Source organism: Streptomyces ochraceiscleroticus (assembly GCF_000720485.1).
Classification (GTDB): domain Bacteria; phylum Actinomycetota; class Actinomycetes; order Streptomycetales; family Streptomycetaceae; genus Streptomyces; species Streptomyces ochraceiscleroticus.
Genome location: NZ_JOAX01000007.1, coordinates 1 through 115,343, shown reverse-complemented (window position 1 = coordinate 115,343; position 115,343 = coordinate 1). Strand labels below are relative to the sequence as shown.

The 115,343-nt window shown below is 69.8% G+C and carries 84 protein-coding genes and 1 pseudogene (1 of these 85 running past the window's edge); 55 read left to right on the top strand and 30 right to left on the bottom strand.

Features of this window, described 5'->3' with window-relative positions; all coding sequences use genetic code 11:
• The 3 genes in view from IG84_RS0111465 to IG84_RS0111455 are tightly spaced (at most 4 nt apart) and all read left to right on the top strand, a layout consistent with a single transcriptional unit that may run on beyond the window.
• Positions 1–526, top strand: partial view of a carbohydrate ABC transporter permease gene (locus tag IG84_RS0111465; RefSeq protein WP_051861619.1) — the 3' portion only. 368 nt of this gene lie to the left of the window's left edge; 526 of the gene's 894 nt are visible here — the last part of the coding sequence; its start codon lies beyond the left edge, outside the window; it ends in the stop codon at positions 524–526.
• Positions 523–1,371, top strand: coding sequence for a carbohydrate ABC transporter permease (locus tag IG84_RS0111460; protein WP_031054622.1), 849 nt, complete (start codon positions 523–525; stop codon positions 1,369–1,371). Before IG84_RS0111465 ends, IG84_RS0111460 begins: the two co-directional genes overlap by 4 nt.
• Before the next feature lie 4 nt (positions 1,372–1,375).
• A complete protein-coding gene (locus IG84_RS0111455; RefSeq protein ID WP_031054619.1) occupies positions 1,376–3,007 on the top strand; it encodes a beta-N-acetylhexosaminidase in 1,632 nt (543 codons plus the stop codon).
• 39 nt (positions 3,008–3,046) lie between these two features.
• On the opposite strand, the gene IG84_RS42145 is transcribed toward IG84_RS0111455, so the two are convergent.
• Complete coding sequence (locus tag IG84_RS42145; protein WP_078648763.1) at positions 3,047–3,289, bottom strand: DUF6411 family protein; 243 nt, start codon at positions 3,287–3,289, stop codon at positions 3,047–3,049.
• A gap of 260 nt (positions 3,290–3,549) precedes the next feature.
• Between IG84_RS42145 and IG84_RS0111450 the strand changes: the two genes are divergently transcribed.
• Positions 3,550–4,170 carry an L-threonylcarbamoyladenylate synthase gene (locus tag IG84_RS0111450; protein ID WP_031054617.1) on the top strand — a complete coding sequence of 207 codons (621 nt, stop codon included), beginning with the start codon at positions 3,550–3,552 and terminating at the stop codon, positions 4,168–4,170.
• A 23-nt stretch (positions 4,171–4,193) separates the two neighbouring features.
• Here the strand turns inward: IG84_RS0111450 and IG84_RS0111445 are convergent, their stop codons facing one another.
• The 5 genes from IG84_RS0111445 to IG84_RS42780 form a co-directional block, all read right to left on the bottom strand.
• Entirely contained in the window at positions 4,194–5,288 is a 1,095-nt protein-coding gene (locus tag IG84_RS0111445) for an NAD(P)-binding domain-containing protein (RefSeq protein WP_031054616.1), read from the bottom strand.
• A 98-nt stretch (positions 5,289–5,386) separates the two neighbouring features.
• On the bottom strand, positions 5,387–6,448 hold the full coding sequence (locus tag IG84_RS0111440) for an ABC transporter substrate-binding protein (protein ID WP_031054614.1): 1,062 nt from the start codon (positions 6,446–6,448) through the stop codon (positions 5,387–5,389).
• Between the two features lie 120 nt (positions 6,449–6,568).
• Positions 6,569–7,393 (bottom strand): ABC transporter ATP-binding protein, encoded by an 825-nt coding sequence (locus IG84_RS0111435; RefSeq protein ID WP_051861618.1) that lies wholly within the window; start codon positions 7,391–7,393, stop codon positions 6,569–6,571.
• Entirely contained in the window at positions 7,366–8,256 is an 891-nt protein-coding gene (locus tag IG84_RS0111430; RefSeq protein ID WP_245659310.1) for an ABC transporter permease, read from the bottom strand. The genes IG84_RS0111435 and IG84_RS0111430 overlap by 28 nt, the downstream gene beginning before the upstream one ends.
• A 112-nt stretch (positions 8,257–8,368) precedes the next feature.
• Complete coding sequence (locus IG84_RS42780) at positions 8,369–8,467, bottom strand: putative leader peptide (protein WP_342668419.1); 99 nt, start codon at positions 8,465–8,467, stop codon at positions 8,369–8,371.
• Positions 8,468–8,584: 117 nt separating this feature from the next.
• On the opposite strand from IG84_RS42780, the gene IG84_RS0111425 reads away from it, so the two are divergent.
• Positions 8,585–9,007: a secondary thiamine-phosphate synthase enzyme YjbQ gene (locus IG84_RS0111425; RefSeq protein ID WP_031054610.1), complete on the top strand. Its 423-nt coding sequence runs from the start codon at positions 8,585–8,587 to the stop codon at positions 9,005–9,007.
• Positions 9,008–9,558: 551 nt separating this feature from the next.
• Positions 9,559–14,658, top strand: coding sequence for an ATP-binding protein (locus tag IG84_RS0111420; RefSeq protein WP_211266448.1), 5,100 nt, complete (start codon positions 9,559–9,561; stop codon positions 14,656–14,658).
• A 609-nt stretch (positions 14,659–15,267) separates the two neighbouring features.
• On the opposite strand, the gene IG84_RS39750 is transcribed toward IG84_RS0111420, so the two are convergent.
• The gene (locus tag IG84_RS39750) at positions 15,268–15,507 is read right to left on the bottom strand and encodes a hypothetical protein (protein WP_078648761.1); all 240 of its coding nucleotides are present in this window, start codon (positions 15,505–15,507) and stop codon (positions 15,268–15,270) included.
• Between the two features lie 470 nt (positions 15,508–15,977).
• Here IG84_RS39750 and IG84_RS0111410 point away from each other — a divergent pair, with 470 nt between their 5' ends.
• Positions 15,978–16,973, top strand: a complete 996-nt coding sequence (locus tag IG84_RS0111410) for a hypothetical protein (protein WP_031054606.1) — start codon at positions 15,978–15,980, stop codon at positions 16,971–16,973.
• Between the two features lie 828 nt (positions 16,974–17,801).
• Here the strand turns inward: IG84_RS0111410 and IG84_RS0111405 are convergent.
• Positions 17,802–18,083, bottom strand: coding sequence for an EF-hand domain-containing protein (locus IG84_RS0111405; RefSeq protein ID WP_031054605.1), 282 nt, complete (start codon positions 18,081–18,083; stop codon positions 17,802–17,804).
• Between the two features lie 499 nt (positions 18,084–18,582).
• Between IG84_RS0111405 and IG84_RS41095 the strand changes: the two genes are divergently transcribed.
• The 8 genes and pseudogenes from IG84_RS41095 to IG84_RS42140 form a co-directional block, all read left to right on the top strand.
• Positions 18,583–18,993 carry a hypothetical protein gene (locus IG84_RS41095; protein ID WP_157848856.1) on the top strand — a complete coding sequence of 137 codons (411 nt, stop codon included), beginning with the start codon at positions 18,583–18,585 and terminating at the stop codon, positions 18,991–18,993.
• Between the two features lie 652 nt (positions 18,994–19,645).
• Positions 19,646–20,296 (top strand): Crp/Fnr family transcriptional regulator, encoded by a 651-nt coding sequence (locus IG84_RS0111390; protein WP_051861634.1) that lies wholly within the window; start codon positions 19,646–19,648, stop codon positions 20,294–20,296.
• 129 nt (positions 20,297–20,425) lie between these two features.
• Entirely contained in the window at positions 20,426–21,274 is an 849-nt protein-coding gene (locus tag IG84_RS0111385) for an aromatic ring-opening dioxygenase LigA (RefSeq protein ID WP_031054601.1), read from the top strand.
• Positions 21,271–23,427, top strand: a complete 2,157-nt coding sequence (locus tag IG84_RS0111380; RefSeq protein WP_051861616.1) for a hypothetical protein — start codon at positions 21,271–21,273, stop codon at positions 23,425–23,427. Before IG84_RS0111385 ends, IG84_RS0111380 begins: the two co-directional genes overlap by 4 nt.
• Before the next feature lie 17 nt (positions 23,428–23,444).
• The gene (locus tag IG84_RS0111375; protein WP_031054597.1) at positions 23,445–24,560 is read left to right on the top strand and encodes a hypothetical protein; all 1,116 of its coding nucleotides are present in this window, start codon (positions 23,445–23,447) and stop codon (positions 24,558–24,560) included.
• Positions 24,557–25,063, top strand: coding sequence for a Pycsar system effector family protein (locus IG84_RS0111370; protein ID WP_031054595.1), 507 nt, complete (start codon positions 24,557–24,559; stop codon positions 25,061–25,063). The genes IG84_RS0111375 and IG84_RS0111370 overlap by 4 nt, the downstream gene beginning before the upstream one ends.
• A 207-nt stretch (positions 25,064–25,270) precedes the next feature.
• Positions 25,271–26,332, top strand: coding sequence for a M48 family metalloprotease (locus tag IG84_RS0111365; protein WP_342668418.1), 1,062 nt, complete (start codon positions 25,271–25,273; stop codon positions 26,330–26,332).
• A gap of 578 nt (positions 26,333–26,910) precedes the next feature.
• Positions 26,911–27,164, top strand: a pseudogene (locus tag IG84_RS42140) (ABATE domain-containing protein); the annotation flags it as partial.
• A gap of 119 nt (positions 27,165–27,283) precedes the next feature.
• Here IG84_RS42140 and IG84_RS0111355 read toward each other — a convergent pair.
• The 7 genes from IG84_RS0111355 to IG84_RS42595 form a co-directional block, all read right to left on the bottom strand.
• Complete coding sequence (locus IG84_RS0111355) at positions 27,284–28,198, bottom strand: bile acid:sodium symporter (RefSeq protein WP_051861615.1); 915 nt, start codon at positions 28,196–28,198, stop codon at positions 27,284–27,286.
• Between the two features lie 62 nt (positions 28,199–28,260).
• Positions 28,261–29,595: a Dyp-type peroxidase gene (locus tag IG84_RS0111350; RefSeq protein ID WP_031054589.1), complete on the bottom strand. Its 1,335-nt coding sequence runs from the start codon at positions 29,593–29,595 to the stop codon at positions 28,261–28,263.
• 20 nt (positions 29,596–29,615) lie between these two features.
• A complete protein-coding gene (locus IG84_RS0111345; RefSeq protein WP_031054587.1) occupies positions 29,616–30,629 on the bottom strand; it encodes a hypothetical protein in 1,014 nt (337 codons plus the stop codon).
• A 71-nt stretch (positions 30,630–30,700) separates the two neighbouring features.
• Positions 30,701–31,234 carry a hypothetical protein gene (locus tag IG84_RS0111340; protein WP_031054586.1) on the bottom strand — a complete coding sequence of 178 codons (534 nt, stop codon included), beginning with the start codon at positions 31,232–31,234 and terminating at the stop codon, positions 30,701–30,703.
• A 518-nt stretch (positions 31,235–31,752) separates the two neighbouring features.
• Positions 31,753–33,240: an alpha-amylase family protein gene (locus IG84_RS0111335; RefSeq protein ID WP_031054585.1), complete on the bottom strand. Its 1,488-nt coding sequence runs from the start codon at positions 33,238–33,240 to the stop codon at positions 31,753–31,755.
• Complete coding sequence (locus IG84_RS0111330; protein ID WP_031054583.1) at positions 33,240–35,930, bottom strand: MGH1-like glycoside hydrolase domain-containing protein; 2,691 nt, start codon at positions 35,928–35,930, stop codon at positions 33,240–33,242. The genes IG84_RS0111335 and IG84_RS0111330 overlap by 1 nt, the downstream gene beginning before the upstream one ends.
• Positions 35,931–36,017: 87 nt before the next feature.
• On the bottom strand, positions 36,018–36,116 hold the full coding sequence (locus tag IG84_RS42595; RefSeq protein WP_211266447.1) for a DUF1269 domain-containing protein: 99 nt from the start codon (positions 36,114–36,116) through the stop codon (positions 36,018–36,020).
• Between the two features lie 492 nt (positions 36,117–36,608).
• Between IG84_RS42595 and IG84_RS0111320 the strand changes: the two genes are divergently transcribed.
• The 22 genes from IG84_RS0111320 (at position 36,609) to IG84_RS0111215 (ending at position 66,082) form a co-directional block, all read left to right on the top strand.
• The gene (locus tag IG84_RS0111320; protein ID WP_031054582.1) at positions 36,609–37,733 is read left to right on the top strand and encodes an amidinotransferase; all 1,125 of its coding nucleotides are present in this window, start codon (positions 36,609–36,611) and stop codon (positions 37,731–37,733) included.
• Positions 37,734–38,492: 759 nt separating this feature from the next.
• Entirely contained in the window at positions 38,493–39,971 is a 1,479-nt protein-coding gene (locus IG84_RS0111315) for a sugar transferase (protein WP_031054581.1), read from the top strand.
• A gap of 73 nt (positions 39,972–40,044) precedes the next feature.
• Positions 40,045–41,373 carry a nucleotide sugar dehydrogenase gene (locus IG84_RS0111310; RefSeq protein WP_031054580.1) on the top strand — a complete coding sequence of 443 codons (1,329 nt, stop codon included), beginning with the start codon at positions 40,045–40,047 and terminating at the stop codon, positions 41,371–41,373.
• Positions 41,363–42,658, top strand: coding sequence for a glycosyltransferase family 4 protein (locus tag IG84_RS0111305; RefSeq protein WP_031054578.1), 1,296 nt, complete (start codon positions 41,363–41,365; stop codon positions 42,656–42,658). The genes IG84_RS0111310 and IG84_RS0111305 overlap by 11 nt, the downstream gene beginning before the upstream one ends.
• Entirely contained in the window at positions 42,655–44,076 is a 1,422-nt protein-coding gene (locus tag IG84_RS0111300) for a Wzz/FepE/Etk N-terminal domain-containing protein (RefSeq protein ID WP_031054575.1), read from the top strand. The genes IG84_RS0111305 and IG84_RS0111300 overlap by 4 nt, the downstream gene beginning before the upstream one ends.
• Positions 44,073–45,512, top strand: coding sequence for a Wzz/FepE/Etk N-terminal domain-containing protein (locus IG84_RS0111295; RefSeq protein ID WP_031054573.1), 1,440 nt, complete (start codon positions 44,073–44,075; stop codon positions 45,510–45,512). Before IG84_RS0111300 ends, IG84_RS0111295 begins: the two co-directional genes overlap by 4 nt.
• 3 nt (positions 45,513–45,515) lie before the next feature.
• Positions 45,516–47,450, top strand: coding sequence for an asparagine synthase (glutamine-hydrolyzing) (asnB, locus tag IG84_RS0111290; protein WP_031054571.1), 1,935 nt, complete (start codon positions 45,516–45,518; stop codon positions 47,448–47,450).
• Positions 47,451–47,468: 18 nt separating this feature from the next.
• A complete protein-coding gene (locus IG84_RS0111285) occupies positions 47,469–49,646 on the top strand; it encodes a bi-domain-containing oxidoreductase (RefSeq protein WP_031054569.1) in 2,178 nt (725 codons plus the stop codon).
• Positions 49,643–51,622 (top strand): alginate lyase family protein, encoded by a 1,980-nt coding sequence (locus IG84_RS0111280; protein ID WP_031054568.1) that lies wholly within the window; start codon positions 49,643–49,645, stop codon positions 51,620–51,622. The genes IG84_RS0111285 and IG84_RS0111280 overlap by 4 nt, the downstream gene beginning before the upstream one ends.
• A gap of 8 nt (positions 51,623–51,630) precedes the next feature.
• Positions 51,631–53,169 carry a right-handed parallel beta-helix repeat-containing protein gene (locus tag IG84_RS0111275; protein WP_031054565.1) on the top strand — a complete coding sequence of 513 codons (1,539 nt, stop codon included), beginning with the start codon at positions 51,631–51,633 and terminating at the stop codon, positions 53,167–53,169.
• A 1-nt stretch (position 53,170) separates the two neighbouring features.
• Complete coding sequence (locus tag IG84_RS0111270) at positions 53,171–54,403, top strand: membrane protein (RefSeq protein WP_031054563.1); 1,233 nt, start codon at positions 53,171–53,173, stop codon at positions 54,401–54,403.
• A gap of 2 nt (positions 54,404–54,405) precedes the next feature.
• Positions 54,406–55,623, top strand: coding sequence for a glycosyltransferase (locus IG84_RS0111265; RefSeq protein ID WP_031054562.1), 1,218 nt, complete (start codon positions 54,406–54,408; stop codon positions 55,621–55,623).
• Positions 55,620–56,918 (top strand): class I SAM-dependent methyltransferase, encoded by a 1,299-nt coding sequence (locus tag IG84_RS0111260; protein ID WP_031054560.1) that lies wholly within the window; start codon positions 55,620–55,622, stop codon positions 56,916–56,918. Before IG84_RS0111265 ends, IG84_RS0111260 begins: the two co-directional genes overlap by 4 nt.
• Positions 56,919–56,931: 13 nt before the next feature.
• The gene (locus IG84_RS0111255; RefSeq protein ID WP_031054557.1) at positions 56,932–57,726 is read left to right on the top strand and encodes a sugar phosphate nucleotidyltransferase; all 795 of its coding nucleotides are present in this window, start codon (positions 56,932–56,934) and stop codon (positions 57,724–57,726) included.
• A complete protein-coding gene (locus IG84_RS0111250; protein ID WP_031054555.1) occupies positions 57,723–58,385 on the top strand; it encodes a PIG-L deacetylase family protein in 663 nt (220 codons plus the stop codon). Before IG84_RS0111255 ends, IG84_RS0111250 begins: the two co-directional genes overlap by 4 nt.
• A gap of 3 nt (positions 58,386–58,388) precedes the next feature.
• The gene (locus IG84_RS0111245; RefSeq protein WP_031054553.1) at positions 58,389–59,414 is read left to right on the top strand and encodes an NAD-dependent epimerase/dehydratase family protein; all 1,026 of its coding nucleotides are present in this window, start codon (positions 58,389–58,391) and stop codon (positions 59,412–59,414) included.
• 20 nt (positions 59,415–59,434) lie between these two features.
• Entirely contained in the window at positions 59,435–60,709 is a 1,275-nt protein-coding gene (locus IG84_RS0111240; protein ID WP_031054551.1) for a DUF4910 domain-containing protein, read from the top strand.
• 5 nt (positions 60,710–60,714) lie between these two features.
• A complete protein-coding gene (locus IG84_RS0111235) occupies positions 60,715–62,019 on the top strand; it encodes an MATE family efflux transporter (protein ID WP_031054550.1) in 1,305 nt (434 codons plus the stop codon).
• A complete protein-coding gene (locus IG84_RS0111230) occupies positions 62,016–62,963 on the top strand; it encodes a glycosyltransferase family 2 protein (protein ID WP_031054548.1) in 948 nt (315 codons plus the stop codon). Before IG84_RS0111235 ends, IG84_RS0111230 begins: the two co-directional genes overlap by 4 nt.
• Entirely contained in the window at positions 62,960–64,180 is a 1,221-nt protein-coding gene (locus tag IG84_RS0111225) for a polysaccharide pyruvyl transferase family protein (RefSeq protein ID WP_031054547.1), read from the top strand. Before IG84_RS0111230 ends, IG84_RS0111225 begins: the two co-directional genes overlap by 4 nt.
• A complete protein-coding gene (gene rfbC / locus IG84_RS0111220) occupies positions 64,177–64,728 on the top strand; it encodes a dTDP-4-dehydrorhamnose 3,5-epimerase (RefSeq protein ID WP_031054545.1) in 552 nt (183 codons plus the stop codon). The genes IG84_RS0111225 and rfbC overlap by 4 nt, the downstream gene beginning before the upstream one ends.
• A gap of 7 nt (positions 64,729–64,735) precedes the next feature.
• Positions 64,736–66,082, top strand: a complete 1,347-nt coding sequence (locus tag IG84_RS0111215) for a glutamate-1-semialdehyde 2,1-aminomutase (protein ID WP_031054543.1) — start codon at positions 64,736–64,738, stop codon at positions 66,080–66,082.
• 17 nt (positions 66,083–66,099) lie between these two features.
• Here IG84_RS0111215 and IG84_RS0111210 read toward each other — a convergent pair whose 3' ends face one another.
• A complete protein-coding gene (locus IG84_RS0111210; RefSeq protein ID WP_031054540.1) occupies positions 66,100–66,810 on the bottom strand; it encodes a phosphatase PAP2 family protein in 711 nt (236 codons plus the stop codon).
• A gap of 532 nt (positions 66,811–67,342) precedes the next feature.
• Between IG84_RS0111210 and IG84_RS0111205 the strand changes: the two genes are divergently transcribed.
• Positions 67,343–68,410 carry a tryptophan dimethylallyltransferase family protein gene (locus IG84_RS0111205; RefSeq protein ID WP_245659308.1) on the top strand — a complete coding sequence of 356 codons (1,068 nt, stop codon included), beginning with the start codon at positions 67,343–67,345 and terminating at the stop codon, positions 68,408–68,410.
• Positions 68,411–68,415: 5 nt separating this feature from the next.
• A complete protein-coding gene (locus tag IG84_RS0111200; RefSeq protein ID WP_031054537.1) occupies positions 68,416–69,639 on the top strand; it encodes a pyridoxal phosphate-dependent aminotransferase in 1,224 nt (407 codons plus the stop codon).
• Here the strand turns inward: IG84_RS0111200 and IG84_RS0111195 are convergent.
• Genes IG84_RS0111195 through IG84_RS0111175 form a run of 5 tightly spaced genes read right to left on the bottom strand, consistent with a single transcriptional unit; the run spans position 69,625 to position 73,948 of the window.
• On the bottom strand, positions 69,625–71,097 hold the full coding sequence (locus IG84_RS0111195; RefSeq protein WP_051861614.1) for a cytochrome P450: 1,473 nt from the start codon (positions 71,095–71,097) through the stop codon (positions 69,625–69,627). The two genes, IG84_RS0111200 and IG84_RS0111195, sit on opposite strands and share 15 nt — an antisense overlap.
• Positions 71,091–71,714: a GTP-binding protein gene (locus IG84_RS0111190; RefSeq protein WP_031054535.1), complete on the bottom strand. Its 624-nt coding sequence runs from the start codon at positions 71,712–71,714 to the stop codon at positions 71,091–71,093. Before IG84_RS0111190 ends, IG84_RS0111195 begins: the two co-directional genes overlap by 7 nt.
• Complete coding sequence (locus IG84_RS0111185; RefSeq protein ID WP_031054533.1) at positions 71,695–72,063, bottom strand: DUF742 domain-containing protein; 369 nt, start codon at positions 72,061–72,063, stop codon at positions 71,695–71,697. The genes IG84_RS0111190 and IG84_RS0111185 overlap by 20 nt, the downstream gene beginning before the upstream one ends.
• On the bottom strand, positions 72,060–72,482 hold the full coding sequence (locus tag IG84_RS0111180) for a roadblock/LC7 domain-containing protein (RefSeq protein ID WP_037799958.1): 423 nt from the start codon (positions 72,480–72,482) through the stop codon (positions 72,060–72,062). The genes IG84_RS0111185 and IG84_RS0111180 overlap by 4 nt, the downstream gene beginning before the upstream one ends.
• 14 nt (positions 72,483–72,496) lie before the next feature.
• Positions 72,497–73,948: an ATP-binding protein gene (locus tag IG84_RS0111175; protein WP_245659307.1), complete on the bottom strand. Its 1,452-nt coding sequence runs from the start codon at positions 73,946–73,948 to the stop codon at positions 72,497–72,499.
• Between the two features lie 851 nt (positions 73,949–74,799).
• On the opposite strand from IG84_RS0111175, the gene IG84_RS0111170 reads away from it, so the two are divergent.
• The 3 genes from IG84_RS0111170 to IG84_RS0111160 are packed head-to-tail and all read left to right on the top strand — an operon-like array spanning position 74,800 to position 81,886.
• Positions 74,800–75,417 carry a sigma-70 family RNA polymerase sigma factor gene (locus tag IG84_RS0111170; RefSeq protein ID WP_078648757.1) on the top strand — a complete coding sequence of 206 codons (618 nt, stop codon included), beginning with the start codon at positions 74,800–74,802 and terminating at the stop codon, positions 75,415–75,417.
• Complete coding sequence (locus IG84_RS41805; RefSeq protein ID WP_078648756.1) at positions 75,414–77,111, top strand: hypothetical protein; 1,698 nt, start codon at positions 75,414–75,416, stop codon at positions 77,109–77,111. Before IG84_RS0111170 ends, IG84_RS41805 begins: the two co-directional genes overlap by 4 nt.
• A complete protein-coding gene (locus tag IG84_RS0111160; RefSeq protein WP_078648755.1) occupies positions 77,108–81,886 on the top strand; it encodes an FtsK/SpoIIIE domain-containing protein in 4,779 nt (1,592 codons plus the stop codon). Before IG84_RS41805 ends, IG84_RS0111160 begins: the two co-directional genes overlap by 4 nt.
• A gap of 82 nt (positions 81,887–81,968) precedes the next feature.
• Here IG84_RS0111160 and IG84_RS0111155 read toward each other — a convergent pair whose 3' ends face one another.
• The gene (locus IG84_RS0111155; protein WP_030253916.1) at positions 81,969–82,277 is read right to left on the bottom strand and encodes a hypothetical protein; all 309 of its coding nucleotides are present in this window, start codon (positions 82,275–82,277) and stop codon (positions 81,969–81,971) included.
• Between the two features lie 84 nt (positions 82,278–82,361).
• Positions 82,362–83,417, bottom strand: coding sequence for a hypothetical protein (locus tag IG84_RS0111150; RefSeq protein ID WP_245659306.1), 1,056 nt, complete (start codon positions 83,415–83,417; stop codon positions 82,362–82,364).
• A gap of 189 nt (positions 83,418–83,606) precedes the next feature.
• Between IG84_RS0111150 and IG84_RS0111145 the strand changes: the two genes are divergently transcribed.
• The 3 genes from IG84_RS0111145 (at position 83,607) to IG84_RS41800 (ending at position 96,072) form a co-directional block, all read left to right on the top strand.
• Entirely contained in the window at positions 83,607–92,348 is an 8,742-nt protein-coding gene (locus IG84_RS0111145; protein WP_031054524.1) for a putative T7SS-secreted protein, read from the top strand.
• Complete coding sequence (locus IG84_RS0111140; protein ID WP_031054522.1) at positions 92,345–95,056, top strand: right-handed parallel beta-helix repeat-containing protein; 2,712 nt, start codon at positions 92,345–92,347, stop codon at positions 95,054–95,056. Before IG84_RS0111145 ends, IG84_RS0111140 begins: the two co-directional genes overlap by 4 nt.
• An 86-nt stretch (positions 95,057–95,142) precedes the next feature.
• Positions 95,143–96,072 (top strand): hypothetical protein, encoded by a 930-nt coding sequence (locus IG84_RS41800; RefSeq protein ID WP_051861611.1) that lies wholly within the window; start codon positions 95,143–95,145, stop codon positions 96,070–96,072.
• A gap of 222 nt (positions 96,073–96,294) precedes the next feature.
• Here IG84_RS41800 and IG84_RS0111130 read toward each other — a convergent pair whose 3' ends face one another.
• Positions 96,295–97,230, bottom strand: a complete 936-nt coding sequence (locus IG84_RS0111130; protein ID WP_031054517.1) for a squalene/phytoene synthase family protein — start codon at positions 97,228–97,230, stop codon at positions 96,295–96,297.
• Positions 97,231–97,410: 180 nt separating this feature from the next.
• Between IG84_RS0111130 and IG84_RS0111125 the strand changes: the two genes are divergently transcribed.
• A complete protein-coding gene (locus IG84_RS0111125; RefSeq protein ID WP_031054516.1) occupies positions 97,411–97,971 on the top strand; it encodes a cysteine hydrolase family protein in 561 nt (186 codons plus the stop codon).
• A 124-nt stretch (positions 97,972–98,095) separates the two neighbouring features.
• Here the strand turns inward: IG84_RS0111125 and IG84_RS0111120 are convergent, their stop codons facing one another.
• A complete protein-coding gene (locus IG84_RS0111120; RefSeq protein ID WP_051861610.1) occupies positions 98,096–98,434 on the bottom strand; it encodes a PLDc N-terminal domain-containing protein in 339 nt (112 codons plus the stop codon).
• 315 nt (positions 98,435–98,749) lie between these two features.
• Here IG84_RS0111120 and IG84_RS0111115 point away from each other — a divergent pair, with 315 nt between their 5' ends.
• The 3 genes from IG84_RS0111115 (at position 98,750) to rutA (ending at position 102,848) form a co-directional block, all read left to right on the top strand.
• Positions 98,750–99,613 carry a YhjD/YihY/BrkB family envelope integrity protein gene (locus IG84_RS0111115; RefSeq protein WP_245659305.1) on the top strand — a complete coding sequence of 288 codons (864 nt, stop codon included), beginning with the start codon at positions 98,750–98,752 and terminating at the stop codon, positions 99,611–99,613.
• Positions 99,614–99,818: 205 nt separating this feature from the next.
• The gene (locus IG84_RS0111110) at positions 99,819–101,510 is read left to right on the top strand and encodes an MFS transporter (protein ID WP_031054510.1); all 1,692 of its coding nucleotides are present in this window, start codon (positions 99,819–99,821) and stop codon (positions 101,508–101,510) included.
• Between the two features lie 240 nt (positions 101,511–101,750).
• Complete coding sequence (gene rutA / locus IG84_RS0111105) at positions 101,751–102,848, top strand: pyrimidine utilization protein A (protein ID WP_031054508.1); 1,098 nt, start codon at positions 101,751–101,753, stop codon at positions 102,846–102,848.
• An 11-nt stretch (positions 102,849–102,859) separates the two neighbouring features.
• Here rutA and IG84_RS0111100 read toward each other — a convergent pair whose 3' ends face one another.
• The 4 genes from IG84_RS0111100 to IG84_RS0111085 all read right to left on the bottom strand — a co-directional run bounded on the left by IG84_RS0111100 (position 102,860) and on the right by IG84_RS0111085 (position 108,186).
• Positions 102,860–103,903 carry an FAD-binding oxidoreductase gene (locus IG84_RS0111100; protein WP_245659304.1) on the bottom strand — a complete coding sequence of 348 codons (1,044 nt, stop codon included), beginning with the start codon at positions 103,901–103,903 and terminating at the stop codon, positions 102,860–102,862.
• A complete protein-coding gene (locus IG84_RS0111095) occupies positions 103,900–105,153 on the bottom strand; it encodes an aromatic ring-hydroxylating oxygenase subunit alpha (RefSeq protein ID WP_031054501.1) in 1,254 nt (417 codons plus the stop codon). Before IG84_RS0111095 ends, IG84_RS0111100 begins: the two co-directional genes overlap by 4 nt.
• Before the next feature lie 24 nt (positions 105,154–105,177).
• Entirely contained in the window at positions 105,178–107,223 is a 2,046-nt protein-coding gene (locus tag IG84_RS0111090) for an NADH:flavin oxidoreductase (RefSeq protein ID WP_031054498.1), read from the bottom strand.
• 180 nt (positions 107,224–107,403) lie between these two features.
• Complete coding sequence (locus tag IG84_RS0111085) at positions 107,404–108,186, bottom strand: IclR family transcriptional regulator (protein WP_031054496.1); 783 nt, start codon at positions 108,184–108,186, stop codon at positions 107,404–107,406.
• A 278-nt stretch (positions 108,187–108,464) separates the two neighbouring features.
• Here IG84_RS0111085 and IG84_RS0111080 point away from each other — a divergent pair, with 278 nt between their 5' ends.
• The 4 genes from IG84_RS0111080 to IG84_RS0111065 all read left to right on the top strand — a co-directional run bounded on the left by IG84_RS0111080 (position 108,465) and on the right by IG84_RS0111065 (position 111,877).
• A complete protein-coding gene (locus IG84_RS0111080) occupies positions 108,465–108,947 on the top strand; it encodes a DedA family protein (RefSeq protein WP_031054493.1) in 483 nt (160 codons plus the stop codon).
• A 151-nt stretch (positions 108,948–109,098) separates the two neighbouring features.
• Complete coding sequence (locus IG84_RS0111075) at positions 109,099–109,518, top strand: cupin domain-containing protein (protein WP_031054491.1); 420 nt, start codon at positions 109,099–109,101, stop codon at positions 109,516–109,518.
• A 32-nt stretch (positions 109,519–109,550) separates the two neighbouring features.
• A complete protein-coding gene (locus tag IG84_RS0111070) occupies positions 109,551–110,300 on the top strand; it encodes an SDR family oxidoreductase (protein WP_031054489.1) in 750 nt (249 codons plus the stop codon).
• Between the two features lie 239 nt (positions 110,301–110,539).
• Entirely contained in the window at positions 110,540–111,877 is a 1,338-nt protein-coding gene (locus IG84_RS0111065; RefSeq protein ID WP_078648773.1) for an APC family permease, read from the top strand.
• Here IG84_RS0111065 and cimA read toward each other — a convergent pair.
• Positions 111,796–113,445 carry a citramalate synthase gene (gene cimA / locus IG84_RS0111060; protein WP_051861609.1) on the bottom strand — a complete coding sequence of 550 codons (1,650 nt, stop codon included), beginning with the start codon at positions 113,443–113,445 and terminating at the stop codon, positions 111,796–111,798. The two genes, IG84_RS0111065 and cimA, sit on opposite strands and share 82 nt — an antisense overlap.
• A gap of 291 nt (positions 113,446–113,736) precedes the next feature.
• Between cimA and leuD the strand changes: the two genes are divergently transcribed.
• Positions 113,737–114,336, top strand: a complete 600-nt coding sequence (gene leuD, locus IG84_RS0111055) for a 3-isopropylmalate dehydratase small subunit (protein WP_031054482.1) — start codon at positions 113,737–113,739, stop codon at positions 114,334–114,336.
• 105 nt (positions 114,337–114,441) lie between these two features.
• A complete protein-coding gene (locus IG84_RS0111050; RefSeq protein WP_063761781.1) occupies positions 114,442–115,074 on the top strand; it encodes an Lrp/AsnC ligand binding domain-containing protein in 633 nt (210 codons plus the stop codon).
• The last annotated feature ends 269 nt before the right edge of the window (positions 115,075–115,343 follow it).

Sequence of the window (115,343 nt, the reverse complement as noted above, 5' to 3'; positions counted from 1 at the left end):
CATCACCGGCTCCACGGTCTGGGTCTTCCTCTTCGACCCCGACTACGGGCCCGTCAACAGGGTGCTCGGACTCGGCGACTTCTCCTGGACGTACGGCCAGTACAGTGCGTTCGCCCTGGTCCTCCTCGAAGTCGTCTGGTGCTCGTTCCCGTTCGTGATGGTGACCGTGTACGCGGGTATCCGCGCCGTCCCCGCCGAAGTACTGGAGGCGGCCGCGCTCGACGGCGCCTCGCAGTGGCGCACCTGGCGCTCGGTCCTGGCACCGATCCTCCGGCCGATCCTCGTCGTCGTCACCATCCAGTCGGTCATCTGGGACTTCAAGGTCTTCACCCAGATCTATGTGATGACGGGCGGTGGCGGCATCGCCGGACAGAACCTCGTGCTCAATGTGTACGCGTACCAGAAGGCGTTCGCCTCCTCGCAGTACAGCCTCGGCTCGGCCATCGGCGTCGTCATGCTGCTGATCCTGCTGGCCGTGACGCTGGTGTACCTGCGCATCGTGCGGCGCCAGGGGGAGGAACTGTGAGCCTGCTCAATGCCATTGGCATCCGGCGGCCCGGGCGGCTGGCGGCCGAGGCCGCAGCCGTGGCCATCGCCGTCCTCGTCGCCTTCCCGCTGTACTGGATGGTCCTCTCCGCCCTCAAACCCGCGGCCGAGATCCAGTCCACCGACCCACGCCCCTGGACCCTCGCTCCCTCCCTCGACGCCTTCCGCCGCGTCTTCGAGCAGCAGGACTTCGGCCGGTACTTCCTCAACAGCCTGATCGTGGCGGGTACGGTCGTCATCGCCTCGGCGCTGATCGCCTTCCTGGCCGCCACCGCGGTCACCCGCTTCCGCTTCCGGTTCCGCACCACCCTGCTGGTCATGTTCCTGGTCGCGCAGATGGTGCCGGTCGAGGCGCTCACCATCCCGCTGTTCTTCCTCATGCGGGACGCCGGGCAGCTCAACACCCTCGGCTCGCTGATCCTGCCGCACCTCGCCTTCTCACTGCCGTTCGCCATCTGGATGCTGCGCGGCTTCGTCAAGGCGGTACCGGAGGCGCTGGAGGAGCAGGCCGCGATCGACGGCGCGAGCCGCACCCGCTTCCTGTGGCAGATCCTCTTCCCGCTGGTCTTCCCCGGCCTCGCCGCGACCAGCGTCTTCTCCTTCATCTCCACCTGGAACGACTTCCTGTTCGCCAAGTCCTTCCTCATCAGCGACACCTCGCAGTCCACCCTGCCCATGGCACTGCTCGTCTTCTTCAAGCCCGACGAGAACGACTGGGGAGGGATCATGGCCGCCTCCACGGTGATGACCGTCCCCGTCCTGGTCTTCTTCGTACTCGTACAGCGACGCCTGGTCTCCGGACTCGGCGGCGCGGTGAAGGACTGATGTCATGAACGCCCAACTGATCCCCGTCCCCATGCACGTGGACGTCGGCGACGGTGCCGGCTGTGTCCTGGACGCGTCCACCACGCTTGCGGCCGGCCCCGGCACCGAGACCACCGAGCGGTGGCTGCGCGGCACGCTGGGCGCCGCGCTGGGACTGGCGCTCCCGCCGGGCCCCGCCGACGCGCCCGGCACCATCACACTCACCACCGCCCCCGAACTGCCGCCCGAGGGCTACCGGCTCGACAGCACCGGAGGCGCCGTACGGATCACCGGCGGTGGCCCGGCCGGCGTCTTCTGGGGCGCCCAGACCCTGCGTCAGCTCCTCGGCGCCGACGCCTTCCGCCGCGCACCCCTCCATCCCGAGGGCACCTGGGACCTGCCCGCCGTACGCATCGAGGACGGCCCCCGCTTCTCCTGGCGCGGCATGATGCTCGACGTCGCCCGGCACTTCCTCCCCAAGGACGACGTGCTGCGCTACCTCGACCTGCTCGCCGCGCACAAGCTGAACGTCTTCCACTTTCACCTCACCGACGACCAGGGCTGGCGCATCGAGATCAAGCGCCACCCGCGCCTCACCGAGGTCGGCTCCTGGCGGCCACGTACCAAGTACGGCCACCGCGCGTCGGAGCTGTGGGACGAGACGCCGTACGGCGGGTACTACACCCACGACGACATCCGGGAGATCGTCGCGTATGCCGCCGAGCGGCACATCCGCGTCGTCCCCGAGATCGACATCCCCGGGCACTCCCAGGCCGCCATCGCCGCCTATCCCTGGCTCGGCAACACCGACGTGGTCGACACCGCCGCGCTGGAGGTGTGGGACAACTGGGGCGTCAGCCCCCACATCCTCGCCCCCACGGACGCCACCCTCCGCTTCTACGAGGACGTCCTGACCGAGGTACTGGAGCTCTTCCCGCCCCACGTCTCACCGTTCGTGCACATCGGCGGCGACGAGTGCCCCAAGGACCAGTGGCACCGGTCGCCGGCCGCACAGGCCCGGATCGCGGAGCTGGGCCTGGCCGACGAGGACGGACTCCAGTCCTGGTTCATCCGCCACTTCGACCGCTGGCTGACCGTGCGCGGCCGGCGCCTCATCGGCTGGGACGAGATCCTGGAGGGCGGCCTCGCCGAAGGCGCCGCGGTCTCCTCCTGGCGCGGCTACGGGGGCGGCATCGCCGCCGCCGAGGCCGGGCACGACGTCGTGATGTGCCCGGAGCAGCAGGTGTACCTGGACCACCGCCAGCACGGCGGCCCCGACGAGCCGATGCCCATCGGCTACGTACGCACACTGGAGGACGTCTACCGCTTCGACCCCGTACCGCCCGGCCTTTCCCCCGAGGCCGCCGGGCACATCCTCGGCACCCAGGCCAACGTCTGGACCGAGGTCATGCAGAACCGCTCCCGCGTCGACTACCAGGTCTTCCCCCGGCTCGCCGCGTTCGCCGAGGTCGCCTGGTCCTCGCTGCCGGCGCCCGCGGAACGGGACTACCCGGCCTTCGAGGCGCGGATGGCCGACCACTACGCCCGCCTCGACGCCCTGGGCGTCGACTACCGCCCACCCGGCGGCCCGCTGCCCCGCCAGCGCCGCCCCGGCGTTCTCGGCCGCCCGACCGAGGGCGCCCCGCCGGAGGTGTGACACCCGGCACCGCTGTACGACCTGACGCACCGGCGCACCTCAGAAGGGCATACGGGAACGGCCCTTACGGCCGGTGCGACCGCTTTTCCCCACCGCCCGGTTGCTGCTGCGGAACGGCGCGCTCAGCAGTCGCCCCACAATGCCGGGAGCCTTGCCTGCCCCATGCGCGCCCGCACCGAGCGACTTCTGCGTGCCCCGCTGCGGGCCCCGGGACAACCTCGGTACGGCGAACCCAAGAACCAGCATGAGTACACACACGACAGCGATGACCGCTACCACCATGACGCTCTCCTCTCCGCTGTGGGCTGCCCCACCCCTCCCGACTACCCCCGAGAACGGACCTCACGGCCACTACCGCGCCGACGGCCGGTTTCTCCCGTGGAACGGTCGTGACTGCGCCGTGCCGGCAGCGTCACCGATGGGCCGGCAGCGTCACCGACGTCATTGCCTTCAACGGCGGCGCACACATCCACTGACCGCCTCCGCCGGATCCACCGGCCCCGTTTTCGATGATCCGGTCGAACATCGCCTACGCTCGACGGATGGCGAAGTACTTCGATGTGCACCCCGAAAACCCGCAGCCGCGCACCATCGGCAGTGTGGCCGACAGCATCCGCTCGGGCGCGCTCGTCGCCTATCCGACGGACTCCTGTTTCGCCCTCGGCTGCCAGCTCGGCAGCCGAGACGGCATCGACCGGATCAAGTCCATCCGGAACCTCGACGACCGCCACCACTTCACGCTGGTGTGCCAGAACTTCGCGCAGCTCGGCCAGTTCGTACAGATCGACAACGATGTGTTCCGGGCCATCAAGGCCGCGACGCCCGGCAGTTACACCTTCATCCTCCCGGCGACGAAGGAAGTGCCGCGCAAGCTGCTGCATGCGAAGAAGAAGACGGTCGGCGTCCGCATCCCCGACCACGTCGTCGCGCAGGCGCTGCTCGCCGAACTGGGCGAGCCGCTGCTCTCCAGCACCCTGCTCCTGCCCGACGAGGAAGAACCGCTGACGCAGGGCTGGGAGATCAAGGAACGGCTCGACCACGTGGTGGACGCGGTGATCGACTCGGGCGACTGCGGCACCGAGCCGACCACGGTCATCGACTTCTCCGGGAGCGAGCCCGAGATCGTCCGCCGGGGAGCGGGCGACCCTACGCGGTTCGAGTGAGCGCGGCTGTCGGCTGAATCGCCTCAGACGGCCACCGGCTCGCGTTCCAGCAGCTCCCGGATGTCGCGCGCGGCGGCGCGCCCCGCCCGGTTCGCGCCGATGGTGCTGGCGGAGGGGCCGTAGCCGACGAGATGGACGCGGGGATCGCGGACCGTACGCGTACCGTCCATGCGGATGCCGCCGCCGGGGTCGCGGAGGCGCAGCGGGGCGAGGTGGTCGATGACCGGGCGGAAACCGGTGGCGAGGAGGATGGCGTCGGCCGGGTAGGCGCTGCCGTCGGCCCAGCGGACGCCGTCCTCCGTGATGCGGTCGAACATCGGCCGGCGGACGAGCACGCCCCGCTCCCGGGCCCGCCGCATCGCGTCGGTCATCGGCAGGCCGGTGACCGAGACCACACTGCGGGGCGGCAGGCCCTGGCGGACGCGGTCCTCGACCAGGGCCACAGCGGCGCGGCCGCGCTCCTCGTCGAAGGGGCCCTCGCGGAAGGCCGGCGGCCGCCGGGTCACCCAGGCCGTGTCCGCCGCCACCTCGGCGATCTCCATCAGATGCTGTACGGCGGAGGTGCCGCCACCGACCACGACGACCCGCTGCCCGGCGAACTCCTGCGGGCCGCGGTAACCGGCGGTGTGCAGCAGACGCCCGCGAAACCGCTCCTGACCAGGGAAGTGCGGCCAGAACGGACGGTCCCAGGTCCCGGTCGCGTTCACCAGTGCCCGGGCCGCGTACATCCCTTCGGAGGACTTGACGAGCAGTCGGTCGCCGGGCTCGGCACCCTCCTTACGTACTGCCGTGACATGTACCGGCCGGTGCACCCGCAGGCCGAAGGTCTCCTCGTACGTCGTGAAGTAGTTCCCGATCACCTCTGCGGAGGGGCGGCCGGGGTCGGCGCCCGTCAGCTCCATGCCGGGGAGCGCGTGCATGCCGTGGACCCTGCCGTACGTGAGCGTCGGCCAGCGGAACTGCCACGCGCCGCCCGGGCGCGGCGCGTGGTCGAGTACGACGAAGTCCTGGTCCGGTGCGTAGCCCAGCCGTCGCAGGTGGAAGGCGGCGGCGAGACCGGCCTGACCTGCGCCGATCACGACGACCTCGGCCTCTCGCGTCCCGCTGGTGTAGTTCATGGTTCTACTAACCATGCGGGGCGCCGCGGTCTTCCCGACACGGCGGTCTTCCCGGCACCGCCGTCTTCCCGGCGCAGTGGCCGCCGCCTCGGCGGGCCTCAGCCGTCCTTTCCGTACGTACGCGGTCGCGTGCTCGAAGGCGGCAGATCACCGTTGAACCGCGTGTCGACGAAGTCGGCGAAGGAGTACTTCCGGGGGATCAGCCCGATCCCCGCGAAGGTGTTCACGATCTGCTGCTCGGAGGCGACGGCGACCTTGTCGACCGCGACCGGTACGGCCGTGCCGCGCGTCCGCTTGACCGCGTCCAGCGCCACCTTCTCCGGCAGCCCGGTCTCCTTCGCCCACACCTTGGCCCACTTCTGCGGATGCTTGAACACCCAGTCCTGGGCGCGCCGCAGCCGGTCGTTGTAGTCCTTGAGCACCTCGGCCTTCTTCTTGTCCTTGAGCGCGGCGGGCGCGGCCACCTGGAAGCTGAGGCCGTTGACGACGCCCTGCCCTGTGGTCAGCACGCGCGCATCGGCCTGGTCCAGGGCCTGCGAGGTGTACGGATCCCACACCGCCCAGGCGTCCACTCGGCCGCGGGTGAACGCGGCCAGTGCGTCCGCCGGCTGCAGATAGCTGAGCTTGACGTCCTTCGTCGTCAGACCGGCCTTCTTCAGGGAAGCGACGAGCTGGTAATTGGCCGAGCTGCCCTGCGCCACCGCGATGGTCTTGCCCTTGAGCTGGGCGGGCCGCTTGAGCGGCGAGTCCTTCTTCACCAGGATCGACTCGCCCTCCGAGGAGCTGTGCGAGGCGGCGACCACCTTGAGCTTCTGCTGGGCGGCCGCGGCGAAGACGGGCGGCGTGTTGCCGACCGCGCCGATGTCGACCGCACCGGCGTTGAGCGCCTCCAGCAGCGGCGGCCCGGAGGTGAAGGTGGACCACTTGATGCGGTACGGCAGGTCGTCCAGCTCGCCGGCGGCCCGCAGCAGCGCCTCGGAGCCGCCCTTCTGGTCACCGACGTTCAGCGTCACGGAGCCCTTGCCATCGGTGCCACTGCCCGTACCGCCGGCGGAACCGTCCGCCCGGGACGCACCGCCGCACGCCGTCAGCAGCAGCGCGAGCGGGAGCAGCAGGGCGGCACCCGGTACGAGGGCGCGGGCCGGTCGGCGAGGTCTCATCACAGTTCCGTTCGTTGGGTTTCGCCGGGTGTTTCGTTGGGAGTTCATTGGTTTGTGGGCGGGGGAGGGGTTGGTTACTCGGTTCGTGAGCGGGGGAAGGGGTGGTTACTCGCCAGGGGGTCAGGCCGCGTCGGCCAGACCATCCCCCGCCGGACCGTCCGCCAGGCCGCTGCTCGACGGGCTGTCCGCCGGGCTGTCCGTAGGGCCGTCCACGCCCAGCCGGTCCAGCAGCCGGGCGCGCAGCTCCGCGAAGCGCGGGGACGCGATGTCCCGCGGCCGCGGCAGGTCGATGGCGGTCTCGTACGCGATGACACCTTCGTCCATCACCACCGCCCGGTCCGCGAGCAGCAGCGCCTCCTCGACGTCATGGGTGACCAGCAGCACCGCGCAGCCGCGCCGCCGCCAGAGCTCGGCGACCAGTCGCTGCGCCTTGATGCGGGTCAGCGCGTCGAGCGCGCCGAACGGCTCGTCGAGCAGCAGCAGGTCGGGCTCGCGCACCAGCGCCCGGGCCAGCGAAGCGCGCTGGGCCTCGCCACCGGAGAGCGTCTTCGGCCAGGCGTCGGTACGGTGCGACAGTCCGACCTCGCCCAACGCCTGCTCGGCCACTGCCCGTTCGGGCCGTCCCGGCAGCCCGAGGAGGACGTTCCGCCACACCTTCTTCCAGGGCATCAGCCGCGGCGCCTGAAACGCGACGGCCGAGCGGCGCGGTACCGACACCTCGCCCTCGATCTCCCGGTCGAGCCCGGCCAGCACCCGCAGCAACGTCGACTTCCCGCACCCACTGCGCCCGAGCAACGCGACGAACTCACCGGGCTGCACGGTCAGTTCAAGACCATCAATCACCGCTCGCCCATCGAAGGAACGTGTCAGTCCTGCCACACGCACGGCGGCGGAAGCACCGTCTGCAGTCTTCGGGGTCACTGCCCCGTGAACGTCGGTCGCCATTGCAGCAACAGCCTTTCGAGAGTACGGACGAGGAAATCGGCGAGCAGTCCGAGCAGCGCGTACACGATCAGGCAGACCACGATCACATCGGTACGGAAGAACTCCCGCGCCTGATTCATGAGGAAGCCGATGCCGTCATCGGCGTTGACCGACTCGCCGAAGACCAGCGCGAGCCACGCCGTGGCCAGCGAGTACCGCAGCCCGGTCATCGCACCCGGCAGCGCGCCGGGCAGGACGACGTGCCGGATCAACCCCCACCGGCCGAGCCCGAGCGAGGATCCCGCCTCGACCAACTGGGCGTCCACGCCCCGGATTCCGGCATACACATTCAGATACAGGTGGAATGCCACGCCGAGCGCAATCAACGCGATCTTCGGCGCCTCGCCGATGCCCAGCCAGATGATGAACAGCGGGATGACGCCCACCCAAGGGATGGACCGCAGCATCTGCACGGTCGCGTCCACCAGGTCCTCACCCAGCCGCGACAGCCCGGAGGCGAGCGCCAGCGCGATGCCGGCGATGCCGCCCAGTACCAGCCCGACCAGGACGCGCTGGACGGACACCAGCATCGCCGACGGCAACGTCCCGTCCGAGACGAGCCCCGCGGCGGTACCCGCGATGGTGCCGGGCGAGGCAAGCACATCGGGATGCAGCACACCCGTCGCACTCAGCACCTGCCACAACACGACCAGACCCACCGGCCCCGTCGTACGCCGCAGCCACCGCGGCACCGACCGCCGCCGAGCGGAGACCGGCACAAGAGCGACGAGCTCGGGCCCGCTTGAGGTATCGGATGTATCGGGTTTATCGGGCGGCAAAGAGGTTGATCGATCTCGATCAAGTACAGCCTGATCAGGCGTCATGAAAACTCCGCAAACGGGATGAAGTCCAGGCCGCACGCAAGCACGGCAAAACACGCGCAACGCGAGAAGGCGCGCACGAAAGAAAGGGGGTGAAACGAAGAGGTGAAACTCGTCAGCAGCAGGAGCAGCCGCCGCCGCGGCGACAGGCGGCAGAGGCCACCCGCAGCAGGTCGATGTGACCGCGCGTGGTGAGCAAGGCTGACGAAGACATGCCGCTGAACGTAGCCGCGTGGCCGGAACCAGGTCAATCGCCGTCTCGGCCAGTGGTCCTTTATTGCGGCCGTGTGTCAGGTCCCGCGCCCCTCCACCGATCGCCGATCATGGTGGTATGGCAAACCCCTTCACCACTCGCGTACTGAACATCACGACCGGCTCGTCCGAGACCGTCCACGACCTCACGAGCGACTGCTCGGCGTTCCTCGCCGATGCGGCAGCCGGCCGCGACGGCCTCCTGAACATCTTCGTCCCGCACGCCACCGCCGGCATCGCGATCATCGAGACCGGCGCCGGCAGCGACGACGACCTCCTCGCCGCCCTCCACGACCTGCTCCCCGCCGACAACCGCTGGCGCCACCGCCACGGCACCCCCGGCCACGGCCGAGACCACGTCCTCCCCGCCTTCATCCCCCCACACGCCACCCTCCCCGTGATCGACGGCGCCCTCGCCCTGGGCACGTGGCAGTCTGTGTGCCTGGTCGATCTCAACAAGGACAACCCTCGTCGGCAGGTTCGGCTGTCGTTCCTTGCCTGACGACGGCGCCCGACTGTAAGTCGAAAGTGCGGCCGGACCAAACGAGCCTGGCTAACGCTGCGCAGTCTGCCCGTGGCCGGCACCAGGGCATGAATGACGGGGGCCGGAGGCCAGGGGGCTGCGGGGGGCGTCGCCATCGGCTAGGAAATCGGACGCCTGGCTTCACTTGCCACATCGGCTATCTGCAAGAAGAGGTGAATCGAACCTGCGGGTTCACTGCTGCACTCGCTCATGTGGCCCTAAGTTGCGGGCGCGAGGCGTGGGCAGCCGCCCGTGGTGACGCTTCACTCGGACTCACGCTGCACAAGCGTGCGATGCCGGTGGGGCCGGAGAGACCGTCTGCCGTGGAGAGGTTTCTTGCCGGATAGCCAGCCGTAACATGACGGATCAGGTGTGCCGTTCCACCCAGATTGACGTGAACAAGTCAGAAGGTGTTGTCCAGGATGCAGGTACCACTACATGCACATATGTAGCGACAGGACTGTATGGTTTTCGACATGCCGCCACGGTGAGCCGTGCGGCCATTGATCCACGATGCCGCCGAGGGACACATGAACGAGCCCGTTGCGCCGGATGCTGCTCGGTCCGAAGACGAGACGACATCCGCACTCGCCGCTGTTCCTCAGGATGCCGCCGCCGGGGGCGCCACCGCCGCGGCCAGTGAGACTGAGCGAGGATCGAGCACCTATGCGACCGGCGGTGGTGGTGTTTCGTTCGCGCACCGCGTCGCGGCTGTCTATCTTGCTGGCATGTTGACTGGCGCACGACGGGCGGAGGCATCTGAGCTGCCGGTCCGGAGGGTGTCGTTCCAAACCGGTCCGGCGCACCCGGTGGACGATCTTCTGATCGAATGCGACGCTGGGGCAGCCAAGGTCATCCTTGCCGTGGCATGTCGAGCAACGCCGAACTTCGTCCAGAGTCATGGCGACACGGTGAAGCTCGTCGGGTCGCTGCTCGCCGAGGTCGAGAGGTTCGACGCCGACACTCACCAGGTCGCCGTCGCGACCGCCGGTCGGTCCGATCAGTGGGACCAGCTCGCAAAGCTCTGCGGCATCGCGCGTGCTCATGCCGACCCGCAGTCGTTCCAAGCGTCCATGGACATCGATCGCCGCTGGTCCAAGCCGGTGCGTAAGCGGCATGAGCATTTTCTGGAGATGGTCGAGAAGGCCGTCGAAGACGACACAACGCAGGAAGAGATCCTGCGGCTGGAGTGGCGGCTACTTGGCCGGCTGCACATCCTCGGTTTTGCGGTTCAGAGCCCGGACGAAGGCGACCGCACAGCGGTCGCGACGTCGCTGGACAGCGTGGCCTCGGCTGCCGCCGACGGGGTGGTGGTCCGGGACCGTCTCGAGGTCGAGGCAACCCGCTACGACGCGACTGGCGCTGTGGTGGACCTCAAGGTGCTCCGCCGTGACATTCACGTGGTCTTGGACTCGGGTGCGACTCGAAGTCGGCACCCGTGGTCGGTGCTTGCTGAGCAACGCAAGTTGGCCGTTGCCGGTGTGCGGGCCACTATCGGTGATGAGTCGTCTGGAGGGCCGGTCGAGATCTCGTTCGCCGACCGCCGCGAACGACTCGTTGACGCCCTGCGCGAGGCCGGTACCCGTGCTTCGGCTTTGTTGGTATCTGGCGAGTCGGGCATCGGTAAGAGTGCGCTGACTCTGTCGGCCGTTGCAGAGTTGGAAGCCGCAGACCCTGCCGGGTTCCAGGGGGTGGTGGTGAACTTCCGTGGCATGCCGCAGTCGAGTTTGGAGCTGCGAGCTGCGCTCGGGGTTTCGCTGGAGGACGTGCTCGCGGAGACATCGGCACCTTCTCGAGTCCTGGTCATCGACGCGGCTGATGCCGCTCTGGAGCGGTCTGCTGGCCTGTTGAGTGACTTGGTGCTGACAGCGGCTGCGGCGGGTGTTGGGCTCGTTGCGGTGACATCTGACGTGGCACTGGGTTTCATGCGGGAGCAGGTGGAGCTGGGGTTCCCGACGTCCATTTCGTCTTTTGAGATGCGGCCGTTGGGCGATGAGGACATCTCCGTCGTGTCAGACCACTTTCCGCTTTTGCGTACGGTCCTGCGAGACCTGCCCGTGAACTCGTTGCTGAGAAGGCCCGTTGTACTGGACCTTCTGGCTCGGACCGGGGCGGAGCCTGATAGCTCACTGGGTGAGTGGGAGTGCCTTGATCTGGTGTGGAGCAGGATTGTACGGGGCGATGGGCGGCCCGGTGTCGGCTCGGCGGAGGCACGTGAGCAGACACTGCTCGCGGTAGCCGCAGAGACTATGAAGCTGCCCGAGGACCGTCGACCTGGCGCAGGCGTCGATGCCGCAGCGGTCGACGCGCTGCGTCGGGATCATCTGCTCGCGCCACCGAGCCGGTATCGGAACCAGCCGGACTTTGCACATGACGAGGTCCGGCGGTACGCGACCGCCATCCTTCTCGTCCGTGGTCAGAGCCCCGTCGACTTGCTGCAGGCAGCGGGAGCACCGCGGTGGGCACTGTCGGCCGCCACTCTTGCGTGCGAGGGACTACTGAAAGCACCGGACGCTCGCCCCGTACGGAAGTTCATCGAACTTCGCTCGCAATTTGAGGTGTTCGCGGCAGCACGCGGACCCCGGTGGACTGACGTTCCAGTGGAGGCGGTTCTGGAGACGCCATTCGCGTACCAATGCCTGAAGTCAGCGTGCACGGATCAGTCGGTCGGCCTGGTGCTCGGAGACGTGGTTCGAGTTGTTCAGCAGCGGTATAAGGTCAACGGGCTGGTCGACCGTCTAGTCACGAACCCCGTTGTGCAGTTCCTCCTTGATGACGAAAATCCGTGGGACGTGTCGAAGGAGTCGTTCGAACTGCTCACGGACTGGCTGCAAGCCCTGTCCCTAGCGGACGTTCCGGTTGGAAACGAACTACGAATCCGACTTCGGGACCGTCTTCTTGCCTACTGGAACTCGTTCCCTCGACGCAAGACCAGCGGGGACACGCCGTCTGGTTGGGTGGCGCAGCGTCGGCGACGCCGACGCGAGCTGGATTACCACCTGACGAAGGAGGCGTTCGTCGAAACGTTGGCTCTGCTCGGTCCGGACATCGATGATGCCGTCGAAAGGTGCCTTCGAGCCATTGCGGAAAATGCACCAGCGTTCCTGGCTCCGGCTGCGGACTCGCCGTTGAGCGCCCGAGCCGTGGCGCAGAAGGACCCGGAGCTATTGGCGACGTTGATGGCGGCCTACTACATCGACGACGAGCCAAGCTCGCACCGAGATGAGGGTGTCCGGAGGCATCAGGGCCGATGGACCGGTATCGGACCACCGTTCTTCCAGTACTACTTCGGTGGGTTCTGGCAGCTGTTCCAGACAGCGTCGCTGGCGACTTCGGTGCGGGTGTTGAACAACATCCTGAATAGCGGTGCGCGGGCGCGCGTAGCAAGGCTGTCGCGGCCTAGTCCGCCTTACGCGTTGACTGATCCCTTTGAGGAGGGGGACGAGGGCGCTGATGGCGATATGGAGACGGGAGAGGGCGAAGACCGCGGTGCGATTCTGAACATTGACGGCACTGCTCGCCTGTACGTCGGTGACGGTCATGTATGGAGCTGGTACCGGGGCACGTCGGTCGGCCCATACTCGGCGATGAGCGCGCTCCAGGCGATGGAACGCCTCGCCGACACGTGGTTGAGTCAGGGTGTATCACCGAGAAGGGTCGTCGAGGTACTCCTAGATGGCTGCGAGAACCTGGCAATTCCGGGAATGCTGTTCGGTCTGCTCGTACGCCACATGGAGAGCGTCGACACTGAACTTGACCCGTTCCTCGCCGAACCAATCGTATGGGAGTTAGAATTCGACCGCACGACGAGTGAGTATTCAGGGCTGCGCGCAAAGACAGAAGGTCTCGCGAACCTCGAACGTCGCCACTGGACACCGCGTGAGGTAGCCATGCGACTGATGATGCACGGCGGGCAGGAGCGTGCCCAGGCTTTGAAGAAGGCCGCCGGCAAGCTTGTCGAGAATGGCTCCAGGCTTGGTATCAGCCAGGACCTTACGAAGAACTGGGCCGCCAGTTTGGACGCGGACCAGTATCGAATCAAGCAGCATGGCAATGAGATGTACATCGAGGTTGAACTCCCGCCTGAGCTGCGAGCCGCACTAGAGACGCACGCGGCTCACCAGGAGGCTGTGCAGACCAGGCTGCGGTTGCAGAATCGGTATTGGGGCTCGGCCAAGCATGACGCCGAGTACGAGCCGCCCCCGTCGGAGGAGATCGCCGCGGATCTGGCGGCAGGCCGTGCCCTGCTGGAGGTCGATGGAGATCTGGTGCCGACCCGGCATGTGGATGCCGTTGCCCACGTCGTCCGAGCAGCGGTCGAACGAGCCGCCGCTGGTGATATAGAGGCGCTGGGCAACGAAGCGCAGTTCGCAACAGAGCTCGTCATCGGCATCGCATTGTCGTTCCAGGAGGCCGAGGACCAATGTCACGAGGGCCAGTTCTTCGATCTTGGTGCCGACCGAGCCGTGGCTCACGCCGTGCCGGCGTTCCTTACATCCGCACTGGCAGCGCCGCTGGGAGCGGCCGACGGCTCAATCGAGGTTGTTGCTGAGGCTGGTCTTGCGATGGCTGGCAAGGCGTCCTTGGAGACTCGGCTACATTTGGCGCGTGGATGCGATGTCGTCTGGACAGCCCCATGCCGCTTCGACCCTTGCATCCACCGGACTGCGTTGAACTGGTTGCTTGAGACCGCCCGTGGCGCAGAAATCGGTCCGTGGGACCAAGACGGCCAGCGACGGCCGAACGTCCAGATTGCCGGCGACGTTGCCGAACGCCTCCAGGCACTGTCGGGCGATTCCGTCGACATCGCGGTTCTCGATGCAGCCATTCGCGGACTCGGCGCAGCCGCGTCGACGGACCACTGTTGCGCCGACGACGCAGCCACGCTTCTCGCCGCGTTCCTCGACGTCGAGCGACGCGCCATGGTCGCGCAGGAGGGCGAGGGCTGGACCGCGGATGACCGCGGGACGCACACCCTCGTCGCCGCGCGGGCCCTGCTCGAAGGCTTGGCGAAGAACGGTGCCGTCGGACCGGTGCTCGAACAGCTCGACGCCCTTCGCGCAGATGCAGGACTGATGTCGAATTTTCTCCACGGTCTTGCCGCAGCAGGTGCAGAGAATGAACGTCTGGCCGAAGCTGCCCGAAGCGTCTGGCCACCTTTGCTGCGCCACGCTGTTGGCTACTTGAGTGACGACCCGAGCCCCTACCGCGACCGTGACTGGGGCGACTGGGCCGCCGCAGCGCTGCTACCGGACCCCCTTCCGTGGGTGCAAGGTCCGTACAACGAGGTCGTCGGCCTTCCCATCGACTGGGTTCGCGCTGAAGACCTCGTTGAGTCGATCGAGGATTGGCTGCCGGCCGCTCGCGGGGAGGTCAAGGCCGTCGACGCACTCATCGGCATTCTGCGGAAGCTCCCGGAGGAAGTGCAAGCTACCCGCGGCGTGCAATGGGTATCCGACCTGTGCATTCAAGATGGACGTGTCACGGTCAAACAGTCGTGGCTTTCGGACAGCTGGCTCAAGGAAATTCGCAAAACTGCCGAAGAGCTGGGCAAGTTGGAAGATTGGCAGATACTCGTCGACTCCATGGTCGTCGCCGGAAACGAGAGGCTAGCGCCGTACAGCAGGTGACGTCTCAGGGCCCCTGCCCGACTACTGATGAGACTTCCGAATCTGGTTGAGCTTGGTCAGGTGTAGCTCTGGACGGCGTGGCTGAGTGTCGCGTTGCTCGTTGGCTGACGTTTTCTCAGCGGGAAGATTTACGCGAATCGGTGTAGCCATCCCGTGCATGAGCAGGCCGGACGAGCCTGACCGGTTGCGTCGTCGGAGCTGCTCACGTTGCGGCGCTGCGCCGGCCTCGCGGGTATCGGTGGCGGCAGCGACGGGCATCCCGCCCGGGAGTGAGGCTCAGCACGCCGGCTGCCTCAGCCGAAGGGGAGCGACTCGGCTAGGGTCCGCCTTCAAGCGGATCTATCCCAGAGTGGGAACGAGGCACGTGTAGGAGGTTCGGTCTTCTTGTATTGCGTGACGACTCCGCGGAAGAGCTTGAGTTGGTTGATGCAGCGCTCGACGATGTTGCGCCGGCGGTGGGTATCCCGTTCGAACCGAGGGGGCCTGTCACCGCGACTGCCGAGACGTCGCTGGTGATCATTTTCTTCCGCAATGATGTGCGCGACTCCGCGTCGTCGCAGGTGGTTAGAGAAGCCACGAGAGCTGTAAGACATGTCCGTGATTGCATTGTCAGGTCGGCGGCGTGGCTGGCCCGGACCGATGCGGGGACGCGGAGCACCCCCAGCCCTCCTCGGGATCGGCCCAGGGCGTGATCGCCCGGTTCGTCCTGCCAATGGCTCCCCTTTTTGGCCCCGTGGCGGCGGCCTGCTGGTGGGCGCGGAGGATGGTGCAGTCGATCTGGACGAGCGAGTCGATGCCGCCGGCCGCGTCCGCCCGGGCCTGGACCTGCTGCAGGGTGCGGGTGAACACGTCGTCGAGCGCGTAACAGCGGAAGCGGGTTCAGACCGTCTTCCACGGCCCCATAGCGCTGTGGCAGGTCACGCCCGGAGATGCCGATACGGGGCTTGTAGATTTTCCGTTGATTACCTCCGGCCCTCCACACAGCGTCGGCCCGTGACGGCCCGCGGGATCAGAAAGGCCAGTAACTCCGCTCCCTGTCGCTGCCACCTCCATGATCCATCACTCAGCGACCTTTGGAGACGGGCCCTAGGGTTCTCGACGGCCACCCGGCTTGTGCAAAGACGAGGATCCGCTTGCGGCGCGCTGTCCATCTGCCTAGTCTGCGGACAGGCAAGGAGCCTGGGACAGTGCCCGGGCCACCGCCGATTATCTCTCGAGGTACGGAGCGTCGGAAAGCGCCCTCGCCACCGCCTCCTTCCACGCCCCTACGCACCCATCCTGTTCGGCTGTCATCTGCCGGACAGGCGAAAGGTGTTGCCTTGACCATCTACTCTCAGCATGCCAACCGTGGGAAAACTCAGATTCTGGCGACCTACCAGGGCCCCGACGGCGTCGTATCCAAAACTGTCACGAGCCTTGGGGAATCCCACCTTGCGGTTCCGATCGTCGACGCTCTCAATCGGATTTCCGCCTTCGCTACAGTCCCTGTCAGCATTCACGACCGACGCGAGCAGCGTGTGGACTACTACCCGCGCAAGCACCTTGCGGCGCTGAGCGACGCCTCTGCTCGAGCCGAACTCCTTAGCGGCGCACACAGTCTGTGGTACGAGTACGTCTGCCTGCGGCTTCACCAGGCGCTTGCCGACCTGGACAGTGCCCTGGTCGCTCTGCCCGACACGGTCAGCAGGGCGATCCGTTCGGAACTCGAAGTAGAAGAGAGCGAGTTGCGCGCGGCACTCGACGATTTCTCGGGGACGTTCTCGGAGAGTGATCCGGAGCTCGAGCGCCACTGGGAGTTCGACCATCCCTTCGTGCGGGATGATGACGGAATGGACACGCTGAGCGACGATACGCGCGAGCAGCTCGATCGCCGCGAGGTTGGCTTCACCGCGGAGGAGCGGAAGAAAGCTGTCGCTGACCTCCGGGTGCTAGTCACGGCACACGCCCAGGGTGGCGGCACGTGGGCTGCGCTGGACGACCCCAGCTATCAGCTCTTTGCGGAGCCGTACGACTCTGACGGCTTCTACCTGACGGTCCAAGCGCCGGAACCCGGCGATGACGACGCTTCGTGGGAGATCGAGATCGGACGTTGGGAACCGGACGATCCTGACGAAGAGTACGGGGACCACACCAGTGCAACAGGCAGCCCGGTGATCGGCTGCGCTCTCCCGGCTGCGCCGAGTGCCGGCGAGATCGCCTACTTGTTGAAGTCCGTGGACGAGAAGCCGCTGCTGCTTGTTGAGTGGGCCGAGACACCAGCGGGATCGGTGCTCGCAGGGACGACGATGGTGGTGACCAAGCGCTACGACTCCTGATTTGGCGGCTGGCAAGGATGCCGTGATGCCAGCGCGGCGGACCAGCTACGCCGGCCTTTGCGTGCCTCACTGACCTCCGTCCGCTGTGGCCGTCCGGGAGGGGATGGCCACAGCACCGACCTGGTGTGGGCAGCAACCGGTTAGCCTTGGGTTGACCTAACGGAGGTTGGCGGACACGAACGGGGATAATCCGCGGCGTCAGGTGCGGCTGAGCTTCCTCGGCCAGGACGTTGGTTGAGAACGAATGGACTAGAGACGTCTGGCCGCGCCAACTGGGCCACGGGATCGGTTCAGGCGCTTCCTCGGACGGGGCGTTTGCGGTGGTCTCAGGGCCGGCCGTGTCTCTGCCCGGCGGCACAGCTCCACCCGCGTCATAGATACCGCCGGCGCCGACGGCCGAGGCGCGGGGGAATGTCTGGGCCGTTCCACGTGCACCCTTCCTGGTGGCGGATGGGTAACTCCGTGTCCGTAAACCAGCAGCAACAGATCGTGCACCCGGGTGTGGCGAACACCGCCGGCTCCACTGCGTAGGCGCGGCCGCCGAGCATCATGATGAACGGCAAGGGCGACTCGTCGGAGCCGTCACCGTTCTCCCCTGAGGGCTGAGGCGGCTTTCCGACCGGGCAGCTGAGGGCAATGGAGACTGCTCGACTGTCGGGGCGAACGCTTGAGAACTGTGCCGACCGTCGCGGTCGCCGGCACTATGGCCTACGCCGTCATGGGGCCGTAGCGGGATCGGCTCCGGGGGCACTACGAGGGTCGGGAGTGTGGACCGCGCACGGTGCCCTCCGTTCGCTACGGAAGGCACCGTACCGCCATTCCCCGCTTTTACTGCGTCCGCGACGCCTGGCTGAACTCTTCCTTGGAGATCTGACCGTTCGAATCGCGGTCCACCAAGTGGAAGGCCTTGCGGATATTGGACTCGGAGACCCCCTGCTGCTTCCCCGCCACGTGCAGTTCCGGCTCGCTGACGGTGCCGCTCCTGTCCGTGTCGATCTGCTGGAAGGTTGGAGGGGTGCTCGCGGGGGCGTTGGCGAAGGCGGAGCCGCTGGCGCCGAGAACGGCTGCCCCCGTCAGAGCCATCGCGATGGCGCCGATGCGAGTCTGCATGGTGTCTCCTCTCGGCCTCCGCGGGATGGCGTCAAGGCCGAACTTGTAGCTGTCACTGGCAACTGCAGGCACCCACCGTAGTGAATCGATAGCTCAACGTCACGGAAGGCGCGGTACTCCTACGCGAAGCGCGAGGTGTCGCCTGGTCCGCGGCACGCGACCAGCGGCGCGTGGATGTCAGGCCGCGGCGTGGGTGAAGGCGGTTTCCGGCTCTCCGTCACAAACGGTATCCCCGCCGCGGGTGGCAACTCCCACTACGGCGCCGGAGGTTCCCCGCGGGCCGTGGACACGGGCCAAAAAGGGGCCGGGAGGAGAGCTGGTCATGGCTACGGCAGAGGAGCGGACGAAGCGCTGCTGTGCGGGGCGCGGAAAATGGTATCGACGGCGACCCCGGCATGGTGCTCGTCGAGTTGTACGCCTGAGCGGCAGACATCTTCGGAACAGCTCCCCGGCGGAGTGGCAGGTCCAGTGGCCCGGCTAGTCACTCAGCTCCCTCTTCGTGGCCGTCGCCGCACTGATCGCCTACTTCTCACCCGGCCGCTGGGCCGCCGTCGCCGGTCTGGCGCCGTTCGCCCTCGCCGCGCTGAGCGGCTTCGCCAAGGACGCGTTGGGCAAGCCACTGAGCATCAGCTTCTTCCTGGGCATCGCGATCGGGCCGCTCGTGCTCGACCTGCTCATCGCCGCCTCAGGCAGTGGCCGTGCCACCCTGCCCCGCAGCGCGGGCAAGGTCTTCGCACTGGCCCCGGACACGCGTGACGGCTTGCCAGTCGTCAGGCCCCGGGGACGGGTCAGGGCCAAGACGGTGACATTCGTTTGGGCCCTGACACGGCCAGTGTCGTCATCGGGGTGGTGGTTGAGATCGGTGACGACATCATCATCAGGTGCTCTTGTGTGTACACCTTGGTCTTGAGCGGCTTGAATACCGGGACGACGAGTTCGATCACATCCGATTGAACTCGACAGCAAGAGACTATCTGGCAGGACGGTCGCTCGTTCTGCGACCGGATCTCCCATGCGGATCGCACATCTTCGGAGTGAACTCGAAGAGCAGAGCAGTGGCCCGAGTGTCTCAGGACTGAATCTCGTTGCACTCCTTGGACAGAAAGTTCTGTATTTAGAGAGCGGAAAGCGACCGCTCTTCCGCAGTGGGGGCGAACGGGGGCCCGCGATGCTGCGCGCGGTGCCCGCTCAGCGCCGGGTACGCTGCCTGGTCAGTGAGCGAAGCCCCAGTCGAGCATCTTGGTGGCGGGTGCTTCCTGGGCACGTCTGAGGGCGGTGCTCGTGAGGCCGGTTCGCTCGGGGGCCGACCCCAGCCGCAGGTCGGTGCCAGGGGAAGCACGCAACTGGGGTGCTCTGTTTCTCTTGTCATAGGCTGGATGCGCGGAGTGAGGGGAAGGATCCGCTGGAGTACGGCGGAGCTGCCTGGCCTGGGGGGAGTGCGGGTGGAGACTCACGGCACGGCCGAGCCCGAGCGGGGGCGCCACGGATCAGCGGCCGTTCCCGCGGCCTCCCGGCTCGCGGCGCCACCGCGAGCCGGCAGGCTCGACGACCAAGTTCCTTTCCTGGCCCGGCTGGAACAACCGGAACGCGTCGCGCTGCTGGAATTGGGTCGGCCCATGGAGTACAGCCCACGGTCCGTTCTGGTACATCAGAACGAACCGTCCACCCACGTGATGATCATTCTTGCCGGCTGGACCAAGGTCACCCACTCCGCTGCCAACGGCTACGAAGCCCTACTCGCCCTGCGAGGGCCGGGCGACGTCGTCGGTGAGGCCTCCGCGGTCAGCGGCCGCCCACGCTCGGCGATGGTCACTGCGATCGGCAAGGTCGAGGCCGTCGCGATCGAGCGCGGCAGGTTCCTGGACCATCTTGCGGAGTTCCCGGAAACTGCTCTCCAATTGCTCAGCCTCATCGGGGACAGAACACGCGCCAGCGACCGGCGGCGTGTGGAGCAAGGAGCCCTCGGGGTTCGTGAACGGTTGGCGCTCCTGCTCCTGGAGCTGTCGCGCACACATGGGGTGGGGGATGCAGAGGGTGTGCGCTTGACCACTGGCCTCAGCCAACACGAGCTGGCAGGTGCGGTCGGGTCTTCGCGAGAGGCGGTGGCGAGGCTTCTGAAGGAGTTGCGGGAGCGCGACATCGTCCGCACCAGCCGGAGGGGGCTGGTGATCGTCCGCCCGGACCAGCTGCGCCGGATAGCAGGCGGCGGGTAGTCAACGTCGCGCAGCGAGCGCGAGTTGTGTGTCATCGGTTACAGAGGCTGTGTGCAGGTTTTCCTACTCCACTGTCAGACCCCCGCGGGATAGTGCTTCGGACCGAGCCCGACCGTCCGAGAGGCACGCATGAGCCTGGCCCTGAGAGAACCCGTCAACCGCACCATTCTGCTCCTGGACATCGAGGACTTCAGTCGACGGGACGATGTGACGCAGGCTTGCCTGCGCCGGGAACTGCACAATGCAGTGGAGGACACCCTCGCCGAGGCGGGTGTCGAGCAGAACATGCAGTACCGCGAGGACCGCGGGGACGGCCTGATCATTCTGGTCAGTTCCGACATCCCGAAAGCTGCGCTGCTCCGGGCCCTGCTGACGACTACTCCGGATTCGTTGCACCAGTACAACCGGCTGGCGTCGAGCAGTGCGCAGATGCGGCTGCGGATGGTCCTGGCCGCGGGAGAGGTCGCCTTCGACCCGAAGTGCGGCACGGTCGGTGGGCTCGTCGGCCACGATCTCAATCATTCCTGCCGGCTGCTTGATTCCGAGGTCCTGCGCAAGGCCCTCGCACAGCGGGACGCGGACTGCGCGCTGGGTGTGTCGCCCTCCGTCTACGAAGGCGTGGTCCGTCACGGACACCGCGGACTGCGCCCGGAGGAGTTCCACCATGCTGCCGTGGCCGTGAAGAAGGACCGGCTCGAGCTGTGGCTGCACGGTCCACTCCCGTCCGGCGTCACCGCCCCAGCCCGGGAGTACCCGCCTGCCGGGAGCGACCGCTCGGGTACGCAGGACGATGCAGTCGGGCAGGCGCCTGGCGCAGCGCCCGCAAGGGGCGGGGCGGACATCACGTTCAACGGCGGGACCGTGTCGTTCGGCGGCAGCCAGGTCATCGGTGACCAGACCGGAGTCAGCGGCGGCCGCGTCACCGGCGACGTGATCATGGGCAGTGCTCAGCGCGAGAGCCGGAGCGAGCAGCCATGAGTGAGCAGGCCGGTGACAAGCCCGCGGACGCGTCCCAGGATGACGCCGACCCGGCAGCCGACAGACAGGGGCAGACGAACGACGAAGACACCGGCGCGGAGGACGATCGCCCGCAGGACCCTTGGGCCGCCCGGCGGGAGCTGTACGAACATGTACCGGCCTTCGTCGGCGGCAGCCTGGTCGGTGGCGCTCAGACCGGTGTCAGCGGGGGCAGCGTCGGAGGCGACGTCGTCCTCGGCACCAAGGTGGAGCACCACTACCGCTTTGGCGCCGCCACCCACACCTCCGGCAACATCCCGCCTGCCGAACTCGAGCACCTTGCCCAGGTGTTCGCCGGGTACGAAGAACTCGTGCACCCCCTTCGCGACCGGCTGCGCGCGGAGCGGGTTCTCGTACTGTCCGGTGCACCCTTCACCGGCCGTCGCAGCGCCGCTCTGATGCTGCTGCGGTCCCTGGGCGCCGCGCCTGTACGCGCCATCGACCCCAACACCCGGCCGACGGCGCTGACGGACGAGATGAACGGCGATGCGATCGGCTACCTCATCAGCGATCTGGTGACGGGCAGCGAGAACCCGCTGCGCGACATCGACCTATGGGCCGTGCGGGACATCCTCCGGGAGAAGGACGCCTACATGGTCATCACCGTCGACCTGTTCGCGACCCTGCGGGGCGTACCCGTCGTCGATTGGAAGCCGCCGTCGCCCCAGGCCGTGCTCCGGTCACACCTGCACGCCCGAGTACAGGACCCGCGGAAGGAGAACGAGTTGCTGGCCCTGGCGGTCTCCCGGGAGTTCCTCGGCCGGGACGACCACCAGCTGCGCGAGGCGGCGGCGTACGCGGAGGCCCTGGCCGCGCACGCGGACGGCACGATGACCTATGAGAAGTTGGCGGCCGTCGGCCCGATGCTGGTCCGGGACCAGGTCCAGGAATGGTTCGGAACCGACGAAACCCAACTCCGGGACAAGGCGTTCCTCATCTCCCTGGCGGCGTTCGACGAGGCCGCCTACGCCCTGACCGCGGAGCTCAGCGACTCCCTGTACGGGCAGTTCCAGAGGACCGAGGATGCCGGGAAGGAGCCCCGCGTCGGCATCTTCGGTACGTCCATCACCAAGCGCCTGCGTCTGGCCCGAGCCGTCGAGTACTGGCAGGAGGAACACACCGAGTGGGGCCCCGTGCTCCAGCGCATGGCCCGCTTCGAGGAACGCAGAGCTGCCGGCGAGGTCCTCCGCGAAGTGTGGACGAGCCACCCCTCTGCGCGGCCCGCTCTGCTCGCGTGGCTCCGGAAGCTCGCACAGGACGGACGGCCGCTGGTGCGCACCCGTGCGGCAGTGACCGCTGCGGTGCTGGCCGAGACCGACCTACCGTCGGCGATGGCCCTGCTCATCGAAGGCTGGGCGAAGTCGAAGCTTTACCGCGACCGCCTCGTCGCCGCCAACGCTCTGGCGACGGCGTACGCCGTCGGTGCCCCGAACATCCCGCGGATTCTGCGCTCCTGGTGCGACGACGAGGCCGAACCGCGGCCTCGCTGGACAGCCATCCGGGCCTATGCCCTCGTGGGCCCCCGCATGCCCGACGAAGCGCTGGAGGCGTTGGCGGAAGCCGCCCGCACCGGGGACGACGAGCAGGAGGCGCAGCACATCGCCGAGTCCGCCGCGCTGCTGCTGAGCGATGAATCGGCGCCGGTGCGCAGCCAGGTGCTGCGGCGGCTGCTGGAACTTCTCCAGGACGGGCCGTCCGGCCGGCGGCTGGCGCTGCACGCGTTCGTCCTCGCATGCACGCGCGCCGACAGCCGGCTGCTGTTGCGGTGGTATGCGGAAGCCGCCTCATCGGACGCGGAGGACGCACGGTGGCTGATCTTGCTGTGGCGGACCGCCCTGGCCGATCTGCGGTACACCACCGATGCGTTGAAGGCTCTGGCCGGCTGGGCCCTCGAGGCGGACGGCGATCCGCAGACCGAGCGGCAACTGACCATGCTGCTTCCCACGCTCGCAGCGTCCACTGAGGACCGCAAGCGCCTCGATCACATGCTCGGGACGCTGTGCGGGAGACGCGGGGGCGACCCGCCCGCGGTGGTCGGCCGTCTGATGGCCGTGCTGCGAGGCGCCGCGGCCGCGCCTGCGGCCGGGGGCCATCAAGTTCCGGATCACCACTGAGTGAGGAGAAAAAAGCCATGGCGGACCTCCGTCGCGAGACCGACTGGTACCAGGGCGCGGACCGGCACAGTGACCTGGCGGACCCCGTACTGACCGTGCGTCAGCTATCCCGTTTCGACCACCGCAGGGGTTACAGCCGGATCGACAACGCGCTGGTCTTCACCACGGACAAGGGGAATTTCGAGGTCTATCTGCCGCCCCGCCGGCCAGCGCGCTCTCTGTTCGCCGTCAGGCGGTACACCGCGGTCTATGAAGTCGACATGGGGGTGCACACTTGCACCGCTTCGCTGCCGATGCCCAGCGACAACGATGCCTTTGATTTCACCGCAGAGGTGGAGCTGACCTGGCAGGTCTCCCGGCCGGAACAGTTCGTGGCCAGCGGAGAGCGGGACGTGCCCGCCCTCTTGAAGCGCCGCCTGGAGCGACTGATTCGCCCGGTCAGCCGCGGCTTCCCCATCGAGGAGAGCGCGGGTGCCGAACGCGCCGTGTGCCGGGCGATCGCCGGCGCTGGTGAGCTGGGAGGCGAAGCCGGATTGCGCACGTCGTGGGCCGTCCGGCTGAGACTGGATGATGCCGCGATCGTCCATCAGCAGGAAGTCCGTCGCATCCGGTACGCCGACGAACAGCTGGGTCTGTCGCATGGCTTGGCATTGCAGGAGGACCGGGCCAGGGCGGAGCGGAATGTGGAGCAGGCGAGGCACGAGCATGAGCTGGTCATGCTGCAGGGCCGCCAGCAGGAAAAGGTGAGGGAGCTGGAGGCAGCGAAGATCCGCTATTACGAGCAGTACCTCCAGCGCGGTGGCGTGGCGATGTGGGCCCTGCATCTGGCGGAGCACCCGGAGGATTCGCGGCTGGTGCTGGAGAACCTGCGCAAGGACCAGGCGGACCTGATCCGAAACCAGTCCGAGGTCGCCCTGCTGGTGTTGAAGGAAGGGAACCTGGAGGACTACCAGCGGGCGGGTCTCAACAAGCAGGCCGTGGAGATCATGGAGGGGTTCCTCGCCCGCAACATCACTGGTGCAGCTCCTGCCACAACGGACGCCCTGTCCTGGGCCGGGACCGATGACACTCCGGTGCGTTTCCGCAAGGAGCAGGACGGGGCGCCCGCCGACAGCTCCGAGGAGGAGCGATGAACTGCGATGGGACCGAAGCTCCGGTTGCGGGGGCCCGTCTACTCACGGAGCTGCGGTCCGAGGCGGCCCGTGCGGACAGCAAGGCGTCTCTGCTTCTGGGAGTCATGAGCATGACGGTGAGCTTGCTCGTCGGTCTGCTCACGGCCCGAGGGCGCTTTCCGTTACGGCTCTCCGCCGCCGGGAGTGCGCTGTTGTGGGCGGCCATGGCCGCCTTGGCCGGGGCACTGGTATGCCTGCTCCTCGCCGTTGTGCCCCGTTACGGCACCCGTCAGTGGTCTCCTGGGCGGCCGTTGACGTACTTCGGAGACATCCGCCGGGCCACGAACGACTGCCGGCTCGCCGAGGCGCTCGCCGTCACCGAAGCACATCAGACCGAGGGAATACTCGAGGCGCTGGCTCAGAACAGCCACATCGTCGGCGCCAAACACCGGTGGATCCGTGCCGGCCTGGGCGCCTATTGCGTGGGAATGCTGCTTTTGCCCATCGCGCGGCTCGTTGGCTGAAGGCCCCTCGCCGACCCGCTTCTCATGGCGCCGTCACGTTCCGGTCGTACGTATACACAGGAAGAGACCATGATCACTCCTCCCGATCCCGGCCGCTCGGGTCGCGCTTCCCGTGCCGATACTTCGGCCTACCCGGATGCTGTGGCGTCTCCGCCTCCGCGCTGTCGGGGCGAGGCCGTTCCACCCCTGTCGCAGTACCCGGGTAGCGTGGCGCAGCCTGACGCCGGCCACCTCATCGGCGAATCGGAAAACTGGTCCGATCCGGGCGCCGGGAGGCGCCCGCCGCATGAGGAACTCCGTCGCCGTGGGCGGGTGCACCTCGCAAAGCGACAGCGGGGCATTGATGCCACGGCCTGGGGGCAGCTGCTTTTATATCTGCCCTCGTTCCTCGTAAGTCTGGTCATTGTGGCGGTGCTCTCCCACGCCCTGCTGCCTGCCGTGGATTGGCTGGGGGGTCTGCTCTGGCTCGTTTCGGGCGCCATGGCGTTTCACCGGCCCACCGAAAGAGTCCTGGCCCGTCATCTGCTGAACCTCCGTCACCCCACCCCGCAGGAACTGGCCCGGCTGGCACCGCTGTGGCGGGAAGTGACAGCCCGGACGGGCATCGAGGGGCGCGCCTACGAGTTGTGGATCGAGGACAGCAATCGTCTCAACGCGCTGGCCGCGGCGGGCCACATTGTGGGCGTTACCAGGTTTGCGCTGGAGAGACTGTCCGGCGGCCAGCTGGCCGCGGTCCTTGCCCATGAACTGGGTCACCATGTTCGTGGTCATGCATGGTCCTCGTTACTGGGGCAGTGGTACGCGGTTCCGGCACGGCTCGCGTGGTCCGCAGTACGGGGGCTTATCCGACTCGTCGCCGTCATTGTTCGTGGCCGCATAGGATTTTGGGCGGCAGTGCTGCTCCTAACGGTGGGCAGCATCCTGCTGGTGGTCGCACTGTCCTATTGGTTCGTCGCCCTGCCGCTGGCCGTTACCCCGTACCTGCTCGCCGCTGTGGCGCGCCGAGTCGAGCTGCGGGCTGATCACCATGCGGCAGCGGCCGGCTTCGGACCGATGCTCGCCGAGGTGTTGCACATGATGCAGGCGGCAGAACGGGAAAGCGGACGTGTGACGGCTTCCGCGTTGTCCGGGTGCGGCAGCGCGGCAGCGATGAACACCGGGGCCACAGCTCGCGGTCGTAGGCCGAGCGTGTCAGAGAAGCTTCTGTCCTCGCATCCCGACTATTACACTCGCCTGCATCACCTGGCACCGTACCTGGAGGAGCGATGAGGCTGCTCCCGGTCGTACCCCCGGGTCGGGCCGCTGCCGCGGCGACTCGGGACTTGTGCCGCTAGGTCGTGTCCGCAAAGTCCCGTCGTTCGCCCGGAGGGCGGGGCCCGCGGCGTCTGGTGCGTGCGATCGCAAGGCGGAGGGTCGTCCTCGTAGTGGGTCTACGTGGGCGATCCCGACAACGCAGCGAGCGTTGGGGTATCCCCTGCTCGAGCGAAGCCGAGAGCTTGGGGAAGTGCCAGGCGTCGCGGGCCAGGCGGGACTTTGCGGACACGGCCTAAGGCTTCGTTGGTAAATGTGCCGGTTGCCTCAGCGGAGGTTGGCGGACACAAACGCCGACAACCCCAACCGCCAGGTCCGGTTTGAGCTTCCTCGGCCAGGACGCCGATTCGGCCCGGACCGTAAACGGGAAGTCCGGCTGCGCCAATTGATCGCTGTGGTGTGATTGCTGACTGGGCTGCGCAGCTGGAGCAGCTCCACCAAGGGCAGCAAGAGGTCATCTGACAGGACGGTCGTTCCGCGGCCGGGTCTCCCATCCGAGCGTGGTTCGGGCCTGCTTCTGTGTCAGCTCGGCCCCGCTGCGCGAGCAGGTCGGGTCTTTGCTCGCCTCCCGCGCCGCCGGCCCTCCCCGCCGCAATCGCAGCCATCAATGACGCGATGCCCCGTGTCCCACGGTGCCGCTGCTGCAGTGGGACGAGAAGGCCGGCCCCTGTCGCACCACCCCCATCCCACCACCGCGATCGTCGACCACGCCCTGGCGGTCCTCGCGGCCGACGCCGCCGACCTGCTCACCGGGCCCGGCGCCGAACGCCTCACCGTCTGCGGTTCCAGCACTCCCTTCGGCGCCCATTCCTGACCCATGCTTGAGGTCGTAGTAGTCACATTTTTTGCGGGCCAGCGCATCGGACAGCAGCCACAGGCCGGGCGGAATCTCAGCTTGGGTGGCCCCGGTCATCGAGGCACCTCAGCCCCGCTGATCTTCTTGCTCGGTTCGGCGAGTGGCGTGGGAGCGTTGCGCCGGCCGCCGAGGACGGTGGCGATCGGGAGGACCGCTGCCAGTCCGCTGAGCAGGATGCCGGCGAGTGCGCCCAGAATGGCGGGTTGGCTGTTGAAGGCGATGCCGATTGCCGCGAGGGCGGGGCCGGCGTTGCGGACGGAGGCGACGCCTCCCATGGTGGTTCGGCGTTCCGCCGGTCCCGTCGCCAGCAGCGTTCCGACGGCGAAGGCGGCAGCCGCGAGAAGGAATCCTGCGAGGAGAGTGAGTGAGCCGAGGAGGGCCACCACGTCCTTCCAGTTACCCAGCAGCATGCCTGCGAGGACTATCAGAAACGTGATGTTGGAGACCTTGGCTGCGGTGGGATGCCATGCCTGGGCGGTGTCCGTGGCGTAGCGGCGCAGGAGGAGGCCGATGGCGAAGGGCACCAACTGGAGAAGGGCGACGGTGCGGACCAGCGCCCCGACGTCCAGAGAGACGTTGGTGCCGACATCGGCGGCGGTGAGGAGAGCGTTGACGGTTGGCGCGAAGGTGATGCTGCCGACCGAGGCGAGGAGGACCTGCATCGCCGCGCCTCCGACCACATCACCCTTCTGCACCATGGCCAGTTTTGCCCCGAAGGGGCCACCCGGGGACGACGCGACCAGGATCAGTGCGATGAACGCGGCCGATGGGAGGCTGAGCAGCGCGCCCAGGCCCCAGCCGAGCAATGGAAGGATCACCATGTTGGCGAGCAATGCCAGCAACAGCAGGGGAACGTTGGTGAAGACGCCGCGCAAACCGGTGAGGGTGGCTCCCAGGCCGGCGGCGAACATCGTGGCAGCGATGAAGATCACGGTGACGGCGTTGAGTACTAGATGCAGGGTGTCCATCGAACGTCCCCTCGGGCTCCGGAGCATCTTCGGTCGGCGGCGCGGCGGTCCAATGCGGCCTGTCAGTCGCGAAGGTCACCGAGCCAGCGCAGGGCGCTCAGACTCGGCAGGAAGCAGTACTCCCCGCCGCGGGTGACGACGAACTGGGGCAGGGCGACCAGCCGGCGTCGCACCGGCCGTCGGGGAATCGTGTAGCCGGTGGCGCCGTCTGCGGACCCGACGACGGGGTCTTTGGCGTCGTTTCCTCCGAAGAAGACGCCGTCGTTGATCCATTGCGACTGCACGAACTCGAACTGGCGCCCAAGGTGTGCGCCGATGAAAGCGAACATCAGGCCACGGTCTGCTCCGTCGTCCTCCAGGACTCCTTCAGGAAGCGGCGGTCCGTAGACGGCGCCGCGCCTGATCATTCGGTGCAGCCGTACCTCTCCGGCCACCGAGGCGTCCCGCGGGTTGGCCCGTCGGATATGGCAGCCGCGGGGCGTGTCGAAGCCCGTCGGATCGTCGCGCTCGTAGAGGAAGGTGTTACGGCGGTGCGGGTCGACGCCGAGTCCGGGGTCGTCACGCTGCGGCGCGAGAGCCAGGGGGGCTCCGCTGCGCCAGCGGCCCATGATCTTGGCAGCGATCAGTTCCTCGTCGGCGGGCCCTGTGGAATTGTCCTTCAGGTAGCGCCGGAAGCCGGCGACCTGCTGATGCAGCTTGCGGAAGACCGCGTAGCTGCCGTTACGGCCCAGGACGTCCGGCTGGGGGGCCTGGATGCCGCCGAGTTCGTCCCGGTATCCCAGGATGAACTCCCCGGCCTTGAGGGGGACTTCCAGCTCGTTCGACCCGGGGATGCCGCTTCCCTCGACGGCCGGGTGACTGACGCCGTCCCGGTAACCGAAGTGCTCGGTCTCGGTGGGCAGGGCGTAGCAGTCCTGTCGCCAGACGGCCGTCACCCCAGGAAGGCGGTCGTAGGCCGGCCGGGCGCGATCGAGGGCCGCTGTCAGGAGCTGCGGGTCGGGTGCGACTGCTGTGAGCGCCACGTGGACGCCCGAGCTGCCCAGCGGTGCCTCCCAGTTCTCCGGGCTGCTTTCACCGACGTCGGCGAGCGCCTTGGCGCGGGCCGCCATGCCTTGCCGGAACTCCCAGGCGAAGGTGTCCAGCGACGAGCGCGGCACGCCGAGGGCCGCCAGGCCGGTACAGGTGACGGCCACGCTGACCCATGTCGCACCGAGCGGGCTGACGGATTCGGCGGCAGAGGTCACCGCTGTGCTCGCCCTGCGCATTAGTTCCCGTCCGTGGACGCGGTCGTCGATACGGAAGAGGAGATACGTCGCGGCATAGGGGGTCGGCCGGGGGCTGAGGGCCCCGCGCTGAATGTCGTCCAGTTCCAGTTCGGCTTCCCTGGGCCTGCTCACGGTGCGGCCTCCCTGCGGTCCTACTTCGAGACGAGGTTGCGCCAGAAATTGCGCAGGCTGTCATCACCACCGAACAAGGAGCTGAAGATCGTTGAGTCCGCCAGCAGCACGTCGCCGGCCCGGTCACCGTGTGGGGGCATCCACAGAAGCATGTTGAACTCGGTGTGGCCGGCCTCGGTGAACGGATGCGGCCTGGACATGTCGATCGGCTGCCTGGCCAGGACGCGAAGGGAGTCAGAGTCGTCGGCCGTCACCTCGTAGTGCGGCAGATGCATGTGGAAGTTGAAATTGCGCACCCCGTCCAGCCAGCCCCTGGTGTCCAGGTCCGCAACGGTGGACAGGGGAGCGATCCGATTGCCCTCCTCAGAGGCGGGGCGCAGACCGTAACGATTCACGGCCGGTATGCCCAGGCCCTTCATCAGGTCCCTGACGTAGGTGGCGAAGCGCTGCTGGCGGGGCACCAGCGGATCGCGGTGATGGTGGTATTCCATCTCCCGTTCCGACAGGTCGTCCGAGGCTCCGACATCGTGGTGGGGACCGAGGACCAGGCGGGCGTCCTCGCGGGCCAGGAAGTGCCGCAGAGCCTCGATCTCCCCGGGCTGCGCCTCCTGCTCGGTGATCATGTGGTCCAGCCCGAACACGAACAGGACATCGGTGTCCGCCAGTACTCTCTCGTCCAGGGGCGTAGGGAAACCGGCCTGATCGATGCGCTGGTACACCGGCACGGGGTGTCCCGTGGTGTCCTCGACGAAATCCTGGAACGGTACCCAGGCCCAGAAGAACAGCTCCAACGACCCGGCGATGCCTTGCTGGAACCGATAGGGGTCGGACCACTGCGGGTCCTCGTAAGCCGGCCAGGCTGCTCGCCTGACCTCGGTCATCGTTGAGAACCGGTTGTCCAGCTCCGCCGCATACCGGCCTGCCTCGGCCGGATAGCTCCACGAAACGTAGATGCTCACCCGTCGCCCGCCCGGTGTGTACGCCCGCGGGATGTGCCGCTGGTTGTAGGTGCGCGCCGTCCTGGCCTTGCTCATGTCGATCGTCTCCGATCGCGGCGGTGCTTCGGTGCCGTGGCCCGCTCACACCGCAGTGCCGAGTCCCGGCCTCACTGCATCTGGTCGAGCATCTCGGACAGCGCGCTCTTGACCCGCAGCGCCTTCTTGATCTCGTCCGCCGTCACGTAGGGATACTCGCCATACTCGATGAAGCTCGGACAGTGATGCTCCCGCACGAACCTGACGAAGCCCTCAGGATTGGTCTTCCAATCCTCAGGAAACCCCTCCAGGTTCTCGAAAGCCGTGCTCACGCCGGACTTCGAGAACAGCGCAACCGCATCCTCGGTGTACTTGTCGAAGTCGGTGTCGAAGATCCCCTGGTACATGAAACGCGTGTCGTCGTCGAAAAGCACCCACCGCAGGTAGTGCAGCTTCAACGGTGCAAGGAGATAGGGATCCTTCTCCAGCGCTTTCGCCAGTGAGCGGCCGTATTCCCGCATGACGTCGGCCCGGCCCGGTTTGACCCTCGCCACGATAGTGAATCCGTAACAGGCGGGAGTCTTGGGAAAGATGGGACCGTATTTCCCCTGCTCGAGGTGGCCGGTGTCCTTCGGAATGACAACTGCCTGCGGCTTGATCTCCATGTCCGCTCCCTCCCCAGCCCGATGGTCGGGGGATCGCAGTCTAGCGCTCCAGCCGGATACTCGGTGTGGTGCGCCTGCCGAGCAGAAGCAGTCGATATGCCGTGCGCCAACTCCTTCCGAGAAGACTGGGCCTCGCGCTGGACCAGGGAAGAAGAACCTGTTCGGACGCTTGTCGAGGTGCCGTGCTGCGAGACCGGAGGAAGACTGAGTGGCGACGCATTGTCCGCCCAAGCGGCGACCGGCGGGCGCTGCCGGTCACCGCTGTCACGCCCGCATTCAAAGGATGAGCAAAGGGACGTAGGGCGTACCTTGCCCGGCTGCCGGAGAGGAACGTCGCCCGGTCCTTTCGCCCTGCGGCCGGGCGAGGCACGCGGATCCGCGTGCCATCGATGACGGCGCGGGTAATGGTGGAACGGCCCACCCTGAACCAGCAGGCGACAGCCCGGTGACCCGATACTCCGCAACGATCAAATCGCGGAGCGCGGTGTGGCCGCTGACGTGGCGGAACGGTGAGACCTTCACCCCCCTGCTGCTGGTTCGACCGTGAAGACGTGGGTGCGCCAGGCGGCCAGGTCGACGAAGAGGCCGTGGTCGGTCAGTTCGCTGCCGGGGCGTTCGTACCGGGTACCGTCCAGCAGGTCCGTCAGCCGGCAGGCCGCCGTGCCGAGGTCGGGCCACGGCAGGCGGATCCTGGCCTGGGAGCTGTGCGCGGCGAGGTTGACGACGGTCAGGAACGTGCCCGCGGTGCCCCGCCAGCCCCAGGCGAGCAGGTCGTGGTGGGTCGGGTTGTCGCTCCAGCCTTCGCACGACAGCAGTTCCCAGTGTCCGGTGCGCATGCCGCTCCGGTGCACGGCGGCCAGCAACCGCTCGTGAAATGCCTGCAGTTCGGCGTCGGGCGGTTCCTCGGGGCGCCGGGCGAGGAAGACGGGCAGGCGCGTCCGGCGCCCGGTGAACTGGCCCTCGTGCCACAGCGTCGCACCGGGCAGCGTCGCGACGGCAACGGCTGCCGCACGCTCCTCGGAAGGACCCAGGACCGACGCGGCCCGGGGCTCGTCATGGTTCTCCAGGAACCGTACGAGACGCCGCTGGTAGCTCACGTCCGCGCGCAGGTGCTGGAGCACCGACACCGCCCGCTCGTGCAGCAGCCGGTCGTACAGCCGCTTGTCGTAGCAGTAGTCGAACCCCTGCTGCTGCAGGGCCCATTCGAGGTCCCAGTACGCCTCGGCGATGAAGGCCATGTCGGGCCGGTGCTGCCGGACGGCGGTCAGTACGGCGGGCCAGAACTCGGCGTCCGGCGGCGGACCGGCACGGTGCCCCCAGGTCCGTGCGAAGACGTCGTTCGTCATCAGCATCGCCATGTCGCAGCGCACCCCGTCGCACATGCCGCCGATGCGCGTCAGCACGTCGGCGGTAGCCGCCCGCACGCCGGGCCCGAAGGCGTTGAGCTGCACCACGTCCGGCCAGGGCGGGAAGAAGGGGTCCCGGCCACGGGCGAAGACATGCCCACCCGATTCGAGGTAGGCGGCCGGGTCGCGGTGCAGGTCGTCGGGGGTCCCGCGGACGAAGTAGTCGGGGTGCTCGGTCAGCCACGGGCTGTCCGGCGCGACGTGGTTGGGTACGTAGTCGAGCAGCAGGCCGATGCCGCGGCCGGCGAGCTCGGCACGCGCCGAAGCCAGTCCCGCCGCTCCGCCGAGCGCCTCGTCGACGGTGTAACTGCGGACGCAGTACGGGGAACCGGCGATGTCGTCGTCCCGGACGTCCGGCAGAGCCTCGGTGAAGGACTGGCGCAACGCGGGATCCCGCAGCGCGATGTCACGGCCCACCCCGCTGCGTTCCCACACCCCCATGAGCCAGACGGCATCGATGCCGTGCGGGGTGATGCGGTCCCAGGCGTCCTTCGGGACACCGCCGAGCCCGACCCGGCGTCCGATGCGCTGCTGTACCTCGCGCAGCCACACGTGAGTGTTGACCTCGTGGATGGCGGGCTGTTCCGGGAGTGGGCGCATCACGTCTCCTTCCTTGCCGGCCAGGTGCGGAAGTGCTCGGGCGTGACGGTGCCGAAGAACGTCATCAGCGTGGCGACCAGGCCGGTCCAGCCGGTCTGGTGCGCGGCGCCGATGCCCGCGCCGTTGTCGCCGTGGAAGTACTCGTGGAAGGAGAGCAGATCGCGCCAGTGCGGGTCGTCCTGGAACTTCCGCTGGCCGCCGTACATGGGCCGGTGTCCGTTCTCATCGCGCAGGAAGAGGCGAGTGAGACGGGTGGAGATCTCGCTCGCGACCTCGAAGAGGTTCATCCGGACGCCGGAGCCGGTGGGGCACTCCACGGTGAGGTCGTCACCGTAGAACGCGTAGAGGTTCAGCAGCCCGCGGATGACGAGGGCGTTGGCGGGGAACCACACGGGCCCACGCCAGTTGGAGTTGCCGCCGAACATCCCGGAATCGGACTCGGCGGGCAGATAGCCGACGCGGTGCTCCGTGCCGTCGACCCCGAAGGTGTAGGGGTGGTCCGCGTGGTACCGCGAAAGCGCCCTGATGCCGTACGGGCTGAGGAACTCGTCCTCGGACAGCAGCCGTGACAGTACGCGGACCAGCCTCTTCTCGTCGACGACGGACAGCAGCCGCGGACCGTCCTCGGCCCCCGCCAGCGCCTCCGCGAGGCCGGGCGCCAGGGAGGGGTGACGGTCGACGAAGCGGCGCAACCGGTCGCCCAGGCCGCGCACGCCGGCCAGTTGCCCGGGCCGCAGCACGGTCGCCGCGCAGAGCGGCAGCAGTCCCACCATCGAGCGGACCTTCAGCCGCGTCGCCTGCCCGTCCGGCAACCGCAGCACGTCGTAGAAGAACCCGTCCTCCTCGTCCCACAGTCCGTCCCCACCGGTGCGTTCCATGGCTGCCGCGATCCACAGGAAGTGTTCCGCGAACTTGAGCACGTGATCCTCGTAGCCGGCGGGATCGTGCCGGACGAGTTCCAGCGCGATCTGCAGCATGGTCTGGCAGTACAGCGCCATCCACGCGGTTCCGTCGGCCTGCTCCAGGTAGCCGCCGGTGGGCAGTTGCGCACTGCGGTCGAACACACCGATGTTGTCCAGGCCGAGGAAGCCGCCCTGGAAGAGATTGCGGCCGCTGGGGTCCTTGCGGTTGACCCACCAGGTGAAGTTGGTCAGCAGTTTCTGGAAGACGCGGTCCAGGAAGGCCCGGTCGGCGTTGCCCGTACGCAGCTCTTCCAGGGTGTAGACGAAGTACGCCGCCCAGGCGTGGACGGGCGGGTTGACGTCGGCGAAGTTCCATTCGTACGCGGGGACCTGGCCGTTGGGGTGCAGGTAGGTGTCCCGCAGCAGCAGTTCGAGCTGGTCCTTGGCGAAGGACAGGTCGACCACCGAGAGCGCCACGGTGTGGAAGGCCAGGTCCCACGCGGCGAACCAGGGGTACTCCCACTTGTCCGGCATGGAAATGATGTCGTCACACGCCATGTGGAACCACGCGCCGTTGCGTACGGCGCGCCCCGGCGCGGTCCAGGGATCCAAGCCGTGCCCGGCCAGCCAGTTCTCCACGTCGAAGGAGTAGTACTGCTTCGACCACAGCATCCCGGCCAGCGCCTGGCGCAGCACCCGCGCCTCGTCCTCGCTCGCACCGTCCGGGGTCAGCTCCCGGTAAAAGGCGTCGGCCTCGGCCCGCCGGTCGCGGAACACCGTGTCAAAATCCCGTGTCAGCGGCATCGAGGAGCCGGCGGGGGCGAGGCGGAGCCGGGTGGATTCGGCGCCACCGGCCGGGATCGTCAGCGTGTAGTGTGCGGCGGCCTTGGTGCCTTCCTGCGCGGGATTGACCGCCGAATCCTCGCCGTTGACCACATACCGACCGATGCCGTCCTTCACATACGGAGAGGGATTGGGCGTGCCCGACAGCCGCTCACTGTTGGTCTCGTTCTCGGTGAACAGCAGCGGTACCTGCCCGCCGCACCGCAGCTCATAACTGCCCAGCGCCGGATGGTCGGCGCGGAGCGCGGTGGTCCCCGCCGGAGTGCGGGTCGCGGACAGCCGCGGTGCGGTGGCGCCTCCGCCGTCCTGCCAGGACCAGGTGTTGCGGAACCACAGGGTCGGCAGCAGGTGCAGGGTGGCCTCGTCGGGCCCGCGGTGCTCGGCGGTGATCCGGATCAGGATGTCCTCGGGCGACGCCTTGGCGTACTCGACGGTGACATCGAAGTACCGGTCGTCGTCGAAGACCCCGGTGTCCAGCAACTCGTACTCGAACTCGTGGCGTCCGCGTGCCTGGTTGGTCGCCACCAGGTCGTTGTACGGGAACTCGGCCTGCGGGTACTTGTACAGGTACTTCAGGTAGGAATGGCTGGGCGTGCTGTCGAGGTAGAAGTAGTACTCCTTGACGTCCTCGCCATGATTGCCCTCGCCGTTCGTCAGCCCGAAGGCACGTTCCTTGAGGATCGGGTCACGTCCGTTCCACAACGCGAGTGCGAAACACAACCGCTGCTTCTCGTCGCAGATCCCGCCGAGTCCGTCCTCGCCCCACCGGTAGGCGCGGGAACGCGCGTGGTCGTGCGGGAAGGCGGACCAGGCGTCGCCCCCGGCGCTGTAGTCCTCGCGGACGGTGCCCCACTGCCGCTCGCTGAGATAGGGGCCCCACAGCTTTTCCCGGCCGCGTGCCTCATCGGCCGGGCCGCTACGACCGGCATTCGTCGAAGTGGTCATCAGTACGCTCCCTGTCGACAGCGGCCCTGCCCGTGCGGGACCGCCGCACTACGCCGCCACCGCGTCACCGGTTGCGGACCGGCGTGACTACATCCCGTGGAGGGCGGCGATGAGTTCTTCCTCACGCTCCTTGGTGAGCGAGGTGTGCAGGACCGTGGGGCGGAAGGGGCTCAGTGCCTCCCGCACGCGGTCCGGAGGTTCGCGCCGACCGCGCCACGCTCTTCCCCTCCGCCCGAGGCATCACTGTCCGTCGGCTGTTCTCCGCGGGGCCGGCCCCCTTCCCATTCCGCAGCCGATCCTGCCGAGCCGCATCACCCGGAGCGGGTGACCGTGCGCGCGAGCGGATGCCTCCGCACATGATGCTGTGGCGGCCATGACGCGAATCATGGCGGTTGCAGAACCTGGCCGGGTGCGAGTGGAGCCGACCGGGCCGCCATTCGCCTGCTGCGAGAGAGAAGTCCGAAGACCGGAGGGGAGCGGCATCCGGTCCTGGCCCGGAATCGTCTTGCGCCGTGCGAACGTGCGCGGTTGGGGTACGTGGACATGGTGAGTCACTGACTTCTGCGTCGATCGAAAGCGGTTGACTATGGCGGTAGTTGAGAGGCCCGGCATTCTGACGGTGGCGGCAGGCAACGACGCGTGTACGGAGGATTCCTCTGTGCGGGCTGCGGACTACGCATGATGTCGGAGCCTTCGGCCACGGCTGCCGACGCCGCGGAACCCCTTGTTTCACCGGTCAATTCGCACAACGAGTGGGACCCGTTGGAGGAGATCATCGTCGGTCGACTCGACGGCGCGGCGATCCCCTCCAGCCACCCGGTCGTGACGTGCAACATCCCGCCATGGGCGGCCCGGCTGCAACGGCTTGCGGCCGGTTTCAAGTATCCGCGCATGGTGATCGAGCGTGCGCAGCAGGAGCTCGATCAATTCATCGTGCTTCTCCAGTCCCTCGATGTGACGGTCAGGCGCCCGGACGCGGTGGACCACAGCCGACGCTTCGGTACCCCCGACTGGTCGTCGCGCGGATTCTGCAACGCCTGTCCGCGCGACAGCATGCTCGTGATCGGGGACGAGATCATCGAAACCCCGATGGCATGGCCGTGCCGGTATTTCGAGACGCATTCCTACCGCGAGATCCTCAAGGACTATTTCCGGCGTGGCGCGCGCTGGACGGCGGCACCGAAGCCGCAGCTCACCGATGCGTTGTTCGAGACCGATTTCCGTGTCCCGAGGGCCGGCGAGCCCATGCGCTACATCCTCACGGAGTTTGAGCCGGTGTTCGACGCGGCGGATTTCGTGCGCGCGGGACGAGACCTGTTCGTCACGCGGAGCAACGTCACCAACCAGATGGGCATCGACTGGCTGCGCCGCCATCTCGGGCCCGGCTACCGTATTCACGAGATAGAGAGCCGCTGCCGCACGCCCATGCACATCGACACGACGTTCGTTGTGCTGGCGCCCGGCAAGGTACTGGTCAATCCCGAATACATCGACATCGACCGCCTGCCCGACGTACTGAGTTCGTGGAACATCCTGATCGCGCCCGAGCCCGACCCGCTCGACGAGTACCTGCTGAAGATCACCTCAATGTGCGGCAAGTGGCTCAGTATGAACGTTCTCATGGTCGACGAGAAACGGGTGATCGCGGAGCGGCATCACACCGGCATGCTGCGCGCGCTGGAGAAATGGGGGTTTGAGCCGATCCCGTGCGACCTGCTGCACTACGCGCCTTTCGGCGGCTCATTCCACTGCGCGACACTCGATGTCCGGCGCCGCGGCACGCTCGAATCGTATGTCGACTGACCGGGCCACTGACCGCAAGAGCCTGGAGTCGCGCATCGAGCCGACTCCGTGCGCCGCGCAGTAACAAGAGCTGGAGCAGGCAGAGGAATGCGTGCAGAACCAGCGTTACGCGGAAGCGGAACGCACTGCCGAGGACTACTGGACCAGGGGAGCTGCCTTAACGCAGTTCGGCGGACACGAACGCCGACAACCCCAACCGTCAGGTCCGGTTGAGCTTCCTCGGCCAGGAGGCCGTGTTGACGTCCACGTGGTCCGGGCTGGGGGCGTTGCCGCTACCGCCCGCCCGTGCGCGCAGGCAAGGTCCGCCGGGCAGGCGCTGAGCGCGGGCCGGACGGCAGTGGCGGAACGCCTCCCGGTTGCCGGTGTCAGCAGTTCGGAGAACGCCCGTCACCGCAGGTCACAAGGCGTGTCTTCGCTGTCAAGGGGGCGCAGGTGGTTACCGGTCCGTCACTGATCATCCGAATCGTCTCCAAATCTTGAGCACAAATCCCACACATCCCTCTCTTCAGACGGGCCCCGATGGTCTAGATTGACCGTGCTTCACATGCTGTGACACGAAGCGACAAATGATGATCTATGGGTCGGGCCGCATGGACAGCCGGTGACTGCGTCTCCGGTGCCAGGCGTGGGGGCGATCGATTTTTGGGGCCCGCGAGGGGGCTTGAGCAAGGGGGGCACCCGGGGTTTCGCGGGGCGGGGGCCTCCAGGGGGAGGAACAGTGCCATTGGACTACGCACCACTGGGGACCGGGGGGTTTCTGTGCGGCAGGAGGGATTAGCCGGTCCTTTTCCGTCGGCGCGCGGGCGTCTGAGGGACGGGGCGGTCAGCGGGCCGGCGAACGACTGGGAGCAGCGGTACCGCCGTACCGTGATGACCAGCGATACCGTGGCGACCGCCTTCGTGGTGGCGGGGATCGGCAACTTCTTCGGGGTCCGGGACGCGGCCAACTGGCACGAGAAGTGGGGAATTCTCGCCTTCGGCACCGAGCTGCTGGTGCTGGGAGCGCTGGCGGTGAGCCGGTCGTGGGCTCCGGCCGTGCTCGGCCAGGGCGCCGAGGAGTTCCGCCGGCTCGGACGCTCACTGTTCACGGCGACCGTCGTACTTGCGCTCGGCGGGATCGCCCTCACCTCGCGCAACATCAAGCTCTGGATATTCGTCGCGATCCCCGCGATCGCGCTCGTCACCATGACCGAGCGGTATCTGCTCCGGCTCGGGCTGCACAAACAGCGGAAGCAAGGGCTGTGCCTGAGGCCGGTGCTCGCTGCCGGGAGCCCGGACACCGTGCGTGACCTGATCTGCCGGACCCGCAAGTTCCCGCACCTCGGCTGGCGGGTGGAGGCGGTGTGCACGGCGGACGGTCGCGGGCTCGACGGTGACCACCTGGACGGAGTGCCGGTCGTCGGCCGGCTGGCGGACGTCGCCAAGCACGTCCGCCACGACGGCTACCGCGTCGTCGCGGTCACACCGGACCCGCACTGGTCACCGGACCGGCTGCAGCGGCTGGCCTGGAACCTCGAAGGCAGCGATGCCGAGATGGTCGTGGCCCCCGTGCTGATGGAGGTGGCCGGCCCGCGGCTGCACGTCGACGCGGTGCTCGGGATCCCACTGCTGCGGGTCAGCATGCCGACCTTCACCGGCGGGCACCGCGCGGTCAAAGAGGTCGTCGACCGGCTGGGCGCGGCGGTCCTGCTGGTGCTGTTCGCGCCGCTGATGGTGCTCGTCGGGCTGCTCGTACTGCTCGACAGTCGGGGCGGGGTGTTCTACCGCCAGCGCAGGGTCGGCAAGGACGGCCGCGAGTTCACCATTCTCAAGTTCCGCACCATGGTTGCCGGGGCGCACAGGGCGCGTGCCGAGCTCGCCGACCGCAACGAGGGCGCGGGGCTGCTGTTCAAGCTCCGCCGGGATCCGCGGGTGACCCGGGTGGGAACGGTGCTGCGTCGGTACTCGCTCGATGAGCTTCCGCAGCTTTTCAACGTGCTCACCGGATCGATGTCGCTCGTCGGCCCGCGACCTCCGTTGCCGGAGGAGTGCGCCGCGTACGACCCGGACATCCGGCGGCGGCTGCTGGTCAAGCCCGGGCTCACCGGCCTGTGGCAGATCAGCGGACGCAGCGACCTGCCGTGGGAGGAGGCGGTCCGCCTCGACCTGCGGTACGTGGAGGACTGGTCGCTCGCCCTGGACACAGTGATCTTGTGGAAGACGCTGCGTGCGGTGATCCACGGGCAGGGGGCGTACTGATGCGCGGGGGGTCGGCGTGCGGCCGACGCACGGATCGCAGGCCGCAGGGGCCTGCCTGGGGGGAGAACGAGGCATGAGAGTAAGCGTCTTCGGGCTCGGCTACGTGGGCTGCGTGTCGGCCGCGTGCCTGGCCGGCATGGGCCACGAGGTCATCGGCGTGGACGTGAACCAGGTGAAGGTCGACCTGGTGAACGACGGCAAGGCCCCCGTGGTCGAGGAGCGGATCGGTGAGCTCATCGCCGAGGTCGTGCGGACCGGAGCGTTACGCGCCGCTGGCGACGTCCGCGAGGCGATCATGGGCAGCGAGGTGTCGCTGGTCTGCGTGGGCACGCCGTCGGAGCCCAACGGCAGCCTGTGCACCACATATCTGGAGCGGGTCGCCGAGCAGATCGGCGCCGCGCTGGCCGAGCGCAAGGGGCGGGGTGGGCGGCACACCGTTGTGTTCCGCAGCACCATGCTCCCGGGCACCTGCCTGAACCTGCTGATACCGATCCTGGAGAAGTCCTCCGGCGGCACGGCCGGGGTGGACTTCGGGGTCGCGGTCAACCCGGAGTTCCTGCGCGAGGGCACGAGCGTGCGGGACTTCTTCGACCCGCCCAAGACCGTCATCGGCGAGCTCGACCCGGCAAGCGGCGACACGGTGCTGGCGCTGTACGACGGCCTGCCCGGCGAGGTGTTCCGGGTGCCGGTCCCGACGGCCGAGGCGATCAAGTACGCGGACAACGCGTTCCACGGCCTCAAGATCGGCTTCGCGAACGAACTGGGCGCGATATGCCAGGCACTTGGGGTGGACTCGCACCAGGTGATGGACGTGTTCCTGGCCGACCGCAAGCTGAACATCAGCCCCGCCTACCTGCGTCCTGGCTTCGCCTTCGGCGGCTCCTGCCTGCCCAAGGACCTGCGCAGCCTGGTCCACGCGGCGCGGCGGGCCGACGTCTCGGTGCCGATCCTCTCCCACGTACTGCCCTCCAACTCCGACCATCTGCAGCGCGCGGTGGACTTGGTGGAGCGCACCGGCAAGCGCCGGGTGGGCCTGTTCGGGCTATCGTTCAAACCCGGCACCGACGACCTCCGCGAGAGCCCGCTCGTCGAGCTGGCGGAGAGGCTCTTCGGCAAGGGGTACGACCTGAAGATCTACGACGCCAACGTGAGCCTGTCCCGGTTGCTGGGCGCGAACCGCGAGTACATCGAGAGCCGGCTGCCGCACCTCGCGCAGCTGCTCGCGGATTCCGTCGAGGAGGTGCTCGAGCACGCCGAGGTGTGCCTGGTCGGGACCAGGGACCCGGCCGTGCTCTCGGCACTGCCCCACGGCGGCGACGGCCCGGTGCTCATCGACCTCATCCACCTTCCCGACGCCGAGACGCGCCGGACCGAACCGGGGTACGTGGGCCTTGCTTGGTAACACACCGTCTGGTGACAGATCGTTCGATGACACGGCCGGCGGCGACCGGCCGGGCCGGCGCGCGCTGATCCTGGTGGAGAACCTGTCGGTGCCGTTCGACCGGCGGGTGTGGCAGGAGTGCACGACGCTGCGCGACGCGGGCTGGGAAGTGCACGTCATCTGCCCGCGGGGGGAGAAGCGGGACACGGAGCCGGAGACCGTCATCGACGGGGTGCGGATCCACCGCTACCCGTTGCGCGCGGCCACCGGGGGGCCGGCCGGCTACCTGCGGGAGTACGGATCGGCGCTGTGGCACACGGTCCGGCTGGCCCGCAAGGTCGGCCCGGTCGACGTGGTACACGCCTGCAATCCGCCCGACCTGCTGTTCCTGCCGGCGCTGTGGCTGAAGCGGCGCGGCGCGCGGTTCGTCTTCGACCAGCACGACCTGGTACCCGAGCTGTACCTCTCCCGGTTCGACCGCGGCGAGGATCTGCTCTTCCGCGCCGTGTGCGCGCTGGAACGGCGGACCTACCGTGCCGCGGACGTCGTGCTCGCCACGAACGAGAGCTACCGGGACGTCGCGCTGCGCCGTGGCGGCAAGCGGCCGGCGGACGTCTTCGTGGTGCGCAGTGCGCCCGCCATCGAGCGGTTCCAACCGGTGCCGCCCGAGCCGGAGTTGAAGCGCGGCAAGCCTCATCTGCTGTGCTACCTCGGCGTCATGGGCCCGCAGGACGGCGTCGACTACGCCTTGCGTGCCCTCGCGAAGCTGCGTGACGAGCTCGGGCGTACCGACTGGCGTGCGGTGTTCGTCGGCTCCGGTGACGCCTTCGACGCGATGGTGGAGCTCTCCCGTCAGCTCGGGCTCTCCGAGCAGGTGCAGTTCACCGGGCGCATCCCGGACGCCGACCTGGTCCGCTACCTGTCCACCGCCGACGTGTGCCTGTCGCCCGATCCGCGCAATCCGCTCAATGACGTGTCGACCATGAACAAGGTCCTGGAGTACATGGCGATGGGCCGGCCGATCGTCTCGTTCGACCTCCGGGAGGCGCGCGTCTCCGCCGGTGACGCCGCCGTCTACGCGCCCGCCAACGACGAGGCCGAATTCGCGCGGCTCATCGCGCTGCTGCTGGACGATCCGGAGCAGCGGGCCCGGATGGGCAAGACCGGCCAGGAGCGGATCAGCGGGCCGCTCTCCTGGCGGAACTCGCAAGCATCGCTGCTCGCCGCCTACGCGGCTGCGTGCCGCGACCACACTTCGGTGTCGTCGGGCGACCCGGCTCGGACGGGGCGGAGAGCGCGGCGTTGAACGATGACACGATCCGCCTGGCCACGATCGGGCGGCTGCTCCGTCGGCGCTGGCGGCTGCTCGTCCTCCTCACCGTGGTGGGCACGCTCGCCGGCTACGGCACCTCGATGGTGTTCCCGCCGCGGTACACGGCATCCGCATCGGTACTGCTGCCGGGGCAGTGGGAAGAGCGCGAGCTGCTGACTCAGGTGGACATCGCGACCAGCTCGTCGGTGGTCGACCTCGTGGCCGCCGAGCTTGGCTGGAGCGACGTCAGCGGCGACGAGCTGCGGGATCGAGTGACCGCCAAGGCCGCCGACGGGAACATCATCACCATCTCGGGTACGGCCGACACCCCGGCGCGTGCGCAGCAGCTCTCCGACCAGGTGGCCCGGCAATTCGTCGGATTCGCCGCGCGGATCGCGGGCGGCAGTACCGACCCCGACGCGGCTACGGGGACCGAGGCGCTGCGGCAGAAGGTGGTGGAGACCAACCGCCGCATCACTGACCTGGCCAATGCGGCCGATCCGGGGCAGACCGTGGAGAGCGTGCAGGCCCGCACCTCGCTCGAAAAGCTGCGTACCTCCCTGGAGGAGGCCATGACGAAGCTGGACGAGGCCGACCCGGCGACCGACAAGGCCGGCATGGTCGTCATGGGGCCGGCGGTCCGGCCGACCGGCGAGGCGCCGCCGACGAGGATGCAGCTCATCGTTGCCGGGGCGCTGCTGTTCTTCCTGCTCGCGGTCATCGGCCACCTCGTCGCCGCACGGGCGGATCGCCGACTGCGCACCGAACCGGAGATCGCCGCGGCGCTGGGCTCGGCGCTCCTCGGTACCGTCGACGTGCCTGCCGACGCACCTGACGACATACCTGGTGAACGGCGCGCGCACCGCCCTGAAGGCCGCGGCCGACAGGCCCGGATCCGCCGGCTCCTCGGCGTCGACACCCGATGGGACATACCGACCCCGCAGTGGCCCGGTGACGAGGCCGGCAGCCGGATCCGCTACCGGCGCGTGTGCGCCCGCCTCCGGGACCAGCTGCCGGCCCCCCGGCGGCTGCTCCTTGTCGTACCGGACGGCGACGAGATCGCCCTCCGGGCCGCTGGGCAGCTCGCCGCCGAGGCCAACAGCGACCCTTCCCCGTCCTCTTCGGGCAGGGGATACCCCACGCTGCGGGTGGTGGAGGTTTCGGTGGACCGGCCGATCGTGCCGGACCGCGACACCGAGTCCGGTGCCCTGGTCGTCCTCAGCGCGGGCAACTGGACCGCGGAGGAGCTCACCGGCCTCGCCGAGGCGTGTGCGGACGGCGGGCACGAGGTCGTCGGCATCGTCGTCGCCGGCACGGTCCGGGCCCGTCCGACGCGGTCTGCCGGCGACCCTCCGGACAAGGCCACTCCGGTGCTCGCGGTGCGCGGCCACGCGACGGGAGGTGCGGTGTGACGACGAGTACGACTTCGGAGTCACCGGCCGCCGCTCCGCTGCTCGACCTGCAGGCGCTGGTGGTGGCGGTGCGCAGACGCCGCCGCCTCTGGTGCTCTCTGGCACTGCTGGGGCTGCTGGTCGGCGTGGCGGTGGCGATCCTGCTGCCGCCCCCGCCGACCGCGGTGACCAAGGTGCTGGTCGCACACAAGGAGGACCAGCCGAACGACACCGGAACGCTGATCCGCACCGACGTCGCGGTGCTGGAGACCTCGCGGATCGCCGGCAAGGCCCTGCGGTCCCTCAACTCCCCGGAGAAAACGGCCGACTTCATGCGGGACTACCGAGGTACCGGCTTGACCAACAACCTGCTGCAGATCGATGTGACAGGTGACAGCGACGCGGAAGCGGTGGACCGGGCCGAGGCGCTGGCCGAGGCGTTCGTCGCGGACCATGTGAAGCGGATGCGGCAGGTGGCGAAGGCCGAGGCCAAGGCCCTGGTCGACCAGCGTGACCGCATGCGGGACGAGCTCGCCCGGGTCAACAAGGCGATCGGAGACCGATCGCCGGAGAGCGACTCGAAAGCGTCGGCACGTACCGAGTCGCTCTTCGCCCGCCGGGCCGAGCTCAACTCGCGGATCGCCGATTTCGACCAGCGCGCCGCGGACGCCGGCACCGGCACGCCCAAGGTCGTCGCCGGCACGCAGATCGTGGACGCCCCGCGCGCGGTGCGGCACTCCCTGCCCAGGGCCGTTGCCACCGACAGCGCGATCGGACTCGTCCTCGGGCTCGTCCTCGGACTCGCGCTGGCCGCGGTCGGCGCGGTGGTGGCGGACCGCCCCGTGCTGCGCCGGGACATCGCGGCGAACCTGGGCGCCTCGGTCATCGCGGAGCTGCCCCGCCGGTCGAGCAGGTCATGGCAGCGCCGACGGACCCGGGCGGCACGCGAACGCCTCACCACGACCCTGGCCCGCACCGTTCGCGCCTCCGCGGAACCGGTGTCGCTGCTGGAGCTGGGCTGTGCGCGCAGCACGAGCGTGATCGCCACGGACCTCACCGGGGCACTGGGGGCGGAGGGGCCGGTGATCGGCGTCGGCTCCGTGGCGCCCGGCACCGCGTGGACCGACCTCCCGTACCTCGGCACTCGGACCGTGCTCGTCGTGCGGGCCGGGCACGGCAGCGCCGCATGGCTGCACACCGTGGCGCGGCAGCTCGCGGACCAGCGCATTCCGGTGATCGGTGTGGTGCTGATCGACCCCGATCCGCGGGACCGGACCGACGGCACGCTGTGGGACGGGCTGCACATCGCGCTGCGGGGCCACAGCGAGCTGCTGGCCCGGCAGACCGGTGGGGGTACCTCCCACGCCGTTGAGGCAGTGGGGGAGGGCCGGCCGCTGACGGAGCGGCAGCCGAAGCACGCCGCACGAGTCCCGGACAACGACCAGGAGGTGCGGTAACACATGTGTGGCATCGCAGGCACGTATCGATGGCCGGACGGGAAGGTCGTGACCGACCGGCTCACCGACACCCTCGCCCACCGCGGTCCGGACGGGGCAGGCAGGTACAGCCACTCCGTCGGTGACGGCGAAGTGCACCTCGGGCACCGCCGGCTCGCCATCATCGATCTGTCCGGGACCGGCGCCCAGCCGATGGTCTCGGACGGCCTCGCCCTCACCTACAACGGCGAGCTGTACAACGCGCCCGAGCTGCGTGCCGAACTGACGGCCGCCGGGGTGCGCTTCCGCGGCACCTCCGACACCGAGGTGCTGCTGGAGGCATGGCGGCGCTGGGGCACGGACTGCCTGCCCCGGCTGCGCGGCATGTTCGCGTTCGGCATCTTCGACGAGCGCACCGGTGAACTGGTCCTGGCCCGCGACCAGTTGGGCATCAAGCCGCTGTTCCTCCTCCGGCGCGGCGAGGGTCTGGTGTTCGCCTCCGAACTCAAGGCGCTGGCCGCCGCCACCGGCGGGTCGCTTGAGGTGGACCACGCGGCGCTGGTGGCCTCGCTGCTGTACTACTGGGTGCCGGACTCACGCTGCGCGTTCCGCGAAGCGGAGAAGCTGCCGCCGGGGAGCTGGCTGCGATGCCGGCCCGACGGCCGGGTGGAGCGCGGCCGGTACTGGCACCTGAAGGACGTCGCCGCCGAGGGCCGGGAGCGGGCCCGGAGCGGCGAGCGGCCGGACCTGGCCGCCATCGTCGAGGAGTCGACCCGGCGCCACCTGCTCTCCGACGTACCCGTGGCGACCTTCCTCTCCGGCGGCCTCGACTCCAGCTACCTGACCGCGCTGGCGGCCCGCGACCGACCTGGGATCTCCGCTTACACGATCGGATTCCGCGCCGAGGACGCGAAGTTCGAGGCGATGCCGGACGACCTGCGCTACGCCCGGCAGGTGGCCGGGCAGTTCGGTGTCGACCTGCACGAGATCGAGATCGCCCCGAACGTGCTCGACCTGCTGCCGCGGATGACGCACCACCTGGACGAGCCGATCGGCGACCCCGCCGCGATCAACACCTTCCTGATCTGCTCGGCCGCCCGGGAGGCCGGGGTCAAGGTGCTGCTCTCGGGGATGGGCGCCGACGAGCTGTTCGCCGGATACCGCAAACACCTGGCCAACCTGCTCGCGCTGCGCTACCAGCGCGTCCCGCGGCCCCTGCGGCGCGGGCTGTCCGGGGTCGTGGACCGGCTGCCGGTCGCCTCGGCCCGCCGGGGGTACCGGTCGGTGCGCTTCGCGAAGCGGTTCCTCTCCTTCGCCGACCTGCCGGAGGAGACCGCGTTCCGGCGCAGCTACACCATGTACGACCAGGACGAGCTGCTCGCCCTGGTCGATCCGGACCTGGCCGGGACGGTCGACGACGTGCTGACCGAGCATGCGGACATCTACCAGGACAACGACCTCGACGACTTCGTCAACCGCATGTGCCTGGGCGACGCCCGGATGTTCCTGCCGGGCCTGAACCTCGCCTACACGGACCGCTCCAGCATGGCCGCCTCGACCGAGGTGCGGGTGCCGTACGTGGACGTCGAGGTGGTCAAGGCGGCCTTCGTCTTCCCCGGCGATCGCAAGATCGTCGGACGGCAGGGCAAGGCCGTCCTCAAGGAGGCGGCCACCTCGATCCTGCCCCGGGAGATCGTGTACCGGCCCAAGGGCCTGTTCAGCGCCCCGCTGCGCGCCTGGATGAGCCGGGATCTGGCACCGCTGGTGCGCGAGGTGGTGAACGACGGCGTACTCGTCAATTCCGGGATCCTGCGCCGCGACGCGCTGGCGCGGATGGTCGCCGAGGACGCCGCCGGGCAGCGGGACTTCTCCAAGCATCTGTGGCACGTACTGACCCTCGAGTACTGGTATCGCGGCGCGACCTCTGGGTCCGGCCAGAGCACTCGGTTAACGGCTTAGGAATTCAGAGGAGTTCGAGTGAAGCAGGTTGTACAGAACTACAAGAGCGGCGAGCTGGCGGTGCTCGACGTGCCGGTGCCGGGGTGCAAGCCGGGCGGTGTGCTGGTCCGCAGCGCCTACTCGCTGATCTCCACCGGGACCGAGCTCATGAAGGTGTCCGAGGCCGGCATGTCGATGCTGGGCAAGGCCCGCTCCCGCCCTGACCAGGTGGCCAAGGTCATGCAGAGCGTGGCCACCAACGGGGTGCCCGCCACCTACCGCAAGGTGATGGGCAAGCTGGACTCCTACACGCCGTTGGGCTACTCGCTGTGCGGGGTGGTCGAGCAGGTCGGCGCCGGGATCGACGACGTGAAGGTCGGCGACCTGGTGGCCTGCGCCGGCAACGAGCACGCGTTGCACGCAGAGCTGAACTGGGTGCCGAAGAACCTCTACGCTCCGGTGCCGGACGGCCTCGCGCCGCGGCACGCGGCCTTCGGCACCGTCGGGTCGATCGCGCTGCAGGGCGTCCGCCAAGGCGAGTCACAACTCGGCGAAGTGGCACTGGTCATCGGCCTCGGGCTGATCGGACAGCTCGTGGTGCAGCTCCTCGCCGCCTCGGGAGTGCGCGTCGTCGGGGCCGACCCCGACCCGGTGCGCTGCGAGCTCGCCGAGCGCCTGGGCGCCGCGGCCTGCGGCGATCCCGCGTCCGCGGCCGTCGAAGCCGCCGTCGCCGAACTCACCGGCGGTCACGGCGTGGACCAGGTGTACCTGGCCGCCGGCGGCGGCAGCAACCAGCCCGTCGAGCTGGCCGCCCGGCTCTGCCGGGACCGCGGCCGGGTCGTCGACATCGGCAAGTGCCGCCTGGACCTGCCGTGGAACGCGTACTACGAGAAGGAGCTCGACGTCCGGTTCTCCCGCAGTTACGGCCCCGGGCGCTACGACCCGGAGTACGAGCTGGAGGGCCGGGACTACCCGATCGGCTACGTGCGCTGGACCGAGCGCCGCAACCTGGCGTGCTTCCTCGACCTCCTCGCCCGCGGCAGCGTCGACGTGGAGCCCCTGGTCTCCCACGTCGCCGATTTCGACGACGCCGTCGAGACGTACCAGCGCCTGAAGGACGGCGATCTCAAGGCCGTGGCTGTGCTGTTCCGGTACCCCGGGCAGACGGTGGAGACCGCGGCCCCGGAGGTCGCCGTGCCCGCGGTGCCCGCACGGCCGAGCACGGCGCGCGCCGCGAAGACGCCCGTACGCCTCGCCTTCATCGGCGCCGGGAACTACGCGACGTCGATGCTGCTGCCGCACCTCGCCCAGCGCGAGGGCGTCGAGTTGTCCACGGTCGTCACCACGACGGCGCTGTCCGCGGCCAACGCGCAGCGGAAGTTCGGCTTCGCCGAGGCGACCACCGACCTCGACGCCGTGCTCGGCGACAAGTCCATCGACGCGGTGTTCGTGGTCACCCGGCACAGCTCGCACGCCGAACTGACCCGGAGAGCACTGCTGGCCGGCAAGACCGTGTTCGTGGAGAAGCCCCTGGCCCTCACCGAGGACGAGCTGGCCGGCGTGCTCGCGGCGGTGGAGGAGTCCGGCAACGACCGGATTCAGGTCGGCTTCAACCGCCGCTTCGCGCCGCTGCTCCAGGAAGCGAAGAAGCGGTTCGGCGTCCGGACGGGACCGGCGAGCCTGCGCTACCTCGTCAACGCGGGCCGGCTGCAGCACGGCAGCTGGTACCTCCAACAGGGCACCGAGGGCACGCGGTTCGCCGGCGAGGGCGGACACTTCATCGACACGGCGAGCTGGCTGCTCGGCGCCGATCCGGTCTCGGTGTACGCGGTCGCCACGACCGGCAACGAGGACCTGCAGGTCGTGTTGCGCTACCCGGACGGCTCCACCGCCACCCTCAGCTACGTCACCACCGGCGCGCCCGGCTTCCCCAAGGAGACGCTGGACCTGGTCGCGGACGGCAAGGTGCTGCGGCTCGACGACTTCGTCCGTGCCTCGGTGTACGACAGCGGGCGCAAGCGGTGGGTCAGTTCGCGGCTGCCCAAGGCCCGGGACAAGGGCCAGAACGCCGAACTGGCCGCGTTCATCAAGGCCGTGCGGACCGGCGGGCCGATGCCGGTGCCGCTGGAGTCACTGGTCGCCACCACGGCGGCCACCCTCGCCGTACAGGCCGGTCTGGCCGGCGGCGCGCCGGTGTCCTTGGCGAGGACGCGATGACTGTGAGCTCGGGGAGTGCGGGCTGGTATCTGCGGCGACTGTCCCGGATGGGACCGCAGGAGGTCGCGGGCCGGGTGGGCGACGCGGTGCGCAGGAGGCGTTGGCGGACGGCGCGGCCGGACTGCCCGAGTGTGACCGGCACCCGGTTCACCGCGGTCCTGCCCGCCGGGACGATCACCGCAATACCTCCGGACGCCGCGAAACGTCTCATAGCCGAGGCCGACCGGCTGATGTACGGGCACGCCGAGTACTTCGGGGTGGTCCGCGACGACCTGACCGACCCGGACTGGTGGCTCGACCCGAAGACCGGGCGCCGGGCTCCGTGGGGCTACGCCTTCGACGTGCCGTACCGGAACGAGGACGCGGTCGGGGACATCAAGCAGATCTGGGAGCCGTCCCGGCACCAGTACCTCACCGTGCTCGCCGCCGCCTACGCGGTCACCGGGGACGAGCGGTACGCCGAGCGCGTGGCCGAGCATCTGCGGTCGTGGTGGGCGGCCAACCCGCCGCTGCGCGGGGTGCACTGGATCAGCGGCATCGAGCTGGGCATCCGGCTGCTGTCCTGGGTGTGGATCCGCCGGCTGCTCGACGGCTGGCCGGGCGCGGCCGCTCTGTTCGAGGACAACCCGGTGGCGCAGAACCAGATCTGGCACCACCAGCGCTGGCTGGCCGCCTTCCCCAGCCGGGGGTCCTCGGCGAACAACCACGTCATCGCCGAGGCCGCCGGGCAGTTCGCCGCGGCCTGCGCCTTCGACTGGTTCCCCTCCTCGGCCCGCTGGCGGGCCGGCGCGCTGCGGTCGCTGGAGCGGCACCTGCGCGGCAACACCTTTCTCTCCGGCCTCAACCGCGAGCTGGCCACTGAATACCACGGCCTGGTACTGGAGTTGGGGCTCGCCGCGCTGGCCGAGGCGGACGCGGTCGGCGTACCGGTCCCCGCGACCGTACGCCTGGTACTGCTGCGGATGACCGACGCGCTCGCGGCCGTCGTGGACGGCCGGTTGCGGCCGCCGCGCCAGGGGGACGCGGACGACGGGCACGGTCTCGTCGTGGACGGCGCGGGCACCGACCGCTGGGCCTCGCTGCTGGCCACCGGGGACGCCATATTCGGCCGACTCGCCTGGTGGCCGACGGTGACCGGCACCGATGTGCGCACGCCGCTGCTGGCCGCGCTCATCAAGCCCACGGAACTGGCCGCGACCCGCCCGGCAGGCCGCCCCGCCCACTTCGCCGACGCGGGGCTCACCATCCTGCGCGGCCCGGGGGAAACGGGCGAGATCTGGTGTCGCTGCGACGCCGGTCCGCACGGCTTCCTGTCCATCGCCGCGCACGCCCACGCGGACGCGCTGTCCGTGGAGGTCCGGCACGACGGCGTCGACGTGCTCGCCGACCCGGGGACGTACTGCTACCACGGGCAGCGCGAGTGGCGGCAGTACTTCCGGTCGACCCTCGGCCACAACACCCTGCAACTGGACGGCAGTGACCAGTCCGTCTCCGGCGGCCCGTTCCTGTGGACCCGGCATGCCCGCAGCCGCGTTCTGGCCGTGGACACATCCAACGAGGGTATGGCCCGCTGGTGTGCCGAGCACGACGGTTACCAGGAGACCGACGGTGCAGTGCACCGCCGACGGGTGGAACTGAGCGCCCCGAAGCAAGAGTTGAGGGTGGTCGATGAGGTGCGTGGCCCGCGCCGGGCAGTGCAGCTGGCGTTCCATCTCGGCCCCGCGATCGCCGCGGACCTGACGGGCAACCGGGCCGTGCTCACCTGGACCCGGGACGGCGAGGACCGCTCCGCGGTGCTCGACCTGCCCGGAGAGCTGTCCTGGCGGGCGCACCGCGGCGAGACCGATCCGCCGCTGGGCTGGTACTCCGCCGGCTTCGGGCGCAAGGAACCCACCACCACGCTGGTCGGCACCGGCTTCGCCGACGGCGCTGTGTCGTCGGGGGGCTTCACCACCGTGCTCAGGTTCCGCGGCTAGGGGGGCGCGTGGAGAGCAAGAGGTGGCACTGGGCGTGGGCGGCGGCACCGCTGACGCTGGCCCTGCTGGCGGCGACCGGCTGTACGAGCGCGCCGGACGCCCCGGCGAAGGCGGCCGGCACGCCGTCCAAGTCCGGGGCGTCAGCCACGCCCGTGGCCCGGGTGTGCGCCAAGCCCGCGGCCGGGCCGGCGAAGGCACCGGCGGGCGCGGTGACGGTCGACCCCGCGGTGGTCGGTGACCTGGCGGCGAAGACCAAGAGCAGTCCGCCCCACACCACGTTCTGGCTTCGGCCGGGCAAGCACAGGCTCGACCCGGACCGCTACGCCCAGGTCGTCCCCAAGAAGGGGGACCGCTATCTCGGTGCGCCGGGCGCGGTGCTCGACGGCCGGAAGAAGAACCAGTACGCGTTCGGTGGTACCGCCCGCAACGTCACCATCCGCCACCTGACCGTGCAGGGTTTCGTCGCGCCGCAGAACGAGGGCGTGGTCAACCATGACTCGGCCGACGGCTGGGTGATCGAGCACGCGACGATCCAGCACAACTCCGGCGCCGGGCTGATGGCCGGTGCCCGCCAGCGGGTCCGTGCCAACTGCCTGCGCGACAACGGCCAGTACGGCATGAACGCGTACAAGTCCGGCGGCCGTATCAGCGATCTGGTGGTCGAGGGCAACGAGATCACGGGCAACAACACCGGCGACTGGGAGCGGCGGCGGAAGGGCTGCGGCTGTACCGGAGGCATCAAGTTCTGGGCCGTCAACGGCGCCGACGTGCGCGGCAACTGGGTGCACGACAACCGTGGCACAGGGCTGTGGGCGGACACCAACAACAATGACTTCCGCATCGAGAACAATGTGCTCGAGGCCAACGACGGTGCCGCGCTGATCTACGAGACCAGCTACAACGCGGTCATCCGGAACAACACGATCCGGCGGAACAACTGGGTCGAGGGCCGCAGGGCGGCCGACCGCGGCGACAGCTTCCCGTTCGCGACCGTCTACCTGTCCGAGTCCGGCGGCGAACCACGGATCAGAGCCCGCACCGACAAGATCGAGATCTACCGGAACGTGCTGGAGAACAACTGGTCCGGGATCACCCTGTGGGAGAACGCCGACCGGTTCTGCAACAGCCCGGCCAACACCTCCTCCGGTGACTGCACACTGCTGGTGCGGGACACCGACCGCTGCGCGAAACCGGCGATCACCACCGCACCGCTCTACGCCGACTGCCGGTGGAAGACCCAGCGGGTGGACATCCACGGCAACCGCTTCGTGCTCGACAAGTCCGTCGTCGAGTGCACGGTGAAGTGCGACCGCATGGCGGTGCTGGCCAACTACGGCACCTATCCGGACTGGTCGCCGTACCAGGGCGAGGGGGTGGCCGAGGCGATCACCCGCAAGCAGCACAACCGCTGGCACGACAACGTCTACCTCGGACCGTGGAAGTTCGTCGCCCACGACCCGAGCCGGATACTCGACTCCGGACAGTGGCAGGCCACGCCGTACCAGCAGGACGCGGGCAGCACCTTCAGCCCACGGGACGGTGGTTGAGATGGGCCCTGCCGGCACACCGAAGACCGTCGGGATCGTCTGGGGGCTGCTGGTCCTCAACACGCTCGGCTCCGCCGGGGCGAAGACTATCGTCCCGCTGCCCCGCTCCCTCATCCAGTTGGTCACCATGGGCGCGCTGGCCGCCGCGTTCTCGCTGGCGCTCGCACTCAACCCCCGGCTGCGCATCCGAGCCGGCTCCTTCCTGTTCCTCCTCACCCTGCTGCTGGTGACGAGCGTGCTCTCCAGTGCGCACCTGGAGTCCGGATTCGGTGCGCTGTTCCGGTGCGCCCGGCTGGCTCTCTTCGTCGGCACACTGTGGCTGCTCAGCCGCTGGTGGGACGGCGGCCCGACGTTCGTCCGGCACCACATCCGGATGTACTTCGCGGTGCTCGGCTCCGTGGTCGCCGGCCTGGTCATCTCACCGGGCGCGGCCCTGCCCGAGCTGTACGGCGGACGGCTGGTCGGCGCTTTGTGGCCGCTCACGCCGCCGCAGATCGGCCAGTACGCCGCGGTGATCATCGGGCTCACGGTGCTGCTGGTACTGGGCCGCCGCACCGACAGGGCGAGCGCGGCAGTGGTCATCGTGCCGTCACTCGTCCTGCTCGCCTTGACGCATACCCGGACGGCCACGGTCGGCCTGCTCATCGGGCTGGCGCTGGCGATCGGCTCGCTCCTCCTGACCAGCGCCGCAGCCCGCCGGTTCTTCACCTGGGCGGTGCTGTGCGCCGCAGTGGCCGCGGTGGCGTTCAGCTCCGCGCTGCAGTCGTGGTTCCTGCGCGGGCAGAGCCAGGAGAACTTCTCCAATCTCACCGGCCGGGCCAAGGTCTGGGACGCCCTGCTGGCAGCGCCCCGGTCGACCGTGGAGGAACTGTTCGGAGTGGGCCTGGGCGACAAGTCGTTCGGCGGGCTGCCGATCGACAACAGCTGGCTGGCCGTTTACCAGGAACAGGGTCTGACCGGCGTCGCCCTGGTGGCGGCGATCGTCATCGTGCTGGGCGGCGTCGCGTTGCTGCGGCCACCGTCGTTGTCGAGGGCGTGCGCGATCTTCCTGATCAGCTACTGCGCGATCGCGTCGTACACCGAGGCCGGCCTCGGCGACGCCTCGCCGTATCTGTTGCATCTGGCCGTCGCCGCCTCGCTGCTGGCGGCACCTGCCGCGGCCGGCCCCTTCGCAACGCCCGAAGGCCCTCGACAACGCATTCCGCGCTGGGCCCAGAGAACGGAGGTGAGCTGAGCATGGACGGCGTTCACGTACTGGTAGTGCACAACCGCTACGCCTCGGCGCAGCCGAGCGGGGAGAACAAGGTCGTCGACCAGGAGGTGGCGCTGCTGCGCGGCGCAGGTCACCGGGTCGAGGTGTTCGAGCGGCGCAGCGATGACATCGCCGCCCGGTCCCTGCCGGGCAAGGCCGCGGTGCCGCTCCTTGTGCCGTGGAACCCGGCGGTCCGAGCGGAGCTCGCCGCCCGGCTCCGCACCTCACGCCCTGACGTGGTGCACGTCCACAACGTCTTCCCGCTCCTGTCGCCCGCGGTGCTGGCCGCCTGCGCCGACGCCGGCGTACCCGCCGTCGCCACGCTGCACAACTACACCCAGGTCTGCCCGCCCGGCACGCTGCAACGGGACGGCCGGCCGTGCACCGAGTGCGTCGGATCGACGCCGCTGCCCGCCGTCCGGCACGGCTGCTACCGCGGCTCCCGGCTGGCAACGGTGCCGCTCGCGGTCAGCCTGTCGGTCAACCGGCGGCGGTGGTGGTCGGGCGTGACGCGCTTCTTCTGCATCTCCGCGGCGCAGCGCGACGTCCTGGTGCGCGCCGGCATGCCGGCCGAGCGGCTGGCGGTGAAGCACAACTTCGTGCCGGAGCCGGGCGTCCGCCGAGAAGGCGAGGGCGAGCATCTGCTCTATCTCGGCCGGCTCGCGGAGGCCAAGGGCGTGCGGCTGCTCATGGCCGCGTGGGACGAGATCGCCGCGAGCGGCGGTGTGGGCGTGCCGCTCGTGATCGCCGGTACGGGGCCGCTGGAGGGAGAGGTGACCGCCTGGGCCGCGGGCCGGGACGACGTGCGGTACGTCGGCCTGTACGACACGGACCAATGCCGGGAGGCCATCGCGCGGTCGGTCGCCGTGCTGGCTCCCTCGACGTGGCTGGAGGCGTTCGGCCTGGTGGTCGTGGAGGCGATGGCGGCGGGGGTCCCGGTCGTCGCCGCCGGTCACGGCGCCTTCGTCGAACTCGTCGAGGACGGGGTGACCGGGCTGCTGCACCGGCCGGGCGAGTCCGCCTCGCTCGTGTCCTGCATACGCCGGATCGCGAACGGGCCGGCCCGCAACCGGGAGATGGGACAGGCGGCCCGGCGCCATTACGAACAGGGCTTCAGCCCGGCTGTCGGGCTTGAGCGCCTGGTGGAGGAGTACCGCACCGCGATCGCGGGTCGGACGGAATCAATGGGGGGCAGTAAATGACACGATGCCGACTCTGCGGCTCGACGGCGCTGGCGAGCGTCGTCGATCTCGGGGCGACGCCACCGTGCGAGAGCTTTCTCGCCGCGGACCAACTGGATCAGCCGGAGCCCGCGTATCCGCTGCACCTGCGGGTCTGCACCGACTGCTGGCTGGCGCAGATCCCGCCGCTGATCACGCCGGAGGAGACGTTCAAGGAGTACGCGTACTTCTCCTCGTACTCGACGTCCTGGGTGGAGCACGCGCGCACGTTCGTCGCCGATGCCGCAGCGCGGGTGGGGCTCGACACCGACGGCCCCGACGCCTTCGTGGTCGAGGTCGCGAGCAACGACGGGTACCTGCTGAAGCACGTGGTGGACCGGGGGATCCGCTGCCTCGGCATCGAGCCGTCGGTGAACGTGGGCGCCGCGGCGCGGGACGCGGGTGTGCCCACGCTCACGGAGTTCCTGGACCCGGCCACGGGCGCCGCCGTGCGCGAAGAGCACGGCCCGGCGGACCTGGTCGTGGCCAACAACGTGTACGCGCACATCCCCGACGTGGTCGGGTTCACCCAGGGACTGCGCGCCCTGGTCGCCGACGACGGCTGGGTCTCCATCGAGGTGCAGCACCTGCTGACCCTGATCGAGGAGAACCAGTACGACACGATCTACCACGAGCACTTCCAGTACTACACGGTCGCGTCCGCGATCCGGGCGCTGGCGAGCGGCGGACTCGCGCTCGTGGACGTCGAGTTGCTGCCCACGCACGGCGGCTCCATCCGGCTGTGGGCCCGGCCGGCCGAGGTGGCCGGAGAGCCGAGCATTGGGGTATCCCCTGCTCGAGCGGAGCCGAGAGCTTGGGGAAGGGTGGCCGACGTGCTGGCCCGGGAGAAGGCCGCCGGGCTGCAGGAGCTGTCCGGGTACACCGAGTTCTCCTCCCGGGTGGCCAAGGTGCGCCGGGACCTGCTGCGGTTCCTCATCGAGGCGGCCGAGCGCGGCGAGACGGTGGTCGGCTACGGCGCCCCGGGCAAGGGCAACACCCTGCTCAACCACTGCGGCATCCGCCCCGACCTGCTCCCGTACACGGTCGACCGCAACCCCTACAAGCACGGCAGATTCACCCCGGGCACCCGCATCCCGATCCTGCCGCCCGAGCAGATAGCCGCCGACAAGCCGGACTACGTCCTCGTTCTCCCGTGGAACCTGCGGGCCGAGCTGGTCGAGCAGCTCTCCTTCGTGCACGACTGGGGCGGCCGCCTTGTCTTTCCCATCCCGGAACTGAGCGTTGTCGAACCGAGCATTGCCGAGGTCACGTCGTGAAAGAGGTTGCAGCATGAAGGTCGTACTGTTCTGCGGCGGTTACGGGATGCGGATGCGCAGCGGCGCCTCCGACGATGTGCCCAAGCCGATGGCGATGGTCGGCCCGCGACCGCTGATCTGGCACGTCATGCGCTACTACGCGCACTTCGGGCACACGGAGTTCATCCTGTGTCTCGGCTACGGAGCCCACCACATCAAGGACTTCTTCCTCAACTACGAGGAGACGGTGTCCAACGACTTCGTCCTGAGAGGCGGGCGCACCGAGCTGCTGTCCACCGACATCTCGGACTGGACGATCACGTTCGCGCAGACCGGCGTCGAGTCACCGATCGGGGAGCGGCTGCGCCGGGTGCGGCACCACCTGGACGGCGACGAGATGTTCCTCGCCAACTACGCCGACGTGCTCACCGACGCCCCGCTGCCGGAGATGATCGACCGGTTCGCCCGGCGCGACGCCGGTGCGTCGATGATGGTGGTGCCGCCGCAGTCCTCCTTCCACTGCGTGGAGTTGGGTGAGGACGGCCTGGTGGGAGGCATCACCGCGGTGAGCGAACTGCCGCTGTGGGAGAACGGCGGTTACTTCGTGCTCCGCCAGGAGGTCTTCGACCACATACCGGAGAACGGGGACCTGGTCGCCGACGGGTGCGCCCAACTCGCCAAGCGCGGACGGCTCGTGGCGCACCAGCACCGCGGCTTCTGGAAGCCGACCGACACCGTGAAGGAGCGGGCCGCGCTCGACGCCGCCTACGCCCGCGGTGAGCGCCCGTGGGCCGTGTGGGAGCGGGACGGCGCGGGGGTGAGCGCATGATCCGGCTCGGGACCGGGCGTCTGGACCGGATCGTCGCGGTGGGCGCGCACTGCGACGACATCGCCATCGGCGCCGGCGGCACGCTGCTGACGCTGTGCCTCGCGCATCCGGGTATCCGCATCGACGCGCTGGTGCTCTCCGGGGGTGGCAGCGAGCGGGAGCAGGAGGAGCAGGCCGCGCTCGCCGCCTTCTGCCCGGGCGCCGACCTCCGGCTGACCGTGCTCAAGCTGCCGGACGGCCGGATGCCCGTGCACTGGGAAGAGGCCAAGGCCGCGGTCGAGGAACTGCGCGGGCAGACCGACCCGGATCTGATCCTGGCGCCGCGTACCGATGACGCGCACCAGGACCACCGCGGCCTGGCGAAGCTGATCCCCACCGCATTCCGCGACCACCTCGTGCTCGGCTACGAGATCGTCAAGTGGGACGGCGATCTCGGCCGTCCGGCCGCCTACCAGCCGCTGTCGCCGGAGATCGCCGAACAGAAGGTGCGGCTGCTGCAGGAGCACTACCCCTCGCAGCGGCACCGGCCCTGGTATGACCGGGAAGCCTTTCTCGGCCTCGCGCGGATCCGCGGCATCGAATGCCACGCCCGCTACGCCGAGGCGTTCGCCGTCACCAAACTCACGCTCGACCTGAGCACTTTCAACCTGGGGGAATGAACCTTGCGCGTACTACTGACCGGACACCAGGGCTACCTGGGCACCGTCATGGCCCCGGTCCTCGCGGCAGCCGGACACGAAGTCGTCGGCCTCGACTCCGGCCTCTTCGCCGACTGCGTCCTCGGCCCGTCGCCCGCCGACCCTTCGGGACACCGGGTGGATCTGCGGGACATCACGGCCGAACACGTGGCAGGGGTGGACGCCGTGATCCACCTGGCCGCGCTGTCCAACGACCCGCTGGGCTCGCTGGCGCCGGACCTCACCTACGACATCAACCACCACGCGTCCGTACGCCTTGCCCAACTGGCCCGCGACGCCGGAGTGCGGCGCTTCCTGTACGCCTCGACCTGCTCGGTCTACGGCGCCGCAGGCGGAGACGACCTGGTGACCGAGGACGCCCCGCTGCGCCCGGTGACGCCCTACGCGGAGTCCAAGGTGCGGGTGGAGGACGATCTGCACGCACTGTCCGACGGTGACTTCAGCCCGGTGTACATGCGCAACGCCACCGCCTTCGGCTACTCACCCCGGCTGCGCGCCGACATCGTGCTGAACAACCTGGTGGGCCACGCGCTCCTGTCCGGCGAGGTGCTGGTGCTCTCCGACGGCACGCCCTGGCGCCCGCTGGTGCACGCCGCCGACATCGCACGGGCCTTCGCGGCCGCCCTGGTCGCGCCGCGCGAAGCGGTGCACGACCGGGCGTTCAACATCGGCAGCGAGGTCAACAACGTCACCGTCGCCGAGATCGCCGAACAGGTCGCCGAGGCGGTGTCCGGCGCGAAGGTGAGGATCACCGGGGAGAACGGCGCCGACCCGCGCTCGTACCGGGTGGACTTCTCCCGGTTCCGCACGGCGATACCCGGCTTCGACTGCGAGTGGACGGTGAAGCAGGGCGCGCTGGAACTCGCCGACGCCTACCGGGAGTTCGGGCTGACCCGGGAGGACTTCGAGCGGCGCTTCACCCGCCTTGCCGTGCTGCGCGCGGCGTCCGACGCCGGCGCCGTCGACGACACCCTGCGGTGGCGCCGATGACCGCGGCCGGCGAACAGCCGATGACCACCGCCGGCGAAGAGATGTACACGCTGGTGGAGCGGCTGTACCCGCTCTGCCGGAGCATCACCGGCGACGGTGTGCGCGCCACCCTCGACATCGTCGGCGAGTACCTCCCGCTGCAGGTGCACGAGGTGCCGACCGGGACCCAGGTACTCGACTGGACGGTGCCGCAGGAGTGGAACATCCGGGACGCGTACATCGCCGACAGCGCGGGCAACCGTGTCGTCGACTTCGCCGCGTCCAGCCTGCATGTGCTCGGCTACAGCGTGCCGGTGTCGGCGACCATGCCACTGGCCGAGCTGCGCGAACACCTGCACACCCTGCCGGACCACCCGAGCTGGGTGCCCTACCGCACCAGTTACTACAAGCCGGAATGGGGGTTCTGCCTGGCCCAGGAGACCCTGGACGCGCTGCCGGACGGCGAGTACGAGGTCCGCATCGACTCCACACTCGCGGACGGCCACCTCACCTACGCCGAGCACGTGGTCCCCGGGCAGGTCCCCGACGAGGTGATCGTCTCCTGCCACGTCTGCCACCCGTCGCTGGCCAACGACAACCTGGCAGGCATCGCGGTGGCGACGTTCCTGGCCCGGGCGCTGGCGCAGCAGACGCCGTACTACACCTACCGGTTCATCTTCGCGCCCGGCACCATCGGGGCGATCACCTGGCTGGCCCGCAACGCGCAGCGGATCGAGCAGGTGAAGCACGGCCTCGTGCTGGCCTGCGCCGGCGACCCGGGCCAACTGACGTACAAGCAGAGCAGGCGCGGTGACGCGGAGATCGACCGGGTCCTGCGGCACGTGCTGGCCACCTCCGAACGCCCGCACCGCGTCACCGAGTTCACTCCGTACGGCTACGACGAGCGGCAGTTCTGCTCACCCGGGTTCGACCTCGGCGTGGGCTCGCTCACCCGGACCCCGTACGCGGGCTACCCCGAGTACCACACCTCGGCGGACAACCTGGACTTCGTCTCCCCGGAGGCGATGGCGGACACCCTTGCAGTCTGCCGCGAGGCATTCGCCGCCCTCGACCGCAACCGGCGGTACCTCAACCTCAGCCCCTATGGCGAACCGCAGTTGGGCCGGCGCGGGTTGTACGACGCGCTCGGCGGCCGCAGCGACACCAAGCAGGCCCAGATGGCCATGCTCTGGGTGCTCAACCTCTCCGACGGCGAGCACAGTCTGCTGGACGTCGCCGAGCGGTCCGGGCTGCCGTTCGACACCATCGCTGCCGCGGCCGATGCCCTGCGCGGCGCCGGGCTGATCAAGGCATGACGCCGATGACCACCGAGGGGGAGACGACGACACCGGCGGACGGGGCGAAAGACGCCCGGCGGACCGCCAAGCGGGCCCTCGTCGGCAGGCTCTCCTGGGGCCTGGCCGACCAGGCGGCCTCCAGCATGAGCAACTTCGTGGTGGGCATCTACGTGGCCCGCTCGCTGGGGGTGACCGCGTTCGGCGTGTTCAGCCTCGCCTGGGTGACCTACGGCGTGGTGCTCAACGTCTCCCGCGGCCTTGCCACCGACCCGCTCGTGGTGCGCTTCAGCGGCGTGTCGGACGCGTCCTGGCGCGGCGCTGCGGCCCGGTCGACGGGTACCGCGCTCGGCGTCGGTGCCGCCATCGGCGCGGCGTGTCTGGTGGTCGGGCTCGCCCTCGGCGGCAGTGTGGGGCCCGCGTTCGCCTGCCTCGGCGTGATGCTGCCGGGGCTGCTGCTGCAGGACGCCTGGCGGTTCTCGTTCTTCGCCGCCGGCACCGGGCGGAAGGCGTTCGTCAACGACCTCGTGTGGGGCATCGCGCTCGTCCCGGCCATGGTGGTGGCGGCCCGCGTGGGCAGCGTGGCCGCTTTCGTGCTCGCCTGGGGCGCGTCCGCCACGGTGGCGGCGGCGTACGGCTGCTTCCAGTCCGGCATCCGGCCACGGATGACCGGGGCACGCGGGTGGCTTCGCGAACAGCGCGATCTCGGCTACCGGTACCTGGTCGAGAACGTCAGCCTCAGCGGCGCGAGCCAGCTCCGGGCGTACGGGCTCGGCGCGATCGTCGGGGTCGGCGCGGTGGGTGCGGTCCGGGGCGCCGAGCTCCTGCTCGGCCCGTTCCTCGCCGTGCTGATGGGGCTCTCGCTGGTCACCGTCCCGGAGGCGGCCCGGGTGCTGCGGCGGGCCCCGCACCGCCTCGGCTCGTTCTGCCTCCTGCTGGGCGGCGGGCAGGCCGCCGCCGCGCTGCTCTGGGGCGGGGCGCTGCAGCTGATGCCGGACCGGCTCGGCGAGTTCGTGCTCGGCGACGTCTGGCACTCCGCCGCACAGCTCATCGTGCCGGTCACCCTCGGCGTCGCGGGCGCCGGGCTCGGCACCGGCGCGGCGGCCGGGCTGCGCGCGCTGGGTGCGGCCCGGCGCAGCCTGCGCTGCCAGCTCTTCGCCTCCGCCTGCTATGTCAGCGGCGGGCTCGGCGGGGCGGCCGTCGCCGGCACGGTCGGCTCGGCCTGGGGCGTCGCCGCCGCGACCGTCAGCGGCTCGGCCGTGTGGTGGCTGCACCTGCGGTCCGCCCTCCGCGAGCACCACCACCCCATCCCCGAAGTGAGGACCTCATGACCGACCGCCCCAGGCTGAGCATCGGCCTGCCCGTCTACAACGGCGAGGAGTACCTGGCCGAGTCGCTCGACGCCCTGCTCGGCCAGACCTACGAGGACTTCGAGCTGATCATCTCCGACAACGCATCGACCGACGGGACCCAGGACATCTGCCGTAAGTACGCCGGGCAGGACTCGCGCATCCGGTACCTCCGGCTGCCCCGGAACATCGGCGCCACGCCGAACCACAACCGTGTGTTTGTCGAGTCCCGCGGCGAGCTGTTCAAGTGGGCCTCGCACGACGACCTCTACGGCCGCGACCTGCTGCGGCGCTGCGTGGAGGCGCTGGACGAGCGGCCCGACGTGATCCTCGCGCACACCGGCCAGGCGGTCATCGACGGAGACGGCCAGGTGAAGGTCCCCTACGAGTACGGGCTCGCCACCGACTCGCCGCACGCGCCGGAGCGCTTCCGCAGTCTGCTGTTCGAGCCCGGTGGTGACGACTTCTACGGGGTGCTGCGGGCCGACGTACTGCGCCGGGTGAAACCGATGGACAGCTACCACCACGCGGACCGCACCTTCGTCGCCGAGATCACCCTGCACGGGCCCTTCCACCAGGTGCCCGAACTGCTGTACTTCCGCCGCGACCACCCCACCCGCGCCGAGCGGGCGAACCCGTCCAAGCGCTCCCGGTGCGTCAACCTGGACCCGCGCCGGGCGGGCCCGCTGCACCCGACGCCCCGGCTGCTCGCCGAGTACGTCTGGGGCTTCGCCTCGGCGATCCGGCGGGCGCCGCTGTCCCAGGCCGACCGGCGCGCCTGCTACCGCCACCTGGCCGCGTGGATGACCAGCCGGGCCCGGCCGGGCGCCGGCGAGCGGGTCGAGGACCGCGCCCCGGTCGACCCGGGCGGACTCACGGTCTCCGTCGACGCCCTCGTCGCGGGCCGCGAGGGGCGGCAGGCATGAAGACGGTCACACGTGTGGGGGTGTTCGGCCTGCTCGGCTCCGGCAACCTCGGCAACGACGGGTCGCTCGAAGCCGTCCTCGGATACCTCCGCGCCGAGCACCCGGAGGCAGTGGTGGACGCGCTGTGCGGCGGACCCGAAGCCGTCACCGCCCGGTTCGGGATCCCCGCGACGCGGCTGCACTGGTACCGCGGCGAGTACCGGACCGCGTCGCGCGCGGGCGCGATCGCGGCGAAGGGGCTGGGCAAACTCGTCGACGCCTTCCGCACCGCCGCCTGGGTGCGCCGGCACAACCTGGTGATCGTGCCGGGCATGGGCGTCCTGGAGGCCACGCTGCCGCTGCGGCCGTGGGGCTTCCCGTACTCGCTGTTCCTGCTCTGCGCGAGCGGCCGGCTGCTGCGCACCCGGGTCGCGCTGGTCAGCGTCGGCGCCGCCGAGATCGGCAACCGGCCGACCCGGGCCCTGGTGCGCTGGTCGGCGCGGCTGGCGACGTACCGCTCGTACCGGGACGACCGGTCCCGCGACGCGATGCGGGCGATGGGCGTGGACACCGCGCGCGACGAGGTCTATCCGGACCTCGCGTTCTCCCTGCCGACACCGCCGCCGAGAGTGCCTGCGGGCCCGTCGCGCACGGTCTGCGTCGGTGTCATGGACTTCCACGGCGGCAACGACGACCGCGCGCGGGCCGAGGAGATATACGGGCGCTACCTCGACGGGACGATCCGGTTCGTCCGCGCGCTGGTCCAGGAAGGCAGGCCGGTCCGGCTGCTCACCGGCGACGAGTGCGATGCGTCGGTGGTCGCCGCGATCCTCGATGCGGTGGACTCGCCGCTGGTCACCGCTTCCGAGCCGTCGTCACTGGCCGACCTGATGAAGGAGATGGCGGCCGCCGACACCGTGGTGGCGGTCAGGTACCACAACCTGATCTGCGCGCTGAAGACCGGCACCCCGGTGCTCGCCCTCTGCTATGCGGCGAAGAGCGAAGCCCTGATGGACCGGATGGGCCTTGGCGCGTACTGCCACCCGGCCCGCGAAGTCGACGCCGACCGGCTGCTCGAGCAGTTCCGGGCGCTGGAGAAGCGATCGGCGGAGCTGCGGCGGACCCTCGCCGAGCGGAACCTGATCGCCGCACAGCAACTCGCCCACCAATTCACCGCGTTGACCACGGCCCTGTTCCCGGCGACCGACCACACCCACACCTTGCAGGAGGCTAAATGAAGGCGGCCGAAGTCCCGGAGATCGCCGGCGCGTATCTCTTCGAACCGACACCGTACGCAGACGAACGCGGCTTCTTCTGCCGCACCTTCGACGCCGACGTGGTCCGCTCGGTGGGCCTCGACCCGGACGCCTTCGTCCAGGACAGCCTGTCCCGCTCGGTCCGGGGCGTGCTGCGCGGTCTGCACCTGCGTTCCGGCGCCGGCGAGGCGAAGCTGGTGCGGTGCTCGTACGGGAGGATCTTCGACGTCATCGTGGACCTGCGTCCGGACTCACCGACCTACCGCAACCGGGCCTTCTTCGAGCTGTCCGACGAGACCCAGAAGACCCTCTACATCCCGGCGGGCTGCGCACACGGCTTCCAGGCGCTGACCGAAACCGCCGACACCTCGTATCGGATCGACCGCCCGCACGACCCGGCCGAGGACGTGACGATCGCCTTCGACGCCCCGGAGCTCGCCATCCCCTGGCCGCTGCCGGTCACATCGATGTCCCAGCGGGACCGGGAGGCGCCCAGCCTCGCCGAGGTCCTGAAGCGCAAGGAAGGGTGAAGTCGGCGTGGACACCGAACACACCGAGGAATCCGAGGAGTTCGTCCTGACCCGGTCGCGGACGGCGAACGAGCGGCTGCACGACCTGATCCCCGGAGGCGCGCACACCTACGCCAAGGGCGACGACCAGTACCCCGAGAACCTGGCCCCGGTCATCAGCCACGGCCGCGGTGCCCACGTGTGGGACATCGACGGCAACCGCTACATCGAGTACGGCTCCGGCCTGCGGTCGGTCAGCCTCGGCCACGCCCACCCGCGGGTGATCGAGGCGGTGCGGCGGCAACTCGACCGCGGCAGCAACTTCGTTCGGCCGTCCATCGTGGAGGTCGAGGCCGGGGAACGTTTCCTGGCCACGGTGCCGAGCGCCGAGATGGTGAAGTTCGCGAAGAACGGCTCCGACGTCACCACCGCCGCGGTACGCCTCGCCCGCGCCGTCACCGGCCGCCCGCGAGTGGCGATCTGCGCCGACCATCCGTTCTTCTCCACCGACGACTGGTTCATCGGCACCACGCCGATGTCCGCCGGCATCCCCACGGCGACCACCGAACTCACGGTGTCCTTCCCTTACGGGGACTTGGCGGCCACGGAGGAAATGCTCACCCGGCACCAGGACGAGGTCGCCTGCCTGATCCTCGAACCGGCCACCACACACACCGAGCCCCCACCCGGGTATCTCGCAGGGCTGCGCGAACTGGCCGACCGGCACGGCTGCGTACTGATCTTCGACGAGATGATCACCGGCCTCCGCTGGTCCGAAGCGGGCGCCCAGGGCCTGTACGGCGTCGTCCCCGACCTCTCCACGTTCGGCAAGGCGCTCGGCAACGGATTCGCCGTCTCCGCGCTCGCCGGGCGCCGTGAGCTGATGGAACGGGGCGGGCTGCGGCACTCCGACGACCGGGTGTTCCTGCTGTCCACCACGCACGGCGCGGAAACGCACTCCCTGGCAGCCGCGATGGCCGTGCAAGCCACCTACGTCGAAGAGGGCATCACCGCACAACTGCACGCCCTCGGTGAGCGGTTGGCCGCCGGTGTCCGCGAAGCCGCGGCGAGCATGGGCGTCGGCGACCACGTCGTCGTCCGGGGCCGGCACAGCAACCTGGTCTTCGCCACCCTCGACGAGAACCGGCAACCGTCGCAGCGGTACCGCACCCTGTTCCTGCGCCGGCTCCTCGCGGGCGGAGTGCTCGCCCCCTCGTTCGTGGTGAGCAGCGCACTCAGCGACGCCGACATCGACCACACCGTCGACGTGGTGGCCCAGGCTTGCGCGGTGTACCGAAAGGCGCTGGACGCCGGGGATCCCACGCCCTGGCTGGGTGGGCGACCGGTGAAGCCCGTATTCCGCCGCTTGGCGTGACGAGACGTGCCGTGACGTCAGCGGCGCTCCCGCCGACCGGCGTCGGTCACCCGATCGGCCACCTGACCGGCCCTCCGGTCGACCAGCCGGTCAGCCATCCGGTCGACCAGCCACGCGGTCACCGGTATCACCGCCAGCGCGGTGCACCCGCCGCCGAGGACGTCGGTCGGGTAGTGCGCGCCCAGGGCGACCTGGGCCCATCCCATGGCGGCGCCGCCAACCAGCGCCGCGGCGAGCACGAGTGATGTGCCGGCCGTCCTGCCAAGGCCGAGCCGGCCGCTCGCGAGCAGCGCCACGACAAGGGCGAGCGCGGTGAAGAAGGCGGTGTGCCCGCTCGGATAGGACAGGTTGCCGTGGCCGTGAATGGTGCGCCCCACCAGGGACTTGAGCAGGGTGGCCGTTCCCACGCTCATGCCGGCCCCGACAACGACGAGCACCGCCGCGCGAGGACGCCGAAGCAGCAGGCAGCCGGCCACGACGGCCACGACCAGCGCCGCCGCTCCGGCGGGCTCCCCCAGAAAGTCGATGGTCAGAGCGACGCTCCGCCACGGCGCCCGCACGCTGTCCGCCGTCGGGTCGACGAACCACCTGTCCACCCTGCCGGGCTCGCTGTGGCCGGCGTACAGGCCCCCCTGCACGACGACCACCAGTGCAGCGAGGACCGCGATCGGCCCGATCCACGCGCGCAGCGACGGGGGTAACACCGCGTGCGCCGACCGGCCGGTCACCCGCCCACCGCGTCCGGTCGACCCGCGCCCACCACGACGGCCGGGCCGACTTCCAGGTTCACTCCTGCCAGACCAATCACGCGAGCCCCCCCATTTCGCAGCGTCCCGAAGCCAGATCTACCATCTTGGCGTAAACCGCGGAGTCGAAGCAGGTTCGCCAAAGCGAGAACGCGCCATGACCGCACCGCCCTCGGCCCGCGCCCACGCACGGTGGCCCTGAATCCCGGGGCCCGACGAGGCTGATCCTGTCTCACTGGTCGACGGTGTGCACACCCGTCAGGCAAGGGCGCGCGCTGACGATGGGAAGCACTCCGCAAGCCCCCTGTGCGCTTCTGTCGGGTGGGGAGATTCTTCGTTATTTCTTAAGTCAATAAAATCCGATTCTCTGGCGGAGTGGCAGGCAGGGTCCTGGGGGCCTATCGGGGACGGCCGATGGGTCGGTGAGGCAAGCGCGCTGTACGGCGAGACCGGTGAGAGATAGGGGAGGAATTCCATGTTGTCTCCGCAGTCGGATTCGCGAGGGTCTGCTGACGTGACGTTCCTGGATTACGGGATTTCCACCGCAAAACGTCTCCTTGAGAGCGCTGGGCTGGATGTCGAGCAAGGGGTGAGGGTGCTGCGCAGGATGCTTTCGCCGTGGGGGAGACGGTGGATCGCGCAGCAACCCGATTGGCACTCGGATGTGTGTGCCGACGGTTCGCCGATCGAGTTTTCCGCCGCTTTTTCGGATGGCTGCGTGAAAGTCCGGGTGCTCGTGGAGGCAATCCCGGACGAGCCGAATACTCTGGCCGCACAGGAATCAGCGATCGAGCTTTCTCAAGGGCTCACCCGTGACTTCGGCGCCGTCGACGACCGACTCGCGACAGTTCGGGATCTGTTCCTGCCGGACGAAGGCCCGAGCGGCTTCGCCATGATGTGCGCCGCCATCTTCGCGCCAACGGGGCGGCCCGAGTTCAAGGTCTATCTGAATCCGAGCGCCAATAACGTCATGACCGGCGCCGAGCGGACTCGCGAGGCGCTGGAGCGCTTGGGGTTCGGTAAGGCATGGAAAGCGGTCAGCGCATATGCTCGTCGGGGATTCGATCTCGATCGAATCGTCTACTTCGGTCTCGACCTGATCGACGGTCCCGAGTCGCGCATCAAGGTGTATTTTCGTCACTACGATGTCTCCCCGGCAGACCTGGACGCCCGCATGGAGATTTCCGCGCAGCATGAGTCCGGCCTCCTGGGCGAATTCTGCCGGAAGCTGACCGGCCGGGCCGGCGAGCTCAGAGAACAGCCCCTTGTCAGTAATCTGACGTTTACGGCTGCCGGCGAGCATGTCCCTGTCTCCGCCACGGTGTACGTGCCGCTGTGGCGGTACGCGAAGAGCGACGCAACAATGCGCGATCGCATCAGCTCCGTCATGACCGATATGGGGCTCCCCAGCGGCTGCTATCAGTCACTGCTGAACCACGTGGCCCGCCGTCCGCTGTCGGACGGGCGCGGGATACACACCTATGCATCGGCACGTGTGCACAAGGGCCGTCCCCACCTGGCCACGTATTGGTCCTCGGAGCTGTACGACCGATACCCGCCCGCCCGTTATCAAGGAGGCTGATCCTCATGCCGTTCCATGCCGCGACCGGACCGCTCGGGTCACTGTTCGGTGACGCGAGGGTCCGGCCCGATCTACTGCGGCGTCGATCACATATCCGGTGGGGTGCTTACCCGCCCGACGTCATCCCGCTGACGGCAGCGGAACCGGACTTTCCCGGGCCTCAAGCGGTCACGGATGCCCTCGCCCGTTCTCTTTCCGATGGCTACTTCCCCTATGCCTCACCCGCGGGACTCGATGAACTCCGGGAAACGTACTCCGACGTGGCCGAGGCTCGGTACGGAATCAGTGCGGCTCCCGATCGCGTGGTGCTGACCCCTGGTACGGCGTCCGCACTCTGGGGAGTGGTGCGTCTTCTCTGCGGAGAAGGCGATGAGTGCATACTGCTGGACCCGGTTGACCTGCTCTTCGGCCAAGCCATTGATGCCGCGGGGGCCCGGCGGGTCTATTGCCCGGTCGACAAGGACACGGGGCGGCTCGATCCGGACCGACTCGCGTCTCTGATCACTCCGCGCACTGCCCTGATCTGTCTGTGCAATCCGCACAACCCCCTGGGTACGGTCTTCACCGAGGCGACGCTCCGGACGATAGCGGAGACAGCGGAGAAGCATGGTGTGCCGATACTTTCCGACGAGGTGTGGAATGAGATCGTGTACCCGCCCGCGGCGCACGTCAGCATGGCCGGCCTGGATACTGCGGAAAGCCAGCAGATCTATACGGTGACCGGGCTCTCGAAGACATTCGCGCTGCCCGGGCTGAGGATGGGGTTCGTCATCGCCCCGGACGCGAGAGCGGCGGTCAATTTGCAGCTCACCTTCCAGTGTCTCGGTGCCGCGTACAGCCTGACCCCCTTCACGCAGGTCGGTGCGCTGGCGGCACTGCGGCACGGCTGGCCCTGGCACGATTCCTTCGTGAAGCATCTGCACGAGACGCGGAACTACTGCGTGGAACGGCTGAACGCGATCCCCGGCATATCGTGCTCCCGCCCGGACGGGACGTTCGTCCTGTTCCCCGACATCTCTTCCACCGGGCTGGACAGCCGGGCGATGGCTGAATTCCTGCTGGCGGAAGCCCGGGTGGCAGTAGTGGCCGGCACCACCGAATGGTTCGGACCGGCCGCCGAAGGCAACGTCCGTATCAGCTATGCCACTTCCCGGGGAATGCTGGAAGAGGCGCTGAACCGGATGGAAAGGTCCGTTGCCGACCTTACTTCCGCGTCACCGGCCGCGTAGCCATCCCTTCAGGGAGTCCCACCACGATGCTCGCCTCCTGAGGGCCGGGGGCGGCGGATACGGTACGGGGAGCGCGGCAGCGGGACGCGAAGCGCTGTCCGTACCGTCCCGCAGCGGCCCCTCGGCCGCCGCGCCGACGCCGACCGGAGCGGCGGCCGTGACCGCACTGCCGGACCGCGGCCTGGTGAATGTCACCGGGAGGCTGGTCAGGTGGCGCGTCATCCAGCCCGATTTCCAGCGCAGCTCCTCCTCGGGAATGCTCAGACCCACGTCGGGCAGCCGCGCCAGCAGAGTGTCGATGCCGGTGTCGGTGATGGCGCGGCCGATGTTCTGGCCGGGGCACTCCTGCGGGCCGCTGCTGAAGGCGAGATGCGAACGGTTTCCGTGCAGGGGAGCCGTGGGGTCCGGCCGGACGGCCGGGTCGTGGTTCCCGGCGGCCAGACCGAGCAGCAGCATGTCGCCCGCCTCGACCTTCTGACCGCCGATCTCCGTGTCCACGGCAGCCCAGCGACCGGGGATGGTCATGAGTGGCGGTTCGCTCCACAGGACCTGCTCCACCACGTCGGGCAGGGTCATCTGTCCGCCGGCCAGCGACGCGTGGCAGCGGGGGTCGGTCAGCACCATTCGCAGGGTGCTCTTGAGGAGGTTGACAGTGGTTTCGTTCCCGGCGATGAGGATGACCCGCAGGTGATTCCACACCTCCTCATCGGTGAGCGCGGAGGGGTGCTCGATCAGCCAGGACGTGATGTCGTGGCCGGTGTTTCCCCGCTTGCGCCGCACGAGCTGCTGGAGAGTCTCCACGATGAACTCGTTGCTGGCCACCGACGTCTCGGTGCCCGCCACCATGTCTCTGCTGGCTTCGACCAGCCGCGGGCCGTACTCGTCGGGCATTCCCAGGAGCTGTGTCATCACGAGCATGGGCAGTTGCTCCGAGAAGTCGCCCACCAGATCCGCTGCTCCCCGGCCGGCGAAGCCGTCGATCAACTGGTGGGCGGAGCGGGTGATCTGGCGTCGGATTCCGCGGCGGTTGAAGCGCTCCAGGCTGTCGGTGACCGCCAGGCGCAGCCGGTCGCGCTCCGCACCGTCGAGGAACAGACAGACCGGCTGCCAAGCGATCATCGGGAGCAGCGGGGAATCCGGCGGAACCTTGCCCTCCCTGAACCAGCGCCAGGTGCGGGAGTCGCGGCTGAACCGGGAGGGTGTACCGGCGACCTCCAGGATCTCGCGGTAACCGAGGACGAGCCAGGCCGGCAGGTCGCCGTCCAGCAGGACGGGCGCGACGGGCCCGTGCTCGGCGCGCAATCGCTCGTACAGGCTCATGGGGTTCTCGGCCGCCTCGGGTCCGAGAAGCCGCGCAAGGCCGGCAGGGTCCCCGAACCGGGCGTGTGCCGGACACTCCGGAGGCGGCTCGGATGCTGACGTGGTGCGGGACGGGTCGGAGAAAGAGGCGGTCACCATGGCTCCGGGGTTGTGGTGGTGAGGGTGTGCAGGTAACGCATGAGGGTCAGCAGGGCATCACGGCTGGAGCCGCGCTTGCGGGCATCACAATCGATGACCGGTACGTCATCGGGGATGTCCAGGGCCGCTCGGAGTTCGGCCACGGGGTGGGAGGGGGCGTCCGGGAAGGCGTTGATGGCGACGACGAAAGGCGTGCCACGTTCCTCGAGCCGGCCCATCACGTCGAAGCTGTCTTCCAGCCGCCGGGTGTCGATCAGGACCACCGCGCCCAGTGCGCCTTCGAAGAGGCCGTTCCACAGGAACCAGAATCGCTGCTGGCCCGGGGTGCCGAACAGGTACAGCACCAGCTCGTCATTGAGGGTGATCCGGCCGAAGTCCATCGCCACGGTGGTCTCGGACTTGCGCTCGATGCCGGCGATGTCGTCCACCCCGGCACTCGCCTGGGTCATGGTCTCCTCGGTGGTCAGCGGCCTGATCTCACTGACCGCTCCGACCATGGTGGTCTTACCGACTCCGAAGCCGCCGACGACCACCACCTTCACCGCCGAGGTGACCGAGGCCGGCAGGGCGTCCTCGCTCCGGGGACCGACGACGGGTTCAGAGCTTCTGAAGTCCATGCATCACCGCCTCCAAAAGGGCGACATCGGGCAACTTGGCCGGGGCCGGTACCCGGGCTTCGACATGGCCGTTCGACAGCAGATCCGTGAGCAGTACCGCGATCACGCTGACCGGCAGATGGAGATAGGCGGAGATCTCGGCGACGGACAGCGGATAGTCGCATATGTGGACGATGGCGGCCTGTTCGGGCTGCATGCTCACGCCGGCCTCGTTCCGGCTCACGATCAGCGTGACCATGTCCAGCGGGGAGCGCTTGTCGGGCAGGTCCCGGCCGGACGTGATGACGTAGAGCCGTTCGGGACCGCCCTCTTCCCAGTCCGGGCGCTGTGGCTGTTCCGGGTCGCTCATGGAACCTGCCGGTCGGCCCGCGGCGGGCTGGTGAGGTGCTGACCGATGCGCGCGACCAGGTCCCGCATACGCTGTCCGATGAGCCCGGCATCCACGTCGTCATCGGCCAGCACTGCCAGGTACGCTCCGGCGCCGGCTGCCATCAGATAGAAGAAGCCGCCGTCTACCTCGATGACTACGAGTTTCATTCTTCCGTCGCCGTGCGGGAATTCCGCACCGACGGCCGCCGACAGGCTTTGCAGTCCGGCACAGGCGGCGGCCAGGCGATCCGCGGTGTCTTTTTCCGTACCGAACTGTGCCATGCACAAGCCGTCCGAGGACAGCACCACGACATTTCGAGTCTGCGGAACACTGGATGCCAACTCCTCCAGCATCCAGTCCATATTGAGCCGTTGCTGTGTCGCCACTTGCTTATTCATCCTTACCTAATGGCTCAGTTACTGCTTGGACTCTCGCCATCGCGCAGGCCATCGGGACGATCCACCGGGGAATCGGCTCGGGAGACGCCGTAGGCGCCCTCGTGGAAGGCGGCCAGCCACATCCCGGCCTGTGGGGGTTGCTCGACCGGCGCCGGGGGCGGGGAGTCGGCGGTGGGGAAGGCTGCGGGCCTCGGCCGCACGGGGGGAACCACTGCGCGAGTACGGCGTCTGCGTTGCGGGAGGCCATTGGCGGGGCACGGAGCGTCTGTGGGCACCGGTTCCTCAACAACCGCGCCGTAGCGGCGCTCCGGTCCGAGGGTGTGACGGGGCGGCGGCAGGGTGGCGGCCTTGGCGACAGCTCCGCCGGGCGCAGGTGTCGTGGTGATCAGGCCCGGCGGGACGATCAGGACGACGCGTACCCCGCCGTACGCAGATGCGCGGAGGGAGACTTTGAAGTTGTTCGTGTGGGAAAGCCGGCCGACCACTGCAAGGCCGAGTCGTGGTGACTCGCCCAGGTCGTCGAGGTCCAGTCCGCCGGCTGAGTCCTGTGCCAGGGCCCGCTCGGCGCGGATCCGGGCTTCATCGGTCAGGCCGAGCCCGGCGTCCTCGATCTCGACGGCCACCCCGGACTGGACCTCTGTCGCGGTCAGATGAACCCGTGTCTGTGGCGGTGAATAGCGAGTGGCGTTGTCCAGCAGCTCGGACACGGCGTGGATCAGTGGTTCGACCGCGCGTCCGAGAACTCCGACGTCGGCCACCGAGTGCAGATCGACACGCTGGTAATCGGTGATCCGGGACATGGCGCCGCGCAACACATTGAACAGCGGAATGTTCTTCTGCCACTGACGCCCCGGCCGGGCCCCGCCGAGCACGGCGATGCTGTCCGCCAGCCGGCCGATCAGCGCGGTCCTGTGATCGAGGTGCAGCAAGTCGCCGAAGACGTCCGGATCATTGCCGTGGCGGTCCTCCATCTCCCTGAGTTCCTGGGCCTGTTGATGAACGATGGCCTGGACCCGTCGGGCGATGTTGACGAAGGCTCGCTGGGCGGAGTCACGCAGATCCTCCTCGGCCTCGACGGCCTGGAGGACGTATCGGAGCACCGCATGGTGTGCGGCTTCGAAGCGGGGGCTGACGCGGGACACGCGGCAGGTGTTGCGCAGTACGTTTTCGACCGGGACGCCCTGCTGAAGCTGCGCCATGGCCGCGGGCAGGATCTCCTTGGCCATCCGTACTGTTTCGGTCTCCTGCTCGGCCAGTTGCCGTTGCAGCATCGCCTCACTCTCGACGCGCTGCCTGCGCAGTGTGGCGATCACACGTCCCCTGCGCGCCGCCTCCCCGGCGGCGATGGCCACCACCGCCGTGGCGATGACGCCGGTCCAGGCGGTGTGGGCGCGGGCCACCGAGGGCGTCAACGACACGGCCACGGCTGTACATATGGACAGTAGTGCGGGTGGCAGCAGCCACATTGCGGCGGAAGTACGCCCCGGCCTTCCGGGTGGCGAATCGGCACGAACCATCGGCATCCTCAGAGCGCTAATGGAGAGGGACAGGGCGTCATGCACGGCACATACGGACGCCAGGAGAAGGGGGTGAAGGAACGCAGGAATGTGAACAGGGTCGATGCATTTCGGTACACGCTCACCAACGCGTGGACGCAGGGCATTCCGAGTTCGCATTCCGCGCACGGAGCCGGGTCCCAGGACGCCCGAGCCCTCGCGCGATGGACGGCATTACGGCATTGCGGCAGTCGGCAGGGACGTGTGGAAACCGCCACAACCAGCTGCGCGGCAGTGAGCATAGCGGGGCCTGAGCGGCTTTGTGTGATGAGTGCATATAACACATGAATGCACGTGCGTACGAAATTCTGGAGAAACGTTTTGGGCTGGCTATTCAGTGAAATTGAGTGAGGCTTGGATCTTCAAGCCCGGGAAGGCTTTACCGTCTTGGGACATTGATGCATCGACGCTCGTCGGTGGTGCCGGGGTATACCTCCGAGTCGCTGAGAGCTCCGGTCGGTTGTCGGGGGAGAAGGCCGACCCTGAGTAGTTGCGGGCGGCCGGAGGGGCGCAGCCCGGCGAGACCCCTCGCGGACTCCGGCTGCAGAAGGCGGGCCCTGTCGGCTGCCTGAGTCGGTGTCAAATATTAAACTTTGCACCATCATGGGGGTGTTTGGGTCCGGCAGGGAAGTGCCGGTTCACCCCCGGGTTTTGCCGCGTTCGGTGGCCGCTGATTAGGCTGGGGTATGTGGTCACGGCAACCACTTATCCCGGTCGGAGCACGGCCCGGCACCCCCGAACACCCCTGAGGCAGCGCATCGATGAGCGAACCGGCGATATCGGCCCCGGGTCCTGCTGCCGCCGCCGGGCCGGGTCGCCCCGCGCCGGCCTCTCCGCCGGCTGCCCGCCCGTCCGCCGAGGAGCGCATCACCGCACTGGTCCTGACGTACCGTCAGTCGTTGTTACGGTATGTCACCGGCCTGTTGCCCGCCGACCCGCAGCGCGCGGAGGACGTCGTCCAGGAAGCACTGTTGCGCGCCTGGCTCAAGAGTGAGGCCTCCCGCGCCCGCGGTGCCCGGCGCGAGGCGGGGTGGGAGCCGAGTCTGCCCTGGCTGTTCAAGGTCGCCCGCAACGTCGTGATCGACTGGAGCCGGCGTGACAGCTCCCGCCCTGCGGTGCCGACCGGGCTGCCGCCGGAGACGGCCGTTCTCGCGGACGAGACCGCACGCGTCGTGGAGCGGACGCACGTCGTCGAGTTGCTCGCCCAACTGTCCCGTCCCCATCGAGAGGTTCTGGTGTACACATACCTGCTCGGCTGTTCCGGCCCCGATACGGCGCACGCCCTGGGCATTCCGTCCGGCACGGTGAAGTCCCGGCTGCACCACGCGATGCACCACCTGCGGCAGGCCGCCGCGCTCGCCGCGCGGGAGTGCGCGTGAGTCTCTCCAGCCACACCGCGTCTTCGGGCGCGGCGGCCGTGGCGGCACCGGCGCAGTCCCCGGTACCGCTGGCCCTCGGCATGCCGGACCGCAACTCCTGGCTGATCCTCATCGGCTTCCTCGTCGCCCTGGTCCTGCTCGTCTGGCTCCTCGTCCGCACCGTGAGCAGGCAGGGCGGCTTCCGCCGTACCTGCCGCCGGATCGCGTGGGAGGTGCGGATGACCGCACGGGCGTTCACCGCGCCGCTGCGCGCCTACCTGCGGCACCGGCGCTGTGCCCGGATGCTGGCCGGGTACTTCGCCGACCCGGCTGCCGGCGACGTGGTGCGGGCGGCCCTCGACCGCGCGGACGCGGACGCGGGGGACGGCTGCTACGTGCCCGCCGTCCAACTGTCCCGGGCCGGGGACCGCGTCCGCGTCGTCGTCGCGGGCCGTGACCCGGCCGGATCCGCCGGTCCGGTGCTGCCCTGGGCGGACGCGGCGGACGAGCCGGGGAAGTGGACCTGGGCCGCGCCGGCCGATGCGGTACGGACGCGGCCTGCCGGCCTCGGCCGCACCGTACGGATGCCGCTCGTCCTGGGTGTGGACCGCAAGGCGCCGGGCGTCGTCCTCGTCGACTGGCTGCGCGGCCCCGCCGCGCTGAGCATCGAGGGCGACACGCGGGTCTCCCGCAGCGTGCTCCAGGCGCTGGCCGCGCAGGTGGACCGGATACCGGACGGCCCGCCGGTCCAGGTCGCCTCCGGTGTGCACCCGCGATTCCCCGGGCGCCCGCTGGACGACATCCTCGCGGAACTGGCGGGCCGGCAGGCAGCGCAGGAGCGAGCGACGGAATCAGAGGTGCCGGAAGCAGCGGTGCCGGTGGTGGTCTGCTGGGCGCCGACGCCCGCACAATCGGCCCGGCTCGCGGAGCTGTGCGCGCGAGGGCAGGCCCGCGTGCTGGCCGGCGGCCGGCTGCCGGGTGCCTGCTGGGTCCTGCACGCCGAGCCGGACGGCCGGCTGCTGGGGCCCGGGCCGCAGGTGGACGTGGAGTCGCCCGCACTCGGCCGGGCCGTGGCCCGCGCGGTACGGCGGGGACTCCCCGCGCCGCACTGCGTGCTGCCGGACGCCGGTACCGGGACGGGCGCAGGCACGGATGCCGGACCTGGCGTCCCGGCCGCCGGGCCCGTCCGGGAAACCGCCCCGGCCATGCCGCAACTCCGCAAGTCCGAGCCCGCGCCGGACGGCACCGAGCCGGTACGTGAGCAGGCGCCGGCCGGCCGTCCCGGGCCGGCCGCCCGGCCCACCGAGGCACCACGCGCGGCGGACAGCGGTGCCGAAGGCATACCGCGCGGAGCCGCTGCTCGCCATGCCGACTTCGATGAGCCCGCGCCGAGTGTGCTTGCTCCGGGGGCGACTGCTCCGGCGGCCTCCGCCGTACCTGCTCCCGCGCAGCGCCCGGACGTGCCCGGGCGACCGGCCACCACGGCACCCGAACCCCGCACGGCCCGCGGCGCGGCCGGCCCCGACCACCCGTCCGAGGCGGGCTCCGCCGTGGAGGACGACTTCGACTTCGCGGAACCGGACCTGGCCGAGCCCCGGGCCGCCGCCCCCGCGCCCGGCCCGGCCGGGGTGTCCGCCGCCTCCGACCGCTCCGACGCCGAATCCGACCCCGCCGCCTCCGGCGATCCCCAGGAACGGACTCCTCGTACCCCGTGAGACTCTTCGTCACCATCGCTCCAGCCGCCCCGGAAACCTCCGCTCCGGCCCGGTCCGGCTCCCCGCACGCCACCGCCGAGCGGCGCGACCTGGTCCTGGACGCCCCGGGCTCGACCACCGTCGGCGCACTGGCCGCACGCCTCGCCGGCGAGCACCCGACCGCCGGCACGGCGCCCGCGCTCTTCCTCGAAGACCGCGAACTCCCCGCCGACCTGCCGTTGGCCGCCACCGGCATACGGGACGGCGCCACGCTCGGTCTCGGCGGTCCGGTACCGCCCGAGCCCGACGGCGGTTACGGGCCCGGCCGCGCCGACCTGCCGCCGCCGTCCCGTTCCGCCGACGGCGAGCGGCTGCCGCGCGCACCGCGCGTGGAACTCCAGCTGATCGGCGGGCGCGGCGCCGGACGGGTCTGGCCCCTGGACTGCGGTACGCACACCGTCGGCCCGGCGGCAGGCAGTTCGGTGCGGCTAGATGGCCGTGAAGTGCCCGCCGACGGCATCCGCATCACCGTTCGCCCGGACGGCACCGTGCTGCTGAACACCGCCCCGGCGGCCGGTGGGCCCGCGTCCGGCGGCAGCGCGCCGGCGGACGGCGGCACGGGGCCCGGCCCCCGCACCGGCGTACGCCTGTCCGTGCCCGAACCGCCGCCCGCCCGGCCCCGCGCCGACGACACCCCGCTGCCGCCCCCGCCGCCGCCCGAACTCCCCGACCCCTACGCCGACACGCACGCCGCTGTCCCCGAGGGCTGGGCGGAGTGGCCGCTCGGCGGTGAGCTGCGGATGGGCGAGTACCTGCTGCGGGTGGCCGAGCCCACCGAGGCGGACGCCGCCGTGACGGCCTCCGAGGACGGCGCGTACCTGGACTTCAACCGGCCGCCGCGGATCGTGCCGCCGCTGGTGCCGGAACGGTTCACGCTGCCCTCGCCGCCGGTACCGCCGGCCCGGCGCACCATCCCGCTGCTGGTCGTGATCGCGCCGATGTTCATGGGCGTCGGCATGGTCGTCTTCCTGCACTCGTACTTCTACTTGATGTTCGCGTTCTTCAGCCCGGTGCTCGCCATCGGCAACTGGATCAGCTCCAAGCGGAGCGGCTGGCGCGACTTCCTGACCTCGGTCGCCAACTACCGGGCCCGGCGCGCCTCGCTGGAGGAGGACGTCAAGGACATGGTCGCGCGCGAGCGCGGCCTGCGGGTCGCCGCCGGACCCGACCCGGCCGCCGCCGGCATGTGGGCCGTCGGCCCCGGCGCCCGGCTGTGGGAACGCCGCCGCGGCCACTCCGACCACCTGCTGCTGCGCGTCGGCACCGTACGCCAGGCATCGCTGCTGACCATCGAGGACGCGTCCCGCGAGGACAACCACCGCTCCGTCAACTGGCAGATCCCCGACATGCCGGTCGGCGTGAACCTGTGCGGGGACGGTGTCGTCGGCATCTCGGGCGAGACGGACGCGGCCCGGGCGCTGGCCCGCTGGACCGTCGCGCAGGCCGCGATCCTGCACAGCCCGCGCGACGTCCGGATCACCGTGCTCACCGACGCGGCGGGCGCCCCCGCCTGGCAGTGGGTGCGCTGGCTGCCGCACGCCCGCCCCGGCGAGGGCGGCGTCGCCGCGCCGTCGTCCGGCGGGCCCACCGTGACCATCGGCAACGACCCGGAGACGGTCGCCAACCGGGTCTCCGAACTGGTCTCCGCGATCCGTTCCCGGGCCCGCTCCCGTGAGTCGGCGATGGGCGGCGCGTTGCTGGCCGAACCCGACCTCGTCGTCGTCCTGGACGGCGCGCGGCGGCTGCGCGACGTGCCCGGCGTGGTGCAGGTGCTCAAGGAGGGCCCGGCCGTCAGGGTGTTCCTGATCTGCCTCGACCAGGAGGAGCGGATGCTCCCCGAGGAGTGCGTCACCGTCTGCGCGGTCGGCGCCCGCGAGGTGACACTGCGCCGTACCGGCAGCGCCGACATCACCGGCATCCGGCCCGACCTGGTGGACACCGGCTGGTGCGAGCGGATCGGCCGGGCCCTGGCCCCCGTACGCGACGTCACCCCGGACGGCTCGGACGGCCTGCCGGACCGCGTCAAGCTGCTGGACCTGCTCGGCCTGGAACCGCCGCGGGCCGCCGAACTGGCCGCCCGCTGGACCAAGCGCCCGGCCTCCACCGGCGTCCTGCTCGGCACCGGCTACACCGGGCCGGTCACCTTCGACCTGGTCAAGGACGGCCCGCACGGCCTGATCGCGGGCACCACCGGCGCCGGCAAGTCCGAACTCCTCCAGACGCTGGTGGCCTCCCTGGCGGCGGTCAACCGGCCGGACGAGATGACGTTCGTCCTCGTCGACTACAAGGGCGGCAGCGCCTTCGCCGGCTGCGAGCGGCTGCCGCACGTCCTCGGCATGGTCACCGACCTGGACAGCCACCTGGTCGAGCGGGCGCTGACCTCGCTGAGCGCCGAACTGACCCGCCGCGAACGCCTCCTGGCCGACGCGGGCGCCAAGGACCACACCGAGTACCGGGCGATGCGCCGCCGCGACCCCGCGCTCGCGCCGCTGCCGAGGCTGCTGCTCATCATCGACGAGTTCGCCACCCTCGCCCGCGACGTGCCCGAGTTCGTGCCAGGGCTGGTCAGCATCGCCCAGCGCGGCCGCTCGCTCGGTCTGCACCTGCTGCTCGCCACCCAGCGACCGGCCGGTGTGGTCACCGCCGACATCCGCGCCAACACCAACCTGCGGATCTCGCTGCGCGTCACCGACGCCCTCGACAGCCAGGACGTCCTGGAGGTCAACGACGCGGTGAGCATCTCCAGCGACACCCCGGGCCGCGCCCTGGCCCGGATCGGGCACCGCTCGGTGCTCCCGTTCCAGACCGCCTTCGTCGGCGCCGTACGCGACGACGGACAGGCCGCGGCCGCGGACACCGGGGCCACGGGAGCGGGCACCGGGCCGGGTGCGGAGGCCCAGGCCGGCGTCTGGACCAGCGAACTGACCTGGTCGCTGCTGGGCCGTACGGCGGCCGAACCCGTCGAGGAGACCGCCGACCTCTTCGACGCCATCCAGGAGGCGATGGACCGCGCCGACGCACCCACCGACCTGACGGCCCTGGTCGACGCTGTCCAGGAAGCCGCCGCTCAGCTGGAGATCGAGCGGCAGCCCAGCCCCTGGCTGCCCGCGCTGCCGAACGCGGTGAGCCTGGCCGAACTGCCCGAGCGGCCCGACCCGGCCGACGGGCGCCTCGCGCCGGTCGTCTGGGGCCTGGCCGACCTGCCGGGCGCCCAGCGCCAGGAGCCCCTGGACCTGGACCTGACCCGCTTCGGGCACCTGTACGTCCTGGGCACCCCGCGCTCCGGCCGCTCCCAGGTGCTGCGCACCATAGGCGGCGCGCTGGCCCGTCGGCACTCCAGCGCCGACGTGCACCTGTACGGCATCGACGCGGCCGGCGGCGCGCTGGCAGCGCTGGCCGAACTGCCGCACTGCGGCGCCGTCGTGCCGCGCGCCGACCTGGAACGGCTGGGCCGCCTGCTGACCCGGCTGACCACCGAGATGGGCGCGCGCCAGGAACTGCTCACCTCCCACGGCGCGGCCAACCTCACCGAGCTGCGCGGCCTGCTGCCGCCCGCCGAACGCCCCGCCCACGTCGTCGTCCTGATCGACGGCTGGGACTCGTTGGCCGCCCTGCTCGGCGAGCACGACGGCGGCCGGCCGATGCATGAGCTGACCGCGCTGATCCGCGAGGGCGCGCCGATGGGTCTGCACATCGTCGCCACGTCCGAACGGGCGCTGCTGACCGGCAAGGTCGCCTCGCTCAACGACGAGCGGCTGCTGCTCAGGCTGACCGACCGCAACGAGTACAGCCTGGCGGGCATCCCGCCGAAGCAGGTGCCGGCCGTCGTCCCGCAGGGCCGCGGCTGGCGCGGTGGCAGCGCCACCGAGGTGCAGGTCGCCCTGCTCGGCGAGCAGGCCCTACAGGGACAGGGGGCGCCGGTCACCGGACGTGACCAGGCCGAGGCGCTCAAGCGGATCGGGGAGCGGGCCGCGCTGCGCGACCGCGACCTGCCCGCAGCGCGCCGCCCCGCGCGCGTTCTGAGCCTGCCCCGCCAGGTGTCGTTCACCGACGCGTACGAGAAGGTTCCGGCGGCCGACCGGCGCCCCCTGTGGGGACTGCTCGGCGTCGGCGGCGACGATCTGGGCGCCATTGGCGTGGACTTCGTGGCCGACGCGCCGTCCTTCCTCGTCAGCGGCCCGCCCGGCAGCGGCCGGTCCACCGCGCTCACCACGCTCGCGGTGTCGCTGCTGGCCGGCGGCACCCGGGTGGTCGCGCTCACCCCGCGCGAATCGCCGCTGCGGGGCCTGGCCCGGCACCCGCGGGCCGTGGTCATCCAGGACCCGGACCCGCTGGCCGACGAGGTGACCGCGGCGCTGAACGCCGAACCGGGGCCCGCCGTGGTCCTGGTCGACGACGCCGACCTGCTCGCCCAACTGCCCGCCGCCGACGCGGCGCTGCGGGAGGTCGCCACCACCGGCCGGGACCGCGGCATCGGACTGGTCGCCGCTGCCACCGCCGAGACGCTGACCTCGGTGGGCATCGGCTGGCTCGGCCTGGTACGGCGGGTCCGCAAGGGCGTGCTGCTGTCGCCGCAGTCGCCGGGCGAGGGCGACATCCTCGGCGTGCGGGTTCCGTACGACCTGTTGCGGGGCCGTCCGACGCCGGGCCGCGGCCTGACCGTGGACCCGGTGACCGGCGCGCTGGTGTCGGTGCTGGTGCCGGAGACGGTGCTGCGCGACGGAGACGCCGGCTGACCGTACGACGGTGCCCCGCCGCCGGACTTCTGGTCCGGTGGCGGGGCACCGTCGCGTTGTGCGGCCCGTGTTGTGCGGTCCGTCAGCCGGCGTTCTTGGTGCCGGTCGCGATGTCCAGGTCCATCTTCTCGATGCTGTTCTTGATCTGGTTGAACTGGTTGGCGAAGGAGTTGATGCTCTCCACCGCCTTCTGCAGCGACGCGGTGAGGTTGCTGTAGGACTCCTTCAGCGCCGGGCTGCTCTGCTGCATGAACAGGCCGTTGTCCAGCAGGCCCTCGACGGAGGTCTTGGTGCTCAGCAGCAGCGGGTTGATGTCGTTGACGGCCTGCTTCATCACGCCGGAGACGCGCTGGATCTCGTTGTAGTCGATGTTGATGTTGCCTGCGGGCATGGTGCTGACTCCCTTGGATCGGTATGGGGATGGGTGGAACCCGGACGGGGCCCGGGGGTGCGTCGGGCCGAGGGCGGGGGCCGTCTAGTCGTCGGACTCCTTCGGCGTCCAGCCGGTGTCCCCCTCGGCGTCGTCGCTGGTCCACTCCTCCGTCTTGCCGTCGGTCACCACGGTCTTGGTGCCGCTGCCGTCCTCGTTGACCTCGATGGTGGTGGTCACCTCGTGGCCATCGAGATCGACGGAGGAGTGGGTGGTACCTGTCACCGTCTGTTCGTTGCCGTCCTCGTCGGGACCGACGGTGGTGTAGGTGGTCTTCGTGTCGCGGTGGCCGGTCTTCTGGTCGGTGACCGAGGTGGTGGTACCGGTGGTGGTGCTCTCGTTGCCGTCGGTGTCCTTCGTCTTGCTGGTGAAGTCGTCCGTGGTGGTCTTGTGCTCCGGCGTCTCACTGGTCTTGGACGTGCCGGTGGTGTTCGTGACGCTGCCGAAGACGTCCGTCGAGGACGAGTCGTACGTGCCGTCGGCGTGGTAGTTCGTGGTGTCGGTCGCCTTCAGGCCCGACTTGGTCTCCATGGTCGTGGTGACCTTCGTCGGCTTGCCGTCCGGCCCGTACTCGTACGTCGTGGTGGTCTTGTTGCCGTGCCCGTCGTCGGTGGTCCACTCGTCGGGGCGCTCACCGGGCTTCTCCGGCTCCTCTGGCAGCATGGACGGGTCGAGGTCCGGGTACTCCTTCTTGGCCTTCTCGACCGACTCGTGCCAGGCGTTCCACTCGTCGTTGCGGGCGTTCCACAGGTCGGAGGCGATCGAGGCGCTCTGCTTGGCCGCCTTGTTGGCCAGGTCGAAGTCCCAGTCGGCCCACTTCTTCGCCACGCCCTCGTAGAGGTTCTTGAGCTTTTCCAGCTTCTCCTCGGAGCGCTTGAAGGAGCCCTTCCACGTCGAGTAGTACTTGCGGATCGCCGCGACCGCCACGCTGGTGCCGACCTCGTCGACCGAGTACTCCTGCTTGCTCTCGCGGGCCTGCTTGACCTCGTCCTTGAGCTTGCCGGCCTTCTGCGCGACGTCGTTGAGCAGTTCGTAGTCAACGGCTATGTCGGTCACGGTCACACCCTTCGCGCGGTCGGAGATCAGTTCAGGTCTCTCCACTGATCAAACGCAACGGAAGGCGAATCGGTTCACCCGAGTACCGGTGAAGCGGAGGGAAGTGATGTCGTTCACACTGTGAACCGATGGGGCCGTAGATACGTGAACGTAGTGTGGTGTCCTATGACTCCGGTGTATCTGATGCACCGATAGTGACACTTGTGAACGGTCTACCGCGGGAGAGGAACAGGCTTGGCTACGCGTCCCGGAGACTGGGGTGCTCTCGGCCTCGACGGCGATCCGACCCCGGGCGACGCCGCCGCCATCACGACCATCGCCGACGCGATGCGCGACCTCGCCACCAACGCGGGCACCATCAACAACGGCCTCAAGGCGCTCCAGCAGACCGCCGGTGACGGCCAGCGCTTCATCGGCAAGACCGCCGACCAACTGCGCGACATGGTCGACGACCATCTGCACAACTTCGTCGGCCATGTCGAGGAGTCCTTCCACCAGGCCGAGGCGGCACTGCGTACGTACGCCACCGCCGTCACCGACGCGCAGAGCGATGCCGACCAGGCGCTGTCCGCCATCCAGGGCCTGGCCGACGACGACCCGCAGCGGCAGACCCACATCGACCGGGCCGACGAGGCGAAGACCGCGCTCAGCAACGCGGCGAGCACCTTGGACAAGGCGCTGACCGCGGCCGGGTCGCTGATGGTCCAGCCGGTCAGCGACTGCGACATGTTCTGGGAAGCCTTCGAATGGCTGACCATCGTCCTGTCGGTCATCGCCATCTTTACCGGCGGCGTCCTCGCGGTCCTCGCCTGGGGCATGAACGCGGTCCTGCTGATCAAGACCATCGTCGACTTCAGTCAGGGCAAGGCGAGCGGCCTGGAGCTCGGCCTCGCCTTCCTCGGCGTGCTCTTCCCCACGACAAAGGCTCTGCCGGTCGGCTCCATCGTCAAGGGCCTGGGCGGCGTCCTCAAGGGCGGCTTCGAGGGAGTCGCCGGCGCCGGGAAGAACATCTTCGCGGAGATCGGCCACCTCTCCTCGCTGCACGGCATGCCCAAGGTCGTGGTGGCGCCCATGGTCATCGCTGCCCACGCGGCGCCTGCCCTCAACATCGTCAACGGCGTGAAGGGGCTCGGGAATCTCGCCAAGGGTGGCTGGGGGTCCCTGACGGGCACCTTCGCCAAGGACTGGGCGACGTTCACCGGTCACATCGACGGGAGCTGGGCCAAGGCCGGCGCGTACGCGAAGGTCAACTTCGGGCGGGGCGGGCGGATCGCCATCGCGACCGTTCTGCCCCTGGACTTCACCGAAATGGGTGTCCTGGGCCTCGGCGGCGCCGCGCGGCTCGCCTTCGGCGAGCGGGTCCTGGGCATCAAGCAGCCGGAGCTGCACGCGCTGCTGGCCAATGCGGGACGTACGGACGCGGCGCTGCGCGGCGGCATCCACACCGGCGCGTTCGGCGGGCCCGGCGCGATGGTGCCGTTCCGGCCCGTCGGCGGGACCGGCGCGCCCTTCGTGCCGGGCGGCTTCGTGGACCTGTCGGGTCTGCATCTCGGCGCGGCCGGTTTCCCGGGAGGCTTCCCGGGCGCGCACTTCACGCCCGGTGGTCTCGTCACGCCCGGTGGTCTCGGCGGATTTCCGGGGACCGTGACGCCTGGTGGTCTCGGAGCGTTCACGCCGAGCGGGCTGGGGTCGTTCACGCCGAACGGGCTGGGGTCGCTCGCGCCGAACGGGCTGGGGTCGTTCACACCGAGCGGGCTGGGGTCCTTCACGCCGAACGGGCTTGGTGGTATCGCACCCAACGGCATCACGGTGCCGCACAGCATTACTGCACCTCAGGGCATCACTGCACCTCACGGTATTGCTGCGCCCCAGGGCATCACCGCACCGCACGGCATCACCGCGCCCAACGGCTCCGTCACCCACGCGGGCGTGCAGATCAACCAGCCGGGGCTGGTGACCGCCCCCGACGTACCCGGCATGACCACGCACGCCAACGGCCTGACCGTCCCGGACGTCCACGGTTCCGGCGCCACTCAGCTCATCCAGCAGACGGACTTCGCGGCCGGGCACGTCCGCATGGACAACAACCTGCTGCTTTCCGCGGACACCGCCATCGACCTGCTCAAGGACACCCACGCGTCGTCGCCGCTCGCCCACGTGGCGACGGACGCCCCCGCCGTCCGCGTCCCGGAGACCTCGTTCGACGCCGGATCAGTCCACGGCATCGGCGACGGTCACGCGATGGCCCGCGGTGCCGTCGGGCACGGCGAGGCCCTGGAGGACATGACCTTCCCCGAACTACAGGCGCTGGCCTCGGGCGACGTCGCGGTGACCGCTTTCCACGGGGACGGCGTCAGCATCCGCATCGGCGACGCGGCGACGCGCACGTTCACGGCGCAGGACCTGGCGCACACGGTGCCCGGCGGCCCGGCGGAAACTATCCGGCCGACGGGCGCCGGCGCGCACGTGGAGACCGTCGGGCTCCACGGGGCGGTACCGGCGCCGCGTGACCCCGCCAAGGCCCCGGCGGACATCCCGGCGACGGCCGGCGCGCACGACCCGCTGCGGGCGAAGATCCCGGACGCGGCGCCGAGCACCAAGGCAGGCGCATCGTCCGGCAACGGTTCCCCGACCAAGGCGGCCCCTCAACCGGCTCTCGATCAGCACGACTTGGCGATGAGCCTGCTGGATGCCGGCGACCGCAAACCCGCCCCGGCCACCGGCCGCAGCGCCACCCCGGACAGCGGCCCCTCCGGCGTGTCGGCCCGTCCGGACCTGGACGGCGCGGGCGCGTCCGGCACCGCGGACCACAGTGCCCTCGACCTGATCGCCCACCCGGGCGGCGACGTGTCCAAGGCGGCGGACGCCGCCGCCGTACCGGCCGCGGTCAAGGCCACCGAACACACCCCCACGCCCATGCCCGCCCCCGTGCCGAAGGCCGGGTCCGCCGCCACCCCGGCTTCCGGCCCGAAGGTCTCCGGTCCGGTCACCGGGCCCCCGCGCGGCCGCTTCGGCGGCTTCTCCGGCGCCGCCGCCATGAACCAGCGCCTGCGTGCCCGGCACGACCTGATCCTCGGCGGTTCGACCGGCCCCGAGGCCGGGGCGAAGCTCAACGCGTGGGCCGGGTACGAGAACGCGCTGTCGCAGCTCGGCAAGGCGGAGCGCAAGGTGGACGAGCTGGCGCCGCCGGGCGCCGCCCAGGGCGAGCCCTCGCCCGCCCTGGCCGAGGCGCTGGACGACCTGGGCGTCAAGCGCGCCGAGGCCGCCGAGGCGGAAGCCAGGCTCGACGAACTGGGCATCGACGCGGCGCGCACCCGCAAGCAGATCAACGCCCTCACCGGCGGCCTCTTCGGCGAACACGGCCTCGGCGGCGGTCCGCGGCCGCACCCGCAACCGGAGACGCACCCGCAGCCGGAGACGCAGGCGGTCCCGTCCGCCGACAAGGGCAAGGGCAAGGCGGACTCCGCGGAGCCACAGCCCGCACCGGGCAGCCCCACCCCGCACCGCCCCGCACCGGAGGACCGGCTCGGTTTCGGCCCCGGCACCGGGCGGGGCGCCCGCGACCAGGCCCGGAACGACATCGTCACCGGCGGTGCGAGCGGCCCGGAGGCCGAGCTGCGGCTCGACGCCTGGGAGCAGTACCAGCGGGCGTCGTACGACCTGGCCGGCGCCCAGGGAAAGGTGGACCGGCTGGTACCGAAGGCGGACCAGCCCGGCCCGTCCAAGCCGTCCGCCGCGGCTCTCGACGCGCTCGACGACCTGGGCACCAAGCGCGCCGAGTTCACCGAGGCGGAGACCCGGCTCGGCGGGCTGGGCATGGACCCGCAGGCCGTCCGGCAGCAGATCGACGACGCCAACAACGCCATCGCCGCCGAGCGCGCACAGAACGGGGAGTACGTCGGGCCGCTCGGCGGCGCGCCGACGCCGCACTCCGACGGGCCGCTGCCGCTCGGGGCGCACGACTGGTCCCCCGACCCGCAGGTGCCGCACGCCCTGTGGCCCCAGGCGGGCGCCCACGGGGCGGGCCGCACCATGGTCAACCAGTCCTTCCGCGACCTGCCGTACGTGGGCCACCAGCCGCTCACGGAGGGCGACTACCTGAGCTGGATGCGGGCGAGCACGGGGGAGGGCCGGCCGCTGTCCTTCGTGGTCAACACCATCGCTCCGTACCACCAGATCGCGGACGGGCTCCAGGACTTCCTGAACTCGATCACCCGCGGCCTGGAGGGCTACGACGGCCGCCTCGGCGTGGTGATCGGGGTCAACGGCAAGGCGGAGGACCTCGCGGCCATCCACCGCGCGATGGACCAGGCCCTGGGGTCGGTGGCCTTCGACCACCCGCTGGCACTGGTGGCCACCACGTTCTACGGCGAGAAGTTCCCCTTCGGCACCATCCGCAACCACACCATGACCAGCCCGGCGGCCCGCTCGATGGCGCACTCGATGATGCACGGCGGCGGAACCGGCCCCAGCCACCCGTACTGGGCCTTCATGGACTTCGACGTGTACGAGCACACCGTCCCCAGCGGCCGGCACGTCTTCGACCACTTCGACCGGGAGTTCAACCTCGGCGAGGGCGGCGCCGTGGACGACTGGGCCAAGAACCTGCCGGACGACACGGGAGCCGGGGCGAAGGCGTCCGACGACTCCGTGGCGCTGCCGGGCGACACCGACCTCAGGCCGCTGCGCCCGCTGGGCATGGTCGGCGGCTACCGGGTGCCGGCGAAGACCGGCGAGACGGTGACGCTCGACGGCGTCGAGGTGGACCGCTCGGTCGAGCGGCTGATCAAGGAGACCAAGAACCGCGACGCCACGCCCGCCGGCATGACCTTCACCCAGCAGGACGTGGAGAAGTTCGCTTCCGTCGTCGACTCCGACATGCGCATCCGCGCCACCATGGCCGGCATCCACGGGCTGCTGCCGTACGGGCCGGAGCCGAACCTCTTCGTGGACGCCGCCGTCACCATGGTGGACGACGTACGGCTGGCCGACGGCGCCGCCTGGCAGCCGGTCCGGTTCGGCGGCGGCAGCGGTGAGTACAAGGGACTGCGGGAGAAGCTCAACCACTTCAACGCCTGGGAACTGGACAAGACCCTGCCGGACGCCCCGGGCAACGCGGTCGCGCGCGACATCGCCGCCGCCAACTCCACGCTGCCCGACCGCGGCACCGCGTTCGTGGCCGACTTCGTCGGCGGCGCGGTCCCCACCGACCTCTCCCGCCTCATGGCCGGCTATTACAAGCTCGGCAAGGCCGGTGGCGTCGGCAACATGCCGCAGGAACACCTGACCCTGAAGAACGTGGTGGAACACGCCTTCGGCCGGGACGCCTTCCACCTGGACCCGACCCAAGTCCCGGCCAAGGACGGCCTGAAGCTCGCGAAGCTGCGCGAGGACCTGCTGAAGGGCAAGTCCCCGGAGCAGGGCTTCCGGGACGACCCGCTCAAGCCCCTCGGCATCGACGGACGGCGGCCCGAGTACAACGAGCCCCCCGGTGCCACCCTCGACCGGCTGGGCGCCAGGCTGGGCGGCGACGGCAACACCCTCGGCCTCAACATCTCCATCCGCGTGCCGGGCCGGCCGGACGGGCTCGTGGTGGGCATCGTGCCGGCGGAGAAGCGCTTCATCGGCCACGCGCTGTCCTTCGCCTCCGAGGAGGCGGCGTTCACGCGGCTGCAGAACTACGTGATCGCCGAGGTCCTGCCCAAGGGCGGTCTGCCGCACGACTCGCTGCTGCGCGCCCTCCCGGAGCCGCCCGCCGGCGTCGGCCCGAAGGGAGCGCGGCCCGTGCCCGGCGCGATCCCGGACGCCCAGGCTCTCCTGACGCAGGTACAGCGGCAGATGGGCAAGAACGGCCTTACGGACCTGTTCCACGACGTCTACGCCCGGGGTGTCGACGGCCGCGCGCTGTCCGTCGGCCTGGTCACCGGACGCCTGGGCCCGGACGTGTCGGAGATCGGTCCGATCGAGCAAATCATGCTGGAGCGCTACGCCAAGGCATTCAACCGCCCCCTGGAGATCCGGGGTACGGACGGCGCCACCCACACGGTCGGCGTCGACGCCCGCAAGCCGGGCCCGCCGTTGTACCTCACCTGGGTCCCGGACCACGGCGGCCCGCACTCGGGGCACTGGAATGTGGGCGACGAGGTGCCCGCTCCGTCCGGCCCCGCCACCCCGACGCCTCCGCCCGGGCGGCTCGGCTTCGAGCCCGGGACCGGGCGGGGCGCCCGCGACCAGGCCCGGAACGACATCGTCACCGGCGGTACGAGCGGGCCGGAGGCCGAGGTGCGGCTCGATGCGTGGGCGCAGTACCAGCGGGCGTCGTCCGACCTGGGGCGGGCTCAGGAGAAGGTGGACCGGCTCGTACCCACGGCGGGGCAGCCCGGCCCGTCCAAGCCGTCCGCCGCGGCTCTGGAGGCGCTGGACGACCTCGGCGTGCGGCAGTCCGAGATGGCCAGGGCCGAGTCCCGGCTCGACGAGCTGGGCATGGACCCGCACGCCGTACAGCAGCAGATCGACGAGGCCAACACCGCGATCGCTGCCGAGCGCTTGCAGCGCGGAGAGTACGTCGGGCCGCTCGGCGGTGCGCCGTCCCCGCGCCCCGCGTCGCACGACGTCGAGATGGCCGGCGCACCGGCGGGCTCCTCCGCCGGAGGCGGCGGCAACCACCCGATGCCCGCGCTGCGGTGGGACAACGCCCTCAGCCCCGGCACCACGCCGGGTGACCTCCGCGTGAACACCGCGTTCCGGGACCTGCACGGAACCGGACAGCGGCCGCTCTCCGGCGGGGACTACCTGACCAACCTGCGCGACAGCCTGCGCGAACGGCGCCCGATCTCCTACGTCGTCAACGCCGTCGTCAAGTACGACGAGATCGGCGGCGGACAGCTCGACGCCTTTCTGCGCTCGGCCACCGCCAACCTCCCGGACAGCTACCGGGGGCGGTTCGGCGTGGTCATCGGCGTCAACGGCCCGGCGGGCGAGATGGAGCGCATCAACGCCGCGGTACGGAGCGCGCTGGACGGCACGCAGGCCGACTTCCCGGTCGCCGTCGTCGGTGTCGGCTGGCGCGGCGGCTCGTTCCCGTTCGGCACCGTCCGCAACACCGTCATGACCAGCCCGGCCAGCCGGTCGATGGTGCACGCGATGATGGCCGGCGGCGCCGACGGCGCCGGGCGTTCCCATCCGTACTTCGCCTTCATGGACTTCGACACCTTCGAGCACACGGTGCCCAGTGGTCGGCACATCTTCGACTACTTCGAGAAGAAGTTCGAGATGCGTGGCGTCGAGCGGGCGGGGGAGCCGTCGTCGGCCGAGCCGCTGCGCCCGCTGATGATGACCGGCGGCTACCGGGTGCCCGAGCCGCCGGGCGGCGGCGCGCCCGACCCGCTCCTGGTCAAGACCGACGAGCACCTGGCCGACGCCGAGGCGAAGGGCAAGGGCAAGGCCAGGGCCACCCCACTGCAGCCCGGCGAACTGCGGGTCACACCGGAGAACCGGAACACCTTCAACCGGCGGATCGGCGCGGACATGGACGCCCGCACCGGCATCGCCGGCCGCCACCCGCTGCTGCCGTACGCGCCCGAGCCCAACCTGTTCGTGGACGCCACCGCGACGCTGGTGGACACCATGCCCGGCGTCCACGGCTGGATGCCGCTGCGGTTCGGGTCCGGCGGCGCCGAGTACCACCATCTGAGCCAGGCGCTCAACAACTTCAACGCCTGGGAGCTGGACACCACCCTGCCGCGCCTGACCAGGGACGACTTCCCGCGGCTGCCGGGCGAGAGCCGGGACGACTGGCTCAAGCGGGTGGACGACGGCATCACCGACCGCGAGGCGCAGCGGCAGATCGCCGCGGGAAACCACACGCTGCCCGACCGCGGTATCGCCTTCGTCGCCGAGTTCGAGAAGGCGGCCGTTCCCACCGACCTCTCCCGGATCATGGCCGGGCTCTTCGGCAAGAGCGGGAAGCTGCTCCAGGACCACGCCGGGCTGGGGAATGTGGAGCGGCTGGTCGAGAGCAAGGACGCCAAGCGCGGGCTGGAGCTGTCGGACGTCCGTGACGAGCGCTTCAAGCTGTCCCCGGAGGCGGCGGACCGCGACAACCCGCTGCGGCCGATCAAGAGTCCGGACCAGGAGCGCCCCCATGACATCGCCGCGCGGCTGGGCGACAGGCTGGGCACGGGCGCCAACCCGCTGGGAATCAACGTCTCCGCCGGGCTGCCCAGCGACCCGTCGATACGGGCCGGCATCCGCCAGGAGGATCTGCGGATCATCACCCACGGCTACGCCCACAACGAGGCCCCGTCGCGGTTCCTGGACCTGCTCGACTACGCCATCGTGCATACCGCGCACCAGCCGCCGCCGACCTCGGTCCTGCACGCTTTCGACAACGCACCCGGCCATCTGGCCCTGCCCTCGCCGGAGGAGATCCTGCGCGGCGTGCGGGCCCAGCTGGAGTACCGCGGCACCGTCACCAAGGCCCGGGTCGAGGCCGCGGTCAACGACGCGATCACGCACGGGACCGACGGCCGGGAACTGTCCATCGCCCTGGCCACCGGACGGCTGCGCCGCGAAACCTTCCTCCCCGACGGCCTCGGCGGCTCCACGAGCCGGCCCGCCAGGAACACGGCCGAGGACCTCGCGCTCACGTACTACGCCAACGCCCTCGGCCGCGAACTGCACATCACCTTCGCCGACGGCACCATGACCACCATCGCCCCCACGAAGCAGGGGAAGAAGCGGCTGCCGCCCCCGGTGGAGATCGTCTGGACGACCAGTCCCGACACCGTGCGCTACCCGGACGGCGGCCACTGGACCGTGGCCGACAACGAACCGGGCCCGGTCGCGGGCGGCAAGCGAGGTCACGGCGGTGCGGACGGACCGGGCGGCGACACTCACCCCAAGCGCCCGCGCAAGGGCAAGGGCCGGGCCGACGGCCCCGCCGACCCGGACACGCCCATGGGAGGCATCCAATGACCACCGGTCAGGCGGCACCGGACGCCACCGTGCACCACGTGACCCCCGGCCGCCCCGGCGCGCTGGCCGCGGCCCTGGAGGCCGCCGCCCCGGGCGACGAAGTGCGGCTGTCACCCGGGACGTACGAGGAGACGCTGCGCGTCGCACGGGACGTGACGCTGCGGGCCGCGGACGGCGGCGGGGTCACCCTCGCCGCGCCCGGCGGCACCACCCCGGCTCTCGAAGTCCTGTCCGGTGCCCGGCTGACGCTGGACGGAGTGACCGTACGGGGCGGTGCGGCGGACCAGCCGGCCGTCCTGCTCTCCGGCGGCAGCACGCACTGGCACGGCGGCGGTACCGGCCGCGGGCGCCTCGAAGTGCTGCGTGACGCCGCGCTCACCATGACCGGCGCCCGCCTGACGGGCGCGGCACTGGCCGGGGCGCTGATCCGTACCACCGGTGCGGTGCGGCTGACGGACTGCGTCCTGGAAGGCGCCCAGGGCACCGGCGTCGTGGTGGGCGGCGACTCCCGGCTGGCGATGACCGGCAGCCGGATCAGGGGTGCCACCGGCTCGGGTGTGCGGGTCCGCGACGGCGCGCACGTCGTGTTGCGCGACTGTCTGATCGACGGCGCGGGCCGCAGCGGGCTGCTGTTCGAAGACCGGTCGGCGGCCCTGCTCGTGGACTGCCGGGTACGGGACTGCGGCGGCGAAGCGGTGCGGGTGCTGGACTCCTCGCCCGTACCGCAGAACGACGACCCGTACGACGCGGCGGACACCGCGGTCCCGGCGGAGGCCCGGGGCGGACTGCTGCTGTACGGCTGCGAGCTGAGCGGTGCGGGCGCCGACGCGCTGCACGTCGCCGGGTCCGGCGACGCCGTGCTGGCGGGCTGCGTCCTGCGCGACGGCGGCGGCTCCGGCGTCACGGCGGGGGAGCGGGCCCGGGTGCGGCTGGCCGACACCCGGATCGTACGGACCACGTCGGCGGCCCTGACGGCCCATGGTACGGCCCGGCTGGAGGCGCGCGGCACGACCGTACGCGGCTCGGCGGCCAACGGCCTGCTGGCCACCGGCTCCGCCGCCGTCCGGCTCACCGACGGGGAGGTGACCGACTGCCGGTTCAGCGCCGTACACGCCGGTGGGGCCGCCGAGGTGACGCTGACCCGGCTGCGTGCCGGGCACACCCCCGAACACGGGCTGCACGCGGTCGCCGACGCCCGGCTCACGCTGACCGAGGTGCACCTCACCGACTGCGGTATGTCCGGCCTCGATCTGTCCGGCGCGGCGAGCGCCGAAGCCGCCGAACTGTCCGTCGTCCGCTGCCGCAACGGTGTCGTCGCCGCATCCGGCGGCCCGCTCCGCCTGACCGGCTGCACGGTCACCGACGCCGAACGCGCCGGGTTCAGTTTCGGCCCCGCCGGCGACGCGGAACTGGCCGGCGCCCGGGCGCTGCGCGCCGGCACCGCCGGGCTGGTGGTCCAGGAGGGCGCCACCGTACGGGCCCGGGATGTGGAGATCACCGACGCGGCCGGGTCCGGGGTGGTGGTCGCGGCCGGCGCCGCCCCGCACGTGAGCCGGGCACGGATCGTCCGCTCCGGCAAGAACGGCCTGATCGTGGACGCCAAGGGCGCCGGCGTCTTCGAGGACTGCGAGATCACCGCACCCGGCTACCCCGCCGTCCACCTGGGCGAGGCGGCCACCCCCGTACTGACCCGGATCCGTGTACAGGACGCCGACGCCGACCTGAGCACCGGGACCGGCGCCGAGCCGGAGGTGCGCGACTGCGTCTCCTGGCAGGTCAAGGACGCGCAGTGGCCCGCGCCGCTGGCGCCCGTGACGGCCACCGCCACCGCGGCGTCCGGCGGAACCCCGGCCGGGGGCACCACGACCACAGCCCCGGCCACCGAGGAGGACCTCGACGAACTGCTCGGCGAACTCCAGCAGTTGATCGGTCTGGACCGGGTCAAGCAGGATGTCGCCTCGCTCGTGAAGCTGATGCGCATGGTGCAGCGCCGGGAGGCGGCCGGGCTCGCGGCGCCGCCGCTCAGCCGCCACCTGGTCTTTGCGGGCAATCCCGGCACCGGCAAGACCACAGTGGCCCGGCTCTACGGGCGCATCCTGGCTGCCGTCGGCCTGCTGGAGCGCGGCCACCTCGTGGAGGCCGACCGCTCCGCGCTGGTCGGCGAGTACGTCGGCCACACCGGACCGAAGACCCAGCGGGTCTTCATGGAGGCGATGGGCGGCGTGCTGTTCATCGACGAGGCGTACTCCCTGGCACCCGCACACGGCTCGGGCGGCAACGACTTCGCGCAGGAGGCCATCGCCACTCTCGTGAAGCTGATGGAGGACCACCGCGACGCCGTCGTGGTCATCGTCGCCGGCTACCCGGCGGAGATGGAGCACTTCATCGACTCCAACCCCGGCCTCGCCTCCCGCTTCAACCGCACGTTGCTGTTCGAGGACTACGGCACCGAGGACCTGGTGTGCATCGTCGAACAGCACGCGGCGGCCCACCAGTACGAACTGACCGACGCGGCACGCGCCACGCTCACCGGCTACTTCGAACACGTCCCCCGGGACGGCCGGTTCGGCAACGGACGCTCGGCCCGGCAGACGTTCCAGGCGATGACCGAACGGCAGGCGTACCGCGTCGCGGAGAACGACTCCCCGTCCGAGGCGGACCTGCGGACGCTGTCCGAACTGGACGTACCGGAACTGGACGTACCGTAGACGGGCCTGTCCGGCTGGGCGTGGCGCAACCGCTCCCGCCCGGCCTGACCCGCCTCCCCCCGACTACTCCCAGGAGGAAACCCCCGTTGTCACAGCCGAACAAGAACACCGGCCCGGACCGCCCGTCCGGGTCCGGTTTCGCGGAGACCTTTGCCAAGGGAGCGCGCACACCACTGCGCGGCCTGGCGCCCGGCCGGCGGGTGTGGAAGACGGTGCTGGGCCTGCCCGTGCTGGCCGGTGTCGGTGTCGGCGTGGTGGCGCTGGCCACCCTCGGCGCCTCCCAGGTGCGCTTCGGCGACGGCCAGGAAAAGGCCGTCGCCGCCAAGCAGCCACGGCCGACGAAGACGGGCTCGCCGGCACCGGCCGCCAAGCCCAGCAAGTCCCCGAGCCCGGCGTCCCCGAAGCCCAGCGACGCGGGCGCGCCCGCCCCGACCCCCGAGGCGCCGGCGAAGAAGACCCCGCCCCCTGAGGCCAAGAAGCCCGCCGGTCCGCCGCGCGTGACCTACACGGGCCTCGTGGGCCCCGGCTGCCCGACCCCGCCCGGCGGCGGCTATGAGCAGCAGGGCGCCTACAACGACGGCGGCAACGGCTGGTACGGGCTCACCGGCGGCAGCACCCGGGAGGGCGGCTGCAGCGGCCAGTTCACGTCCGTACCGATGTCCGGCGATCCGGGCAAGGACGCCAAGAGCAGCGTGGTGTGGTGGTTCGCGCCGGGCCCGGAGTCCCGGTCCTGCCAGGTCTCGGTCTACGTGCCCCAGGGGCCCAACGACCGCGACGTGAACGGCCGTCCGACCACGTATCAGGTGCTGACCGACGCCTTCGACGTGAACACCAAGTACGCCCGGTTCACCGTCGACCAGGCCGGGCACCGCGGCAGTTGGCAACCGGGCGGCACCTTCCAGGTCCGTCAGGGCAAGATCGCCGTGAAGCTGCTGGACCGCGGCATCGATTACGGGCCGGACCGCGAGGGCGCCCACCACGCGGCGGCGCCCGTCAAGGTCACCTGTCACGGCTGAGCATCCGCTGCGGGACCGCTGCGTGCGGCAGGCCATTCCGTATGGCACAACGCGCATCGGGCCTGCCGCCGGTCGCCCCGGGCGAAGGGCGTATCGGCAGGCCCGATACCGACGTGCGCTGCCCCGGGAGACTCCGACGGCGGCGGCGCACTCGGCCGCCGAGAGGTCTCCTGCTGTCCCAGTTCGTCTAGCCCGGAGCCCGGAGCCCGGAGCGCTGTGCGGCTACAGACGGCGACGTTGCTGCTTCCGGGCAGCGAGGCAGTGCTGCAGCAGGATCTTCAGGGCGGCCGGCTTTGATGCGCCCGCCTCCTCGTGCAAGAGCTTGCCGCCCCTGCTCCGCACGTCCTCCAGTTGCAGTTCCTGCACGCGGATGAAGGCCCGCAGGAAGGGTCGGTTTTCCACCGCCACCAGGTCGGGCAGGTCCCGGCAGGCGCTCAGGCCGGCGCTGACGGCACGAGCCTGCGCCTGGACGAGCTGCTCCAGCGCGGGCGCAGACGTCGGTGATGGGCTCAGGAGGTCATCGACGTCGAGCCCGAAGTGCGCCAACTCTGCGCGGGGAATGCCGATCCGGCCCTGCGAGGCATCCTCGGACAGGTCCGCGAGGAAGTCGGCGCGTTGCATGGCCTCGATCAGGGTACGGCAGCCGCGTTCGAATGCCTCAGCTCGCTTTCCTTGTGCCGTCGGCGCGACCAGCGACGCGGTGAGCATGAACGCTGGATGCGAGTAGGCGTCCACGTATGCCTGGAAGTCACTCTCGGCCTCGAAGCCTGTCCAACTTGCCTCCAGGCGCGCGCCGTCCAGGAACCTCTGGACGTACGTCGAGAGCTGCGGGTGCCGCTCGGCCGTGTCGGCCAAAGCTCTGAGGGTGGGCTGATCGGACGTGCCGTGCTCCACCGCCTCTTTCACCTGCCGGCCCCAGGAGTGGAGTGCTTCCCGCCGGGCAGTCACCTCGCCTACGTCGATGCGCCTGTCTGTTTCGTGCATGAACGCTACGGCGGCGATGACGGGCGGCTGGAGACGTGCGGGCAAGAGCAGCCGAAGGGCCAGGAACTCCTGTAGCTTGAAGCGCCGAACCAGCCGGCGCTGGGCTTCGTAGTCCCGTCGCAGCGATGGATCGTTGATACCGGCCTCGGTCAGCGCGGTGGACCACCTGGTCAATGCTCTCCCTGTTCTTACGGTTCAGTGCTCCCCGGGTCCCTCAACGGCGTAGGAGGGCGCGCGCAGTCTTCGGCAGCTTGCGAGGGCTGGTGAAAGTTTAGGACGTTGCTGCCGCGTACGATCCGAGCATCAGAACCCGGCCCGTTTCCCCACCGAACCGGCTTCGTTCCTGGAGGCGACATGAGCAGCGCCCTTCTCGTGATGGACGTCCAACAGGCCATCGTGGACATCGCCGATGACGGCTCCGGATACCTCCCACGCCTGCGCAGGGCGATCGACGGGGCCCGGGCGGCGAACATTCCCGTGATCTACGTGGTCATCGCGCTACGGCCCGGTTTCCCGGAAGTCGGCACACGCAACAAAGCTCTCACTGCCATCGCACGGGCCGGCCTCTACGTCGAGGGCGCCCCGGGCACCGAGATCCACCCCGAGGTCGCACCCCGACCGGGCGACGTGGTGGTCACCAAGAGGCGGGCGAGCGCGTTCTCGGGCAGCGATCTCGACGTGGTGTTGCGGGCACGTGGTATCGACAGCCTCGTACTCACCGGCATCGCCACCAGCGCTGTCGTGCTGTCCACCCTGTGCCGGGCGAACGACCTGGACTTCGGCGTCACCGTCCTCTCCGACGCCTGCCTGGACACCGACCCGGAGGTGCACCGGATCCTCATCGAGCGACTGTTCCCGCAGTGGGCGGATGTCGTCACCGTCGACGACTGGGTCACGGCGATCGCACCTCGGTAGCGGCGGACCGGGTTGACGACAACGTGGGTCCCCGTGGGCCACGTAGAGCGCCCCGTGCTCTCCCTCCTCCTCGTCGAGCAGGACGTGGACGCTGCCGTCGTCGCGGCTTCCGGGAGCAGCCGCGCTACCTCGTCGGCCTGGTGGTGTGGGTCGGGTCGCTTGCCGCGGTTTTGCGGATGTAGGCGTCGAAGGCGTCCCGCTGGGCCTCTGCCTGGGCCACTTTGCGGCGGCCCATGCCGCGGCCCCGGGCGGCGACGTAGATCAGAACGCCGAGGAAGGGCAGCACGAGTACGAAGACGATCCAGCCCGCCTTCGCCCATCCGCTCAGCCCGTCGTCCCGGAAGATGTCCGCGATGACGTGGAACAGCAGCATGAACCACATCACCCACAGAAAGAGCAGGAACGTGGTCCAGAAAACTCCCAGGATCGGATAGTCGTAGGCGAGGGACACGGAATCACTCATGATTCTCTTCCTCCGATCGCCGCCCCGCCCTCACCTCGTGGCCAGGGGCCGGTGGCGGTGCCCCGGTCACGCTGTGCGGTGCGGGGTGTGCGCGGGCCTGTTGCCGGCAAGCAGCCGGCGTACGCGTCTTCAGCCGGGGTCCGGGGCCCTTCCGCCTTTGACAGTAGGACGCCTGCCCGGCGGGAGCCATAGCCCGATGGGCTCTGCTTCGCGGACCTCACGGCTGCCTGCGCGTGGTCAGCAGTCGGAGCTGCCGGGCCGCCTCCCCCGCAGTGGGTGAGGTACCGCGCTCACGTCGGTGCGATGCTTCGGTCCGTGCACCAGGCATCCCGTGTTCCCGAGGATCCGAGAGGCCCGAGACCTGCTGCGTACCGGGCCGGAAGGCTCTCGCGTGTCCGGCCCTTCGCCCGCAGTGTCGCGCGGCAACTCGCGCGCGTCGGCGTCCTGGACAACGCGACCCGCCTGGCCGCGCAGGCGTTCCTGACCGCACTGCCCATGCTGATCGCGATCGCCACGTACTCACCCGAGGTCATACGCGCGGAACTGCTCGTGTCGCTGCGCTCCATATTCGGTACGCCGAACCCCGTCATGCATCAGGTGGAAGGGGTGTACAAGGGCGGCCCCGGGGCGCGGGAAACCTGGGGAGCCGTCGGCGTACTGGTCACACTCGTCTCCGCCACCGCCTTCGTCCGGGCCTTGCAACGGCTGTGCGAGCGGGCCTGGCATCTGCCGCATTCGGGGGTCCGCATCGCGGTCTGGCGTTGGTTCGCCTGGCTCATCGTGTGGACGACAGCGTTGGTGTGCCAGGGAATGGTGCGCACGGGCTTCGGCGTGGGCCTGGTGCTGGCCGTACCGCTCCAGATACTGGTGGCGGTCCTGGTGTGGTGGTGGACTCAGCACCTGCTGCTGGCCGGCCGGATCGGCTGGCGTCCCCTTTTCCCCGGAGCCCTGGTGACCGGCGGCGCGGTGGTGGCATTCACCGGCGCGTCCGGGCTCTGGCTGCCGCACTCGCTCGAAAAGAGTGTGCAGCGCTACGGGTCGCTCGGCTCCGTCTTCACGCTGCTGTCCTGGCTCATCCTCTTCTTCGCCACCGTCGTTCTGGGCATTGCCGTGGGGTACGTGCTCGCTCAGGAGCGGCCCTTCCGCCGTGACGGCGGCGGCCACACCCGGAGAAGGTGAGGCGCAGGCTGATGAGGGTGGCGACACTGAGGCATTCCCCGGAGGCATGCGGAAGGGAGCGTCCGGATGACCACGAACATGACCACGAACAGGAACGCGAGCATGACCGCGAACATGTCGACGAACATGACCGCGAACACGCACATCCGGCAGCACGGTACGACCGCCTGCCGAGGCGCGGGCCCCTTACCCGTAGGGCCGGACCATGACTGACCCGGAGGCCGGTAAGGCCGCCGTACAGCGGGGTGCGGCAGGCACGCCCGCCGCCCGCACCGTGCTCGGTGTCCTCGCGACGCAGCAGTTGCTCATGGCGTACGACTCGACCGCCATGAACGTCGCCGTCTCCGACATCGTCACCGACCTCGACACCACCCTGACCGGAGTGCAGTCCGCCATCTCGCTCTACGCCCTGGTGATGGCCGCCCTGATGATCACCGGTAGCAAGCTCGGCAGCCGGGTCGGCCACCTCCGCATGTTCACGCTGGGCGCCACGGTGTACGGAATCGGCGCCCTGGTCACGGCGCTGAGCCCCAACCTGCCGGTGATGCTGGTGGGCTGGTCGTTGCTGGAGGGCATCGGCGCCGCCCTGGTCTTCCCGGCGATCCTGTCGATCGCCACCCTGGCCTTCACCGGCGCCCAACGCACCCGCGCCCTCACTCTCATCGGCGCTGCGGCCGGCGCGGGAGCGGCGCTGGGCCCTGTTGTCGGCGGCCTGATCACGAAATACCTCACCTGGCGGGTCTCCTTCCTGATGGAGACTCTGATCACCGCGGTGGCCGTGGCCCTCGTCGTCCGCAATCGGAGCCTCCGGCGGCTGCCCGACCGGCCTCGTCGGCAGCCCTTCGACGGCGTGGGTGTCGTCCTCTCCGCGGCGGGCTTCGGCCTGATCGTCCTGGGCACCCTGCTGGCCAGCCGTTACGGACTGCTCATCGCCCGCGAGGAGGTGACCGTCCTCGGCCGGACAGTGCTTGATGCGGGCGGCCCCGCACCCACGGTGGTGCTGGGAGTGGCCGGTCTTCTGGTCCTCGCCGCATTCGGGTGGTGGGAACACCGCCTAGTACGGGCCGGGCGCGACCCGCTGGTCCGGATCGCAGTCCTGCGCGACCGCGGCATACGGGTGGGCTCGCTCGCCCTCGCCGTCCAATTCCTCGTGCTGGCCGGTCTGTTCTTCCTCGTGCCGGTCTTCGTACAGACCACATTCAACTACGACGCCCTGGAAAGCGGGCTCACCCTGCTCCCGGCCACGGTCATGCTGGTACTGGGCTCGATGGCCGGTGCCCGCGCCGTCGGTGAGGGACGCACCACCCGCAAGCCGCTCATCATTCTCGGCTTTCTGCTGATCGCGGCCGGTACGGCGCTGGTCGCGGCCGCCTTCGACCCGGACAGCTCCGGTCTGCGCATCGCTCCGGGCCTCGCCGTGGCCGGCCTCGGACTCGGCCTGTGCACCCTGTTGCCCGACCTGGTCCAGTCCTCGGCCGACGAGGACACGGTGAGCGATGTCGCGGGCCTTTCGCGCAGTACCTCGTATCTGGGCCAGTCCCTGGGCGTCGCCCTCGCCGGCGCACTGATGATCGGCGTCCTGCTGAACACCGCCCTGGACTCCGTCCACACCAGTCACTTACTGACCAACAGTCAGAAGGCTCAGGCAGAGGCGACGTTGAGGCACGGCGTACAGGTGACCGCGGTGAGCGACGACCAGGTCCGTGCGGCGCTGGAGAAGAAGGGCGTGACCGGCGCCCCCGCCGACGAACTGGTACGGATCAACACACTGGCCCGCGGGGACGGCCTGACCGCCGCCACGGTGGGGATGGGCGTCCTGGCACTCGCCGGCGCCGCACTCACGGTGCGACTCCCGGGGAGCACGCGGCCGGCACGGCGGCCGAAGGCGCGACAATGAGCGCGCCGCAACCATGAGTGCGGCGTGATTCGGGGTGCTCTTCGCAGGGCTGTCCCCCTTCCGGACCCGGTCCCGCCGAGCCGCATCGCCCGAAGCGGGTGACCGGGTGCACGTGGCGTCAACCCCCGCCAAGCAGACGCGCGTTGATGCGTCTGCGTGTGCAGAGCCTTCCGTGCGGACACCTCTGCGATCATGGAAGGGAAGCCCCTGCTGGACTTCCCCAACCCGTGAAGGAGCGGCATGGACATCGGCGTCTTCATCCCCATCGGCAACAACGGCTGGCTCATATCGAAGAGCTCTCCCCAATACATGCCGACCTTTGAGCTCAACAAGGCGGTGGTGCAGAAGGCGGAGGAGCACGGACTCGACTTCGCCCTGTCGATGATCAAGCTCAAGGGCTTCGGCGGTGATACGGAGTTCTGGGACCACTGTCTTGAGTCGTTCACGCTGATGGCCGGCCTGGCCGCCGTGACCGAGCAGATCAAGCTGTACGCCTCGACGCCGATCCTCGCCCTGCCTCCGGCGATGGTCGCGCGCATGGCGGTCACGGTCGACTCCATCGCTCCCGGGCGGTTCGGGGTCAACATCGTCACCGGCTGGGCGCCGGGTGAGTACACGCAGATGGGCATGTGGCCCGGGGACGAGCACTTCGGCAACCGTTACGCACGGGCCGCCGAGTACGTCAGTGTGATGAAGGAGCTGTGGGGCGAGGGCGTCAGCGACTTCAAGGGCGAGTTCTACGAGATGGATGGCTGCGTGCTGTCCCCGCGGCCGGCGAACGGCCACATCGACATCGTCGCCGCGGGGCAGAGCAGCAGCGGAATGCGGTTCGCCGCCGAGCACGCCGACTACAACTTCATTCTGGGCAGCGGTGTCAACACTCCGCTTGCACTCTCGGACACCACTGCCGCGCTCGTGGACGCGGCGCGGACGACGGGGCGCGACGTCGGGGCACTGCCGCTCTTCATGATCATCGCCGACGAGACCGATGAGGCCGCCCGCGCGAAGTGGCAGGACTATCACGACAACGCCGACCTCGCCGCGCTGGCGTACATGGCGGGGGAGACGGCCGCAGACGCGACGGACGACGACTCGGCCACCGCCCGGACCATCTCGTTGCCCGAAGGCGCCGTGAACTTCAACATGGGCACGCTCGTCGGCTCGTACGAGACCGTTGCGAAGATGCTGGACGAGATCGCCGAGGTGCCGGGGACGAAGGGGATCATGCTGGTCTTCGACGACTTCCTCGAAGGAATGGAGAACTTCGGCACGCGCATCCAGCCGCTGATGAAGTCGCGGTCGGGGCGGTCGGTGGAGACGCGCAGCCACGGTTCGTAAGGTCGAGCACGTCATGCGTCGATCACCAGATGGTCCAGTGGTGTCGAGCAGCAGAGCAGAATCTTGTTGTGGGCGATCTCGCGGGGGCGGATGCCGCCGTTGTGCTGCATGTCGACCGAGCCCGCGAGCAGTGTGGTCTTGCATGTGCCGCAGATGCCTTGCGCGCAGGAGGCCGGCAGGGTGATGCCCGCGCGGGACGCGGCGGCGAGGACGGTGGTGGCCGCGTCGCAGTCGATCGTGCGCCCGCTGCGGGTGAACTCGACCTTGAAGCCCTGACTGGTGTCATGTTCGACAACGAACGGCTCGTCGACCGGCTCCTCGAAGGTGAAGCTTTCCTCGTGGTAGCGGGCCATGTCGAAGCCCGCCGTGGAGAGCATGCGCCGCACCGCTTCCATGTAGCCGGCGGGCCCGCACGTGAAGACCTCGCGTTCGAGGAAGTCAGGGGCGGTCTCCCGGAGCAACTCCGTGTTCAGTTGCTCGCCGCGGTCGTCGAGGACGTGGCGCACATGGAAATTCGGAGCGGTGGCCGCGATGAATTCGAGTTCGCGGCGGAAGACGATGTCGTCGAAGGTGCGAGCGCTGTGGACGAACGCCACGTCAACGGGGTGCGCCAGGTCGTACAGCGTCCGGGCCATCGACATCACGGGCGTCACGCCGCTGCCCGCCGAGAGGAAGAGGTACTTCGGCGCCGGATGCCGGGCGAGGGAGAACTGGCCGAGTGGGCCCCGCGCCCGCACGGCGGTGCCCGGGGTCAGATGGTCGTGGAGCCAGTTGGAGACCAGGCCGTCCGGGACTCGTTTCACCGTGATGGCGACGAGGTCGGGGCGGGTCGGCGGGGAGGAGATGGTGTAGCAGCGCTCGACGGGGTGGCCGTCGATGTCGAGGAGGAGGGTGAGGAACTGGCCGGGGTCGTGGCGGAACAGCCGGGGCTCGGTGGGTTCGAGGACGAAGGTCCGGACGTCGGCGGTGACGTCGTGGACCTGCTTGCACACCAGCAGCCCGTCGCCCCAGGCGGGCGGAAGGTTCCCGGTCGTCATCGCCGCTGTCGTCATCATCGCTCCAGGTATGCCTTCAGCCGGGTGATGTACCAGTTGATGAAGTCCTCGACCTGGGATTCGGTCGGGCTGTAGGGGCCGGGTACGTAGGCGGGGCTGCTGATGCCCTGGTGGGCGCGGGCGACGAAGGCCGCGTCCTGTTCGTTCGTAGCGGCCCATATGTGCGTCAGGGTGTCGAGGTCGTAGTCGACGCCCTCCACGGCTTCGGCGTGCACCAGCCAGGTGGTGCGTACGAGGGTGCGGTCCGGCGCGAGCGGGATGACGGCGAAGGTGACAGCGTGGTCCGCCGCGAAGTGGAACCAGGCGTTGGGTTGCAGGTGGAAACCGAGGCGGCCGAGGCGCGCCGTGGGGAAGTCGGCCAGCAGCCGCTTGACCGCGGCCTTGCCGTCGGCCGTGAAGGACTCACCGGCGAGGTCGAGCGGTTCGCGCTGGATGCGGAAGCCGGTGGGCCGGTTGTCCAGTTCCTCGATCGTGGCATAGGGCAGACCCAGCGACTCGTAGGTCTCGTGTGCCTCCGCTTCGGCCTTCACGAAGCGCTCGTAGGTCGGGCGGAGGGCCGGCGGGACGTTCTTCTCCGTGAAGTTGTAGAGGGGGAAGTAGCAGCGCTGGAGCTCGGGGTGGCCGGCGCAGTGGTAACACTCCCGGTTGTTCTCCATGGTGAGTTTCCAGTTGGCGTGCTCGACGAGGTCGATCTGCTTCGCGACCTTCGCGTGCCGCAGGTTGTGCGGTGCGATGTAGGGCTCGACGCGGTCGGCGACCTCGTCGAAGTCGCTGGGCGGCTGCGCGGCGAGGCAGAGGAAGACGAGACCGGCGATGGTGCGTACGTGGACGGATTTGAGGCCGAAGCACGAGGGGTCGAAGCCGGGCGCTTGCGACTCGGCGTGCAGCAGCGTGCCGTCCACGCCGTACGTCCAGTGGTGGTAGCCGCAGACGATGTTGCCCACGGAGCCGCGCTCTTGGTTGAGGATGCGCGCACCCCGGTGCCGGCAGACGTTGTGGAAGGCCCGCACCTCCTCGTCGTCATCGCGGACGAGGATGACGGAGTACGGCCCGACGGTGACGGTGATGTAGTCGCCGGGCTCGGGGAGTTCGGCCTCCGCGGCGGCGAAGATCCAGCTACGGGCGAAGACGGCCTCGATGTCGAGGCCGAAGAAGTCGTCGCTGAGGTAGAAGGGCGCTTCGAGGCTGTGGCCGACGGGGCGTCGGGCGACGAGGTCGGCGGCACTTGTGGCGGGGGCTGGTGCGTTCATGTCAGTCATCTCTCCGGTGGCTCGTCAGACCGGCAGGCACAGCCGCAGAGCGTCGTAGACGGCGGCGTGGATGTTGCGACTGGTGACCGCGTCACCGATGCGGAACAGTTGGTACCGGCCCGCCTCGTTGCGTACGACCGTCTGTTCCTCGTGCGCCAGCAGGGCGCGGTGGTCGACCTCGCCGAGGTTGCGGGAGCCGGGCAGCAGGTCGGTGTACAGCTCGTCGTTGGGAAGAGTGCCGTGCTCGACCACGACGTGGTCGACGACCTGTTGGGTCTCGGCCTCGGTGTACTCGCTGTAGAGGGTCGCGGTGAGGCGTCCGTCCCCGGTGCGGCGCACGGAGCGCAGCCGCTGGGCGAGGGTGGTGGTGACGCCGTGCTGGGTGAAGGCTTTGAGATACGCCGGCGAGTTCATGCTGCCGACGTCCGGCGCCAGCGTGCGTTCCGGTGTGACGTAGTGCAGCCGGGCGCCGGCCGGGGCCAGCAGCTCCACGGCATCCATCGCCGGATAGCCGCCGTGGTCGTCGTAGACCAGTACATCGCCGGAATTCCGGGGCCGCAGGGAGCCGGACATCACGTCCCAGGTGTCGGCGACCAGGTCCTCGCCCTCGGTGAGGAAGGAGCGGTTGGGCATGCCTCCGGTGGCGATGACGACGAGGTCGGGGTTCTCCGCGAGCACGTCCCTGGCCTCGGCATACGCCCCCAGGCGCAGGTCGATGCCGAGGTGTTTGCACTCGTCGACCCGCCAGTCGACGATGCCGAGCAGGTCGCGGCGACGGGGGTTCTGTGCGGCGAGCCGCACCTGGCCGCCGGGCTCGTCGCTCGCCTCGAACAGCACGACGCCATGGCCGCGTTCGCCCAGGACACGGGCGGCTTCGAGCCCGGCCGGCCCGGCCCCGACGATCACCGCCTTCCTGCGGCTGCCATGGGCCGGGGTGATGGTGTGGGGTACCTGGAGTTCGCGTCCGGTGGCCGGGTTGTGGATGCACTTGGTGTCCCCGGAGTCATAGATCGCGTCCAGGCAGTAACTCGCCCCGACGCAGGGCCGGATGCGGTCCTCCTGACCGGACGCGATCTTGGCCACCAGATGGGGATCGGCGATCTGGGCCCGGGTCATGCCGACGAGGTCCAGCAGTCCTTCACGAATGGCATACCGCGCGGTGGCCACATCCGCGATGCGGGCCGCGTGCATCACCGGGATGTCCAGGCGGCGTTTGGCCTCGCCGGTGAACTCCAGATAGGGCGCGGACGGCGTACCCATGGACGGGATCGTCTTCGCCAGGGAGGCGTCGCTATCGATGGTGCCGCGGACGGCGCTGATGAAGTCGATGCCGTCGGCGCTGAATTGCTCCGCCGCGACCAGCGCCTCGTCGAAGCCCAGGCCGCCGGGGAGGGCCTCGTCGAGCGCCATCCGGATACCGACGATGAAGTCCGGGCCGACGGCCTCGCGTACGGCGCGGATCACCCGGCGGGGGAAGACCAGCCGGTTCTCCAGGCTGCCGCCGAGTTCGTCGTCGCGGTGATTCGTCGCGGGGGAGAGGAAACTGTCGAGGAAGTGGCCGTAGGACTGGAGCTCGATCCCGTCCAGGCCGCCCGCCTGGCAGCGCTGCGCCGCGGCGGCGTAGTCGGCGACGATGCGGTCGAGGTCCCATGGCTCAGCGGCCTTGGGGAACGCCCGGTGCGCGGGCTCGCGCAGTGGCGATGCGGACACCACTGGTAGCCAGTCACCGGAGTAATTGCTGGTGCGGCGGCCGAGATGGGTGACCTGGCACATGACGGCCGCTCCCGCGCCGTGGACATCGTCGGCGAGCCTGCGCAGCCACGGCACGATGTCGTCCCGGTACAGCAGCAGGTTGCCGAACGAGGGCGGGCTGTCCGGGGAGACGACCGCGGAGCCGCCGATCATCGTCAGGCCGACGCCACCGCGTGCCTTTTCGAGGTGGTAGGCCCGGTACCGGTCCTTGGGCAGGCCGTCCTCCCCGAACGCCGGCTCGTGGGAGGTGCTGACCACCCGGTTGCGCAGGGTGAGGTGCTTCAGCGGGAAGGGCTGGAGCAGAGGATCCGTGTTCATGGTCTGTGCGCGCACAACCGCTCCTAGGGAAGCTCTGTGGCTGACTGACGACGGCTACTCACGACGCTCGAAGGGCTGGTCACGACACTTCAAGGGCGTTTCGCAATGCGAAACAGCGTCGCTATGCGAGACAAATGTGGAGCCTGAGTGTCCCCGGCGTCAACCCCTGCCGCGCCGTGGTCAGCCGCGCCTGAGATAGCCCTTACGCCACGAGATCTTGTTGCCGGCCGCGATGAGCTGCTCGGCGAGCTGGGGAATCGTGTGGTCGTTGATGCGGAACGTCGGACCGGAGATGGTCACGGCGGCGATCACCTGCCCGTTCAGGGACCTGACGGGGGCCGAGAGGGCGGCGAGCCCGATCTCGTGCTCCTCGCTCGTGGCGCCGTACCCCAGCTCGCGGACGGTCTGCAGCTCCTCCTTGAGGAGCGCCGGGTCCGTGATGGTGTGCGGGGTGAACTTCCCCAGGGGCTGCGCGAGGATCTCGGCGGCCTGCTCCTGAGGCATGTGCGCCAGGAAGACCTTGCCCGCCGAGGTCGCGTGCACGGGCGTGCGCTTGCCGACCCAGTCGATGCTGGTGATGGCCGCGCTGCTGATCACCTGGTCCACGCTGATGATCGACTGCCCGTCGTGCACCGCCAGGTTCACCGTCTCGCCGACGGCCGCGGCGAGCTCCTGGCAGATGGGACGGCTCAGCAGCGACAGATCGCTGCCTTTGGTCGCCCCGCCCGCGAGCTCGACCACGGTGTAACCGATGCGGTACCGCCCGCGTTCGCTGTCCTGCTCGACGAGGCCCCGGGCCTCCAGGGTGGCGAGCAGCCGGAACACGGTCGACTTGTGGACCTCCAGGGCCTCCGCGATGTCGGTGACCCCGGACGGACCGTGTACGGCCAGTACTTGAAGGATCGAGACCGCTCGATCCACCGACTGCACCGACGTGTCCCGCGCCCGACCCTTGCCGCTCATGGCGGAAGCCTATCCGAGCAGCCTCATCGGCCATCGGGCGTGACAAGGCGTGACGGGGGCGCCCCGCACTCGGGGCACGGACGTTCGGTTAACCTGGCTGTGCCGGGTGGTCCTGGTGCGAGGCCGTGTCCGGAATGCCCCAGGTGCAACGGTACTCTGCGTGGGGCTCGGGGACCGGTGCCGCCCCGGCACGAACGCAGGGACGGAACCGGCAGCAGCAGACCGCAGGTGAGGCATGGAGACCAGGCTCGTACGCGCGGCGCCGAGGGCGAGGCGTCGTGGATAAGGTCGCGCTCACGGCCGCCGGTCTCTACGTCATCGTGCTGCTGCGTGCCGGCGGGACGTTCGCCGTCGGGTGGCTCGCCGGCGCCGGTGCCAGGCGCGGAAGGCTCGCCCGGCGGATCTCCTCGGCCAGATTCCAACGCGCCGAGCGGGCGATCCAGCGGTGGGGCGCACCGGTGGTGGCCGTCTCCTTCCTGACCGTCGGCTTCCAGACCGCCGCCAACTTCCTCGCGGGGAGCATGCGCATGCCCCTGTCGCGCTACCTCCCCGCACTGTTCGTGGGGGGAGCGGGCTGGGCGCTGGTCTACGCGACCGTCGGGATCGGCGCACTCGAAATGCTGGGAAGGCTGTTCGCCGAGCGGACGGCACTCGGCGTGGCTGCGGTCGCTGTCCTTCTCCTCGCGGTGTGCGGCGTGGTGGTGTACCGGCGGAGAAGCGCCGCATCGGCGCCTCGGGACGCCGCGACCGAAGATTCCTGACACGTGTCCGGAGCCTCCTGAAACGTGTCCGGATCGGCGCTCACCGAGCGTGTTGGGTCTCTGAAGAATGGAACCCCCCTCGGGGTGCCCGCGAGGCGTCGCACTGTGCGCGACGCCTCAACCACCGGCACTGCAGGAGGAAGAATCCGCTATGCCTGAAACCGAGCAGCCGCGTTCGGAGGCGTGGAAGACCGCGCTCACCGTGCTGCAGGAAGTCACCCGGCCCGCCATCCCGGAGGGCGCGCACGTGATGACCGTCCAGGTCGAATACCCGCCCGGCGACCCGGGCGCTCCGCCGCACCGCCACCCGGGACCGGCCTTCGGTTATGTACTGGAGGGCGAGATGCGCTTCGAGCTGGAGGGCGGGCCGGAGCGGATCGTCCGCGCCGGGGAAACGTTCTGGGAGCCGGGCGGCGACGTCATCCACTACCAGGACGGCAACAGCCGCACCGACACGCGCCTGCGCTTCCTCGTCACCATGCTCTGCGTGCCGGGACAGCCCATGCTCGTCCTGGTCGACGACGACGAACTGAAGCAGCGTGCGCATCTGCGCGCGCCCCGGCCGTCCTGACGAACGTCCACCCTCGGCAAGGAGTACGCGACGTGAAGATCGTGGTCATCGGAGGCACCGGCCTCATCGGCAGCAAAGTGGTCGGCAAACTCAACGACCGTGGGCACGAGGCGGTGCCCGCCGCGCCCAACACAGGCGTCAACACCCTCACCGGCGAGGGCCTCGCCGCCGTGCTGGCCGGGGCCGAGGCGGTCGTGGACGTGACCAACTCACCCTCCTTCGAGCCCTCGGCCGTACTGGACTTCTTCACCACCTCCACCCGCAACCTGCTGGCCGCCGAACAGACGGCGGGCGTGGCGCACCACTTGGCGCTGTCGATCGTCGGCATCGACGACCTGCCCGACAACGGCTACTTCCGGGCGAAGGTGGCCCAGGAGCAACTGATCAAACAGGGGCCGGTCCCTTACTCGATCGTCCGCGCGACGCAGTTCTTCGAGTTCGTCAAGGGCATCGCCGACACCGCCACCGAAGGCGACACCGTGCGCGTACCGCCCGTGCTCTTCCAGCCCATGGCGGCCGAGGATGTCGCCGAAGCGGTGTGCCGGGCCGTCGTGGAGGGCCCGCTGAAGGGCACCATCGAGGTGGCCGGGCCCGAGCTGTTCCGCTTCGACGAGCTCATCGCGAAAGCACTGCGCGCATGGCACGACCCGCGCACGGTCGTCCCCGACCCGCACGCCCGTTACTTCGGTTCCGAGCTGGCCGAACGCAGCCTCGTCCCCGACGACGGCCGCGCCCGCCTGGCCGGCACCCGCTTCGACGACTGGCTGCGCCGCTCTTCTTGAAGCCGGCCCTCCCCAGGGGGGCCGTCACCGCGGGGGACGGCGCCTCCATCCGGCTGTCCGCGAGGGCGGACGGTGTGCATTGCGCCCGCGGAATTCCGGGATCACCGAATCAAGTTCATCGGTGAACGAGGTTCCGCGGTCCGTTTCGAATGCCGTTCACCGGTCCCGGCATCTTTCCGTTCATCGCCTTACGTTCGGCGGACACAGTCGAACGCAAGCGCGGTGAACGGAGAGAGTTCATGGAGAAGGTGCGGCAGCCGGAGACCCGGGAGGCGGCACGGCCGAGACCCCGTCTGGGGGTCCGGCCGGGCACGGCGCTGTGCGTGGGGGCGATCCTGGGGCCGGGCGTACTCACCCTGCCGTCGTCGGCCGCCGCGGCGGCCGGCCCGGCGTCGCTGGTGGCCTGGGTGGGGCTGGTGATCCTCAGCCTCCCGGTTGCCCTGTCGTTCGCGGCCCTGGGCGGCCGCTACCCGGACGGCGGGGGAGTGGCCACCTACGTCCACCGGGCCTTCGGGGCGGCCGCGTCCGCGCCGGTGGGCTGGTGGTTCTACTGGGGTGTGCCGATCGGCGTGTCCTCCGGCGCGCTGATAGGCGGCGAGTACGTGGCCCTGGCGGCGGGCTGGGGCCCCGGCGCCGCGCCATTGGTCGCGCTGCTGGTGCTCGCGGCGGCGGCCCTGGCCAACCTCGCCGGGCTGCAGATGTCCGGCCGGCTCCAACTGCTGATGGTCGGGCTGCTGGCCGTACTGCTGCTGGTCACCATCACCGTGGCGGCCGGGCACGTCCAGGCCGAGAACTTCCGCCCCTTCCTGCCGCAGGGCTGGACCTCGGTCGGCAGCGCGGCGAGCGTGCTGTTCTTCGCGTTCGCCGGCTGGGAGGCGATCAGCCACCTCTCGGCGGAGTTCGCCGCGCCCGAGCGCGATCTGCCGAAGGTGACCCTGCTGTCCTGGGGCATCGTCTCCAGCCTGTACATCGGGCTGGCCGTCGTCACCATCGGCGTGCTGGGCGGCGGCGCCGGCCGGACCACGACGCCGCTCACCCTCGTCCTGGAGGCGGGCATCGGCTCGCCCGCTCGTATGGTGGCCGCCGCGGTGGCGTTGTTCCTCACCTTCGGCGCGGTCAACGCGTACCTCGCGGGCGGCGCCCGGCTGGGCGCCGCGCTGGGCCGCGACGGGGCGCTGCCGCGGCGCCTGGTGTCCGACACGAATGAGGCCGGTGCGGTGCCGCGCCGCAGCCTCGTGGTCATCACCGTCGCGGGCATGGCCATCATCCTGGCCGCCGCCGTGAACGTCATCACCCTGGACACGCTGCTGCGCGCGACCTCGGCGTGTCTGACGGCTGTCACCATGGCCGGGGTGGTCGCCGCGGTCGTGTTGCTGCCGCGCGGCAGCGCGCTGCGGACGTCGGCCATCATCGGCAGCGTGGTGATCGCCGTCGTCCTCGGGTTCTGCGGGCTCTACCTCCTGCTGCCGGCCGGGCTGGCGGGCGGCGCAGCGGCCTACCGCGCGCTGAGCGGCCGGGGCGCGGACAGCCCGGAGCGGACGCCTGCCAAGAACTCCTCGGAGCGCAGCAGACCGTAGACGTACCCTTCGTGCAGGGCGCGGAAGGACGCGCTGACCAGGTCCGGGTGCACGCCGACGGTGGTCCAGGCGCCGCGCTCGTCGGCCAGGGTGACCAGGACGGTCGCCGGGGACCCGGCACCGCTCCCGTGGCCCGGCAGCCGCACGTCGCAGTCGCGCAGCCGCAGCCGGGAGACGCCCGGGTAGTACGGTTCCAGCGCGTCGCGCAGGGCGGCGGCGAGGGCGTCGGCCGGGCCGCTGCCCTCGGCCGTGGCGATCGCCCGGTCGTCCTTGACGCGGAGCTTGACGGTGGCCTCGTCGGGGGCGGCGGCCGCACCGTACTGCTCGGAGATGCAGCGCCAGGACTCCACCGTGAAGAACTCGCGGACGCCCGTCAGCTCCTGGCGCAGCAGCAGTTCGAAGGACGCGTCGGCGGACTCGTAGGTATAGCCGCGCCGTTCGCGTTCCTTGATCTGCGCGATGATCCTGCCGACCGCCTCGCGGTCGCCGCCCACCTCGATGCCGAGCTCCCTGGCCTTGAGCTCGACGGAGGCGCGGCCTGCCATGTCGGAGACCAGCATCCGCATGGTGTTGCCGACCCGTTCCGGGTCGATGTGCTGGTACAGGTCGGGGTCGACCTTGATGGCGGAGGCGTGCAGCCCGGCCTTGTGGGCGAACGCGGAGCCGCCCACATACGGCTGGTGGGTGGCGGGCGCCAGCCGTACGGTGTCGGCGATGGTGCGCGAGACGCGGGTCAGCTTGCGCAGCCCGCCCTCCGGGAGCACGGGGATGCCGTACTTGAGCTCCAGTGCGGCGACGACGGCGAAGAGGTCGGCGTGCCCGGCCCGCTCGCCGTAGCCGTTGGCGGTGCACTGGAGGTGAGTGGCGCCCGCGGCCACGGCGGCGAGGGTGCCCGCGACCGCGCACTCGGCGTCGTTCTGCGCGTGGATGCCCAGCCGGGCACCGGTTTCGGCGAGGACGCCGCGTACCACCGCCGTGAGGTGACCGGGCAGTGACCCGCCATTGGTGTCGCGCAGGACGACGACCTCGGCGCCGGCCCGCGCGGCGGCACGGACGGCCTCGGTGGCATGGCCGGGATCGGCGCGGTAACCGTCGAAGAAGTGCCCGTACTCGACGAAGACGCGGCGGCCCGCGTCGCGCAGGTACCGCACGCTCCGGGCGAGCGCCGTCAGTTGTTCGTCCGGTGTGGTGCCCGGGGCCGCCGCCGGATGGCGGGGGTCGGCGTCGGCGGTCAGGGTGAGCACCGGGGCTGCCGAGTCCAGCAGCGCCCGTAGCCGCGGATCCCGCCCGGGGGCCGTACCCACCGGAGCGGGCTCACCGTGCGCGACCAACTGGGCGTGTACCAGGTCGAGTTCCTCACGGGCCCGGACGAAGAACTCCCGGTCCCGCGGGTCGGTCCCGGGCCGGCCGCCCGCGAGGAACCCCACCCCGAAGCCGTCCAGGTGCCGGGCGATGGACAGCCGGTCCGCGACGGTCAGGTCTATGCCGTCGTGCCGCGCGCCGTCGAGCAGCGTCGTGTCGAGGATGTGGCAGCCGTTTCGGGGAGCAGCGGGACGAAGCGCAGTCATGGGCGTACCTACCGCGGTCTCGGGAGCATGTGCACGCGTTGTGTCTGTCGGGCAGCGTGTCGTAACAGGGCCGCGGGCCGCGGCAGCCCTTCCACTGGGTGCAAGACAACTTGCCGTCGTCATCCGGGCCTTGGTGAGGTTGCCGGAGCGGGTCCGACGTCCGGTGGCCCGGCCCGCGCGGGACGGTCTTCGGCTCAGTGGAAGACCCGGCGGCGCGTCGGCGGCCGGACAGTAGAGTTCCGCGCGAGCTGCCCGTGCCGGGCAGGCTGCACGGCCAGGAGGAGAGATTTCGTGACGGAGTTCAGCGTCCATCGGGGCACCGCGGTGCCACTGCGCCGGAGCGAGATCGACACGGACCAGATCATCCCGGGCCGGTTCTGCAAGCGCGTCACGCGCACCGGATACGCCGACGCCCTCTTCGGCAACTGGCGCGACGAGCCCGGCTACATCCTCGGCCGCCCCGAGTACCAGGGCGCCACGATCCTCATCACCGGTCCGCACTTCGGTATCGGCTCGTCCCGGGAACACGCCGTGTGGGCGCTGCAGGACCACGGCTTCCGGGCCGTGGTCGCCCCCTCGTTCAGCGACATCTTCCGCGGCAACGCGCTCACGTGCGGGCTGCTGCCGGTGCAGGTCCCGCAGCGCACGGTCGAGGCGTTCTGGGAGGCCGTGGAGGCGGACCCGGCGCTGCCCGTCACCGTTGACCTGGAGCGGTGCGTGGTGCACGGCGGCGGGGTGGAGGCATCCTTCCCGGTGGAGGAGACCGCCCGTCAACGGCTGCTCCAGGGCCTGGATTTCATCGCCGCGACGCTGGAGTACGACCCGGACATCACCGCGTACGAAAGCAGCCGTGCACGGTGGATGCCGACCACGACGGTCCCGCCGAGCTAGCCTCGGCCTTCACTTGCGCACACTGCCGCCCTATTGGATGATCATGGAAAGTGGCGGCACTAGAGGCGCAAGGGGCCGTATCGGTCTGCCGGGGGAGAGGTACGCATGGATCTGGACGAATTGGATATCGCCATCCTGCGCTCGATTCAGACCGACGCCCGGCAGACCAACCGGGAGCTGGCGGCGAGCGTCGGGGTGGCGCCCTCGACGTCCCTGGAGCGGCTGCGCTCCCTGCGGCGGCGCGGAGTCGTCGAGGGGTTCACGGCCAATGTGAACTTCTCGGCGATCGGGCGGCCGGTGCAGGCGCTGATCTCCGTGCGGATCCGGCCGCCGTCCCGGCGGGTGCTGGAGTCCTTCCGCGAGTGGGTGCGCACCTTCCCCGAGGTGGTCGGTCTCTTCGTCACCACCGGGAACGAGGATTTCCTGCTGCACATGGCCGTGCCCAGTACGGAGCGGCTGTACGACTTCGTCATCGACCGGCTCACTGAGCGCCGGGAGGTGGCCGATGTCCGCACCTCCATCGTGTACGAGCATCTGCAGAACCGGCTCATCGAACCGGTCGGCCCGCAGACGCGGGACACCCAGCGGCGGCGCGGTGCGGTGAAGCCCGTCGGGCAGGGCGACCGGACCGACCGGCCCGACCGGAGCGAGCGGCCCGACCGGAGCGAGCGGCCCGACCGGGACGAGTGGCCCGACCGCGGTGAGCGGCCCGAACGCGGCGAGCGGACCGGGGGCTGACCGACGGCCCGGAGCCGATCCGGAGCTGACTTCCACTGACCGGTAGAGCGCGACCGGGTTTCCCCGATCGCGCTCTACGGTGACGACTGCGAACGCATGCATCGCGATTCATTCGGACTCATTCCGATACGTCGTCAGATCTCTTGAGATATTTCCAGGTGGAGGACAGTGATGGGACGGACACTCGCGGAGAAGGTCTGGGACGACCATGTCGTCCGGCGCGCGGAAGGCGAGCCCGACCTCCTCTTCATCGATCTGCATCTGCTGCA

Coding starts and splice junctions, on each gene's coding strand:
- IG84_RS0111455 (WP_031054619.1), top strand. CDS start 1,376: ATGAACGCCCAACTGATCCCCGTCCCCATGCACGTGGACGTCGGCGAC.
- IG84_RS42145 (WP_078648763.1), bottom strand. CDS start 3,289: ATGGTGGTAGCGGTCATCGCTGTCGTGTGTGTACTCATGCTGGTTCTT.
- IG84_RS0111450 (WP_031054617.1), top strand. CDS start 3,550: ATGGCGAAGTACTTCGATGTGCACCCCGAAAACCCGCAGCCGCGCACC.
- IG84_RS0111445 (WP_031054616.1), bottom strand. CDS start 5,288: ATGAACTACACCAGCGGGACGCGAGAGGCCGAGGTCGTCGTGATCGGC.
- IG84_RS0111440 (WP_031054614.1), bottom strand. CDS start 6,448: ATGAGACCTCGCCGACCGGCCCGCGCCCTCGTACCGGGTGCCGCCCTG.
- IG84_RS0111435 (WP_051861618.1), bottom strand. CDS start 7,393: ATGGCGACCGACGTTCACGGGGCAGTGACCCCGAAGACTGCAGACGGT.
- IG84_RS0111430 (WP_245659310.1), bottom strand. CDS start 8,256: ATGACGCCTGATCAGGCTGTACTTGATCGAGATCGATCAACCTCTTTG.
- IG84_RS42780 (WP_342668419.1), bottom strand. CDS start 8,467: ATGTCTTCGTCAGCCTTGCTCACCACGCGCGGTCACATCGACCTGCTG.
- IG84_RS0111425 (WP_031054610.1), top strand. CDS start 8,585: ATGGCAAACCCCTTCACCACTCGCGTACTGAACATCACGACCGGCTCG.
- IG84_RS0111420 (WP_211266448.1), top strand. CDS start 9,559: ATGAACGAGCCCGTTGCGCCGGATGCTGCTCGGTCCGAAGACGAGACG.
- IG84_RS0111405 (WP_031054605.1), bottom strand. CDS start 18,083: ATGCAGACTCGCATCGGCGCCATCGCGATGGCTCTGACGGGGGCAGCC.
- IG84_RS0111385 (WP_031054601.1), top strand. CDS start 20,426: ATGAGCCTGGCCCTGAGAGAACCCGTCAACCGCACCATTCTGCTCCTG.
- IG84_RS0111380 (WP_051861616.1), top strand. CDS start 21,271: ATGAGTGAGCAGGCCGGTGACAAGCCCGCGGACGCGTCCCAGGATGAC.
- IG84_RS0111375 (WP_031054597.1), top strand. CDS start 23,445: ATGGCGGACCTCCGTCGCGAGACCGACTGGTACCAGGGCGCGGACCGG.
- IG84_RS0111370 (WP_031054595.1), top strand. CDS start 24,557: ATGAACTGCGATGGGACCGAAGCTCCGGTTGCGGGGGCCCGTCTACTC.
- IG84_RS0111355 (WP_051861615.1), bottom strand. CDS start 28,198: ATGGACACCCTGCATCTAGTACTCAACGCCGTCACCGTGATCTTCATC.
- IG84_RS0111345 (WP_031054587.1), bottom strand. CDS start 30,629: ATGAGCAAGGCCAGGACGGCGCGCACCTACAACCAGCGGCACATCCCG.
- IG84_RS0111340 (WP_031054586.1), bottom strand. CDS start 31,234: ATGGAGATCAAGCCGCAGGCAGTTGTCATTCCGAAGGACACCGGCCAC.
- IG84_RS0111335 (WP_031054585.1), bottom strand. CDS start 33,240: ATGCGCCCACTCCCGGAACAGCCCGCCATCCACGAGGTCAACACTCAC.
- IG84_RS0111330 (WP_031054583.1), bottom strand. CDS start 35,930: ATGACCACTTCGACGAATGCCGGTCGTAGCGGCCCGGCCGATGAGGCA.
- IG84_RS0111320 (WP_031054582.1), top strand. CDS start 36,609: ATGATGTCGGAGCCTTCGGCCACGGCTGCCGACGCCGCGGAACCCCTT.
- IG84_RS0111310 (WP_031054580.1), top strand. CDS start 40,045: ATGAGAGTAAGCGTCTTCGGGCTCGGCTACGTGGGCTGCGTGTCGGCC.
- asnB (WP_031054571.1), top strand. CDS start 45,516: ATGTGTGGCATCGCAGGCACGTATCGATGGCCGGACGGGAAGGTCGTG.
- IG84_RS0111280 (WP_031054568.1), top strand. CDS start 49,643: ATGACTGTGAGCTCGGGGAGTGCGGGCTGGTATCTGCGGCGACTGTCC.
- IG84_RS0111270 (WP_031054563.1), top strand. CDS start 53,171: ATGGGCCCTGCCGGCACACCGAAGACCGTCGGGATCGTCTGGGGGCTG.
- IG84_RS0111265 (WP_031054562.1), top strand. CDS start 54,406: ATGGACGGCGTTCACGTACTGGTAGTGCACAACCGCTACGCCTCGGCG.
- IG84_RS0111260 (WP_031054560.1), top strand. CDS start 55,620: ATGACACGATGCCGACTCTGCGGCTCGACGGCGCTGGCGAGCGTCGTC.
- IG84_RS0111255 (WP_031054557.1), top strand. CDS start 56,932: ATGAAGGTCGTACTGTTCTGCGGCGGTTACGGGATGCGGATGCGCAGC.
- IG84_RS0111250 (WP_031054555.1), top strand. CDS start 57,723: ATGATCCGGCTCGGGACCGGGCGTCTGGACCGGATCGTCGCGGTGGGC.
- IG84_RS0111240 (WP_031054551.1), top strand. CDS start 59,435: ATGACCACCGCCGGCGAAGAGATGTACACGCTGGTGGAGCGGCTGTAC.
- IG84_RS0111235 (WP_031054550.1), top strand. CDS start 60,715: ATGACCACCGAGGGGGAGACGACGACACCGGCGGACGGGGCGAAAGAC.
- IG84_RS0111230 (WP_031054548.1), top strand. CDS start 62,016: ATGACCGACCGCCCCAGGCTGAGCATCGGCCTGCCCGTCTACAACGGC.
- IG84_RS0111225 (WP_031054547.1), top strand. CDS start 62,960: ATGAAGACGGTCACACGTGTGGGGGTGTTCGGCCTGCTCGGCTCCGGC.
- rfbC (WP_031054545.1), top strand. CDS start 64,177: ATGAAGGCGGCCGAAGTCCCGGAGATCGCCGGCGCGTATCTCTTCGAA.
- IG84_RS0111200 (WP_031054537.1), top strand. CDS start 68,416: ATGCCGTTCCATGCCGCGACCGGACCGCTCGGGTCACTGTTCGGTGAC.
- IG84_RS0111195 (WP_051861614.1), bottom strand. CDS start 71,097: ATGGTGACCGCCTCTTTCTCCGACCCGTCCCGCACCACGTCAGCATCC.
- IG84_RS0111190 (WP_031054535.1), bottom strand. CDS start 71,714: ATGGACTTCAGAAGCTCTGAACCCGTCGTCGGTCCCCGGAGCGAGGAC.
- IG84_RS0111185 (WP_031054533.1), bottom strand. CDS start 72,063: ATGAGCGACCCGGAACAGCCACAGCGCCCGGACTGGGAAGAGGGCGGT.
- IG84_RS0111180 (WP_037799958.1), bottom strand. CDS start 72,482: ATGAATAAGCAAGTGGCGACACAGCAACGGCTCAATATGGACTGGATG.
- IG84_RS0111175 (WP_245659307.1), bottom strand. CDS start 73,948: ATGTGGCTGCTGCCACCCGCACTACTGTCCATATGTACAGCCGTGGCC.
- IG84_RS0111170 (WP_078648757.1), top strand. CDS start 74,800: ATGAGCGAACCGGCGATATCGGCCCCGGGTCCTGCTGCCGCCGCCGGG.
- IG84_RS0111155 (WP_030253916.1), bottom strand. CDS start 82,277: ATGCCCGCAGGCAACATCAACATCGACTACAACGAGATCCAGCGCGTC.
- IG84_RS0111140 (WP_031054522.1), top strand. CDS start 92,345: ATGACCACCGGTCAGGCGGCACCGGACGCCACCGTGCACCACGTGACC.
- IG84_RS0111125 (WP_031054516.1), top strand. CDS start 97,411: ATGAGCAGCGCCCTTCTCGTGATGGACGTCCAACAGGCCATCGTGGAC.
- IG84_RS0111120 (WP_051861610.1), bottom strand. CDS start 98,434: ATGAGTGATTCCGTGTCCCTCGCCTACGACTATCCGATCCTGGGAGTT.
- IG84_RS0111110 (WP_031054510.1), top strand. CDS start 99,819: ATGACTGACCCGGAGGCCGGTAAGGCCGCCGTACAGCGGGGTGCGGCA.
- rutA (WP_031054508.1), top strand. CDS start 101,751: ATGGACATCGGCGTCTTCATCCCCATCGGCAACAACGGCTGGCTCATA.
- IG84_RS0111100 (WP_245659304.1), bottom strand. CDS start 103,903: ATGATGACGACAGCGGCGATGACGACCGGGAACCTTCCGCCCGCCTGG.
- IG84_RS0111095 (WP_031054501.1), bottom strand. CDS start 105,153: ATGAACGCACCAGCCCCCGCCACAAGTGCCGCCGACCTCGTCGCCCGA.
- IG84_RS0111090 (WP_031054498.1), bottom strand. CDS start 107,223: ATGAACACGGATCCTCTGCTCCAGCCCTTCCCGCTGAAGCACCTCACC.
- IG84_RS0111085 (WP_031054496.1), bottom strand. CDS start 108,186: ATGAGCGGCAAGGGTCGGGCGCGGGACACGTCGGTGCAGTCGGTGGAT.
- IG84_RS0111075 (WP_031054491.1), top strand. CDS start 109,099: ATGCCTGAAACCGAGCAGCCGCGTTCGGAGGCGTGGAAGACCGCGCTC.
- IG84_RS0111065 (WP_078648773.1), top strand. CDS start 110,540: ATGGAGAAGGTGCGGCAGCCGGAGACCCGGGAGGCGGCACGGCCGAGA.
- cimA (WP_051861609.1), bottom strand. CDS start 113,445: ATGACTGCGCTTCGTCCCGCTGCTCCCCGAAACGGCTGCCACATCCTC.
- IG84_RS0111050 (WP_063761781.1), top strand. CDS start 114,442: ATGGATCTGGACGAATTGGATATCGCCATCCTGCGCTCGATTCAGACC.